This is a genomic window from Achromobacter sp. GQ309, assembly GCF_059759315.1.
This window is the reverse complement of the sequence record NZ_JCAXDP010000007.1, coordinates 111,070-220,732: the sequence shown is the minus strand read 5'-3', so window position 1 is coordinate 220,732 and position 109,663 is coordinate 111,070. Positions and strand designations below refer to the sequence as shown.

The window sequence follows — 109,663 nt, the reverse complement described above, 5'->3', positions numbered from 1 at the left end:
GCGCGTGCGCGGCTTCACGCAGGACGACGGCCACATTTTCTGTACCGAAGACCAGCTTCAGGACGAATGCGCCGATTTCACGGCGCTCTTGCAAAAGGTCTATCGCGACTTCGGCTTTACGGAAGTCCTGTACAAGGTCGCCACGCGTCCTGAAAAGCGGATCGGCACGGACGAAGTCTGGGATACGGCCGAAGCCGCCCTGATGGAAAGCCTGCGCCGCACGGGTTGCGAATTCGAAATCTCGCCGGGCGAGGGCGCCTTCTACGGTCCGAAGGTCGAGTACACGCTCAAGGACGCCATCGGCCGTCACTGGCAGTGCGGCACGATCCAGGTCGATTTCTCCATGCCCGTGCGCCTGGGCGCCGAGTACGTGGACCAGAACGACCAGCGCCGCCCGCCGGTCATGCTGCACCGCGCGATCCTCGGTTCGCTCGAGCGCTTCATCGGCATGTTGATCGAAAACCACGCCGGCGCCATGCCGCCTTGGCTGGCGCCGGTGCAAGCAGTTGTATGCTGCATTTCCGAACCTTCGGCCGATTATGCTGCCGAAATCACGCAAAGCCTGAAAAAACAAGGCTTTAGAGTAGAGTCCGATTTGCGCGGTGAAAAAATCACTCGTAAAATTCGGGAACACAGCCTGCAAAAGGTGCCGTACATTCTTGTCGTCGGCGACAAGGAAAAGCAAAACGGCACTGTCGCGGTACGTGGATTGGGCGGCCTGGACCTTGGCGCCATCCCGTTCAACGACTTTGTGTCCCGGTTGTCCGAAGACGTCGCCACCCGTCGCGACGTCAATCAACCCGATAGCAGCGCTGCTTAACATTTCTAGGAGCTTTCAACATCGCCACTGAAAAAGCCAATCGCATCAACGGTGAAATCCGCGTCCCCGAGGTGCGCCTGATAGGTCTGGACGGAGAACAGCTGGGCATCGTCAAGATTGCCGACGCGTTCCGTCTTTCCGAGCAAAACGACGTGGATCTGGTGGAAATCGCGCCGAACGCCGAGCCGCCGGTCTGCCGTCTGATGGACTACGGCAAGTTCAAGTACCAAGAGCAAAAGCGCCAAGCCGAAGCCCGCTCCAAGCAGAAGGTCATCCAGGTCAAGGAAGTCAAATTCCGTCCGGCGACCGACGAGGGCGACTATCAGGTCAAGCTGCGCAACCTGCGCCGCTTCCTCGAAGAGGGCGACAAGGCCAAGGTGACGTTGCGTTTCCGTGGCCGCGAAATGGCTCACCAGGAACTTGGCATGCGCGTTCTCGAGCGCGTGCGCGACGACCTCCTGGAGCTTGCCCAGGTCGAAGCCATGCCCAAGCTCGAAGGCCGTCAGATGGTCATGGTGCTGGCGCCGAAGAAAAAGGCTGTGCCCGCAGGCAAGCCCGAATCGGCAGCCTGAGCGCCCGCCGTATCCGGTTCAGGCAAGGCCTAGCCTTGCATTCCTGCAACCCGCCGTGTCCGTCTCGTGACCGGCGGGTTCGCTTATTGGCCGGCTCTACGCTACGATGTCACAAAGCATAGCCGCCTTCCCAGCAGGGGAGGCGGCGTCCGTTCAGGGTGTCGCGATGCACGTTTTGTTCGTTTTGGATCCCTTGCCGCTGCTCAAGGCGTACAAGGATAGTTCGGTCGCCATGATGCGTGCCCTCGTGGCGCGCGGGCACACGCTCAGCGTGGCCATGCAGGGCGACCTCTACATCGAGGCGGGCGTCGTCAAGGCGCAGACCACCCCGATCGAGCTGGTCGCCGATGCCGACCTGCACGGCCACGACTGGTGGCGCGAATCCGCCTCCCAGGATCTGCCACTGGCGGATTTTGGCGCGGTCGTGATGCGCAAGGACCCCCCGTTCGACATGGAATACGTGTATTCCACGCACCTGCTCGAATACGCCGAGGCGCAGGGCGCCTGCGTGTTCAACGGCGGCGCGGCCATCCGGAACCACCCGGAAAAGCTGGCGATCACCGAAATCAGCGAGTTCACCGCGCCCACGCTGGTCACTCGCAACATGGCCCGTCTCAAGGCGTTCCATGACAAGCACCAGGACGTCATCGTCAAGCCGCTGGACGGCATGGGCGGCACGGGCGTGTTCCGCCTGCAGCCCAAGGATCCCAACCTGAACGCCATCCTGGAAACGCTCACCGACAACGGCGCGCGCACCATCATGGCGCAGCGTTTCATCCCTGACATCGTCAAGGGCGACAAGCGCATTCTGCTGATCGGCGGCGAACCCGTGCCGTATTCCCTGGCCCGCATCCCCCTGGCCGGCGAAACGCGCGGCAACCTGGCCGCCGGCGGCCGTGGCGTCGCGCAGGAACTGTCTGCCCGTGACCGCGAAATCGCCGAAGCCGTGGCGCCCAAGCTGGCCGCCCGCGGTCTGCTGCTGGTCGGCCTGGACGTCATTGGCGACTTCGTTACCGAAGTCAACGTCACCAGCCCCACCTGTTTCGTGGAAATCGCCGAACAGACCGGCTTCGACGTGGCGGGCATGTTCGTCCAGGCGCTCGAAAAGGCCGTGGCGGCCAAGGCTGCCAGCGCCGCCTCCGTCGCTGCCTGATTTTTCGGAACCGACATGACCACGGGTATTGTGATCGTCGTGCACGCGCCTCTGGGCGCGGCAATGCGCGAATGCGCGAGCCACGTCATGGGCGATCTGGACGGCATGCTGGCAATTCATGACATCCTGCCCGAAGACCTGCCGGATGACCTGGCGCCGGATGTCCTGAAAGACATCCTCGAGCAGGACCACGGCGCGGGCGTCCTGGTGCTGACCGACCTGATCGGCGCCACGCCCGCCAACATCTCCAAGCGCGCGGTCGCCGATGCGCAGGCACAGGGCATCCAGTGCTGTGTGCTCGCGGGTCTCAACACGCCGATGCTGCTGCGCGCGTTGACCTACCGCAACCTGCCGCTGGCCGAAACCCGCGAAAAGGCGCTTGCCGGCGGGGTGCAGGGCGTCTTGCGGGTAGACTGACGGGCGGAAAATTGCCCTATTATGTCGGCTATTATTTCAAGCCGACGATCGGTACGACGATTGGCTGCGATCAACACTGCGGCATAGCCCGCGGTCACCACCTTTCCTATGCCTAATACTGACATTGTCATCAGCAACAAACTGGGATTGCACGCCAGGGCCGCCGCCAAGCTGACGCAGCTGGCCAGCAAGTTTTCCAGCGAGATCTTCATTTCGCGCGGTGCGCAACGCGTGAACGCCAAGAGCATCATGGGCGTCATGATGCTGGCAGCCGGACTGGGCGTCACCGTCAAGCTGGAGGCCTCCGGCAGCGATGCCGAGCAAGCGCTTTCCGAAATCGAAACTCTGTTCGACAGCAAATTCGGTGAGCAGGAATAGACCCTCTCCTGAAGCAACCGGCCCGGCTCGGGCCGGTTCGCCCGTAGCGGCAACCGGCGTGCCCACGACCGGCGCGCCCGCGACCAGCGCACCCCAAGGGGCTGGTTCTGCCGGCCCCGTTGTGTGTCTCTACGGCAAGGGTGTCGCCAAGGGCTACGCCATCGGCCGCGCCGTCGTCATGGGGGCAGCGGCCCTTGAAGTCGCGCACTACCGGATTTCGCCGGAAGACGTACCCGCGGAAAGCGCCCGCCTGACCGAGGCCCTGGCGTCAGCCCAGCAGGAACTGCTGCAACTGGCCGACACGCTGCCGGCCGACGCGCCGCGCGAGCTGGGCGCGATGCTCAACGTACACAGTCTGCTACTAGGCGATCCGCTCCTGGCCGAACAGACGCTCGCCCTGATCGCCGAGCGCCATTACAACGCCGAATGGGCGCTGACGACGCAGGGCCAGATTCTGGGCCAGCAGTTCGACGCCATGGAAGACGAATACCTGCGCGAGCGCGGGGCGGATGTGCGCCAGGTGATCGAGCGCGTGCTGCACGTGCTGGCCGGCACGTCGGCGATCCTGCCCGACATGTCCCACATGGGCGGCGATGACGCCCTCGTCGTGGTGGCGCACGATATCTCGCCCGCCGATATGCTGCGCTTGCGCGGCGGACGTTTTGCCGCCTTTGTCACCGACCTGGGCGGACCGACCTCGCACACCGCGATCGTGGCGCGCAGTATGGGCGTGCCCGCGGTGGTGGCAATGGGCAATGTGCGCGAACTGGTCCGCGACGGCGACATGCTGATCATCGACGGCTCGGTTGGCGTCGTGGTGGTCAATCCGTCCGAACGCATCCTCCAGGAATACCGCCGCCGCCAGGCCGCCTACGCCGACGAGCGCGCCGAACTCAGCCTCCTGCGCGACGAACCGTCCGTCACCCTGGATGGCATCGACATCGTGCTGCACGCCAATATCGAGCTGCCGGACGAGGCCGCGCTGGCGCTGGCTTCCGGCGCGCACGGCATCGGACTCTTCCGCAGCGAATTCCTCTTCATGGGCCGGCCCGATCTGCCCGGCGAAGAAGAGCAGTACGAGGCCTATGCTTCGGTCGTCAAGGTGATGGCCGGCCGTCCGGTCACGATCCGCACGCTGGACATCGGCTCTGACAAGACGCTGGACGGCGAGGCCACCGTGGCCACCAATCCCGCCCTGGGGCAGCGTGCTATCCGCTACTGCCTGGCGCGCCCCGAGATGTTCGCGACTCAGTTGCGGGCCATCCTGAGGGCCTCCGCCCACGGACCGGTGCGCTTGCTGATCCCGATGATCGCGCATATGCACGAGGTCGTCGCGACCAAGGCCGCCATCGAGGCCGCCCGGCGCGAACTCGATGCCCGAGGCCAGGCCTACGCGCCGCACATGGAAGTGGGTGCGATGGTTGAAGTTCCCGCCATTGCCATCGCCATCGAACCCTTTGCCCAGGCGCTGGACTTCCTGTCCATCGGCACCAACGACCTGATCCAGTACACGCTTGCCATCGACCGCGGCGACCACGACGTGGCGTCGCTTTACGATCCGCTGCACCCGGCGGTGCTGCGCCTGGTCGCCAACACCATCAATGCCGGCGAGCGCGCGGGCAAGCCGGTGGCCGTCTGCGGTGAAATGGCAGGCGATTCGCGCATGACCCGCCTGCTGCTCGGGCTGGGTCTGACCGAATTCTCCATGCACCCGCAGCAGCTGCTGGACGTCAAGCGAGAGGTCCGCCGGGCGCACTCCAATGCGCTTCGCATCAAGGTGGCGTCTGCGCTGAACCGCGCCTTGCCCGTCGACCTGGACGCGCTCGGCCCGGTCTGATCTGACACCGTCCCAAGCAAACTGGCAAAAAAAGAGCCCTTCATGATGAAGGGCTCTTTCATTTTCCGATCTGCCCCGCCGCGGGTCGCGGCGGGAGCGTCGAAGCAGCTTAGCTGTGATACGCGGATTCGCCGTGGCTGGTGACGTCCAGGCCTTCGCGCTCCTGGTCTTCCGGCACACGCAGGCCGCACAGGGCATTGGCGATCTTGTAGGCAATCCATGCCACCACGCCGGACCAGACGATGGTCAGCAGCACGCCTTCCAGCTGGACCCACAGTTGGTGAGCAATCATGGAGGGCTCGGCCAGGCCGGGGCCGCCGAAGACCTGCGCATTGAACACGCCGGTGAGCAGGGCGCCCACAATGCCGCCCACGCCGTGGATGCCGAACACGTCCAGCGCATCGTCGGCGCGCAGCATGCGCTTCAGGCCGTTCACGCCCCAGACGCAGACCACGCCGGCAACCACGCCGATGATCAGGGCGCCCACCGGACCGACCAGGCCCGCGGCGGGGGTGATGCCGACCAGGCCGGCGATGGCGCCCGAAGCGGCGCCCAGCATCGAGGGCTTGCCCTTGATGGCCCATTCCGTGAACAACCAGGCCAGGACGGCGCCTGCCGTGGCGATCATGGTGTTGAAGAAGGCCAGCGTGGCGTTCTCGTTGGCGGCCAGGGCCGAACCCGCGTTGAAGCCGAACCAGCCCACCCACAGCAGGGCGGCGCCCACGAAGGTCATCGGCAGATTGTGCGGCTGCATGGCTTCACGGCCATAGCCCACGCGCTTGCCAACCACATAGGCGCCCACCAGACCGGCCACGCCGGCGTTGATGTGCACCACGGTGCCGCCGGCAAAGTCCAGCGCGCCTTGCGCGTTCAAGAGGCCGGGCGCCGTTTCCGAGGCGAACCACACCATGTGCGCGATGGGGATATAGGCGAACGTGAACCAGATCACCGTGAACACCAACACGGCCGAAAACCGGGCGCGTTCGGCAAAGCTGCCGACCACCAGGGCGCAGGTGATGCCAGCGAACGTGGCCTGGAACGAGGCAAACAGCAGCTCGGTCAGGGAGTTCGACATGGCGTACGTGCCGTCTGCGGGATTGAACATGCCAGAGAAGAAAGCGCGCGAGAGGCCGCCGAAGAAGGCATTGCCCTCGGTGAACGCCAGGGAATATCCATAGATGAACCAGAGAACCAGGCCCAGCACGAACGTGCACAACACTTGCAGCAAGACGGACAGCACGTTTTTGCTGCGCACCAGGCCGGCGTAGAACATGGCCAGGCCGGGTACGGCCATCATCAATACAAGCAGGGTAGAGACGAGCAACCAGGAAATATCTGCTTTATCCATTTTCAGGCTCCATTGAGTCTTTATTTATTTACAGCGCAGCTTCGCCGGCTTCGCCAGTTCTGATACGGATGACTTGTTCAAGGGGGGCGGCAAAAATCTTGCCGTCGCCGATCTTGCCGGTGCGGGCGGCTTGTTCGATCGCTTCGATGACCTGGTCCACAAGGTGGTCGGGCACGGCGGCCTCGACGCGCAGCTTGGGCAGGAAGTCAACGGCGTATTCCGCGCCACGATAAAGTTCGGTGTGGCCTTTCTGGCGGCCAAAGCCTTTGACTTCGGTGACGGTCAGGCCCTGGACCCCGATTCCGGATAGAGCCACCCGCACTTCGTCGAGCTTGAAGGGCTTGATGATGGCGATGATGAGTTTCATGGCATTTCCTCTCTTGGTTGCACGCTCCGTGGTTAAAGCAATATCCATGCCATGTTGGCCAGCGCTGGCGATGCCCGGGAACGGCGCAAAAGTTGTGCAAAACGGCACCGTTGTGGTGCGCGATGCACCGCAGGCCGGCCTCAATTTGGTGCGCAACAACGCGTAGCAGTCACATGCAACCACATGTGATCCGCAAGAGGGATTTGTAGCCATTTAATGCGAGCGATTGGGGTGCGGATGTGTGCCGACCCTTGTGCGTAGTCGCGTCAACAAAGCGTGTCGTCCGGCGCTCAGCCTTGCGGGCTGCGGTTCTTTGCCCACCGACGGCCCTTCAACTCCAGCTGGAATTCGTTTGGACCCGTCCAAATTGGGGCGCGAGCGTGATACGAGGGTTTACACGGGTCGGCTTGTTGACCGGTGTGGGCTCGAGTTGAATCGGATTCAGGACGTGCATCCGCCATATGGACGATGCACGGCGCGGTCGAACAGACCGGCGGCAAGGTTAGTGGTGTTGGTAGGGGGTTGCCGTCAGGCAGCCCGGTTTTCTCCTGTGCTTTGAAGGGCGGTCACCGCATGCGGCCCGCCCTTTTTTTTGCGGCGGCGCAACCGGCCCCGCCTGAAACAATCTGGCCGACGCACTACACTTGAGCCATCAAGAACATCGAGAGGCCCATATGAACAATCGCACCCAGTGGATGGAAGACCTTCAGAAGAACATTTCCGACCTGATCGCGCGCAGCCCCGCGGCGGACGTCGAGCGCAACGTGCGCGCCATGATGACGCAGGCGTTTTCCAAGCTGGATCTGGTCACCCGCGAAGAGTTCGACGTGCAGGCCGACTTGCTTGCCCGCACGCGCGCCCGGGTCGATCAGCTGGCCGCCCAGGTGCAGCAGATGGAACAGCGCCTGACGGGTCTGGACAAGGGTCCGGCGACGGGCCTGGACAAGTAAGCAAGCAAGCGCCGCGCACCCGCCACGTGCGGGTCCAGCGCGAGATCGTTTTGTCACGGCCGCTCTCCGCGGCCGTTTGTTTTTGCGGATACTGGCGTCCCGAACTCATCCGGAGACCCCCGTGACGCTTGCCGTACTCGCCAGCAGGGCCCTCAGCGGCATGCACGCCCATGCGGTCCGCGTCGAAACACACCTCGGGCCCGGTTTGCCGGGATTCAACGTGGTCGGGCTGGTTGATACCGAGGTCCGGGAAAGCCGCGAGCGGGTCAGGGCCGCCATCATCAACAGCGGCTTCGAGTTTCCGGCGGGGCGCATCACCGTCAATCTGTCGCCGGCAGACATGCCCAAGGAGTCCGGCCGCTTCGATCTGCCGATCGCGCTGGGCGTGCTGCTCGCCTCCGGTCAGTTGGCCGCGCCTGCGCAAGATGGCGCGCAGGCGGGCCGGCAGCGGGGCGGACGTTCCGGTGGGGATTCGGGTGAACAGTCCGTAGACCGCTGCGCGGGCCGCTCCGGCGAACTTCCTGGCGAACGTCCCGGTGAGCATCCCGGCAAAGATCCCGACGGCACTTTCAACGAACCTGCCGGCGACAGCCTCGGCGCACATGCCGCGGGACTTGCGGGCGAGCGTCGCGCAGATCAGCCTCGTGCGCCCGATCCCGCGCTCTCCCGCCTGGTGCTCGCCGGCGAACTGTCCCTCACCGGCGCGCTCGTGCCGGTCGCCGCGCCGCTTGTGATCGCCTTGAGCGTCGCCCGCGACGCGCCCGATGCCACGCTGATCCTGCCGGCTGGAAGCGCCGAGCAGGCCGCCTGGGTCCCGGGGCTGCGCGTCCTTTCAGCGCGTTGCCTGGCAGACGTGGCGGCCCATGCGGCGGGCGCGTCGCTGCTGCCCGATGCCGTGCCCGCACCGTGGCCGCCCGCTACGCCCATCCCCTGCCTGTCCGACGTGCGCGGCCAGCCCGGCGCCCGGCGTGCGCTGGAAGTCGCGGCGGCAGGCGGGCACAGCCTGCTGATGCTGGGGCCGCCTGGCGCGGGCAAGAGCATGCTGGCCGCGCGCCTGCCGGGCCTGCTGCCGCCGCTCGAGCGGAGCCAGGCGTTGGAAGCGGCGGCCGTGGCGGCAATGGCCGGCATGCCCGACGCGCTGACCGGCCAGCCGCCTTTCCGGGCGCCGCATCATTCGGCGTCGGTGGCGGCGCTAGTGGGTGGGGGCGGGCGGCCGCGTCCCGGCGAAATCAGCCTGGCGCATCACGGCGTCCTCTTCCTGGACGAACTGCCCGAGTTCAGCCGCCGCTCGCTCGAGGCGCTGCGAGAGCCCCTGGAAGCGGGTAGGGTGGTCATCTCCCGGGCGCTGCACGCGGCGCAGTTTCCCGCGCGTTTTCAGCTCGTCGCGGCAATGAATCCGTGTCCTTGCGGCTGGCGGGGCCATCCGGCGCGCGCGTGCACCTGCACGCCGGATCAGGTGGCGCGCTACGCGGGCAAAATCTCGGGGCCGCTGCTTGACCGGATCGACCTCCATGTTGCCCTTCCTCCCTCCGATCCCGCCTGGATGACCGCGCCGCCGGGCGAAGCGTCTCAGGCTGTCCGGGGGCGCGTCGTCCGTTGCCGCGAGCGTCAGCTTGCCCGGCAGGGCAAGATCAACGCCGCGCTGGCCGGGGCCGAGCTGGACGAGTTTTGCGTCATGGACGCCGACGCGCAGGCGCTGTTGCATCAAGCCATGCGGCGCCTGACTGGCTCCGCCCGGGCCATGCACCGGGCGCTCCGTGTGGCCCGCACGATCGCGGACCTGGACGGCCAGGCCGTGCTCGCGGCCAGTCACGTCGCCCAGGCGGTGCAGTACCGGCGAACAGCCGTATGATCCCGGCCTCCTGTCCCCGTTGTTCGCGGAGCACTCTCCGACTCGACAAAGTCCAGGAAATCACCATATAATCAAAGGCTTTTCCGGATGTGGGTAGCTATTTGTCCGCCTTCGGGAAAGATCCGCGAATCAACGTTGCAGTTCAAAAATCGTTGGTTGCGACCCCCAGAAGTGGCAACAGGTCTACAAGTTTTGGCGTCTTTGGCGTCAAGCACCTGGCGTCATGTAAATCAACAATGCGTGTTTTAGTTTAGGGAATCATCATGCCCAAGATGAAAACCAAGAAAAGCGCTTCCAAGCGCTTTAAGGTGCGCGGCAGCGGCTCCATCAAGCGTGGTCAGGCGTTCAAGCGTCACATCCTGACCAAGAAGACCACCAAGGCCAAGCGTCAACTGCGCGGCTCTGCAGCGGTTCATGACTCCAACGTGGCCTCCGTCAAGGCCATGATGCCTTTCGCTTGATCTAAGGGAGATCTACTATGCCTCGCGTCAAACGCGGCGTAACTGCCCGCGCACGTCACAAGAAAGTCATTGCCGCCGCCAAGGGTTACCGTGGCCGCCGCGGTAATGTGTTCCGTATTGCCAAGCAAGCAGTCATGCGCGCTGGCCAATACGCCTACCGCGACCGTCGTAACAAGAAGCGCACGTTCCGCGCTCTGTGGATCACGCGTATCAACGCGGCCGTCCGCGAGCATGGCGTCAGCTACAGCGTGTTCATCGCTGGCCTGAAGAAGGCTTCGATCGAACTCGACCGTAAGGTCCTGGCCGATCTGGCCGTGCGCGACAAGGCCGGCTTTGCCGCCATCGTGCAGCAAGCCAAGGCTGCCTTGGCTGCCTGATCGCGCGCTTTAACTCATCGCGCATCGCTGCAAACGGGGCTGTAATAGCCCCGTTTGCGTTTTGAAGGCTGGATTTCATGACTCGATTGGTTGACGACCTGGTAGACCAGGCGCAAGAACGGTTCGCCGCGGCCTCGGACGCCGCCGCACTTGAGAACGCAAAAGCTCGCTTCCTGGGCAAGGAAGGCGCCTTGACGGTGCTGCTCAAAGGCCTGGGCAAGCTCGATCCCGAGCAGAAGCGAGAAGCGGGCGCGCGAATCAACCAGGCCAAGCAGAAGATCGAAGAGCTTCTGAACTCGCGCCGCGCCGAACTGGCGCAGGCGGAGCTGGATGCCCGTCTGGCATCCGAAACCATTGACGTCACCCTGCCGGGCCGCGGTCGCGCGCCGGGCGGCATCCATCCGGTGATCCGGACCTGGGAACGTGTGGAAGAGATCTTCCGCTCCATTGGCTTCGACGTGGCCGACGGCCCCGAAGTGGAAAACGACTGGACCAATTTCACCGCTTTGAACAACCCGCTGGACCATCCGGCGCGTTCCATGCAGGACACGTTCTACGTCGACATGAACGACGCGGACGGCCTGCCGCTGCTGCTGCGCACGCACACCAGCCCCATGCAGGTGCGTTACGCCCGCATGAACAAGCCGCCCATCAAGGTCATCGCGCCGGGGCGCACCTACCGCGTCGACAGCGACGCCACGCACTCGCCCATGTTCCACCAGGTGGAAGGGCTCTGGATCGCCGAGGACATCTCGTTTGCCGACCTGAAGGGCGTGTACACCGATTTCCTGCGTTGCTTCTTTGAAAGCGACGATCTGGTCGTGCGTTTCCGTCCGTCGTTCTTCCCGTTCACGGAACCGTCCGCCGAGATCGACATGATGTTCACCTCGGGTCCCAACCGCGGCCGCTGGCTCGAAATCTCCGGATCCGGCCAGGTGCATCCGCAGGTGGTGCGCAACTTCGGGCTGGATCCCGAGCGCTACATCGGCTTTGCCTTCGGCTCCGGGCTCGAGCGCCTGACCATGTTGCGCTACGGCGTCAACGATCTGCGCCAGTTCTACGAAGGCGATTTGCGCTTCCTGCGCCAGTTCAACGAATAACAGACGGCTGATCATGCAATTTCCCGAATCCTGGCTGCGTACGCTGGTCAATCCTCCGATCGCAACCGATGAACTCGCGCACCGGCTCACGATGGCCGGCCTGGAAGTCGAAGAAACCGAGCCCGCTGCACCGGCATTCACCGGCGTGGTCGTCGCACACATTGTCGAGATCGCGCCGCACCCTGACGCCGACAAGCTGCGCGTCTGCCAGGTCGACGACGGCTCCGGTGAACGCCTGCAAATCGTCTGCGGCGCACCCAACGCTGCTGCCGGCCTGAAAGTGCCGCTCGCCCGCGTGGGCGCAGAACTGCCCGGCGGCATGAAGATCGGCGTCGCCAAGATGCGCGGCGTGCAGTCTTCCGGCATGCTTTGCTCGGCCCGCGAACTGGGTCTGTCGCAAGACCATGCGGGGCTCCTCGAGCTGCCCGCCGACATGGTCCCCGGCCAGTCCATCCGTGAAGCGCTGGACCTGGACGACACGCTGTTCACGCTCAAGCTGACGCCCAACCGCGCCGACTGCCTGTCGATCCTGGGCGTGGCGCGTGAAGTGGCCGCGTTGACCGGCGCGCCGCTGTCGGTGCCCACCGCGGCCGCCGTGCCCGTCACGCTCGACGAGCGCCTGCCCGTCAAGATCGAGGCGCCCGACCTCTGCGGCCGTTTCGGCGGCCGCGTCATCCGCGGCGTGAACGCCCGCGCGGCGACGCCCGAATGGATGAAGACGCGCCTCGAGCGCGCCGGCCAACGCTCGCTGTCCGCGTTGGTCGACATCTCCAACTACGTCATGCTCGAACTGGGCCGTCCGTCGCACGTCTTCGATCTGGATAAGATCGGCGGCGACATCGCCGTGCGCTGGGCGCGTGAAGGCGAAACGCTGGAACTGCTGAACGGCCAGACCGTGACGCTGGACCCGAAGGTTGGTGTGGTCGTCGCTGGCGAGCAGGTCGAAAGCCTGGCCGGCATCATGGGTGGCGAAGCTACCTCGGTGACGCTGGACACGCAGAACATCTATCTCGAAGCCGCGTTCTGGTGGCCGCAAGCCATTGCCGGCCGCGCGCGCCGCTTCAAGTTCAGCTCCGAAGCCAGCCACCGCTTCGAACGCGGCGTCGACTACGCCAGCATTCCCGAGCACATTGAATTCATCACCCGCCTCATCGTCGACATCTGCGGCGGTCAGGTCGGCCCCATCGACGACCAGATCGTCAATCTGCCCCAGCGTCCGCCGGTGCGCATGCGCCTGGCGCGCTGCCATCGCGTGCTGGGCGTGCCGGTCACACGCGAGCAGGTCGCCACGATCTTCGGCAGCCTGGGCCTGGACTACTCGGTCGAAGGCGACGACTTCATCGTCAACCCGCCGTCGTTCCGTTTCGATCTGGAAATCGAAGAAGACCTGATCGAGGAAGTGGCTCGCATCTACGGCTTCGAAAGCATTCCCGACGTGCCGCCGATGGCGCGCGCCAAGATGTTTTCGCAGCCCGAAGTGCGCCGCGGCGCGCATGCGCTGCGCCGTCTGACGGCTGCCCAGGACTACCAGGAAGTCGTGAACTACAGCTTCGTCGAAGCCGACTGGGAACGCGATTTCGCGGGCAACGACAACCCCGTGCGCCTTGTGAATCCGATCGCCAGCCATCTGTCGGTCATGCGTTCCAGCCTGATCGGCGGTCTGGTCGCCAACATCCGTCACAACGCCAACCGCAAGCAGTCGCGCGTGCGCCTGTTCGAACTGGGCCGCGTGTTTTTCCGCGATGCCTCGGCCGAAGACGGTCCGCTGCAAGTGGCCGGCGTGCGCCAGCCCATGAAGCTCGCGGGCGCCGCATGGGGCCCGGCGGTGGAAGAGCAGTGGGGCGTGCCCACGCGCCACGTCGATTTCTTCGACGTGAAGATGGACGTCGAGTCGCTGTTCGGCGCCCGCGGCCGCCGCCTGCGTTTCGAGGCAGCGGCGCATCCCGCCCTGCATCCCGGCCGTGGCGCGCGCGTCATGCTGGACGGCAAGCAGGTCGGCTGGATCGGCGAACTGCATCCGCGCTGGGCGCAGCAGGCCGACCTGGCGCATGCGCCGGTGGTGTTTGAACTGGACGTGGACGCATTGTCCGAAGGCGAATTGCCGCAGGTGCGCGAGCTCTCGCGTCAGCCCGTCGTCGTGCGCGACCTGGCGCTGTGGGTCGATGAGGACGTGACCGTACAGTCCATGCTCGACACCGTTGCCGCTGCCGTCAAGGCCGACGCGCAACTGGCCGTAGTGCAGGATGCGCGCGTGTTCGACGTGTGGCGTGACAAGGCGCAAGGCAGCGAACCCGTCGCCGAGAAAAGCCTTGCGTTCCGTTTCTGGCTACAGGACACTGAGGTCACTTTGGACGAAGCCCGCGTGGCGGATTGCCTTGCGCGCATCAAGGAAGCCCTGGTTGCCGCGCACGGCGCGCGCCAACGTGGCTGAACATGGGGATCAGTATGCTTGCCGAGCAACGCACCCTCACCAAGGCCGAGCTGGCCGAACTGCTCTTCGAGCGGGTCGGCCTGAACAAGCGCGAAGCCAAGGACATCGTCGATACGTTCTTCGAGGAAATCCGCGACGCCTTGGCGCGCGGTGATTCCGTCAAGCTCTCGGGTTTCGGCAACTTCCAGGTGCGCGACAAACCGCCGCGCCCTGGTCGCAACCCCAAGACCGGAGAAACCATTCCCATCGCGGCGCGGCGCGTGGTCACGTTCCACGCCAGCCAGAAACTCAAGAGCGTGGTGGAGCAGGCCGTTCCCGCAGCACCGGAGGCCGCGGAGTGATACGCTTTGTCGGTAATTGTTATCGGCGCCCCACGCATCGCGCGCATAAAATCCGCTTATGACACGTACTGAATCCACCGTTACCCTACCGCCCATTCCCGCCAAGCGTTACTTCACCATCGGCGAAGTCAGCGACCTGTGTGGCGTCAAGCCTCATGTCTTGCGGTACTGGGAACAGGAATTCACGCAGCTCAAGCCCGTGAAGCGCCGCGGCAACCGCCGCTACTACCAGCATCACGAAGTGCTGCTCATCCGCCGCATCCGTTCGTTGCTCTACGAACAAGGCTTCACCATCAGCGGCGCGCGCAATCGCTTGGGCGACGCGCGCGACGTGCCGCACGATCAAGACGCCGCCGTGCGCCTGTCGGGCACCGAGATGCAGTCGTTGCGCAATGAACTCGGCAACGTGTCCGCGATGCTCGCCGAAGCATTGGGCACCGCAGCCACTGCGCCCGCTGCCAGCAGCACGACGCACACGGCGCCTGCCGCCTGAGCCGCTGTCACCGCGGTTCTTCGCTTGAAATCCAAAGCTTGATATCAGTACCCGCAGCGCGCGATGGCCTTCATGGCCGCGCGCTCTGCACAACGTAGTGCCTTGCGCTTTGTGCGCGTCGGCTCATCACACGCAGTCTTGTGAAGGGCGCACGCAAAGCGCAAAAATTTTTTCGAGTATTCAGCACTTTTTTTGCACCAATGCGTGCAAACATTTTTTAGTTCTGCTATACTCTTTTTCTTTCGGGGCGTAGCGCAGCCTGGTAGCGCACTTGCATGGGGTGCAAGGGGTCGCGAGTTCGAATCCCGCCGTCCCGACCAGTAGTTCCAAGGCCGTTAGTGAGAGTACTCACTAACGGCCTTTCTCATTGTGGGGACTTTTGTGGGGACATCATCCCCGCGAACCCCATATCCCCTATGCCACCTTCCGCTTCAAAACCGTCAACGCCGGACTGCGCGTGTCGGTCGCGGATACTCGGTTCGCATACTCAATCAGCTTCGCCAGCTCGGCCGTCGAATAATGCGAAGTGATACTCCCGTCCGTGTGTCCCAATAATGCCTTGCGGTCCTCCTCTGGCACGTCGGCCGCCCGCAGTCGCCTCCCATATGTGTGTTTCAAATCATGCACACGTAGGCTTGCGAACCCCGGGTGCGGCGCCGTTCCGTGAGTGTTTTTCCACTGCGCCGCGGCCCGCTTTCTCGCGTTCCGCCACGCGGTGTCGTTCATTCGGTGCAGGGCGCGGCCCTCGTAGGGAAAAACCCACTCTGGATGCTGTCCCCGTTGCTTGCGGATGATGGACCGGGCGACATCGTTGAGCACAACCAGTCGCTCCTCCCGGTTTTTCACTCCCGAGTCGTCGAACCGTCCGCCAAACTCTGCCGGGATGAGGAACACGCTGGTTCCGAGCCCCTCAACTTCGATCTCCCACTGCCATTTCAGCTTGCAGACTTCCTGCTCGCGGCAGCCGGTGTTCACCTTGTAGAGCGCCATGACCTGTAGGTGCTCCGGCAACTCCTTGAACAGCGCCGCCTGTTCCTCCCATGAGAGAGGATAGGGCTGGCGCCGCGACTTCTCGCTCAGCATTTCGATCATTGGCACCACCGCGAGCCAGGGCTTTCGGTTGTCGTCGCGCCATTTGCGAGAGGCGACGTTCAGGACGCGGACGACGCGCTGCAGCGCAATGTTGACTGTGCGCGGAGCTCGTCCGGCCTCAAGGCGATCGTCGACATAGGCCTGCAGCGCTTCGTTGTCGACCTCATCCAGATGGAGGTCGCCGATGTATGGGTCCAGCTGCTTGAGATAGGTGGCTGTCAGCCAAATAGATGGTTGGTGTGCGTACTCCTTTAGGTAGCGGGTTGCCGCGGCGCGGAAAGTCGGGCGCCAGTGGGCGCGCTCCTTCCGCTCTGCGTCGGCCTGGACGATTCGCTCGAGGAGGAACCGCTCGGCTTCCGCGCGAACGCTTGTGCCAGTGCTGCCTCGAATTCGTCCGTATCCGCGGACGACTTTGTCGATGTGCCAGACGCCGTCTTTGAGCGTGAGCCCGGTAATTGTTTTTTGCCCCATAGACTTGATGCTCCGTTGCTACGTGGGCGCTCGCTGCGGGGGGAATCCTTGCGCGCAGGTGCGTCCTTGTCAATCGCCATCCGCTCCGCATACTCGTCAGCAAAGCGGTCGAGCTCCTTGCGATCGAAGGCAATTCCTTGCTTTCCGATGCTGATTTCTCGCAGAAAGGGCCGTGCTGCCGCATCAAAGACGCGGCGGCACATGCCGAGGTAGGCCGGCGCCTTGCCGACTCGGATGAATCGGGGAGCAATATCGGACATTTATCTGATCCTCCTGAACTCGATTACCCACACCCACGGGTTGGCGCACCACGCGCCGGCGCCGTTGATCTGTTCCCACAGCGCACGGAACATGACGCGCGGCAGCGATTCGCCCTCTGGCGATGTCGTTGACACGTCGGCCGCGGACGGATTTAGGCCGACGCCCTCTGCGATCGCATCGGCGCTGTCGATGGCCTGCAGACGTTCGACACGCACGCCGGTGACCTCCAGCGCAAGGCGGCAGGCCCAGCGCGGCATGTGGATCGACGGACGGCCGGCGCCCAGAGGGAAATCGCCATCTGCTGCATAGGCAACGTTCGGCCACGGTCCGTCGCGCAGATCGGCGGGCTTTCCGGGGTGTCTCCAGTCGGCGTCGAAGGCCGCCCACGTCTCGCGGACCCACAGGCGGTCGCCAGCGTACCCATAGGGGCAGGCGGCGTTGCTTGGAAGTGCAACGTAGTCGGGCTCGAACATGCCGGGTTGCAGCCATTCAAGCGCCCAGCCCTTTACAGGTCGACGCGTCTGCGTCTTGGCGCCGGCCAAAATGGCGCGGACCATGGGACCGCTGAACAAGACGGGGCGCTCTTTCATCGAGGCACCTCATTCCATTCGCGCCCGTCGAGCAGGCGACCGGCTGCCTTCTTGCCGGCGCGATGAACTATGGACCAGCCATCCGCACTCGTCGCGTCGGAGGGGTAGTCTTCGGTCCGGTAGCCGCCTCGCACCATGCGTCCATCGCGCGCGACCGCTGCGGTTTCGTAGCGGCCGGCACCAAAGTCGCCAGAACCAGGCGCCCATTCTCCCCACTGCTTGAACAGGAACGGCACGCCAGCAGCTCGGCACTGGTCGCGCAGGGTGGCAGCCCATGCCGCGTGCATCGGCCGCGCGCTCGCCCCGCTTTCGCCGCCGACGATCACCCAGTCCAGTAGGTCGGTGGCGTGGAACTGCGCCAACCTAGTGGCGCGCCCCAGGTCCACGGGACCGAGGAGCGGCTCCATGCTGAGGAAGCGTCGACGCGCGGGCACGGCCAGCAGCTTAGGAATGTCGCGGTCCGCTTCGGCCTGGTTGACGATGGTGGCGCCCAGCCAAACATTGCCGTGTGCCGCCCAGTCGTGCGTGGGCAGCATGCGCACTACGTTGCCGATGCGTTTCGTCAGCAGCAGCCAGTCCAGGTTCGGCGTCAGCTCAATCAGGTCGAACAGGTCGCGGCGCCACGCACGCTCCACTGCGTTGTCGAACACGTCGGCCAGGCTGGCGCAGAATACGCGCTGGCGCCGGCCATGCTGGGCGAAGAACTCAGCATGCGTAGCGTTCCAGGCCAGGGGCTTACGCCAGTTGGCGGCGCTGGTGCGACGGCGCGGCGCGCCGGGGCCCCAATTGATGGCTTGGCCGCCCCCGAAGCGCGCGTTGCGCGTCTCGGCGTAGCAGTGGTCGCAGCCGGGCCCGACCTTCTGGCACCCTTCCCACGGGTTGAACGTGTGGTCGGTCCATTCGATGTTGCTGTTCTCAGCCATTGGTTTCCCCTTTGCGCACTGCCGGCTGCTCCTCGCCGGCCACAGGGGCGCTTGCCAGGGCGTTGGCAGAATTTCGGTGAGCGGCGTCTACTTCGAACACACCGAATCCGCGTGCCTGCAACGATTTCAGCAAGCTAAGTCCTCGGTCTATAAGGTCTCCTGCTGATGCGGCAGATGCTTCCTGGCACGCGTCCCCGAGTCTGTACGTTCCTATGTTTAGCGGCTGGTCCTTGTAGGTGTAGGCGCGATGGGGGCCCGGCGGATCAAATGCCACTCCAAGAGCGCCAAGGGTGCGGGTGAGCGTGAGGTGGACGGCACATTGTTGAGTCCGCTCATCGGCTACAGGGGCGCTTGCCAGGACGGCGGGCAGTGCCAGGACGCGCACACGACCGCCGAAGTAGTGCCAGTCAACGCGCGCACCAGTGGCCGCGGAGATACCCGCGCACAGCTCGTTTGCGACATGCTTGGGAATGTCGAATAAGCCAACGTATGTGCCGCGCTCGTAGACATCCTTGCTGCAATCTTCCGGGTTGAAGCTGGCCGCCCGCTCATCGGCTACAGGGGCGCGCAGCTTGGCCGGTGCGCTGAAGTTGGCGGTGTCGGCCTCGGCTGCGTCCAGCGGCGCTACCGCCTGCATGATGCAGTCAAGCCCGGTTATGGCCGCGTCAGCAGCCGGCAGGAAGGCGAGGGATGCACGAACGTCTTGCAGCGTGCCCAGCAGGTCGAACGCCGGCGCCGGCGCGGTGTCCAACACCGCGCGGATCGTCGCGCCAAAGCTGCCGATGCGCGGGCCGCGCGCGGCGAACGCATCGGTCCATTCCTGGCCGGGCTCGGCCGGCACCAAGCGCCATTTGGTCGTGGTGGTCATACGCGCGGGCCCTCCATCAAGGACTTGATGCGTGTCTGCATGAGCAAGTCCCCTTGATCCTCGGGCGTGCCCGTCGCCATGACGCGGCGCAGGATGGGCAACGCGTGGCGCAGCGCTTCGACGGTCCGCTCCTGCACGGGAACGATGTAGTGCAGGGCCACGTGAAGGTCGCGCAGGGGCTGCAGGGGCAATTTCTTGCCGTGGCGCGTCTCCCACATTTCGAAATGCCATATCAGTCCCTCGAGCGCGGGCGCAGCCTCGTACCGATAGCCGTCGCACGCGAGGAAATCGGGGTAGCCGCGCGCGTTGACGGACACCTTGCCCGTCCGGTCCAGTTCGTCGAACAACTGCTCGAGCGGGCGCATGACAATCTCGGCGCCGACCATCATTGGCGCGGCCCCGTGGGGCCTCTCCACGCGACGGGTGCGGGTACGACGTCGGCCCTCGATGCGCTGCGCCAGGCGGCGATCCTTCCGGTTCATGTAAGGGTGCATGGTCAGGCCTCCGCGCGCTGCAGGTCCTGAATTGCGAAATAGACGTCCATGCAGCCCTTGACGTCCGCCATCGCACTGTGGGCATTCACCAGGGGCTTGCCCGTGAAGAACTGCACGGCTTCGCCCAGATTCGCCGTCTTGTAGTGGTTGCGACCCGCCGCGATCATCTTTGCGGTCGGCGGGCATTTGACGATGGGCGTCGCCTTGCGCGCCGTGCACTCGGCCGCGCCAGTCTTCCAGGCGTCCAGCTCGGGTTCGAGTTCGCCGGCGCGGTGCTGGGCGATGCGGATGATGCGCGCATCGAATTGCTCGTTGTGCGCGATGCGGGTGCGGCGGCCCCAAAGCTCGAGGAACAACGAGAGGGCCAGCGACTCCGGTACACCGATGGCGGCTGCGTGCGCCGTCGTGATGCCATGCACGGCCGCTACCTCATCGGGGATGGTCCACCCGTCCGGGCGGACGACGACGTCCAGGCTGGCAACCGTCTCGCGCGTGTCCAGGTCGACCAGTGCAGCGGCGAGCTGCACGATGTGGGGCTGGCCGGGGTGCTCGGACGGCTGGTTGAACAGGGGCAGGCCGGTCGTTTCGGTGTCGTAGAAGAAGCCGAGGTTTTGCATGTCGTAGTCCTTGTTTCAGGCGGCCGCGCGCAGCTTGGGCTGCTCGGTCGTACCGTTTTCAATCCAGAAGGTGGTGAAGGCATCTGAGGGCGCGGCCGGCGCGGCTTTGAGCGTGCCCAGCAACAGGATGGTGTGCAGGTGGCCGTCAGCTGCCAGCGCGTCGACCAAGCCGAGCGCGTCGCCGCGGCCGGGCAGGTCAAGGCAGTCGAAGCGGTCCAGGATCAAGCAGCGCAGGTCGGAAACGACGGCCAGCGCTGCCCCAATAAGAGCGTCCACGCGCCAGCGTTCGGACTCGGAGAGCAGGCGGTACTGTCGACCTTCCCAGGTGATGCCCATGTCGGCGCCGATCGCGGGCACGCGCCAGCCGGCGATAGTGGCCAGCTCGGCCAGCTTGTCGTTGAAAGGCTGCAATGCCTCGGACAGGATCTCGCCCGGAATGCCATCGGGCGACAGCGCGTCGCCGATTGCCAACCAGGCCAGCACCTCGCCGTGGTAGCGCGTAGCGTTCTGCGTTCGCTCGGTTGCGCCGGCGGCCGCCTGCTTGGCGTTCAGCAGGGCCTGGACGCGGTCGTCGACGGCCTTGCGTTCAGCGCGCAGTGCGGTCACCTTGGCGCGTGCCGCCTCCACGTCGGCGGGCTGGATCGCCTCCGGTGCGGCCGCATCCTGCAGTTGTGCTTCGGCGGCCTCTGCTGCAGCGATGTCGCGCCGGTCGTTCTCGACGCTGCGCGCCATCAGGTCGCGGGCCTCGATCGCCTTCGGCAGGGCCGCGACAGCCTCCGGATCGCCCTTGCCGTCAATGGGGCCATACTGCGCGACATACTTGCCCAGAGCGGCATCGGCCACGTCATACGCTTCGAAGCCGCCGCCCTCTGCCTCAATGAAATTCAGGGCGCTGTACAGCCAGTCGGCCAGCTCATGCATGAGGCCTTCGCGCGCGCCAGATCCGGCCTTGGCCTGCAGGGCTTCGATCTTGGCCGCCAGATTGGCGCATTCGGCCTGGTCGAATTCCAGCTTCTGGCGTAGCGCCGGCAGCTTCGCGGCCTGCGCCTGCCGGGCCGCGATCTGATCGCGAGCGGCCGCATAGGCGTTGGCCTTTTGCTCGAGAGCGCCCAGGGCCTTGGTGTGCTGTTCCAGCTTCGCGTCCACGCCGGCCAGCGTCGCGCGCTCGCCTACCAGCGCGGCCTGGTCGAACGGCGGAACCTCGGCGGCCCATCCTTCTGCCTTCTGGCTTCCCCACTGTTCGCCGGTCGCGGCCTTCCAGGCGCCCTTGGCCTGGGTCGCCTCCTGCTTGGCGTGCTCGGCGCCGGCGGCAAAGCCGCTGCGCAGGATGGGCTTGATCTGCGTCACCAGGTTTGCGGCGCACCCGCGCTCCACCAGGCGGCGCTCGATGTCATCCGGCTTGATCTTCGTGCCCATGAGCGTGAACAGCAGCGTACGGCGGTCGTCCGGCTTGGCGGCGGCGAACCGCTCGGGCGCCAGTACGTACGGCAGGGCGGGTGATGGCGGCACCAGGGCCTCGCCCGACTGCGTGCCCTTGGGCAAGCTGATACCGACCGCGCCTTCGTCCAGGTCCAGGGTGACGGCGCCAAGCTTCGCGCCATCGGTGACGAGCGCGGGAAACTCCTTCTTCAGGCCGACGCGCTCCGGGCTGCCGAGCATTGCCAGGCGCACGGCCTCGGCGATGCTGGATTTGCCGGCGCCGTTGGGGCCGGCGATCAAGGCAACGGGTGTGCCCAGCTCAAGATCAACGGCGCGAGCGCCTTGGAAGTTTTCGATGGTGATACGGTTGATTCGCATGATTGCTCCTCAGATTGGGAAAACCAGTTCGCGAGAGCCGTCCGGGCGCATCGCCGTAACGACGCCGAACTGCTCCAGGGACTCCAGGAGCGACGCGGCGCGGTTGTAGCCGATGCGCAGATGGCGTTGAACGAGGGAAATTGAGGCGCGGCCGTGTTGGACGATGACGTGGCGCGCCTGAGCCAGAAGCGGGTCGACATTGGGTTCGTCGTCGCCGCTAACGAGCGCCGGCCCGGTTGCCGTCCGGAACATATCGCCCTGGCGATCGTCGACGCATTCGCCGCCCAACACGTCGACCAGGTCCGCGATCAGCGGGCGTAGAGTGCTGGCCATCAAATAAAAGTCCGCCTCAAACGTGTCCGCGTCGTTCTTGGCAACGCGCTCCACATCCTTGTGCAGGGCCTCGCAGGGAAGGACGCGTTTCAGCACCAGCTCGTCGTCCAGCAGAAACGACACCTTGTCGTTCCAGGTGAGGCCCAGGCGCGTGCATTGCATGCCGTTCTGAAGGTGGCGGCGAATCTCGTCGGCCTCCAGCGGACGGTTTACGTACTGCACCGCGCCCGCGCCCTGACCAGTGGCGCGCAGGTCCGCCGTCGTGTCGATGGTGAAGCCTTCCGGCGCTTCGTCTTCGGCAAGCCAGCCCGTCATCGCGCCAGCCGCAGCGGTCTTGACGGTTAGGCGCTCCAGAACGAAGTTGTCGATGCTCTTGCACAACAGACTGATGGCGGTATCCCGCGGGCCACTCGCAGCGCTGTCGATGCCAAGGCGGCCAGCGTGCGTGTCGATCCAAATCAGGACGTCATCCTGCTGCCGGAACGCGGCGGGCAGCATCTGCGTAATGACCTGCTCGCGGATCTCCTTGCGCTGCTTCTTTCCAGGCTTGAACCCCTGGGACTTTTCCACCTTTTCAGCGAGTTCCTGCAGTTGCAGTTCGATCGCCTTGGCGGGCATCACGCGCGATTCCGTGCGCATGCGCAGCAACAGGTGGCCCTGCACGGCATGCACCACGCCGAAGCCCTCATGGACCGGGGCCCAGCCGGTAGACTCGGCCTGCAGATCCGTCGTGGGTACGAACAGAAAGCGCTCGAGCATGCTTGTCAGCTGCTCAAGGGTCACCACCCACCCAGCAGGGAGGGAGTAGACCGAGAGGTTGCGGAAAAACACCATGTCGGTCCCCGGCCGTTACTCGGGTGCGGCCATGCGACGGCGCGACGTGGACGCCGGCGCGCGCTGCTGCTCTGCGGTCATGGAGACACGACGCGATTGGTACAGCTTGTGCAGGCGCGCGCGCTCGGCCAGGTCGTTCACCCCCTCGATCGAATCGCTGGCCAGGTCGAGGACGTCCAGGGATTTGGCGTTGGCGATCTGGTGTTCCACTGCAGCCGGGTCCAGGCCCGGATCGCCCTCGGCGCTCAGCACCTCGGCCTGCTGCTCGTTGGCGTCCTCCTCCTGAGCGGCAGGGCCTGCTGCCGCGGCCTGCGCCTGACTGCCGGCGTCGGCTCGCACTCGTTCGTGGGTGGTGCTGGGGTGGGTGGCGGGCTCGCGCGCCTCGATGTCAGTTGCGTCTGCCTGCGAGGCCGCGGGCTGGCGCTGGGTCGGCTGAGCAGCTGCGCGCAGTTCGTCCACATTGACGCTGATCGTGCCGTCCGGGCCCGTCGATGCCTCAATGATGTCCTGCGCCTCCTCGACGGATTGCAGGCCCATCAGCAGCTCGGGCGCGTAGAGCTTGCCGAAGAACGACGCGGTGCGGTAACGGAGCATGACCTCGTCCATGGTCTGCCACTTGCTGCCGTTCTTCGTGTACCAGCCTTCCAGCACCGCCATCTCGATCGACACGGCCGGCGACTCGATCACTTCGCCGGTTTCCTTCTCGATCGCCCAGGCCACGCACACCTTGTCGTTGATCTTGACCTTCTCGACCTTGGTGTGGCGCTGATTATCTTCCCAGTACGTGGTCTTGTATTCGACCTCCCGCTCGCCGCGACTTTCGATCCTGAAACGCAGCGGCGAGAACCGACCGCACCCGTTGATGGCGGCGATGATCCACTGTGAAGACCAGGAAGGCCGGCCCTCGACGATGTAGAGGTTCTGCATGACCATGAGCGGGTCGGCGCCCATCCGCTGCGCCATATTCAGCGCGACCACGGAGTTCGCCAGCGCGTTCGGGTTCTCGCGGCTTTCTTTCACCTTTCCGTAACGGTCCAGCTTCTCGATCGTCTGGCGGTAGGCGACGGGCACCAGGGTGCTGCTCGACAGCAGGCGCGCCGCGCGCTGCATGAGTTCGAAGCCCTGCAAACTGCCGAAGCCGGGCGCCACTATCGGCATGTGCGATTCAGGCGCGGCGCGCAGGCTCTGGACGGTTGTGTTCTGATTCATGGTTAGCTTCCTTTCTTCTGTTGAGCGCGGTAGTCGTGGTATTCGGCGGCCGTGGCCATGGCGACGGTCTGGCGCTCGTCGGGCTTGGCCTCCTTGTCGTACTGCTTGACCTGGCTGACCAGAAATTCGGCCGGGTCCCAGGCCAGGTGCTGGGTAACGACCGATTTGCCGGCCTTGTCGGTGCGCCGGACGAACACGTCGCGGCTGACGGGGTGGAGGGACATGCGGGGCTCCTCTGGTTATCGGAAAAGGCAGGAGGACCAGCGCGCGCAGTACTTCTGGCTGCAAAGGACGCTGGAGGGATTCGGGGGGAATAGGCCGGTGCGGAACATGGCCGCGGCGTGCTCGAGCAGGCCGGGCTGATCGGGCTCGCCGACCATGACGCGGCGGGCGTCGAAAACGGGGCTCACGGCCGTGGCCGCGCTACCGCTGGTGGACAGGGCGATGATTTGGGAGCCGACCGTGCGCACCTTCTTGGTGTGCTCGTACATGAGCTGATAGGTGCCGGTCTGCGCGGCGCGACCTTGCGTGACGGCCTTGCCGTCCTGCACGACGCGGGCGCCGGTCTTCACGTCGGGTACGACAATGCCGCCCTCGGTTTCGGCCACGCGCGCCCGGTCCATCGTGCCGGTGAGCCGTACGGTCATGCCGTTGCCGCAGTCGATATCGAGCGGGTCCAGCTTCGTTTCGACGTCGATATACGAAAACTGCGGGGCCACGTCCGCGCAGTACTTGACCAGGATGGTCAAGGCGATCTGCTCGGCTTTCGCCAGCGGCAGGCCGTCCTGCGTGTGGTCCACCTCGTAGGCGGGGTTGTGCAACTCGTCGACCAGCACGTCGGCGGCCTCGTCGGGCGTGCAGGGCTTGCCTTCCAGGCGGGCCAGGTCGTAGGCGGCGGTTCCGGCGTGGACGGCCGTGCCCAGCAGGGCGCGCATACCTGCAGGCTTTTTCATACCCAAGATGTGCGTGCCTTCCCAAGCATGGGCGCAATCAAAAAGGCGGCCCCAGCTGGACGCACGCACGGTGAAAACGTTGGGTTGCATGGCGGTCCCCATCAGCGAGCGGCGTGGTGGACGGCACCGGCCTGCTGCACCGGCTGGGCGTCCAGGGTTGGACCAACTACGCCGGTGGCGGCCAACATCAGCGCGCCGACGGCGAACGCGGCGTATCCGGCCAGGTCCAGATCCCGGCCTGCGCGGCGCGCGCGGCGCCAGAGAATGACAATGCGACGGGCGATCATGCGTGCCTCGCATAGTCCGAGTCGGGCACGATCACGACGTCGCCGCGGATCTGATGGGGAATGCCCCGGGCGTCTTGGTAGAGCCGCGTCGCGGCCGGGTTGACGGGCAGGTTCTTCCGAATTCCTTCGTCGTCGACCAGCATGACGTGCACGCGGTCAGCGAGGCTGACGCTGTCCAGTGCTTCGGCGCCGAGCATCTGGCAGACGTCCTGGATGGCGTGAGGCCCGTGCAGGACGGTTTCGGCGCCATCGGCGCGGATCAGTTTGCGGGTGTGCTTCATTGCTGAGGCTCCGGGAAAGGGCGGGCTTCAATTCGGCGCGAGGGCAGGCAGTCGAAGCTGACGCGATCGGTGGGCGGGAAGACAGCGAGGAGGTCGAGGCATTGGGCCTGGCTGGGGAAACGCTCGATCACCACGACGGGCGCACGGACGTCGCTGACGGGAAGGAAGGCGAGCAGGACCCAAAGCGCGGTGGCGGTCATGCTTTGGGCATCCAGGAATCAGCACGGCGCAGGTGGGCCATGACAGCGTCGCCGACGCGCGCCACGACATAAGCAAGCGAAACGAGGAGGAGGGCGGTGGTGGTCACGGCTGGCCACCCTTGCCGAGAATTTGGCGGGCACGCAGGACAAGTTCGTCCTGCAGCTGCTTCACACCTGCCGCGCCAGCGTCGCGATCAAACTGCCATTTGCTAATGGCGGTCAGAGCGACGCCGGCAGCGGCGGTGGGCGGCAAGTCGCACTGCAGCGTTTCGGTCCACCACGCGATGGGTTCGCCGAATGCGCGCGCCGCGCGGCCGGCGAACAGGTCGCAGAGGACGCTAAGAATGTCGGCATCGGTGAGTTCGGCTGGGGCAAGTGGAATTACTGGGGACTCGGCCCCGACGATGTCGCCGCGTGCCGAAGACAAGGGTGGTGCCCAGATGCGTCGCATCGGTCGTCTCCAATACTTAAAGTAGAAAACTGGACTGAATTCTACATAAAGTAGAATTCCAGTCAACAACTAAAAGTAGAAGGCCGGTGTCAGGCTTCTTTTAGAAGCGGCAAAAATGCGGGCGAAAAAAAAAGCCCCGGGCGGGGCTTACAGACGATCAGTCTGCTAGAAATGCGACGGGGTCCGCCGCACTCGGCGAGAAATTTCCGTTTCGCTGGAGTTGCAGTGAGTACTCCATAACGGTCGAGTATGCGAGATTCCCTGATTGGGTTGTCTTGAATTGGCGAGGCGTGGGATCGTATGAAACGTTCATGTCATGAAGGAACCGCCCGCATTTCGGGCTAAAGGCGGCTCCTGTCGCGAACCAAGCGGTGTACACCCCGGACGGGATACCTTGAAAGGTATAGGTCTGTCCGCGCCTGACGTAGCCACTGAACGCTGTGTGACCCTGCGCGTCTTTGAGCTTCACCAGCGCATCGCGGTCACCGTTCGCGACAATGCGCAGTTCATGGTCTCCGTTCCCGTTCGGCCGCTTCAAAACTGTTCCGGAACCCACGGGTGCACCGTCGTCTTGGCAGAGTTGCCGAAGCGTATCCGCGTCCGATCCCGCCTGAATGTACGTGGCGTTGACATACCCAAATCCGGCCCGATGCGACACAGGAATCCAGCCGCTGCTTGGCGGGCCTTCAATCGACACCGTATCAAGGAAACGGAGCCTGGCCAGCACGTCATGGTTGGCACTTGGACCGGCACGAACATTCAGCTCCACTGTGTTAACTCTTCCCCTAGGCAATTGGCTTGTAACGGGGGCGGGAGCTGGTGTCGGCATGAAGGTCGGCTGACGTGCCGCCTCACCGGGAACTGAAGACCGATTGACGAACGGTGGTACAGCGGCAGCGGAGTTCGATCCATAACGAGCCGAGCTCGGGCTCGGATGGGACGCCTCCGCAGGCCGCGGGGATTTATAAGTTGGTTGCGTGTTAGATCCCTTCGATTCTATCAACGCTAAAACGACGAGCAATACCAGGAAGCCACCGCCAAACGACCAACCGGAGGACCACCCTGATCGCGTTTTTGCTTGCGGAGGTGGCTGCGGCGACGGCTCTTTTCTTGGTGGGGCCGCCTGGGGCTTTGAACCTGAAGGATCAGCGCCTTGGCTGCGAACGTTCGGTTGATTTTGGACTCTTTCCTTAGCTTCCTGCTGCGCAATCCAAGCATCATGTGCAGCGCGACGCGCAGGATCTGAGAGCTCCGCGTACGCCTCGTTTATGAGTCGCATTGCATTCGCTGCAGCCGCAGAACCTCCATGTTTGTCGGGATGGTACTGCTGGGAGAGAGCCTTATAGGCCGCCCGAATCACGAAATCGGGAGCGTTGCGCGCAACCTTCAGATTGTCGTAGTAAGTGTGGATCGTTGGTCCCATTTCATTCGAGGCAGTGGCGTGGCGGTCGTTGATTGACCGCAAAATAATAGCTACAAAAATCGTTTTTGGTTACAAACCGGCGAAAACTTCGTCCCAAATCGCGCGTAGACCACATTGCCTTTGATTGACAGAATGGTGCGAGGCGCTTCCGGAGCTACGCTCCCTCCGTGCCGGTGCGCGGGCCTGGTCCGCGGCCGACCTTTGAGCCGCGAGCAGACTTATTGATGCGCAACTCGATGATGCTTTCAATGTCGTCTTTCACATCGTCATCAAGCGCGGCATATTCTTCCGGCCTGATCCGCATAAACGGATAGCACGAGCCGTGTCTATCGGCACCTTGTGCCTCCTCCGAGCGAGGGGTAGCCCCAGGGCTGTCCTCAGTACCGTACTGCAGGAAGCTCGCGCTGACTCCTAGGATCTTGGCAATCTCGCCCATCTTGTCAGGGCGGGGCATGGCTTGCCCCAACGTGTAGCGCCGCACCATCTCGTACGTAATCCGCACGCCAGCGCGTTTCAGGGCATCGACGATGCCCTGGACTTCCCACGTGCCATTTGCCATCGCGGCTCTGACGCGTTCGGCGAATTCAGGATATCTGATCGGCAGTTTGTTTCTTTCTACCATAGGTAGAAATCTAACAGTCGCAGCGCAGGCGGTCATTTCTATTTTGGGTAGTTGGAAACTTCTACTTTAAGTAGTAGGATTGCGTGTATGGACGAAAAATCACATATCGCCGAGGCAATCGACATCGCCGGAGGGCTGACGGCCGTAGCCAGGCGCGCTTACCCAAAGCAGCTCACTGCGTGGGCTGTATCCAAATGGCTGCATGGGCTGCCGCCCGGCCGAGTGTTGTTCTTAGCTGAACTCACCGGGTGGCGAAAGACGCCCCATCAGCTTTGTCCCTCCCTATATCCCAACCCGTGGGATGGAATTCCACCCGAGCGAGCTGGCGTACACGCGGATCTCGGCGACGGGTGCACCACGGTCCTGGAGGAGGAGGGTGCGTAAGGCGCGACCGCGGGTAGGTCCGATCCAACCGAATGCTTGTGACCGGCGGGCCAGCGCCGGTGGCGTCCACTTGCCAGGGCACAGCCTCGTGACTGCCGTCTTAACGGGCGATGTAGAGGCCGCTTGGGCAAGACGCGTGGAGAAACCTTTCAACGCAATCAGGTGTAGCGATGCCGCGCCGCCCGTGCGTAGGCGTTGGCTGCTTCGATCCTTCCCCTTGATCTATGTCCATGTCGGCATTCTGCCCGCCGCGCTGAGCGGGGCCAAGCCGAACAACTTCCGATAGGAATCCCATGACCAACCCCGTCCTGCACTCCCTCGAATCGCGCCCGGCTGAAACGTCCGCCGCGGGCAAATGCACCGAGCGCCTGGATATCCCCTGCACCAGCGACTTGTACGACGCGATCGCGGCCCTCGCCACGGTCAGCGGCAAGAACAAGGCCGAATACGCGCGCGCCGTCCTGGAGCAGCACGCGTTCGGCGCTCTGGGCTACGTACGCGCTCGCGCCAATCCGGTGGCGTGACGCAATGATCCGATCCGACACCGGGAACTTTCGCTTGTTTGCCGGCACAGGCAGCGGAGGCACCAGCATGCATGGCGCTCGTCGCAAGGCACCAAGTTCATCGGGGGCGCGTCCCAGCGGGGCGGACTCGCCCAAGGCAGCAACTGCCATACCGACCGCGGCCCGCACTGCAACTTACAAATGCGCTTGCAACCTCAGCTATCGATACAGCTCCAAGTGTTCCTCCCTCAAGTCGGCAAGTACCGCCAGATACAAGTCAATCACATTGTCGAGTGCCGCGTCGTCGGTGAATCTGGGGAATTCAAAATCCGGCCCCTTAGCTGCGCATGCGGCCGCGAGCTCGTACACGCTCGCTGCCATATCTTGTATCCGCACGGCGCAAAAAATCCGCTCGGGCGTACCGAGGTCATGACGCGGAAGTTGGGATGCCGCTTCAATGGCGCTCTTCAACCAGCCGCTGACTGGCCCATTCCACACATCGGGAAAACTCTGCGGGGTTGCTTCCTGCAGGTGGCGGAGCGTGTTGTACGACAGTTTCAGCAGGTGGTTGTAAACACCCGCGAGGCCTTTAATACGGTTGCTCTCCCGTGTGCGCTCCAGCTCGAGAGCTGTCTCGCGAGCGATTCTTGCCTGCCAATTGCCCAAGACAAAAGCTCCGGCAATAGCGGCGATCGATCCTATCGCCTGGACCCAAGCCGCCCAAGTTTGACCGTTGGCGTCAGGCCATGGCCACGTCGGCCAACCCCAAATGGCCACGGCGGTTCCAATCGCAACGCCGGCGACGCCGATCGCTTCCTCCAGAGTGCCCCAGCGTTTCGACATATATTTCGTCCGCAAGTAATTTCCGCGAAATCGTATCCTATCGGGCTCGCGTGCGTCAGCGCGGATTGCGGTCGCGACGCCATTCGGGAAAGTGCCGCTGGCGCATTCGAGAGGCGACGGTCGAAGGCGAACACGCCGGCTAACGCACAAGAGGGGCGAAGTGATAAAGCCGCGGATTCGACGTCGGCATGTATACCGCGTCTAGAAGATTGCACCCGCGCAAAGCCAAATGTGGCGAGGCAAGGTGGCGCCCGTTCAAGCGCGATAAGTATGGTGGTTACTGATCGCCGAATACTACGTCTCAGCGGCGCTTGGCGGCGATCCAGCAGGCTGCTGGCGGAGCCGCGTGAGCTCTCGTTCTATGAAGATCGCAACTTCCGTGGTCCGGCTCCGCAGTTCTTCGTGAGCGCGCAACATTTTTACTTGCGACGGAAGGGTGGCGGGGTCTTGAAACCATTCCGCCGGAATAGGTTCCCCCGCGCCTTCGTTCAGGATATTGGCGTAGTTTTGCTGTGCCGTCAGCAGCGCCTCCAATCCTGCACGAATGGAGGTGAGGTAAACCACCTTACCGGGATGATCAAATTCCTGCGGCTCTATGCCTCGAAGAGTTTCGAGCCCGGAAGTCGTCTCGCGCATGCTCGCCAGAATCACGATGTCGGTAGCGTGGCTGGGAGCCTTCTCCATAAGCTTGTATGCGGTCATCAGGACACGGCTGCACGTGCTTTCAATCAACAGCTGGTTAGCGGCTCGACGATCTGCCTTTTCGGTGGCCTGCCGCTCAGTGCGCCTACGAGCCTCGGCTTCCTGCCGACTCCCCAGATGGTACGCGCTGAGAATCGCAGCAATCGAACCAATCGCCTGTACCCAACTCGCCGCATCTGCACTGGTAGTCGGGACAAAGCTGTCGGTCCTGGCGCTGAAGAGCACGCTCATGATTCCGATAGCTGCAAAGAATCCCACGATCCCCAATGCGACGATTGTACTGAGCGTCCGCGCATAGCTTCTCATCCGACCTCTCCCATTCCGCAAAAGCCGCGCCATATTAGCGCGGGAGGGCGGGAGTTATGACAGAACTTGCGCAACTTCCGCTGCCTATGACGCCCCGTGACTGCGACTTGCGGGATTTCGCTTTTATGCCCTTGGACGTCTTGCGGCTGCGCGATAGCGACCTTGCAGTAAAGGCGGACGGTGAGGCCTTCCGCTGCGCTGTGCTTCTGTGGTGCGCGTCCTGGCATCAGGTGCCGGCGGCAAGCTTGCCGGACGACAACGACGTCCTGGCGCAGTTGGCTGGCTTCGGCCGCGTCACGAAAGAATGGATGCGTCATCGTGAAGGCGCGCTACGAGGCTGGGTGAAATGCGCGGATGGCCGCCTATATCACCCCGTCGTCGCCGAGAAGGCCATGGAGGCCTGGCGCGCCAAGATGGTCCAGCGCTGGAAGACCGAATGCGCGCGGATCAAGAAGCACAACCAGCGGCACGAAACCAGCCATCCTGTCCCAGACCTGGACGAATGGCTGTCTCTCGGTTGTCCTCAGGGACAACCCCTGTCTGTCCGAGGGACAAGTGCTGATGTCCCCAAGGAAAGGCCTAACGGTCCACCTGGACACCCCCCGGATGTCCCTCGGGAAACGCACTCCAAGGGACAGGGAGAGGGACAGGGACAGTATTTAAAAGAAAAAGAAGCAGCGGCGGCGTCTCTCGCGCAGGCGCCTGCACGCGAGGCGGACCGCACGCTGCCGCCGCTCGGTGAGGGCAAGACAGCGCAAGAACTGGCGATGGCTGTGGCGATCTGGTTGCGGCGCAAAGAGCAGGCCCGAGGGAAGCAGCCACGCGGCACGAACGGCAGCGACCCGCGCATTGCGGCCTGGCTCGAGGCCGGCGCCACCGGCCTGCAGCTGGCCGAGGCCTACGACCTGGCCGTGCTGGACCGGGAGGCCACAGGCGACCCCGGCCCCATCACGCCCGGCTTCCTCGACGTCTTCGTGGGCAAGGTGCTGCACCCGCCCAAGGGCGAGAGCGTCGTGAACGGCAAGCCACGGCCGGCCGCAGCGGCGGATCCGCTGGCCTGGGCCACAACCGCGTCGGGAATCACAGCCAAGGGCCAGGAGCTGGGCATCGCGCAAGAGCAGGGCGAAATCTTCCCCGCGTTCAAAGCGCGAGTGCATGCGGCTGCAGGCCTGACCGAAGCCGATCGCGCCCGACTGCTGGCCGACTACGGGGTGCGCGCATGACGGCCACCGTGCAGTGCGTCGCCTGCGAGCGCTTCACGCTGCGCCATCACACCGGCATGGCCGCGCAAGGCCTGGGTCGGTGCCTCGACATGACCGACCGCCCGGGCACGTTTGTCAGCCCGGAATTTCCCCGGCAATGCCGGACCCATCAACCTGCGCCGGCGGAGAAGACGGCGGCGCGCATCGAATGGCTGCGCGAGCTGCGCAGCGAGGGAGCCACATGCTGAAATTCGACATTCCCGGCGTGCCTGTGGGCAAAGGCCGTCCGCGCGCTGCGGCCCGGGGCAAACACATCCAGCTGTACACGCCCGAGAAAACTGCCAGCTACGAGGGCGTCATAGCGCTGACAGCGCGCCAGGCCATGGCAGGCAGATTGCTGCTCGAGGGGCCGGTGCTGACGGTCATGGAGATCAGGCTGCCTATCCCGCAATCCTGGCCGAAACGCAAGCAGTTGGCAGCGCTGGCTGGCACGGAATATCCGACCAAGAAGCCCGATGCGGACAATGTCATCAAGGCGATCTTCGACGCGCTGAACGGCGTCGTTTGGCATGACGACACGCAAGTCGTGGATATGGTCGTGCGCAAGCGATACGCGGCCATTCCCGGCGTTGCGATGGAAATCTCCCGCGTGTGCGCGGATGCCGGCCAGAGCTCGCTGGGGCTGGAGGCGCGCGCATGAGCACTGCAGCACGCAACGCCGAAATTACGCGCCGACGGCTGGCTGGAGAGCGGCCTTCGGACCTGGGCCTGGAGTTTGGCATTACCCCGGAGCGAGTCTGGCAGATCGTGCAGGCCGAGCAGCGCCGACAGCGCGGTGAGTCGTCGAAGAAACGCAGCCGGAGCGCGCCGACGGCAGCGCCTGGGGTCATCCGCCCGCGGTTGCGCTTGTGGGCTGATCGCCCGGCGGGATCGGAATGGTGGGAGTGCGTCAGCGCCATGCGCATAGGCGTAGGCGCGACGAAGCCGGAGGCGTATGCCCGGTGGCTGAGCACGGGGTCCACCGCCGCAGCCGAGACGCCGTCCGCCGGCGCCGGCATCAACACCAGCACCAGCAGCGCCAGTAGCAGCTGCGCCAGCAGCACGCCCGCGCCGGCGCCCGACGTCCCGGCGCTCACGCCCGTGCACGCCAGCCAGGTGCAGGTGCTGCCCGGTGCGGTCGTCCGCAAGCCGCTTTCCTTCGCGTCGCGCCTTGGCCTCAACTTCGAGCGAGTCGGCGAAGCCCAGCCGCCGGTGCAGAGCCTGGCAGGCGCGCGAAGCCCTCGCAATGGCGGGTTTCATGACCAGGAATGACCAGCTGGCCCGGCAGGCCGGCGCACGAATTTTTCTCGATTGCCAGGAGCGCACAGTGTCCGAACCGCTTTTCAAGGGTGCCCACCAGGCGCTCACGTACGCCTTCAACTACTCCAGCGGCACCTTGGACAGGCCGGCCATGGTGAAGATGGCCGACCGCACGCCTCGCACCGGTCGCGGCCTGGCCGGCGTCGACGGCGCAGCGCAGGCGGGCTTCATCCTGCGCGAACTGCAAGCGCTGTCGCCGCTGCATCAGCGAATCCTCGAGGCGGCATTCTTGCCGCAAACCACGCCGTGCCCCTGCTGCCACAGCGCAGTCTGGAATGCCGAGTGGCTGCAATCCGTCCGCGTCGTGTCTGACGCCGCCATGGGTGCGGGCGTGCTGTCGGGTCATGTCGTGCATCGGGTTGTCCGCGACGGCTTGGTGATGCGGTATTTCGCGACCAAGGCAAACCGGCCGCGCATTGTGCTCTCCGAGCTGGCCAGCAAGGCCGGCATCAGCGAGCGCACCGTCACCGACCAGAACGGAAAAATTACGCTTTGGCTGCGTGGCGCGCGCCTGGTGCGGAAAGGGCGGGGCGAGTTCGACGAAGGGAAGAAGGGCGAGGAGGCCAAGGCCATGGAGCAGGTCCAAGCCGTGCTGCGCCAGGCCGAAATCGTGGGCGAGATGGCGGTCGCGGCTTGACATTTGCGGATTGCATCCGCAAAATCCGCCTCATTCTGTCACTGGTCATCAGTGCGCCCAAGACCCCGCCGGCAAGCCGAGCGGGGTTTTTTGTTGCCTTCTCCGCCGCTCTCTCCCCCTCCCATGCCCTCCAAAAAACCCACAGCGCCCAAGCCGGCGCGGAAGACGCCTGCGCGCACGAAACGCGCCTTGTCGACCGCTGCCCGCCGCATGATGTCTGCGGATAGCCCGTTGTCGCCGCAGCAGCGGCGCTTCGTGGAGGAGTTCGCCGCCGGGGGCTTCACGAACCAGACTAAGGCTTACGAGGCCGTCTATGCGGCGCGCGGCGCGGCAGCCGTCAGCGGCGCTTCCCGACTGCTAGCGCAGGCTAACGTCGCGGCCGCGGTGCAGGCCCTGCGCGACAAGCTGTCGGCGCAGCTGGAGGTCACCGCCAAGCGCGTGCTCGAGGAATGGGTGGCGATGGGCTTCTACGATCCGGCCGACTTGGTCGTGACCGAGGCCGACGGTACCGTCCGCGACATCACCAGCCCGCGCGACCTAAAGCTGCTGCCGGAGCAGGTGCGGCGCTGTGTCATTGGCTGGTCCTGGGACCGCAACGGCAACTTCACGCTCAAGCTGGCGCCCAAGACGCCCAACCTGGAGCTGATCGGGCGTCACCTGGGCATGTTCGTGGAGCGCAAGGAACTGCGCGTGGGCGACTTGGACAAGAAGTCCGACGCCGAGCTGGATGCCGCGATCGCGCAAGCTGCCCAGGAAATCGCCCAGGCCGAAGGCGTTCCGGTGGAAAAGGTTCTCGCCCAGCTGCGCGCGGCCGGCTCGGGACCCACGATGCACTGATGTCCAATCCGCGCGTGATGTTGGCCCGGGCACTGCAGGAGCGTGCCTGGCGCGCCAAGCGCAACCGGCTCAAGTATTACCGGCCATACGCCAAGCAGAGGGAGTTCCATGCACAGGGCGCCGCATACCGCGAGCGCCTTTTCTCTGCCGGCAACCAGCTGGGCAAGACCTATTCGGGCGCGTACGAGACGGCCATGCACCTGACCGGGCGTTACCCGGACTGGTGGGAAGGCAAGGTTTTCCAGAAGCAGACGGCGGGCTGGGCGGCTTCTGTGTCCGCTGCGCTGACCCGGGACGGCATGCAGCGCTTGTTGCTGGGCCGCCCCGGCGTCGAGAGCGATCGCGGAACCGGCGCCATCCCGGCCGACGCCATCAAGGAAGTGGCGCCGCTCGCTGGCGTGCCGGGCGCGGTGTCCATGATCGTGGTGCGCCACGGTGGCGGCGGCGACGTGCAGGCCGGCGAGAGCGTGCTGGGCTTTCGGAATTACGAGCAGGGCCGGGCGAAGTTCCAGGCGGAAACGCTCGATTTCGTATGGCTGGACGAGGAGCCGCCGCACGACATCTACATGGAGGCCATCACCCGGACCAACACCACGTTGGGCCCGGTGTACATGACCTTCACGCCCCTGATGGGGATGTCGGCGACGGTCAAGCGGTTCCTGATCGACAAGCACACCGGCACGGTCGTGGTGTTCATGGGCATCTACGATGCCGAGCACTACACCCGCGAGCAGGCCGACGCGATCCTGGCCAGCTACCCGGACCACGAGCGCGAAGCCCGCGCCTACGGCAAGCCGGTGCTGGGTTCGGGGGCAGTGTTCCCGGTGCCGGAGTCCAGCATCGTGGTGCCGCCGTTCAACATCCCGGACAGCTGGCCGCGCATCTGCGGTCTGGACCTGGGCTGGGATCACCCGACTGCCGGCGCCTGGCTGGCGCACAACCTGGACGCCGATATCGTCTACGTGTACGACGTCTACGCCGAGAGAAAACAGCCGGTGTCCGTGCACGCCAGCGCCATCAAGGCGCGCGGCAAGTGGATCCCGGTTGCATGGCCGCATGATGCACTGCAGGCGCAGAAGGACACCGGCATTCCGATGCGGGATGCCTACTTGGCGCAGGAAGTGGCAATGCTGCCCGAGCGGGCACAGTTCGAGGACGGCTCGAACGGCGTGGAAGCTGGCATCCAGATCATGCTGGACCGAATGATGACCGGCCGGTTCAAGGTGTTTTCCCACCTGGAGCTGTGGCTGTCAGAGTACCGCACCTATCACCGCAAGGACGGCGCCATCGTCAAGATCGACGACGACGTCATATCCGCATCGCGCTATGGCGTGATGTCCCTGCGCTTCGCAGTCAACAACGTGCCCTCAAACTTCAAACGACACCGGGAATCCTGGCGCGCATGAACACTTCCGTTACCGGCTTTCGCCTCCTCGATGGCAGCGACGGCGCGACCGCGCACGCCCGCGATCAGGCGCCGGCCGAACCCGGCGCGCTGTCCGTGTCGCAGCTTGAACGCTGGCTGGACGAGATTCGCGATCAGCCCAGCTGGCGCCGCGAGGCGGACAAGGCCTGCGACTACTACGACGGCAACCAGCTGGACGCGGAGACGCTGGCGCGCCTGGACGAGAAGGGCCTGGGCCCGTTGGTCACCAATCTCATCCAGCCCACCGTGAACGCCGTGCTGGGCATGGAGGCCAAGACCAGGACCGACTGGCGCGTAGGCGCCGACGATGACCGGTACCAGGACGTCGCCGAGGCGCTTTCGGCCAAGATGCACGAGACGGAACGCGAAGCCCAGGCGGATACGGCCACGTCGGACGCGTACGCCAGCCAGATCAAGGCCGGCTTTGGAGTCGTTGAGGTCTCGCGCAACAGCAACCCGTTCAACTACCCGTACCGCGTCACGAGCGTGCCGCGGTCGGAGATTTTCTGGGACTGGCGCAGCCGTGCTCTGGATTGGAGCGACGCGCGGTACGTGGTGCGCAAGAAGCGGTACGACGCCGACCACATCGCCGCGTTCTTTCCTGAACACCGGGAAATGATCCTGGCCGCCTCCAACTGGCGTGACTGGACGGATCACCTGACGAACGAAGCCCGCATGTCCGCGGACTTCTTCAATTCCCTCGGGCAGGGCACGCGCACGACCTGGGATGACCTGGACTGGCGCGACGTCGAGCGCCGCGTGGTGACGTGCTTTGAGGTCTGGTACCGGGTCTGGGTGCGCGGCCTGGTGCTGGCGCTGCCCGGCGGCCGCACGCTGGAGTTCAACGAGCAGAACCAGGTTCATCGCGCGCTGGTCGCGTCGGGCGCCGTGCAGCCAAAGCTGGCGGTCTACGACAAGATTCGCTGCGCCTTCCACATCGGCCCGATCCGCGTATTGGATCGGGGCTCCAACCGCCGCAGGTTTCCGTACATCCCGTTCTTCGGCTACCGGGAGGACCTGACGGGTGTGCCCTACGGGATCATCCGGGCGATGCTGTCGCCCCAGGACGAGGTCAACGCCCGCGCCGCTCGCATGATGTGGCTGCTCAACAGCCGCCGAACGTTCATCGACTCCGACGCGCTGGACGAAAAGTACAACACGATGAGCGACGCCAATCGCGAGCTAGGCCGGGCGGACGCCTTCATCGTCACGAATCCCAGGGCGGCCAAGGGCAACATCAAGGTCGAAAGCAACTTCGAGTTGTCCCAGCAGCAGTTCCAGATCATGCAGGAGCGCAAGCAAGCGATCCAGGAGGCCGCCGGCGTGTATGCGGCCATGATGGGCCAGCAGTCGAACGCCAGTTCAGGCCTGGCCATCCAGTCGCTGGTAGAGCAGGGCGTCACCACGCTGGCCAAGATCAACGACAACTACCGGGTGGCCCGGCGCGGCGTGGGCAACGCGCTGCTGGACCTCATCAAAGAGGACATGACCAGCCAGGCCGAAATTCTGGTGGACAACGGAACGGTCAAGCGTCGCGTGGCGGTCAACATCCCGCGCAAGGATCCCGTGACCGGCGAGGCATACAAGGAGAACGACGTGCAGACGGCGCCGGTCAAGGTCGCGCTGTCTGACGTGCCCAGCACGCCCACGTACCGCGCTCAGCAGTTTGCCGCGTTCTCCGAGATCCTGAAATCCATGCCGCCAAACATGCAGGCGCTGCTGATTCCTTTCGCACTTGAAATGTCCGACTTCGGCAAGCGCAAGGAAATGGCGGCATTCCTTCGCGCGCAACTGGGCATCCAGGCCGACCCGAACTCGCCGGAGGCCCAAGCCGCCCAGGAGCAGGCCGCCAAGGCCGCCAACGCTCAAGCCGAGGCGGCAATGCAAGACGCGCAATCCAAGATCGCCGAGCGGCAGGCCCGCGCGGAAAAGCTGCTGGCCGAGGCCGAGCGTATCCGCCAGGAAGCGGGCACCGCCGGCGATACCGACACGGTGGGCCAAGTCGACGGCGCGCTGGCGCGCTACGAAAGCGAGATGCAGGCGCTCCGACAGCAGCTGGCCGATCGCACGTCCGAGTGGCAGACCCGCCTGCAGCAGACCGCCATGCACGAAGAAGCCGAAACGGAGCGCGCCCGCATCCGCGCCGAAGCCCAGACGGGCGGCGCACAGATGCAGGAGCGGTTCCAGCAGTTGACCGATGAGGTCGACCAGGTCCTGGCACGGCTCGGCACTCGTCAGCCCACGGCCGGGTAGCGCACCGATACGAATTCCCCGCCCAGGGACACGGGCACCCACAGGCCCCCGCCGAGCAATCGCCGGGGGCTTTTTCGTTTCAACCCACGGACCTATCCGAGAACTAGGAGCAGGAAGACATGAGCACGGAAAACACGACGGACAATCCCATCGAAAACCTCGATGCGGTCTTGCGCGACCCCCTCAGCTTGTCGGAAGACGCGCTGGCGGCGCTGGTAGGTGGGCAGGAAGCCACCACAGACGCCGGCACGACGACGTCCGACGATGACGCCGCGGCGAATGCCGGCGGCAAACCCCAGGGCGATACCAGCGGTGCAGCGCCCGGCACCAGTGAGGACGGGACGCAACATGAGGCCGCCGCTGCGCCGCAGCAGGGTGACGCCGTTGTGCAGGCGAAGGACGGCAAGCACGTCATCCCGTACCAGGTGCTGCAGCAGGAGCGCGAGCGCGCTATCCGCGCTGAGCAGATGGTGCGGGATCTGACCGCGAAGCTGGAACTGGACCAGGCCGCCGCCCAACAGGGCAAGGCGACCAAGTCGCTCGATCTGAATGAGATCGTCGACGAGCAGCTGTTGGAACAGCTGCGCGAAGAAGCTCCCGACGTCGCCAACCGGATGGACAACCTGATCGCCTTGGCCAAGCGCCTGAGCGACCAGGTGGACGCCGGCCGGCCCGCCGCCGAAGAAGCCGAAACCGCGCGGCGTGAGCTGCAGGTGCAAGCGCTGGTGTCCGTCGAGGACACCATCCTGTCCATTCCCAAGCTTGCCCACCTCCGTGCCACCGCCCCGGCCGAGTTCAACGAAGTCGCCGCCATCGACACCATGCTGCGCGCCAAGCCGGCATGGAAGGACAAGCCGCTCTCCGAGCGGTTCGATGCGGCGCTCCGAATGTACGAAGCCGAGAACGGCGCGATCGAGCTGCCCGGCCAGGCCAAGGCCGCCCCGGCGCAGCAGCCAGCCGATCAAGCCGCACGCGTTGCGAGCGCCGTCGCGAAAGCGACCGCCGAAGCATCGGGGCCTTCCACGCTTTCCGATATCCCGGGCGGCCAGCCGGCCGCCGCGTCCGCGACCGACGCCATGACGGCCTTGTCGGGCAGCGCCTTGACGGACCACTTCATGAATCTGTCGCCGGACGAAATCGAAGCGCAGCTGGCGCGCCTCTCTTCGTAAATCCCACGAACTGGAGGCAATATGTCCCAAACTACTGTTCCCGTTGGCTCGCCGCTCGCGCGCAAGGTTTTCGGCGCGGCGCTGTTTGCCAACACCCAACGTCAGCCCTCGCTGATGAACAACCTGACCGGCGCGGCGCCGAAGCAGTCGGCGGCCGAGGCGAAGCTGAAAGGCCAAACCAGCCCGGATATGCCCCTGGTCCGCGTGACGGACCTGACGAAGTCTCAAGGCGATCAGGTCAGCGTCGACCTCATCAACCAGACCGGCGGCAAGCCCATCATGGGCGACAAGCAGGCCGAGGGCAAAGGCGAGCGCCTGGATATGTCCAGCATGGACATCCGCATCGACCTGGCCACGAAGGTGGTGGATGCCGGCGGCAAGATGACCCAGCAGCGTACCGTGCACAATCTGCGCGGCCTGGCGATGGCGAACCTGCAGGGCTGGTTCCGCCGCTTTAACGACCAGTCCACGATCGTGCACCTGGCGGGCACTCGCGGTTCGCAAGTGGGCACGGACTGGGTGGTGCCCATGGCGAGCGATCCGGATTTCGGCGAAATCATGATCAACCCCGTCAAGGCGCCGACCTACAACCGCCACTGGGTTGCCGATGGCACGTCGCTGGTGCAGGGCGGCCAGGGTCTGGGCTCGATCGACACCACGGACACGTTCAAGCTCGAGCACCTGGACCACCTGGGCGCGATCATCGACGACATGGAGTTCAAGCTCCAGCCGATCAAGATCGCGGGCGACGCCGCTGCCGATGACGAGCCGCTGTATCTGCTGCTGGTCACGAACCGCATGTGGCAGAGCATCCTGACCAACACCGCGGCCAACAGCCTGCAATGGCGCACGTTCCTCCAGAATGCCTGGAACCGCGCGTCGTCGTTCACCGGCCCCAAGAAGCACCCCCTGTTCACGGGCGAGGCCGGCATCTGGCACAACATCCTGGTGCGCAAGATGGACCGTGCCATCCGCCTGAATCCGGGTGATACGGTCCAGTACTGCACCCAGGCCGGCCAGGCCACGGCCGCCGAGGCCTCCGTCACGATCCCGGCCCTCCAGCCGGGCTACAGCGTCGATCGCGGCATGCTGCTGGGCGCGCAGGCGCTCGCCCACGTCTACGGCAAGAACCAGGGCTCCGACACCTACGCCAACTGGATGGAGAACCGCTACAACTTCGAGCGCAACCTCGAGGTGGCGGGTGAGGTCATGTGCGGCAAGGCCAAGCTGCGCTTCTCCGTTCCCGACGCGCGCGGCAACAAGATCCCGACGGACCACGGCGTGATGGTGCTCGACACCGTCGTCAACCTCAACACCTGATCGGTGGCGGGCGGCCGGGAAGGCCGCCTGCTCCGGTGCAACTGGAGAAATTCATGGATCGCTACTCTCCCGACTACAACGCGAAGCCTCTGCACACGCAGGCCTTCGGCAATGCCTGGGTGGAAACCTACGGCTATCGCAACGCCGCAGCTGTGGGCGACAAGGTTTACCTGGGCGTCATCCCCGCTGGCGTCGTTGTGACCGCGCTGCGCTTGGTTGCGGACGCTGCCGGCGCGGGCGTCAAGGTGGATCTGGGCTTCGAGCCCTACGACGCCTCTGACGGCCCGCTCGCCGATCCGGACGCCTGGCTCGCGGGCGCCGACATCGCCACGGCGGGCAATGTGGACTCCAAGGCCCATCCCATCCTGTTCAAGCGACCGGTCAAGTTGGTCGCGACGATCAGCGGTGCGGCAGTCACCGGCACGCCGCAGCTGACGGCCGTGGTCAACGGTCAGATGGTCGGCGTCGCCTAAGCCCATTTCGGGGCTGTCTCGCCGCACCAAGCGGCGTTCGGGGCCGGGCGGGTGACCGTCTGGCCCCATCTTTTTGGAGTTCCCCATGGAACAGGACAATCCGATCCCGATCATGTACATCGGGTCGAAGGCTCAGAAGAAAGACACGGTGGCGGGCACCGGTCTGGTGTGGGAGCGCGGGCAGATTCACTTTGTGCCGCCGCTGATCGCCATCAAGCTGACGCCCTACAAGGACGTCTGGCGCGAAGCCTGGGACGAGGCGGAAGACAACCCGGCCAGCGTCGGCCTGGTGCTCACGACCCAGCAACACGCCGGTACCCCGCGGTCGGCCGAGCAAAGCCAGGTCCCGCCGTTCAATATGCCGAACCTGCAGGGCATGAAAAAGGAAGACCTCCAGACGTTCGCCCTGGGGCAATTCAACCATCAGCTGGACGGCGCCCTGAAGAAGGACGAAATGATCCAGCAGATCGTCAGCCTGGCCAACTCCCGCGCGGCGGGTGAGCCCACCTAATGGCTGCCCTCGCAGACTTCGAGCGGTTCGTGCTGCCGCTGGTGGAAGGCGCGCCGGCGCCGGCGGTTGAAGATGCGATCCTGGATGCTGCCGTCGAATTCTGCACACGCACGCGCTTGCTGCGCGCCTTTCTGGACCCGCTGACGCTGGTTCCGGGCACGACCGAATACGAGCTCGATCCGCCGGAGGCGGACACGCAGATCGTCGATGTCACCGGCGCCTGGCTTCCCGAGGGCCGGATTGACCCGGCGACCCGGCCCGAACTCGAGGAAATGTTCCCGGCGGGATGGGCCTGGCGCCAGGTTGGTACGACGGCTGAGGTGAGCCGCTTCTATTGCCGCCTACCCGGCTTCGTCCAGCTGGTGCCGGCGGTGTCGGTCAAGGCGCCGCGAGCGCTGCGCCTGGAAGTTGCGTACGCACCCACGCGCACCTCGCGCGAATTGCCCGACGTGCTGCTCAACCGCTACGCCGAGCAACTGGCAAGCGGAGCGCTGGCGCGCCTGCACCAGCACAAGGCCGGGTATGCAGACCCGGGCCGGGCGGCCGCCTATCTGAGCTCCTTCGATCAGGTATGCAGCGGCCTGGCGGATGAGGGCGCTCGCGGGTTTGCCAAGCGGCGCATGCGCACGGGTGGAGACGAATTCCGATGAAAGTGGCCGATGTGCTGGACCGCGCGCGGACGATCTTGCAGGACGCGGACGCTGTGTACTGGGAGGACGACGAGCTGCCGAAGTGGCTGAGCGACGCCCGCCTAGAGGCGTACAGGCTGCGCCCCGATATCTTCGAGGCGTCTGAGGACTTCACCTGCGCCGAGGGTGCGCGGCAGAAATTGCCGGGCGGCGCCCGGCTGTTGTTCGATGTGCCGCGAAACATATCCGCCAAGCGGCAGCGAGCTGTGACGGTGGCGGTCGCCGGCGCGCTTGGCCGCGTGCGGCCCAACTGGCGCAGCCTGGCGCCGGCCCAAGAGATCCGCCACTTCCTTTACGACGAACGCAGCCCCGGCCAGTTCGAGGTGTACCCGCCTGCGCGCGCCGGCGTGGTCATCGAACTGTTGTACGCCAAGCTGCCCGCGGCCGTGACCAAGGACATGGGCAATCAGGACCTGGCGCCGGAGGGCGAATACGCCCCGGCCCTCGTGGACTACGTCCTATACCGGGCCTTCCTGAAGGAGGCCGACACCGTGCCCGCGTTCCACCAGCGCGCGGCGCAGCACCTGGCCGCGTGCCACTCCACCCTGACCGGCGACGTCACCGCCAAGGCGATGACCAGCCCCAACGAGCAGAAATAGCGCATGGCCACGACCAAAATCCGCCTAGTGCAGGGCGACACCGCGCCCGACCTGATTCTGTCGCTCACGGACGAGCGCACCGGTCTTCCCATCAACGTCGCCGATGCCGGCACCACCGTCCGCGTCTTGTTCCGGGAAGTGGGCGGCGACGCTATCAAGGCGACGATGCCGGCCCGTCCCATCGCTGGCTACCAAGATCCGGAGACGAAGGAAATCGACTTCAGGCCGCCCTACGACCTGCCGGGCCGGGGCGGGCGCGTTGTCATGCAGTGGGACGCGACAGCGCTGGACACGGCCGGCGAGTTCGAGGCTGAGGTGGAAACGACCTTCCAAGGCGGCCGAACCCAAACTGCCTTCGGCATCCTGAAGTTCCAGGTCCGTGAGCAGTTCTAACAACAAGTCCGGCGGCGTGCGCCTCGAGCAGGAGATTGTGCGGCCGACCGCGCGCGCTGAGGCGGCGAGTATCGCGGCACTCCCGCAATGGGTGATCGTCCAGGTCCAGGCGATTCTGGATGCTCGAGGGCTGAACCCGCTGTATTCAGACGTCGCTTCGGCGCTGGATGCGTTGACCCTCATTCGAACCAGCCCGGTGATGGACATGGCCGCGGCTTCCGAACTCATCGCTACGCTGACCCAGCTGGCGCTGCGCGATCTTTCTCTGGCCGGCGACGCGCTGAACTGGCGCGCCTCTCAGCCCCTTCGTGACGCCAGTGCGAATACCGACGGCGGCTCGATTTTCAAGCAGAGCTACGCAACCAACTACGTCGAAAACACGTACGTCGGCGAAGAACTCACCTCGTTTTAGGACTCAAGCACCATGAAAGATCAGGCGCCTTTGAAAAGTGCGGCTGGGGCCTCCGGCCGTCTGGAGATCATCGCGTACCGCGGCAAGACTGGGCAGGTCGACCGCTTCGTGGTGGACAACATCTGGGTGGACGGCGGCCTGGGCTATATCGCGGCGCGCTGCGCAGGCGAGGTCGTGAATCCGATTTCGCATATGTCCGCCGGCACCTCGGCCGCGCCGGCAGCAGGCACCGATACCGCGCTCGGCGCGGAATTCGCCGGCGCCAGGCGCCCGGTTACGGTTGCCGGCACCGGAGCGCAGCGAGTGTACTCGGCGGTCTTCCCCGCCGGCGTTGCGACAGGTGACTGGCGCGAGGCTGGACTGTTCAATGGCGCCGCCGCCGGCCTCATGACGAATCGCACGGTGTTCGGGCTCAAGACGAAGGATCCGGAAGACGTGTTCACGGTCAACTGGACCCTGCGGCATCAGCGAGGCTGACATGGCCATTGACCTCACGCTTCGCCGCGACCTTCCGCGCCTACTCACGGACGGAGAGGTTGACGACAACTTCGTCGCGCTTCGGACCGCCATTCAGGGCGTGCTCGATGGAAAGGGCAAGCCCGAGGGGTACGCGGGCCTGGACACCGACGGCCGCCTGCCGCTGTCGCAGGCGCCGATCGTGACGGCGGCCCTGCTGCCGACCGATGCGCACGACCTGAACACCTACACCACAGCCGGACCGTACTACCAGGGCTCGGTTGGATCTGCCACGCTGGCAGCCAACTATCCGATCGCCAACGTGACCGGGTTCCTTGTCGTTGAGACTTTCGGCTCGGCCACGCTGCAGCGGTTCAGCACGCGCACGGCTCCCTACCTGGAGTTCTCGCGCGTCAAGACCGGCTCGACCTCCTGGTCGGCGTGGAAAGAGAGCATCGACCACACCACGGGCCTGGTCTTCCAGGGCGTCATGGCGGCGGCCCAGGACCTAAACACCTACACGCAGCGCGGCATCTGGATCGTCACGTCGTCGGGCATCGCCGGCGGGGGCACCAACTTTCCGATTGGTCAATCCGGCGTGCTGGTGGTCTATTCCGCCGGGTATCCGGGCGGCACAATCGCCACGGGCGCGAACCAGGTCTACATCGCCAGCAACTCCAACCAGCAGTTTTTCCGCTCGCTGGTTGGCGGCACGTGGTCCGTCTGGGAACGGATGGCCACCCTGACCAACGGCCGGCTACCGGCTGAGCAGGCACCCTCGACGATTCTGCTGCCCACCACCGCGCACAGTCTGGACGACATCCGCACCGCCGGCGCGTACGCGCAGAACGCGACCGCAGGCGCTGTGGCCGGCACCAGCTACCCGGCGCCGTTCGCGGGCTTGCTGGAAGTTCACTGCGCTGAGGGCGTGGCTGCCGCCAACTTGCTATGGCAGGAGTACACAGTCTATGGCGTCGAAGGCGGATCGCCTGTGGGCTTCGGCGGCCGGCGCTACTGGCGCTCGTGCTCAAACAAGGTGACCGGCACCTGGGGGCCGTGGCGCGAGGTGTGCCGCACCAGCGAGGCAATGACCAAAATCGCCCTCACCGGTGCGACTGACGCCGACACGCTGACGGCGGACAACACGTGGTGGACGTGGAGTGCGTCTGCTGCGATGGGAAGCAACTTCCCTCCCGTGCCCGTCAAGTCCGGTGGAAGCCTGTCGACCATCGTTATGACGGCGGCCTACATGGTGCAGACTTGCATAGTCGTGCCCAGCACCGGCCGCCGACCTATCGAGTACCGCCGCGCCGGAAATGCCACGACGTGGTCCAACTGGAAGCTGATCTCGCCTGTACAGCTTGCGTCCGATCTGCCGACCGCGGACTGCGGCGACTGCTATGTGGACGGGGAAGGCTGGTACACGTGGAGCGGCACGGCCTACAAACCCTTGTTCGCGGCGAAAGATCACGGCCAATGCCGCCTTGAGTACATCAGCAACCAACAGATCCGGCTGATCCCGTGGAACGGGAACGGGCTGGTCATCAATGGTCGCCAGTACCGAATCCCCGCCGCGGGCGTGAACTTGGCGAACACCGGCCTGGCGATCAACACGCTTTACTACATCTACGCCGTTGACAACGGCAGCGGCGCCATTGCGCTGGAGGCCCAGACTGTGGCCGCGGCCCCGCACTCCCAGCATACCGACGGTGTCGAAATCAAGACCGGCGACCCTTCGCGCACGCTCGTGGGCATGGTGCTGATCAACGGCGTGGGCTGGTTCGTGAGTGGCACGATCTACCGCCACGTCATCTCGTGGTTCAACCGTCGCAACGATGTAATTTTTGAAGCTGGCACACCCAACACCACGGCCTCCAACTCCTATGTGAAGCTGACCAACGGCCTCTACACGCTGCTGTGGGCGCGCGTAGGCGTGCGTCCGATGGCTCTGGGCATCACGCGCGGCGAGACCGCCGGTCAGACCGCGGCCTACGCTGTGATGACTGTGGAGGGGACCGCGATTGGTGGTGGGCAGGGCGTCACCATGCCGACTGCAGGCCACCACCACCATACCAGCGCACATGCGGTTTACACCTCGGGCGTTGACCGGGCCGTGAACTTTGCGCTGTACGGCATGGCTGCGTCTGCTGGCATGACCGTCACGTTCCAACATGACCTGAGTGTCGAGGTTGAGGTATGAAGAAAATCGGGGCCACCTTCTGTCATGAACTGGAGACTGCGGGACTGATGGGCCTGCCGTTCACCTGGAACGAAGAAGGGGAATTCTTGTTCACGACCGAGCCCAACGACCTGGGGACCGTTCCAATGACCCAGGAACAGGTCGACGCGGTCCTACAGGTCTACGACGCGCACGACCCCGCCAAGCCTGCACCGCCTTTCGTGCCGGAATCGGTCACGAAGTACCAGTGCTGCGTGGTGCTGGCACGCCACAACCTGCTCGAAGCGACGACCGCATTTTTCTCTGCAATGGCGGCGGATGATCCTCGCAGGCTCGCCTGGGAAATGGCGCCAACGGTTTTGCGAAGCGGCGATGCAACGCTTGCCGCCGCGGCGCATCACGGCCTGTCATCCGAACAGGTCGATTCCATGTTCATCGAAGCTGGCCAGGTCGGCGGCTGATCCCGCCGATTCGCACAAAGAGGAGAAAAAATGGCTGAACCTACCAGCACGGTCGGTGCCGCAGTGGCCACGGCGTCCGGCGTCCTATTCGCGGCACTGTTGCCCGGCATCGACAGCGGCGCGCTGATCGGGGCGTTCGCGGGCGCGGCGGTGTTCATGATGCACAGTCGCGAACTCGGGCTGGTCCGCCGCCTCGGCTACGGCTTGGTTTCCTGGCTGCTGGGCTACTTCGGCGCCGGGGAGCTTAGCCAAGTCACGGGCGTGAACGAAACCGTGATTACCGGCTTTGTCGCTGCGGCAGTGGCGGTGACCATCGCCGTTACGGCCATCGAACGGATCAAGACGTTCGACATCTCGGTGCTTTGGAAACGGGGAGGCTGATATGCACACGTCCACAATCGCACTCGGCATGACGGGTCACCATCTGGTGGCCTTTCTTTTTGTTGCGGTGAATCTTGGCACGGCCGGCAGGCTGATCTGCTACCGGCGAAAAGGTGCGCGGTATCGCCCGGGCATGTCCGCGATCGCCTACCTGTTGGCGGTCTTCACGGGCGGGCAGGGGTTGGACGTGCTTATTCGCCAGGGCCAGCTTGGCCCCTGGGCTGGCGGCGTTACGCTCTGGCAGCTGGGCATCGCGGTGCTGCTGGCGATCCTGGTGTTTCGGGCGCGGGGCAATGTCGCCGCCATCGGCAAGCCTGCACGGGCGCAGTGGCGATGAGGGAAGCGATCAAGGCGTTCACCGGCATGTTGCCGCGCGTCGAGCCGCACCTCCTGCCTGCTGGCGCCAGCCAGGATGCGCTGAATGCCAACCTGCAGCGCGGCTCGCTCGTTCCGTACAAGGTGCCGGTCAAGGTCGCCGACCTCGCCAAAGTGGGCACCAAGCGCGCGATTTATCGCTTCGGGCGCTCGGTGGATGACGATGCGCGGTACTGGTTTCACTGGACCAACGACACCGACGTGGCGCGTGGCGCGATCCCAGACGACGCGCAAGAACGCACCTACTTCACCGAAGCGGGCCAGCCGCCCCGGGTGACGGACTCGACCATGGCGACCACGAACAACCTGATGCCGTCCGCCTGGTATCGCCTTGGAATCCCGGCGCCGACGTCGCGCGCCACGGTGACCGTCGCCGCGCAGCCCAATCCGCCGGAGAATCTGGAGCGGCAGTCGTGCCTGGTGGCGTACACCTTCGTCTCAGGCTGGGGCGAGGAAGGGCCGGCCAACGAAGTGAGCGACCCGTTTGACGCCGCCACGGACGACACCCTCAACCTCATCAACTTGGAGGGACCGCCGGCGGGCGAATACAACATCACGCACAAGCGGCTCTACCTTTCCACCACGGATGCGACCGGTACCGCGATCCTGCGGTTCTGGAAAGAGATTCCCGCGGGCGCCGTGACGTTCAGCGACAAGGTGGACTTCACGATGCTCGGCGAGGCTTTGCCGGAACGCGCACTGGTGCCGCCGCCGGCCGACCTGTTCGGTCTGATGGACCATCCTGCCGGATTCATGATCGGGTTTTCCGGCAAGCGAGTGTACCGCTCGGAAGTGTTCAAGCCCTTCGGCTGGCCGTACTACTCGCCCGTGGCCGACGAGATTGTGGGCGGAGCCGTCATGGGGCAGGCTACGGTGGTTTGCACCAAGGGCGATACCTATCTGGCGACCCAGGCAGACCCGGTCACGCTGACGCCGGTGCGCCTGGATGGCAACCAGCCGTGCGTCGCCAAGCGTTCGATTCGAGCGTTCAAGGGTGGCGTGGTGTATGCCTCGCCGGACGGCTTGGTCATGGTTGATCAGACGGGCGGCATTGGGCTGGTCACGGAGGAGCTGCTGACGCGCGAGCAATGGCAAGCCTACCGACCCGAATCCATGCACGCCAACGTCCACGACAACCGGCTTTTTTGCTGGTACGACACCGGCGCCGCCCGGGGCGGCCTGATCTTCGACCTGACGCGCGGCGCCATGTCGATGACGCGCACTGACGTGTACGCCACAGCGTCGTATTCGGACGGCCGGCGCGACGAACTGTTCCTGGCGCTACCCGCCGGCGGCGTGCACAAATGGGGCGGCGGGGCGCTCCCCCTGGCCATGCGCTGCGTCAGCAAAAAGTACTTGCTCGAGCGAGCGCAAAACATTGGGGCTGCGCAGGTCGTGGCCGCGGCATATCCCGTGACATTCCGGCTACGTGCCGTGATCGAGGCCGTAGGCGGTGCGCGCGAGGTGGTTGTCGAGCACGTCGTGCAAAGCGGGCGCCCGTTCCGGCTGCGGGGGAACTACCGCGCGCGCAGCTACGAGTTCACGGTCGAGGGAACGGCGGCAATCACAGAGGTCACGGTGGCGTCGACCTTGGGCAACGTCACGGCGGTCTGAGCATGGCAACTTCTCCGCGATCCGGCCTGCGCTATACGGACCTGCCGGCGATCGAGGCTGCCCAGCTGCCCGGCAATCCGGCGGCCACACGCGCGCTCGAGCAGATGAGGATGACGCTCGCCACGCGCTTCGGCAAAGGCGGCCAGGCCGTCGACCGGGCCGTCACCTGGGGCGACCTGGTCGAGAACGGCATCGTGTCGATGCGGGGCACCGACGGCAAACCTATCCTCATCACGAACCCGGGCGGCGCGTTCCAACCCAGCATGCCGCCAGCGGTTGACGGAATTCCGCCGGCGCCCACCGGCTTCACAGTGACGCCGGCGCTCGGCGCCGTGGTGCTGGAGTGGGACAAGCCGAATTTCGCCTACTTTGGCTACGCCGAAATCTTCCGGGGGACCACGGACAACCAGGCGCAAGCGCTCAGCGTGGGACAGACGACGGGATGGGTGTATGCCGATCCGGTGGGCACGGACGCTGCTACGACGTACTACTACTGGATCCGGTTCGTGTCGGTCGGTGGGAAGATCGGACCATTCAATTCCGCTGGCGGTACCGCTGGCGCCGTGTCGTTGGACCCGGCCTACTTGATCGACGTCCTGGCCGCGGCCGGCGACCCCAAGGCGCTGCTCTACGAAGTCCATGAGCCGACGGAAATCAACGGCGTGCCGGTTCCGCCGGGCATCTATATCCGCAACTTGTATGTCGCCAATGGCTCGATCAGCACGCTCCAGCTGGGCAACGCCGCCATCACGGACGCCAAGGTGGCGTCCCTGTCCGCGGCCAAGGTGACATTCGGAGAAATGAGCGGCGATCGGATCGCGGTCAACAGCCTGAACGCGGATCGCCTGACGGTGGCATCGCTATCTGCCCGCCTGGCCGTCATCACCGACGCGTATGTCAAGACGGCCAACATCCAGGACGCGGCTATCACCAATGCCAAGATCGCCAACCTGAGCGCCGAAAAGATCACCGCCGGCGTCTTGAACGCGGCCCGCATCGCCGGCGGATCCATAACGGCGGACAAGCTGAACGTCACGTCACTGTCCGCCATTACCGCGACGATCGGCCTGTTGCGTACGGCGGTCAGCGGGGCCCGTCTTGAGATACGCGACAACCTGTTGCTCGTTTTCGATGCGGCCAACGTTCTGCGCGTGCGCCTGGGGATCTGGTAGTGCCTGCGGGAGTGGAAACGTACGGCCCCAACGGGGCGGTCCTTACCTCGTACACAAGCAAGATTGCGCGTCAGCGGGGCTCGTTCTTCACGGGCACCTCGGACGGAGCGTTGAACTTCCCTGAGCTGGCAGACGGGATACCGTGGGTCGCGTCGTTTCCGCTGGGCTCGCCGTCGCACAGCAACGCCCCGGCGATCTTCAGAGAGGGAACAACCATCCGCTGGCGCTTTGTTTCGGGAATGCCGGGCGATCGCGTCTCGGTAAAAGTCGTCTACGGGGTCAGGTAATGGGTACGGGCTTTCAGGTGATGTCGGGCGCGAGCGAGCTGATTGTCGACAGCTCCTCGATCAATATGTTTTTGCGCCACGCCGGCGTCGCAAACACGGACGTGACTGTCCCGGCCATCGACCCGGTCGTGTTTATCAGGCCGCTGGCCGACCCTGGATATCTCAGGTTGGCGAACCTGGTGAACGGGCAACTGCAACTGTCCTTCCGCAACCCGTGCGAGTACTACGTGTTTGATCGGCCGGTAGAGCCCAGTTACCTGGATGCCTTCAACGAGTCCGGACAGCAGATTTTTACCGCTGCGCAGCGGCCGCTGGACATCATCGGCAGCGTGACCATTCCGGCCTATTACGAGGCATACCGACTGGCGTTCCAGGACGGCTGGACCTACAGCGGCCTGGTATCGGGCAAGTACGCGTACAACCAGTCCTATATCCGACAGGGGTTCAACTGCCAGCCCTACGTGGGCGGGGGCTGGATTTCGTACCTCGTAATGGAAACGCTCGCGCCGACCGCAAATGGCTTCTGGGCAAGCTTCGCGGAATGGTCCACGCCATTCATCGGATGGGCTCCGGTTTACGCCAACGCCTTTGTCTCATACGCGCCCAGCGTGGAAGTGTCGATCATCGACGTCGCGGGCATCCTTTAACCAGCATCGGAATAAATCCATGAACAAGGAAATCGAGAGCGTCATTTTCTCCAACGTCGGCAACCGGCTGACTCAAGAGCTGGCCATGGGTTTGGTCATGAGCCTGGCCCAGATCCTGCACCAGGCCGTGCAGGCTGAGCGACAAGCGGCGGCTGCCAGCGCCGCGGAGGCGGGAGCGCTGGGCGCTGACACGAGCCAGGGGGCAGAGGCACCGGCGCCGGGCGTTGGTCAGATTACGCCGGCCGCGATTATCGACCCAGCCTACCAGCGCAATCGGGCGCCGGCGCGGCCCGCGCGAAAAACGGCCGCCCGGCCCAAGGTCGCGGCAAGCACCAAGACCAAGAAGGCGCGCCAATGAGCGCGCCTTTTTTTGACCCGGCCCTGGCCCTGCGCTGGATGCGGGGTAACAAGGCCGCCGTCGACTTCCTACGCCTGGCGTTCCAGGTGGCGCACCTGTGGGATGACCTGATCGACCGCGACCGAGTGCTGGCGGACGACGCCATCAACGAAGGCATGTTCACCGCGCTAGTGCTGCTGCCGCGCAACCCATTCTACCGGGCCAACTTCGACACGCTCAATTCCGTTCTGGCGAACGCCAGCACCAACTGGCGCATTGCGACCGAGCTGGAGCGCGCCGAGGGCACCGCACCCAAGCGGATCGCCTACGTGTTGCGAGGCGCGTACATGGACCTGGTCACGCACAGCGCGCTGCTGCTGGGCGGGCCGACGTGGGCGCGGGACGTGGGCGTGGAGCTGCGGCAACTGACCGAGCCCTGGGGCGAGTACTTGACCAACCTTGAGGCCGAGCGGGCCGCGCGAGGAGACTGACATGGGCTGCATGTCGACTGAAGTGAAGCAGGACCCGGCCGTGGGCCGGGCGCAGGAGGCGAACGCGCAAATTGGGATGCGCGCGCAGGATCTGGCCGAGCGCAACTTCGAATGGAACAAGGACCTGACGGAGCGGTTCGCACCGATATACCAGGGCCTGATGAACAACGCTCTGGGCGAAGCCGCGAAGAACGCAGAACGTGGCGACGATCAGTGGCAGCAATACAAGGACGTCTTCCAGCCCATCGAAAACAAGATGGCCGACGAGGCCATGAACTATGACAGTCCGGAGGAGGTGGCGCGCCGCGAAGGATTGGCAGCCGCTACGGTAGGCCGGCAGTTCGACAACACCCAGGAGCAGACGTCGCGCGAGATGGCACGCATGGGCGTGTCGCCCACCAGCAGCCTGGGCAGTGCCGCCATGACGGACCAGGCGAACGCCAGGGCGCTGGCTACGGCAGGCGCTGTCACGAAAGAGCGCAACGACACCAAGATTCTGGGCATGAGCCTGCGCGAAAACGCTGCGCGCTTCGGACGTAATCAGACGGGGACCGGGATCGCTGCGTCGCAGGCGGCGCTGCAGGCCGGCAACTCCGCGACCGGCGTTATGGGTGCGCAGTCTGCCCAGGGCAATGCCGCGGGCACCGGCCAGGGCCTGCTGGGCGCGGCAAGCGGTGCCTACAACTCGATGGGCAACATGGGCATGAGTCAGATGCAGATGCAACAACAGGCGAATTCGTCCAGTCAGGCAGGCCTGGGTTCTCTGCTTGGCACCGGGCTGATGGCCGGCGCCATGATGTTCTCGTCAAAGGAACTGAAGGAGGATGGCGCGCCCATCGACGATGACGCAGCGCTCGAGGGCCTGACGCAGGTTCCAGTCGAATCTTGGAAGTATCAGGACGGGGTGGCTGACGGTGGCCGCCACGTCGGCCCGTACGCCGAAGACATGCAGGCGGCATTCGGCGACGAGGTTGCGCCTGGCGGTGTGGGCCTGGACATGATCAGCGTGAGCGGGAAGCACCACGCCGCGATCCGCGCCCTGGCCAAGAAGGTAGAGCGGCTGGAGCAGCAGCGCGGGAGCAAGCCCGTGGAAAAGGAGAACGGGGCCGGCTTGGCTGATCTCGTGCCCTCGCTCGCCGGGGACCTCTCCGGCGGTTTGATCGGACTGGAGAGCATTTGACATGGCGAACTACGGAAGTTTTGCAGGGGGCCTGGCCGACGGGCTGCGCAATGGCATGGCAATTGGGCAGGCGTATGACGCGGCCAGGGACCGGAAGCTCGCGCGAGAAGCTGACGAGAAGCGCAAGCAAGTGGAAAAGGAGATCGCCGAAGCCATGGCCGGTAATGCGGCGCGGCAAGGCGCTCCGGCCGGTCTGGAACGCGTGCAAGTCGCGCAATCCGTGCCAAACGGTTCAGCCATGGGCGACACCTGGGGGTTGCAGCCTGTGTCGGTTGGTGCGCCGGCGGCGATGGACAAGACGCCAGGGCTGGACGCCAGCTCCGTGGGCCTGGCGGATTCGGCGCCAAGCGCCTTCGCGGGGACCGCGTTGCGCCAGGAATTCGGTCCGACCATGGCGGCATCGGCTGAAAAAAAAAGTCCGCAACCCGCTGATTACCTCGGCGGCGGCGAGTTCGGTCAGATCGCCGACGGCCTGACGCGTGCATACCGTAAGGCGCTCGAGTTGGGCGAGCCCGGGCGCGCAATGCAGTTGCTGGCCGATCGGGAGAAATTCGTCGGCCAGCATCGCGAACAAGCGTTCAACTCTGCACAGAGCCGCTACCAGCTGACCGGCGACCCCAATGCGTACGTTCCGTTTGTGAACCGCTTTATGCCCGGTGGCATTGAGGTGACCTCGATCAACAAGCGCTCCGAGCAGGCGGGCGGCGCGCCCGTCTATGACTTTGTCGGTGTGGACACAGCCACCGGCAAGCCCATCCAGCAGCCGATCAGCGAGTTCATGTTGCAGAGCTTCGTGCGCAACGTCAGCGACCCCAAAGCGCAGCAGGCCATGGTCGCGCAGCAAGCGAAGTCGCTCTGGGAGGCGGAGCAAAAGCGCCGCGACAAGCTGCTGGAGAGCCAGCTGCGCAGCGACGAGGAGCTGCGCAAGCCGCGTGTCCTGGGCAAGGATCAGACGCTGTATGTGCCCGACGGCAAGGGTGGCATGCGGGTTGGGGCAGAGGGCAGTGAAGCGGGTAAGCCCAAGATGGTGACGTCCAACAAGGATCTGGCCAACCACGTCATGCGCCTGTTCAAGGTGGACAGCCTGGAAGGCCTGGGCGACGACGAGCGCAAGCAGGTCAGCGGGATCATCGCCACCGGCGAAAACATCAACCGGCTCAATGCGGGTACGCCCGAAGGCGAGGTCTTGACGGCTGGGAACCTGGCGGCGCTGGCCCAACAGGTGCAGGGCGGGACGGCGGATATCGTGCCCATCCGCCTGGGCGATCGCCAGTTCGGATTCGGCGTGGAGCACGAGGGGCAGCTGATTCGCCTGCCGGTGTCGGTGGTGCCGAAGCAGGTTCAGGAGCAGATTCGCGCGCGGCTGATGCAAGGCGGAACGTCTCGGCCTGGCGGCCCCGCTGGCCCCGGCGCCCAGACACCGGCGCAGCCAAACCGGGCCGCCGCCACCCCTGGCCGCACGCCCGCCACGCCCGGCACGCCGGCACCCGCCGCCGCGCCAGCCCGGCAAGTCGACGAGCGCCCGGAGGGGGTCCAGTTGGACGCCGCCCGCGCGCAGCTGCACCAGGCGGAGGCGCTGGTGCGGCAGCTCCGCACCCGGCCGCCGGGGATGAAAGCCGGTGCCGAAGCGCGCGCCAAGCATGCGACGCTCCTGCAACAGGCGGAGCGAGATGTGGAGCTGGCACGGACGGCTGAACAGGCGGCTGCCGACAGCTGGGCCAGAGCGACTGAAGGATCCGAAATCACGCGTGCCGCTATGGGCCGCAGCAACGGAGAGGGTGTAGATGGACAACTTTGAGAAGCGCGATGACGATGTCGAGTTCAAAGACAGCGTGGATGCGCGCCGCGACGGTGTGCGGCAGGATCTGAGCCTGCGATTCTCGGACGCGAAGGCGCCCACCGGCGCGCCACTGGAGACCGTGCCGTTTACGTTCCGCGTTGCCGACTTCCAGCAGCCGCAGCAAGACGCTAGCGGCATCGAGTTTGTCGACTATCCCAAGACCTTCGCCGGCGGTGCAATCAAGGGCGCGGGCAGCGCCGTGCGCGGCGTTGGAAAGGTGGCCGAAGGATTGGGACGTGTAGGGGTTACCGCCCTCAACCAGGCCTTCGACGCCGGGCTGGAAATTCCCAGCAATCCGCTCGAAGGTGCGGCGGATGCGACTCGAGACCTGGGGCAGCGCGTGCTTGATTCGCGCAGCGCCGAGGCGAAGCAGCGCGAGGCGGACTCGCAGCCGGGGGGGGGCCTGGACAAGCCGGAGACGTGGACGCTTGGCCGAGACCCATCAGCGTCGGGCTTGGCCCTCCAGGCTTTGAACGCCAGCGGCTCCAGCCTGTTGCCGATCGCGGCTTCGTTGGCAGCCGGCCCGGCTGGCGTCGGGGCGCGCATGGCGGCCGGTGCGGGCGCGGGCGGCGCGATGGGCGGCGGCGGCGCCATCGAACAGGCACGCGAGACCATCGACGCAATGGACGACCAGCAGCTGGCTGCGGCCTCGTCCGGCTTTCGCGACTTGCTCGCCCAGGGGCTGACGGCGTCCGAGGCGCGGGCGCGCGTACGCGCCGCGGCGGAGGATGCGGCGTTTGCACGTACGGTCCCGGTATCCGCTGCGGGCGGCGCCGCGACGGGTAGGATTCTGTCGCCGGCTGGGCGCGTGCTCGGTGGCCGCGGCGCGGTCGCGCAGACTGTGGGGCGCGCCGGACTGGCCGGCACTGAGGAGGCCGTCCAGGAAGTGGGCGAAGGCGTAGCGACGCAGAAGGGTATCAACGCGGGCGCTGGCATGAACCTGGATCCGCTGGAGGGGTCGTTCGGCAACGCGGCACTGGGTTTCGTCGCCGGCGTGGGGCCCGGCGCCGTTCACGGCGCGGCCGACGGTTTGCGAAACCGCGGCGTGGGCGCGACGCCAGCGCTGGAGGCCGGTGACGTGATGCACACCAGCGGCCGGCCCTTCGTGACGGCCAGCGCCGCGCGGCAGCAGGCCGAGCAGATGGATGGCGGCGCTCAGGTGCTGCGCTACGGAAACGGCTTCATTGTTCGACCTGGCCGGCAGGTCGAGGAGGCTGCATCGACGACGTCATCGGAAGCTCCGTCCTACTCGCCGGGTGAGAGTATTTGGTTGCGCGATCGAGGTTATGGGCAGGAAGTTCCAGTCGAATTCCTGGGCGCAGTGGACATTGAGCCTTCTGCGCAGGCTGGTGGCGAGCCGCTGGCGAGGGTGCGTACAGAAGACGGCAAGGAAAAGACTGTGCCCATGTCCCAGCTAGATCGAGAATTCACGATGTGGGTCGGAGGGGCGCCGCCTTCTGCAGGATCGGAACCGGCAGTCCCTAAAACGCCGGCGTTCGCGCGCGGCCAGGAGGTCTACCTGCGCCAGAACGGCCGCGAACTGGGCGTCGAGTTCCTGGGCGTGGAGCGCAATGCCGCGACGGCGCGCGCCGGTGGCGAACCACTGGCGCGCATTCGAACCGCAGACGGACGCGGGCATTTCGTGCGCCTTTCCGAGCTGGCGGCCGATCCTATGCCGGGAAACACCCTGCGGCAAGCCATGGATGGTCCCGCAGCGCTGGGCGGGCCGGAAGCTTTCCCTGTGCTGGACGGGCCCGTGCGGCGCGACGCTCTGCCCGCACCCGAAGGGTATTCCGCTGGCGACGGGTTCACGGCGCGCGAGTCTTGGCGCATGCCCTCCAATGCCCCGCGTGGAATCCGAAACAACAACCCGGGCAACATCCAGAAGGGTGTCGGCTTCGCCGGCGAGGTGGAAGGCAATGATCCGCGCTTCGCAACCTTCGCGACGCCGGAGGACGGAATCCGGGCCACCGCACGGAATCTTCTCACCTATCAACGCCAGCACGGGTTGGACACGGTACAGGACATCCTGAACCGCTGGGCGCCGCCGTCGGAAAACGACACGGGCGCCTACGTGCAGCAGGTCGCGCGAGCACTGGGCGTTGACGCTGGCGAGCGGCTGGACCTCAGTGACCCCGGCACGCTGGAACGCCTCACGACGGCCATCATCCGGCACGAAAACGGCATGCAGCCGTACACGGCAGAGCAGCTTGCCGAAGGGGTGGGCGCGGCCCTTGCTGGTACTCCCGCGCGCGGCGCATTGCCGGCGCCCGTGTACCAGGTGGATGGGGGCGGCGTTGCCGCGACAGCCGGCCAGCGTGACGCCGATTTGGAACGCCAGGCGGCCATGGGCCTGACGCCCGATGTGGCCGCCGCCGGCGAGCGGCATCCAGGCGCGGCGATCGACACAGCTGCGAACGAGGCAGCGACCTCTCCCACGAATGGCCGGCCAGAGCCGTCGGAAGCTCAGAAGGTGGCCGGCAACTACAAGGTTGGGCGCACGCGCGTGGCTGGCCTGGAATTGTCGATCGAGAATCCAGAGGGGTCGGAGCGTCGCGGCACCGCGCCGGACGGTACCGCGTGGGTGAACCGGATGGCTGGCCACTACGGCCACATCCGCCGCACGGAAGGCGCCGACGGTGACCAGGTCGACGTGTTCGTGCGCCCGGGCACGCCGCCCAACTTCAGCGGCCCGGTGTTCGTGATCGACCAGGTGGACCCCGGGCACCGTGGGTTCGATGAATCCAAGGTGATGTTGGGCTACGACAGCCGGGAGGAGGCTGAACGCGCGTACCGCGACAGCTACACGCCGGACTGGCGCGGCATGGGCAAGGTCACGCAGATGGACGTGCCCACGTTCAAGCGCTGGCTGGCCGATAGCGATACCACCCGGCCCGCAGCGGAATCGGGGCTTGGCACGCTGGTGTACGAGGCTGACATCGCCGCCAAGAACGGCCGGCCGTTCCTGACGCGAGGCGCAGCGCAGCGCGCCGCCACCGCGCATGGAAATGCGGAGCCCGTGCAGGTTGAAAGTGGATTCGTCGCCAGGCCGCGTACTGGGCAAGCGCCCGCCGCAGCGCCCGGGTCCACTGCGGCGGACTTCGGCCGTGATGCTCGTCGCGACTTCTTGCAGACCGTGCGGCAAGCCGGCGGCATCCGGCCGGAGCTGGCCGCCGATATCTACGGCGACCGGGCGCACCTGGCCAACCGCCGCGCACCGGGCCTATTCCGCAAGGGCGGGATGGATGCCGACATGCTGGTGGAGGCCATGCAGCAGGCCGGATACCTGCCCATGGACGGCGACACCGTCGACCTTTCAGGCACCGCCATGGATCGCGTGCGCGAGGCCCTGGAGGGCGAGGCGGTCTACACGCTGGAGCAGATGGACGAGGCTGCGCGCCGCGCGTATGCTGAGCGCCAAGCCGAACGGTTCAGCGATACGAAAGACAAGCAGAAGCTGGCCGAGGACATTTTTGGCGTCATCGACGCCATGCCCGCCGGCACGACAGAGCTGGAGCTGGCCGCACAGTTCGACGCGGCCGTCTACCTGAGCGAACAAGGAATCACGGATGTCCCAACCCAAGAAGTCATCATCGAGCGCGCCTCAATCCGAGCCGACGGCGACGCCGGACTCTACGAGGCCGACATTAAGTCCCAAGCAGCGGCGTATGGCCGACGGGACACTGGCAATTCTTCGCGCGGTGCAGGCCAACCGGGAGCGCGAGGCAACGGACCAGGCGCAGAGGGTGATCGCGCGGGCGGCCCGCAAACGCTGACACTGGAGAGGCCGACGTCCGACGGGCTACGCAATACAGCTCAGGCGGTGGCCGCCGGAGAGCAGGAGAATGCTGCGCAGGCTCGAGCGGCCGACCAGCATGCGGCAGCCGATGCGGCCCGGTACGACTTCGTCCTGACGGGGAGTGATCGGGTGGCCGACCAAGCGGAGGCGCGCGGGCAGCGCACTCTGTTGAATGGCCCGCGACCGCTAGAGCGGCGCTCAGCTGAAGAACCCCGGCCCCGCGCCGGGGTTTCTGTTTCCGAGGCCACGAAAGTTGCTGACGCTTTCATGGGCAAGCTGCCTGGCGCGGCCAGCCTTCGGGTGTCCGTCGTGGAAAGCGTGGACCAGATCCCGGAGGTGGCCAAGCCGTCTACTCTCGCCGAGGGCGCCTATTACCCTGCGCATGACGGCGGGCGCATCTACCTGGTGGCTGAGAACCTGCCTACGGCCGAGCGTCTGCACCAGGTCCTGACGCATGAGGTGGTGGGGCATTTCGGCGTGGAGGCGGTGCTGGGTGATCGCTTCGGCGAGGTTCTGGCGGACGTGCGCCGCCTGGCGCGGGCGCCTGACGGCGCGCACATCCCGCGCAACGCCGGCCCGGATCATCAGCATTACGCCACGTTCGAAGCGGTGACGCTGCGCTACCCCGACTACTCCGCCGAAAACCGGGCCCGCGAAGTCCTGGCCCGGATGGCGGAGCAGGGCCAGCGCCCTGTTTTCCTGGAGCGAGTCTACGGCAAGATCCGAGCCGCGCTGCGACGGCTCGGCCTGAATCTGAAGCTGACCAACATCGACATCAAACAGATGGTGATCGATGCCGGCCGATTCTTGCAGCGTGCGCCAGCCGCTCGCGTGAGCGCGGGCATGCAGGAGGCGGCGGCCTCCCTGGCTGCGGAATCGCGCCGTGGCGCGGAACCCGTCGACCTGCCTCCGACCGTGATCGGCCAACGGCTGGGCACCGCCGGCAAGCACCCCGACCACGGTGCTGCCAAGGCCGGCGACACCGAGGCGGCGTATCGACTTCTCAAAGACGTGTTGTCGCGTGAGGCCGTCGAACAGGTGCGCGCGGCGATCGGCGACGAGAAGCCAGTCATCGTGCCCGTGCTGGCGGTCGAGGCTGCTGGCCACAACAAAATTCCCGCGGTCACAGCTATGGCTCTTGGCCAGCAGTTGGGTTTGACGGTGGACAGAGGGATTTATCAGTCCGTCAGAGCCAAGCGGACGGCGCTGGATGGTATGGGCCGAATTTTTCAGCAGCCTGAATTTGATGGAGAGGTGCAGCCGGGCAGGGCGTACTTCCTCGTGGATGACACCCTGACGCAGGGCGGAACCCTTGCCGCGCTCGCTTCGCACATCCGGCAAAACGGGGGCCGGGTCGTCGGCTCGTTTGCGTTGACCGGTAAGCTCTACAGTGCTACTTTGCGGCTGTCTCCCGAAACCCTGTCTGCACTGCGAGCCCGCTATGGTGATGTCGAACAAGCCTTCCGCGAAGCCACTGGCCGCGGCTTCGACTCGCTCACAGAGTCAGAAGGACGTTATCTCGCCAAGCATGACGCGCCTGACGCCGTCCGAAGTCGAATCCTTGCTGAAAGACATGCGCGAGTCGATGGAGTTGGCGGTAAGGCTACTGAAGAAAGATCCTCTGCCGCTCTAACATCGGAGCGCCCCGACGAAGCCCCGCCAAGTGCGGGGCTTTCCACATCTGGCCCTTTGGAATCGCGGGCAGCGTCGGCGAACGCCGATGGCGTGGCCGCGGGACCCGTCCCAACCAAGGAGCCCAAGCGCGGCGCCAAGATTGCGCGGCCGGGCGAATCTCTGTCCGACATCGAGCGCCGCCAGCGCAACAAGTTCCTGGGGAAGATCGGCGCATGGGCGGAGCAGGAGCCCATCAAGGAGCGCTTGGCCAAGGCATCCGACCGGTGGCAGGCCAAGCTGGTGCAGGGCATCTTCGACCAGTTCGCGCCGCTCAAGGGCATCAGCGCAACCGCCTACATGCAGGCGCGCCTGTCCAAGGGTGCAGACGGCGCAGCGGAGTATCTGGTCCGCCATGGCGCAGTCAAGTTGCAGGACGGCGCGCTGGACACCGCCGGCGGGAAGGGCCTGGCCGAGATCCTGGCCGGCCTGAATGGCGAGCACGATCATTTCATGGCCTGGATTGCAGCCAATCGGGCCGAGCGCCTGGCCGCGGAATGGCAAGTGCGATTCGACAATGGTGTGACCGAGCGTTTTGCCAACGAAGCCGCGGCGCGTGCAGAGGCGGCGAAGTGGCCCGGCGCCAAGGCCGAAGCTGCGTCGCGCGAACGCCTGTTTACGCCCGAGGACATCGCGGCCGGCAAGCGCCTCGCCGCCGGCAAGATGGCCGATGGCCGGGACCGCGCCGGGGTTTACCGCGAGGCGCTGGCTCAGTTCAACGAGCTGCAGCGGTCTGTGCTTGACGTCGCCCAGCAGGCGGGGCTGGTTGATGCCAGCGCGCGCACCCTGTGGGAGAGCGAATTTTACGTGCCGTTCTATCGGGTCATGGAGGACGATGCGACCGGAACCATGGGGCCGGGACAGATTGGCGGTCTTGTCGGGCAGCACGCTTACAAACGTCTCAAGGGTGGCACGGACAAGCTGGGCGACCTGGTGGCGAACACCGTGTCCAACTGGTCGCACCTGCTTTCCGCCAGCATGAAGAACCTGGCGGCGCAGGGCGCGTTGCAGGAGGCGGAAAAGCTGGGCATCGCGTCGCGGGTTCGCCAAGCCGAGCGCGGCAGCGTGCGGGCAATGTTCGACGGTCAGGAACGCCATTACCTGGTGAGCGATCCCCTGGTAATGAACGCCCTCACGTCCCTGCATTACGTCGGTTCCAATGATCCATTCACTAAGGCCGCGCGCAAGTTCAAGCACGCGCTTACCGTGGGGGTGACGATCAGTCCGACTTTCCGCGTGCGCAACCTGCTGCGCGACACCATCCAAGCCATGGCGATCGACAGCAACCTGTCGACGAATCCGCTGCGCAACCTGGCGGAAGGGTGGAAGGCCACCGGCGCCGAAAGCGACACCTGGCGCCGTCTCATGGCCGGCGGCGGTGCGGTGCGCTTCGGTTCCTTCAACGACGGCAATGCCCGCAACGTCAAGCGGCTGGTGGACGAATTGGGCGCGCATCCCGACGACGTCATCACGTCGCCGGCCGGCATGAGCCGGGCGATGCGCAAGGCGTTTGACTGGTACCAGGAGACGGGCGATCGGGCGGAAACCATCAACCGCGCTTCCATCTACCAACAGGCTCGCAAGGCAGGCCACAACCATCTCGAGGCCAGCTACGCAGCGCGCGACCTCATGGACTTCACCGCCGGCGGCACGTTCTCCGCCGTTCGGCTGTTGTCCCAGGTCGTGCCGTTCTTCAATGCGCGCCTGCAAGGCATGTACAAGCTGGGTCGGGGCGCGGCCGCGGACCCCGCGCGCTTTGCCGTTGTGACGGGCGCCGTCGCGATGGCGTCCGCGCTGCTGTACCTCGGAATGAAGGATGACGACGACTACAAGCAGTTGCCGGACTGGGCTCGCAACTCCTTCTGGATCACCAAGCTGCCGGGCACCAACCAGTTCGTGTACATCCCCAAGCCCTTTGAAATCGGCGCGCTCGGAAGCGTGGTCGAGCGCGGCACGGAATTGGCCTTCGGCGGGGACGACTTCCGCCTGGCCGATTTCGGCAGGACCGTGGGCGCCATCCTGACCGAGCAGCTGGCTATGAACCCCGTGCCGCAGATCGTCAAGCCCGCCATGGAAGCCGCATTCAACTATGACTCGTTCCGCGAGCGGGACATTGACTCGGTGGGTCAGCAGCGCCTGCCGGCCGGCGACCGATTTACGGCCTCGACGTCTGCCGGCGCCGTGGCGCTAGGCCGGACCCTTGGAGTATCGCCGCAGAGGCTGGAACACCTGGTGCGAGGGTATTTCGGCTGGTTGGGGACACAGGCGCTCAACGTGTCCGACCATCTGGCCCGGCCCCTGTCTGGCCTGCCGGACAACCCGCGACGCGACCTCAGCCGCCTGGACAACTGGTTCGTCGTGGGCGATTTCGTGAAGGAGTCCGACCCGCGCAGCAGCAAGTACATCCAGCGCTTCTACGACGAGCAGCGCGACGTGAACCAGGTCTACGCAGCCTACTCGCAAGCTCGCGAACTGGGCGACTTCGACCGCGCCCGCGAGTTGGCCGGCGACGACCAACTGCGCGTGCGCGCGTTGTTCAAGGCTGCGGACAGCCAGCTGCGCGACGTGAACACCAGGATCAAGGCGCTGGAGCGATCCGACATGGAGCCGGATGCAAAGCGCGCGCAGCTGGATCTGCTGTACCGCGCGCGCAACCGGCTGGCCATGATGGCGGATGAGCACGCGCGGGCCGCGCGCCCCTGACGGCAACCTACCTTTTCTGAGCGACGGCGCGCCTACGGGCGCGCTCTTTTTTGAGGAGCAACTATGTCTGGATTCGCCTTGTCGGCGCGCAGCCTGCAGCGCCTGGAGGGAGTTCACCCCCGACTTGTCGAAATCGTCAAACTGGCAATTCAACGCACGGCGGTGGATTTCACGGTGGTGGAAGGCCTGCGGACCCCCGAGCGCCAGCGCGAACTGGTGGCAGCGGGAAAGAGCCAGACCATGAACGGCCTGCACCTGCGGCAGGCCGACGGATTCGGCCATGCCGTCGACCTGGCGCCGCTTATTGGTGGCGCCATTCCGTGGAACGAATGGGCCAGGTTCAAAGAACTGGCCGACGTCGTAAAGGCCTGCGCCGGGGAGTTGGGCGTGCCGGTGGAGTGGGGCGGGGACTGGAAGACGCTCAAGGATGGGCCGCATTTTCAGCTGCCGCGTGGCTGGAAGGCAGCAGCGTGATGGCCGGCGCCAAGAAGTTTGCCGGCGTGCTGTTGGGTTGGAGAGGCTATGCAGCGGCGGCGCTGGCAGGCGCCGGCACAGTTTGGTATGTGCTGGGCGCCGTCCATGGCCAGGAACTGGCCAGAGTGAGATTGGAGCGGACTGCCGATGCCTTGGCAGTAGCGCGCGGCGCGATCGAACAAACCAACCGGGACTTGAAGGCGATGGCCGAGAACGCTCGCGCGGCGGCGGCGATCGGTCCCGAACTTACCGCGTCGATCGGCGCGCTTTCCAAGGCCTTGAAAAATGCGAATCCTCTGCCTGCTGACTGCCGGCCTGATGCTGACCGGGTGCGGAACCTCACAGACGCTGTACGTGCCGCGCGTGGTGCCGCCGCTCGATAGTGGCCTGGCGGCGCCGTGCCCAGAAATTCCGGATCCGCCCCAGGCGCCGGCCAGCTATGACGATTGGCAGGTCTGGGTGCAGGAGGAGGTGTTGGTCCGATTTGCGGTGTGCGCTGCGCGGCACAGTGCGACGGTGAACGCATGGCCTGGAAAATAGGAGAGCAGGAAAGTGCGGCGGTGAGAATTCTAAGAGATCAGCCCTTCGGTTCCGGATCACATGGCTTTGCATCGAAGGTGCCAAACGATTCCAATATCTGTTCTTCCAGAGCGGACACCTGACGCGAATCCAAAACAAAAACCGTCACCTCAGGTCTTTTCTCCTCAGCGGCGTCGCCGAGCGGGCGGTGTTCCACGCGTAGAATCATGACCTCGGGCGTACCCTTCAATCGGCCTACTTCCGTACGGATAATTTGGCTTACTGTGCCGCTCGACGCGTCGCCCATGAATCGCTCCCGTTGACGCTTCAACGTCAAGAATGGCTGGTCCCTGCGTATCGGCGGCTCCGCGCCAATCGTTGTCGAAGATCGGATGCGAGGGTCAGGCGCTGGGCCTGCGTGCTACACATTCTAAGAGCGTGTCGATGTGGACAGGCTTTTCGAGCCACGCACTTACCCCCTCAGGGTAATTCGTCATTCCGTCGTTGTGCACGCTTCCGCTCAGAATGATAATTCGCACGTCAGGGATTGGACTGAGAACCTTAAGCTGGGCTGCCAGTTCGATACCCGATATGTCTGGCAGATGTACGTCCAAGAGGATCACATCAGGCGAGAATGAAGGGACGGCTTGCAACGCGGACGCCCCATCCGACGCGATCTGAACAGAAACATCGGCATCCATCATCAGGCATTCGCCGGTCAACTCCGCCGACAAAACGTCGTCATCGACGATCAGAATTCGCATGGTTTCGGCCGACTCATTTACTATGCTGGTGGGAATGGTCGCGTACAACATCTTCCAACTGTATCAGAGACGGGTGGCGACCCAGACCTTGTGCCGGGGACCGAGCTACCTTCCTTGCCCTTCGACGCGTCGCGTTGACGCTTGGTTCCAACCTTCTTCCCAGGCTTGCAGCTTGGCATTCCATCTCCAGAAGTGCTCGCCGGTGTGAGCGGGCATTGCATTGGCGAGCAGATAGGGACAGTCCCAGATTGTGAGGCCAATCCGCGCGGCCGCCGCACCCTGATTTCGAATCTCATCAAGCATGGTTTAGTCCTTCGCATTCGGGACTTCGAGTGTGGAACTCATGGGGGCAACTTGCAATGATGCTCCAGCACCAGAGGAGATGATGCATCTATAAGGAGCCTCGTGCCGCGCTTTCGGGCCCTCCAGGCGAGGTAAGAATTCTCATCCTGAGAAAGAATTACTTTGTTTGCCGCGCGTTTTTGGCCAAGCGCGAGGGAGAATGACAGGCGGAACGGCGCTTGCGGACAGAATGCATCCCTTCTTCGAGGGGCCGTAGGTGGAAAAATGGACCCCGATGAAATACTGGAAAAAATGATCACCCGGGCGGCGGGTGTCCGCCCTTTCGAAGACTGGGCCGATGTACTCTCAAACTACGCCGTTTGTCTCAATGCGATCGAGTCGAAAGTTAGCGCATCCGAACTGAACAGGTTGGTAAACGCGGGAGCTGACTTCTATCGCACATTGGCGCGTGCTGAGGCATACAGGACCAATGCGACAAAGCCGAGTTGAGCTATAGCGGATCGACGCGGCTCGCACGTCGTCATAAAACCGCTGTCAACGCCGAGTGCTTGTGCGGACACGTAAGGATTTACCCGATGGTGAGGATCGATTGGCACCCCGCGGCGGCAAGAGACGTCTTGCGCTTGGCGAGCGCTGACCAGCGTCGAGTTGTAGACGCGGTGGGGGAGGTAGGGTTGCGTGTAGAGCAGCAGCATGGATTGCTGTCGGACAAGGAGCCGCACACGATGACGGTGGGAGGCTACGTGATCCGCTTCGGTGTCGAAGGGGATGCGATAGACGTGCAAGGCATCAAGCTGCATCAGGAGTCGCCATGAAGGAGATCGGCCCCAAGATCCTGCACGTGGATGGTGTGCCCGCGTTTGTGGTGTTGCGATACGACGAGTACCAGCGTCTCCTTGAGCTGGCCTCCGCCTCGCCGGCTCGGCCTGCAGGAATGGTCGATCCTGTATTGGTAGGTATGCTGGCCAATGACGAGCTAACCACCCCTTCAACCGATCCGACCATGCTGCCAGCCATCGGTAAATGTGAGCGCCCGAGAATCCCGGCCGATGGACTGATCCCGCACGAAGTGGTCGTCGCCGCGGTACATAACCACTGGTCCCTCGCGCGCGCCTGGCGCGAGTACTTGGGCCTAAATCAGCTGTCTATGGCGCAACGAGTTGGGGTTAGCGTGTCGGCATATACGAATATGGAAACGGAGTTTTCCCGCCTGTCGCCGGCCAGCCGAGAACGGCTCGCGGACGCTTTAGGAATTGGGCTGGACCAGCTGGTCACGCGCAGACGGCGCCTGCGTCGGCAGGATTACGAATAGTCGCTGCGTCGCTTGATAGACCCACTCGCCCGGCTCAATGTCCAGAGGGCGGGCTTCGCTTCCCTTCGGACGCTTCCCCGATTTCTATTCCAACCCTGCTGTCGGGCAGCCTATACCGTTTGCCTGAAAGCCACGTCACCAGTTCGCCCGTGGCGAGCGTGCAGATGAACTGGGTATGCAGCGCGCCGCGGCGGCCGGGCGACCACCAAGCGGCGCTGCAGTCGGCATGTCGAATGGTCGGGCAGTTCGAGAACCACATCGGATAGGCGCTGCTCCGCCCATTGTGACAATTTGAAACGGTCGTATCTTTATGGCTGCGCATGACCCATAGTGCGTGCAGGGTAAATTTCCCTGGAAAATCTAGGACTTACATTGAAGATTGAAACTGGTGTTGTGAAGTGGTTCAACAACGACAAGGGCTTCGGCTTTATCATGCCGGAGTTGGGCGGTAAGGACCTCTTCGCTCATTACTCTGAGATTCAGGGTAGCGGGCACAAATCTCTCGAAGAGAACCAGCGCGTTTCGTTTGTCGCCGGCCAAGGACAGAAAGGTCCGCAGGCGACCATGATCAAACCGATTTAAGAACTGGCTGGCTTGCCTCAAGGCAAGCGGGCTGGCACCTAGCAAGTGGGGCCGAATCCTTTGAAACAGGGGATTCGGCCTTTTACGTTGGGCCGACAGAAAATCGTGCCAGCAGGCGTCACGCCATCGGGGTCGCGACCAGCTTGCCGGAGGGGAAGGGCACGAGGACCCACAGCCCGGTGATGTCCAGCGGCGCGCCGTCTGCGCGGGTGAATCGCGTGGCCACCGCCTTGCCGGAGCGCCAGTCGGGTTCGAAGATCGCGTCGGCCGGGATGACGCAGTGCTGCGCGAGGCGCCAGGCATTCCGAAAGGTGAAGGCGTTGGCGACGCGGTCGTCGCGCGCGTTGAAGGTGGACAGCTTCTACGCGCCGTCCAGAGCGTCCGGCCGTGTGGAACCAGAGATCAGACCCCAGCGGCCCGTCACGGCTTCGATGCCAGGCACGGCCTCGTCGCCGGAGTCATGCTCAGGCGGACGGCGGACAAATACGCCTTGGTATCGGGGCCACATATCGTACTTGCCGAGCATGCCCGGCCGGGTCACGCCGAATTTCTTGAGCAACAGCTCGGCGTCTTTCAGCGTCTGGTAACGGCTGCACATGTAGTCCGGTTCCTTGTCCCCAGAAAAAGGCCGACGCGCGCTATCACGTCGGCCTCATTCCCACGGTTGCGACCTACGGCGTCACGATGTTGAACCAAAACTCAAAGTTGTCCAGCGACGCGAACATGTCAGTGATCTTTTGCTGATCGCCACTGACCTTGACGTCTCCCTTTGCAAGCGCGTCCTTAAGAGTGGTCTCCTTGAGCATCATGCGATTGAGCGTGTCGCGACTGAGTGTCATGCTGGCCGTGGGTTCCTTGGCCTGCTTGCCTGCAGTGTGGTTCAGCACGCTGTTGACCATTTCCAGCTTGTACTTCTCGTTGGTATCGGTGAAGTCTAGGTTAAGCACGACGTGCTTGCCTGCGGACTTTTCGCGATTGAGCCGCACCGCGAAGTAGTCGAACAGCATGTCCAGCGTCATGGCGCGAACGGTGTCGGGGCTGGCCGTGTCCGGCACGGGCAGCTTCTGAACGCCTTCGCGCAATTCCTTCGCGCCGCTCAAGTAGAAGTTGCGCCACGGCCCGCTTTCGGCCTGATAGCCCATCTGCTCCAGGGCATCGGCCTGCAAGTTCTTCGCTTCCTGGTTGTCCGGCTCGGCAAAGACCGCATAGTTCACGACCTCGGCGACCCAGCGGTAGTCTCCCTTGCTGTAGTACTCGCGTGCCTTGGTCAGGATGGCGGGGACGCCGCCCATCATGTCCACGTAGCGCTTGGACGCCTCCTGGATCGGCAGGGTATGCAAGGTGGCCGGGTTGCCGTTGAACCACCCCAGATACAGCACGTAGGTCGCCCGCACGTTGTGGTTCAGGGCCCCGTAATAGCCGCGGTTCGAGAACTTGGTGGCGATGGCCTCGGGCAGCTTGACCTGTTCGGCGATTTCTTCCTTGTTGTAGCCCATGTTGGCCAGGCGCAGCGTCTCGTCGTTGATGTAGCGGTACATGTCCCGCTGCAGGCCCAGTTGCTCCTGAACCTCCTTCTTGCCCCACACCGGCCAGTGGTGCATGGCGTACATGACTTCGACGTCGTCCCCCCACAGGGCCAGCGCCTCGTTCAGGTACTTCGACCAAGCCAGCGGGTCGCGGATCTTGGCGCCTCGCAAAGAATAGGTGTTGTGCAGTGTGTGGGTCGAATCCTCGGCAGTGTTCAGCGCCTTCTTTTCCTTGATGTAGTACAGCATCTCGGCCGGCGCTTCGCTGCCAGGCGCGTACAGGAATTCGTACGTCAGTCCATCGATCGTGCGCGTTTCACCGGTCTTCTCGATAATGTCCGTGGGCGGGATGAGGGTGACCGTGCCGGCCGACGTCGTCGTGCCCAGGCCGGCACCCACTTGGCCTGTGGCGCTGGGCGGCAATAGGTTGCCGTACATATAGCTTGCGCGACGGCTCATCGCGGTGCCGGCCATAACGTTCTCCGCTACTGCATGCTCGAGGAACCCGAGCGGCGCGTAGATCTTTACCTTGCCGGCTTTGACCTCAGCCTCGTCCACTACACCGCGCACGCCACCGTAGTGATCCACGTGGCTGTGTGTATAAATCACCGCGACCACCGGCTTTTTCGGCCGGTGCTGGTAGTAGAGGTCCAATGCTGCCTTGGCGGTTTCGGTGGAAATGAGCGGATCCATGATCGTCAGGCCTTCCTTGCCTTCGACGATCGTCATGTTGGAGAGATCGAAGTTTCGGACCTGGTATATGCCGTCCGTGACCTGGAACAGGCCCGAAATGTTCAGCAGTTGCGATTGACGCCACAGGCTCGGATTAACTGTGTCCGGCGCGGGCGCGCCTTCCTTGATGAAGTCGTACTTCGTCGGATCCCAGACCAGGTTGCCCTGCTCGCCCTTGATCATGCCGGAGGGCAGGGGAGCGATGAACCCCTTGTGGGCAAGGTCGAATGACGTCTTGTCAGAAAAGGGCAATTCCTTCAGCAGTGCCGCGTTGGCATCCTTCGTGGCCTGTTCCGCCACCTTGGGCGTGTTCGCTGCCCAAGCCGGCTGCGCAATTGCCAGTGTTACTGCAGCCGCGATCGCGCGAACTCTCCAATACTCACTGCTTCTGACTCTGGTGGACCGTCTCCATGCTGCCGAAGAAGGCGAAAGGTTTTTCATACTGGAAATGAGCTTCATAACGACTTCTCTCCATGTACTAAGAAAGATCCACGCCAAAGGCGCGCACCAGGGAAAAAACAGAAGCGGGTAGCGCAGTAGTTCGAGATTTCCTGTGAAAAGGGCAGGGCGGAACGGGATGTCGATTGCCAGTGCCAGGGCAACGCCTGGACGCAGCGTTCGCGCGGGAGTGACGCCGGCCCGTTGTGCATGCACAACGAAAGACCTCAGCCCGTGTAGTGCGACTTTGCGATTCGCGTCATTTGTTCGATAGTCAAATAAATTCGGCCAAATGGCAAGGCGGCGGACGGTGCCGCAGTGGAGATCCAGCATGGTTCACCCGCGGACATTCAGGTCACGATATGCCGTTCGGCCGGCGTGGCATGGCTGGGCGTCGATCCTGGCCTTCCTCGTGGTAGCAGATGCAATGGCACAACCAACCGTTCGCTTGAGCCACGATGATTTGCAGAAGCGCGCCAATGGTGTGTTGGCTCTCATGTCCTTTTCCATAGTGCCGGACATAACGACCAGTTCCCTGTCCATCGGCAGTGCTGGCGCTTCTACGTCCGGCTCGACGGAATTTTTCATGACGCAGTTGGGAGGTGGTGACACGGTGTCCGACTCGGTACCGATCTACCTCGAGGGTGTGGTGGCCGCCAGCCGCTACGATCCTACCTTCATTGCGAGCCAAGGCGCTGAGCAACGTCGCATCCCGACCAAATGGAACAGTGTCTCGGCCACCGGCGGCATCGGTTGGGATTTCAAGCTGACCGATGAACTGAAACTGCGTCCGATTTTCAACTTTGCCCTGGGCAATGTCACCAGCGACCTGCGGGCGGCAAGCTGGTATGTGGGGCAGAGGACGGGCAGGGACGTGGACTTCCTGGATCGAGGATCCCTGAACGCCTATGGGCTTGGCGGGTCGCTGATGCTGGATTACGAGCATTACCGGCCGGGCTATGAGGTAGATGTGGAACTGCGCTATTCCGACATCAGGCTCAAGAGCTTCGACAGTTCCTCGGCGGTGCAGGGGAATGCGGTGGCGCAGTCTGCCAACTTGTGGGCGCGCTACCGGGCACCAACGGGGTTCATTCTGCTGCAGCGCCCGTTGCGCTACGTGCTTGAGCTGACGCATTCCGAGTTTTTGGGTGACCAGCGCGGCGCGCTTGGTTTTGATCGGCTTACCGCTCTCGGCGCCGGCCTGGAACTGGACTCGAGTGCCTATGACGTTTTCATCACGCGAACCCGCTTGGTCGGTCGATATGTGTTTGGCACGAATGTGTCCGGCTTCTCGGTTGGGCTTGCTGTCAGTTTCTGATTTTTATCCTGCCAAGAATAGTCGAGTGCCTGACGCGGCACGGTGGGGACTTTGTGGGGACATCGTGACCCGTCGATAACCACTGTTGCGCACGGTTTGCAGCGAGCGACAACGTAAGGTGTTGAAAAATATAAGGATCACCTTGACCGCTTTGCATGGGGTGCAAGGGGTCGCGAGTTCGAATCCCGCCGTCCCGACCAGTAGTCCCAAGGCCGTCAGTGAGAAATCACTGACGGCCTTTCTCATTTGCGGGCCTTAAGATTCCTGCATCTAGCCAGGTTCCCTAAATGGCGTGGTGTACGCGCGTTTCGTGGTGTGCGCGCGTCTCGTGATGCACGTACATTTCGTGCTGACCCTTTCTTCGCACCCTATAAAAACAGCAATGCGCCAGCCGCAACGGCTGTGGGCCCCAACGCACCCAGCAACAGTCCACCAACGCTGATCGTCTCGTCCGAGAATCCGCGTTTCAGCAGCGCCACGCCCGCAGGGTTCGGTGCGTTCGCGATAACCGTCAGGCCGCCGCCCGCAACCGCGCCCGACACGAGCATGTACTTCGATTCGTCGGATATGCCATCGATCAACGAACCCAGGTAGGTCAACGCGGCATTGTCGGTGATCGCGGTGAGCGACAGAGATCCGAAGAACAACGCGAGCGGTTCCAGGCTCGAGACGATGGGCTGCAGCCACCAGGCCTGCATGCCTCCCAGGATGACCAGCCCAGCCAGGAAGAACCCAACGAGCAACGCTTCTTTGATGATCAGCGGATTCTGATGCCGTTCGTATGCCTGGGTGTAACCCAGGAACAGCAGGAAGAGGCCGAGGAACGCGACAGGGTGGTGCGCCAGTGCCACGACCGCCGCCAGCACTGCCAGATGGACCAGAACAACCGAGAGCGGCACGGGTGGCCTTTCCGACCGGCCTACGCTTTCAGTCGGCAATTGCAGCAGATACTTGCGCATCATGAGTGTCGCAACGGTCGCGTTCACGATGACGGCAATCGCGGCTTTCCAGCCGAAGGTTGCCAGCATGAAGGCGGAATCCCATTGCCAGGTTGCGGCAACCATCAAGACGGGAGGGGCGGCATAGGCCGTCAAGGTTCCTCCGATCGAGATGTTGACGAACAGCACGCCAAGCGCGAAGTACTTGGGAACAGCCGGGATTGCCGGCCGGAACAGTTGCGGCGCCAGCATCAGGGCAGCGATGGTCATGGCGGCCGGTTCCGTGATCAGCGATCCCATCAGCGGTACCGCGGCCAGGCCCAACCACGCCGTCGCGACGGAGGTGTGGAAGGGCACTTTCCTGGCAATGAGGTTGACTGCGGCCATGACAGTCTGGAGTACCGGGCGGGACGCCGCCACTACCATGACGACAAATACAAACAGCGGTTCGGTGTAATTGCGAGACTCGGCGTACGCGAGCGCTTCTGCGCCGCCGGCGGCCATCGCCATGACGATAAGCAGCACAAACGCCCAAAAGCCGAAGACGATTTCGACTTCGCCAAGAAGATGGAACAAACCGGCGTGGCGAGGGTAGCGGTGCGATAGCCGCTCGAACTGCTTGACGGAGAAAGTGTGGATCAGCGCCAGCGCAAAAAGGATGGCGGCTGCAATGTCGAGGGCGTGGGTGGTGCTGGTCTGCATGGACGTAGGGGTTCCGCGCGGCGGCCCGACCAGCGCTTTGACCTGCCAGCGCGAAGGAAGACGCCTGACACCCAGTCAGGCAGTGTATCACTGAAGGGACCGGACAGTGCAATTCGAGGGGGCGATATTGAACCTCACGGACCTCCAGTCCGACCGCCGCCGTGCTCATCAATCGAACACATCAATCAGCACATCCGCGACTACAGCCGTCGCAATGGCAACAAGGACAAGATCCGAGCCGGCGATTCGCCATTCGTACCCGGGATAGGCGGGGAGGCGAGCGAGCATTGGGCCGGGGACCATTTTTTTCGCGATACCTGGAGGCAGGGGCTTTCCGCGTGCGAGGTTTTTGCGGATGCCCGGCGGCAGTTGGCTGTAGCCCGACAAACCGTACTCATGTGCGTAAGTTCTGGCGGTTGAGACCGTGATGCCTGCAAAGCGCAGCGTGACGCTGGAACTATCGGAATTGCCGGTTTTGCCGTTTGGTCCGCCGCCGCTGCCGGAATAGCCTTTTCCAGCGCCGTTGCCGTTGTTATTGTTTTTTCCGCCGCCCTTGTTTTGCCCCTGTCCCTGGCTCTGGCCTGGGTTGTCGGGTTTGCCTTTGCCCTCTGGCGGCGCGGCGAATGCGCCGGTGTTCAAAAAAATACAGGAAATGGCTGCAATAAATACCGGCTTGACCCTGAATGTCATGAATCGCTCCTACTCAGCCTGAGGCTGGCAGGCCGATTCTAGGGCGGGCAAACATTTTTAGGGTTTGCGGACCTGATCATTTGTAAGCGACTGCGTGCGCAGGGGGGAAGGGGCCGCAACGGCGAGAGGGAGGGAGTGTGCGTAACCGCCCTCTGCTTGATCGAAAGACAATCACGCCGCTGCGGTGTCAGTTCCGTAGCAAACCGCGTTCCCGACGACGGCGGACGCACTGCCCGCGGCCACGTCTTTAATCGAACGACTGCTGTATCAACCGGCGGCGGTGCAGTTCAGCGAGGCGGGCTTCAGTTTCTTCGCGCCAGCCTGCTTCCCAGGAGGCCAGCCTGGCGCGCCATATCGGTAGCGATTCGCCCGTATGGCCTGGCATGTTGGCTTCTTTCATGAGGGGGCAAGCGGAAAGCGGCACGCCATATCGGGCGGCTTCCTGGCCGGCTTTGTGGACGGGGTCATCCATTTTGCGCCTCCTGCAGGGAAAGGTCCTAAGCCGAAAGATGAGCGCGATCAGGATTCGTGTCCAGAAAAGTTACGCGAAGAAATAGCGGGATGGATCAGACATGCGCCAACGTCCCCGCATCGCCAATACACAGCGCCCCGTTTCCCGGGGCGCCTTTTCACTTCATCAAATGACCAGCAGCGACATGGCGCGCGGCACAAAACGTGTCCGGATGCCGGGTGGGGCCTGGCCGCCGCCGGTGGCTTCCATCCATCCGGCTTCCCAGGCCTCGACCTTGCCGCGCCATTGCGAAATCGATTCGCCGGTGTGACCCGGCATGGCGGCGGCACGGTAATACGGGCAGTCCCACAAGCTCAATCCGTCGCGGGCCGCTTGAGCGCCCAGCTTTTGGATGTCTTCGCGTTGCATGGCAATACTCTCCAAAAGTAGATGCACGGGACGCAAAGTATTCCGCAGGCATCTGCGATTTTCAATAGTCTGGGCGCATCAACCGAGGCGGTGCGGGTGTCATGCGGGCCGCGCACGTGATCGACCACGGACACCCCGCGCCTCGTCTGTTATGCGCGCAATTTCTCGGCTCTGTGCCTTTCGCGACCGCCTTGCGGCACGCACAATTTCTGCTTCCCGCCGGCTTCAGGCGGATCTTGAGGATGCTTGGATGCGCTACCGCTATGTCACCGCCGATGTGTTCACCGGCCACGCCTATCAAGGCAATCCGCTGGCTGTTGTATTGGACGCGCAGGGGCTGGACACGCGCCAGATGCAGATGATCGCGCGCGAGTTCAATTATTCGGAAACCAGCTTCGTGATGCCGCCGCAAGACCGCGCCCACACGGCGCGTGTGCGCATCTTCACGCCGGATCGCGAGGTGCCGTTTGCCGGTCACCCGAATGTCGGCACGGCCGTCGTGCTGGCGCGCGAGCAGATCGCGGCAGGGCTGTCTGCGCCGCAAGCCTTCGTATTTGAAGAAGAAGCCGGCTTGGTGCGGATTGCGTTGGCGTACGGCGAAGACGGGCTGCAGGGCGCGGAGCTGCGCGCGCCGCAGCCGTTGTCGTGCGGCCGCGAGGCGCCGTTGGATGCGGTGGCAAGCGCGCTGCGGTTGGATATTGCGGACATTGACGTGTCGACGCACGCACCGATGGTGGCGTCGGTGGGCCTGCCGTTTCTGGTGGTGCAGCTTGCCAACCGCGACGCTTTGCGGCGCGCGGTGCCGGATTTGGGCGGATACGCGGCCCTGATGCCGCAGCTTGGCGCAAAGTCCATCTATGTCTACACCACCGACACGGCGGGCGAGGCGATGGACGCGCCCACCGATATCCAGGCGCGCATGCTCACCGGCCGGATGACCGAAGATCCCGCCACGGGTAGCGCGACAGCCGCGGTCACGGCGCTGCGGGCATCGCTGGCGGGCAAAGGCGTTCTGCGGTTGCGGGTGGGGCAGGGCGTGGACATGGGGCGCGCAAGCTTGCTGCTGGCGCATGCCGAACCGCGCGAGGACGGCGTATGGGCCAGCGTGGCGGGGCAGGCCGTCGTGGTGATGGAGGGCACTCTGCCTGCACCCGCGGCGGACTGACGGCGATGCGCGTTGCTGGCGGAAGACGGCCTCGTGTATGCTGCTGCACATGAACACTTCGCATATCGCTGCCGCAACGCGCGCAGATTTTCGACGAATCACTCGACGTCTACGTTGAGTGGCCAGCCGTGTTCGGGCGCCGATTTTCCGGCGCTTATTTCAGAAGGCCACGATACCCCTCGTGGCTTTTTTGTTTGCCGTATTTCCCCCGCCGAGGCGTGTCGCAAGGCCTTCATTCTTTCATCACAAGGAATGAAGCATGTCTCATCAAGACCTCGCCATCCGGCCTTTTCATCCGACCGACGAGACGGCGCTTATCGCGCTGTGGCACGCCTGCGGGCTGACGCGTCCGTGGAACGATCCGCGCAAGGACATCGCGCGCAAGTTGACGGTGCAGTCGGATCTGTTTCTGGTAGGCGTGCTGGACGGCGAGATCGTGGCGACGCTGATGGGCGGCTACGACGGTCACCGCGGCTGGATCAACTATCTGGCCGTGTCGCCCGAGCATCGGCGGCGTCAGTTCGCCACGGCGCTGATGCGGGCTGTGGAGCGCAAGCTGCTGGAGATGGGGTGTCCGAAAATCAATCTGCTGATCCGTTCGGACAACATCGCGGTAAAGCGCTTCTACGACAGCCTGGGGTTTCAGGAGGACGCGGTGATCAGCATGGGCAAGCGCTTGATTCCGGATCTTTGAAGATGGCGGGTACGAAATACCCGCCTCGAATCATCGGTTTTAAATCGCCTGCGTCAAATACACGGCTTCACGTCCGACGATCGGCATGCGCGTGGGCATGAAGATCGTGCACGCATCGCACGGGGAGCGGATTTCTTCCGTGCCGTTCATGGCAATCAGCTCGCCCTTGTCGAAGGTCTCGAAGCCGATCACGGGTCGCGTGAAGGTGAAGTCTTCGGACTTCACCATGTGGACCTCCAGCAGGCGATAGCGTTGCGGGGTGGGCGGGGGCGGCGTGCCGGCCGGGGTGTCGATGAGACCCAGATGCGCCAGGAAGCGCAGGGTGACGTCGGTGGCGAGGTCGGCGGCGGAGCGGGCGAAATGCTGGCCGCATTCGACGACGAGCGCGCCGCCACTGTTCGACAGCGGGTCACCGTGATGGCCGTAGCCCATGACGCCGGTGCCCGGAAACTTGTCTTGCGGCATGACCAGATGGACCTGCGGTGATCCGACAGCCGCGGCCAGCGCGGTGTTGCGGTCCATCTCGTTGTAGACCCAGAACGGTTGCACGGGCGCGCGCGTGGAATGGATGTCCAGCACGAAGTCGGCGGCATCCAGGATGGGGCGCATTTCGCGGGCACGGCGCAGTTCGGGGCTGTCCTCCGCGCCGTCGAGCATGGCGGCGGACCAGATGCGATTCAGGTTGTGGACGAGCTGGCGGTTGTCGTAGGGCCGGTCGATGTCGAAGGCCTCGTAGGCCTCGACGTGGGCAAAGCTGACCGTCAGTGTGCCGATCTTCGGGCGCACGCCCGTGTCCAGCAGATGGGTGGCGGCCACCATGCCACAGATCTCGTTGCCGTGCGTGATGGCGTTGATGAGCACGTGCGGCCCAGGCTTGCCGGATTCAAAGCGGTGCACATAGGGAATGCCGGTGTTGCCCTCGCGGTAGGCAGAGAGGTCACGCGGCAGGACTTCCAGCGGAGCGGTATCAGGTTCGAAGGCAGGTGTGGTCATGAGAGTTGGTTGAAGGTGGATGTTGAAGACAAGGCGGGAAAACAGCGTTTTTGATCGCATTTTTGCGATCTTCAAGATGCCTCAGCACTAGGAGGATTAGTACGTTTTTACCCCTAAAAAACTTCGCTTTCCAAGGCTTTTTCTTTGGGGCATATTGCGGCCGGGCAGTCGAATTCATAGGTGCAGCATGAGTGGGTGGCCACAGCGTCATATCAATGGTTTTCAAGTGCAGTGCGAAGTCGTGGACTTGAATACCGGCGTGTTGGCTATTGAAATACTTGTGAGCCGCAACGGCAACGAGACCGTTGCGCGGCGCTGGTCACTGCCCCGCTTCGTGACCTTCAACGACCCCGTCAGTGCACGGCGCCATGCCGAACTGGTGCTCTCCGGCATCCTGTCCGTGGACGAGTACACCGGTGAACCTCGCTACGGAATTCTCTAGCGCTCGCTAGTGTTTTGTTTCGTTTATCACATTCGTCTGACTTGTCGGATCTGGAATGCCCGGTACAGTTGTCCCTGTATGACAACAAAAGGAGAGCTCCATGTTCGACACTTTTCCTGTTCTGCGCCGCACCGGCATGGCGATCGCGATTGGCGCCGCCGGTCTCGTTTTTGCGGGTTGCACGACGACCACGCCCAGCAAGTCGCCGGCCGCCTCGACGTCCGAGCAGCGGCAGTCGATGAACAGCGCGGCCAACGCGACCCTCGCCAAGCTTTATGAAGCCGCTCCCCAGTCCAAGGATCTGGTGGCGCGCGCCAAGGGCGTGCTGGTGTTTCCGGACGTGCTGAGCGGCAGCTTCATCGTGGGCGCCGAACATGGCAAGGGCGTGCTGCGCGTGGGCGGGCAGAATGCCGGCTACTACAGCACGACCGCGGGCTCGATCGGCTTCCAGGCCGGCGCGCAATCGAAGGCGATGATCCTGCTGTTCATGACGGATGACGCCTTGAACAAGTTCCGCAACAGCAGCGGCTGGACCGTTGGCGCGGACGCCACGGTGGCGGTGGTCAACATCGGCGCCAATGGCCGCATCGACACCAACACGGCTCAGCAGCCGGTGGTGGGCTTCGTGATGAACAACGGTGGCCTGATGGCGGGCGTGTCGCTCGCGGGCACGAAGATCTCGAAGCTCGATCGCTGATCGGGCAAGCGCCCAGTCAAAACGCCGCGGATTCTTCCGCGGCGTTTTGTTTTATGCGGGGCAGGTCGGACCCGCCCCGCGAGGTGTGCCGGCCGTTCAGCCGATCACGTTGTCGCTGTTGTTGCGCAGGGCTGCTTCGCGCTCGATCTCGGCTTGCTCGATGTGCGGATCCAGCCCGCGCCAGCGCAGGATGTGGCCGCGCTCTTCTTCGGGCTCCCAGCCCAACATGCCATAGCGCGTGATTTCGGTTTCGCCGCTGGCGAACTCCACTTCAAAGTAACCCTGACGATCGGGTAGCGAATTGCCGGGGAACCATTCGGTTTCGGGCATGGTTTGCTCCTTGCTAAGCGATGGGAGGGATGCTGACGCCGATCAGGAAAAGCCGACGTCATGCGTTTTCATTGTGGGCCGGCCCCCGCAATCCCGCAAGCGCCGGATGGATACGAAATGCGGCGTCAGGCAAGCGGCACGGCGGTGGTGTAGAGCACCTGCTTGAGGGCAAAGCTGGAACGGATGCTTGCCACGCCGGGGATGCGGGTGATGTGTTCGACGATCAAACGTTCCAGCGCATCGACATCCGGCACGAGCGCACGGATCAGGTAGTCGGCGTCGCCGGACATCAGGTAGCACTCCATGATTTCGGGCAGCACCGCGATCTCGCGTTCAAACACGTCGAGTGCGGCCTTGCGCTGCTTGTCCAGCGAGATCTGGATGAAGACGTTGACCTTCAGACCCAATTTGCGCGCATTCAGCAGCGTGACGCGCCGATCGATGAGGCCTTCGGTTTCCAGTCGCCGCACGCGCGCCAGGCACGGCGAAGCAGACAGGTTGACGCGCGCGGCCAGCTCAACGTTGGTGAGCCGGGCGTCGCGTTGAAGTTCATTCAGGATGCGGATGTCGGTGGCATCCAGGTTGATTTCCGGCATAAGTGACCTTCAAGCGGCAGGTTGGCAGTGCATCTGTGCTGAGTATGCCGGTTATTGGCGCAGAAAGCGGTCAAAAATGCTGGGGTTTACCCTATAGACTGTTCCATCCTTCGGTCATAGGGCCGAAATGCAGAATAATTAGCGGCAGAGCAGGGTAGTAATGAGTCAGCACGGCAGTCTTCGCAAGTTCCTCCCGCTCGCGGGTGCGGTCGCCATTTGGGGCGGAAACTGGCCCGTCATGAAGCTGGGCCTGGCGCACATGAGTCCGTTGTGGCTTGCCGCCAGCCGATTCGGCTCCGCCGCGCTGATCAGCGTGCTGGTGCTCGCGGCGCTGGGTCGCTTGCGTTTGCCCTCGCGTCAGGAATGGCCGCTGGTGGCGGGCGTGGCCTTGCTGCAGATGGGCGCATTCACGGCGTTGGCGCTTTGGGCCCTGCAATACGTGGCGCCTGGCCGCGCCTCAGTCATTGCCTATGCGACATCCATCTGGGTGATTCCCTTGTCATCGATGATCTTGAAGGAACGCCTCTCGATGGGCCAATGGCTGGCGACGGCGCTCAGCTACGCCGGCATCGGCGTCATCGTCGCGCCCGCATTCAGCCCGTGGCAGGCGCATACCGTCATCGGTCTCGTGATGCTGTTGGGCGCGTCGTTTGCCTGGGCCTGCAACATCATCCAGTTGCGCGCCAATCGCCATGTGCGGCTGGGCGCGGACATGATTCCCTGGCAAACCGCGATGGCCACGATCCCGCTGGCCGCGCTGGCATGGCTGCGCGACGGCGCGCCGACCTTTCTGGGCGATGCGCAGGCCTGGCCGCTGATCCTGTACACCGGACCGCTTGCCACGGCGCTGACGTTCATCGTCGTGCTGGGCATGACGCAGAAACTGCCGCCCGCCGCGACGTCCATCGCAATGCTGTGCGTGCCGGTGATCGGTTTGATCGTGTCGTCCGTCGTGTTCCACGAACGCATCTCGGCAGACCTGGCGCTCGGACTTGCGCTGATCGCCGCCAGCGTCGCGGCTTCCGCGTTGGCCACGCGCCTGCGGCGGCCGCTCGCGCTGCGTCCATCCTAGAACGCACTAGAATGGCGTGCGCCGGAAATGGTCCCGGCCGGTGATGCGGAACGCGCTGCAGATATGGACTCGTTATACGTAGTGGTCGTGTTGGGGGCGATGGCCGCGGGCTTTGTGCAAGGCCTGTCGGGCTTTGGCTTCGGCATGGTGGCCATGTCGTTCTGGGCCTGGACCGTGGACCCGCGGCTTGCTGCGGCGATGGCCGTGTTCGGCGCATTGACCGGGCAGTTGCTGGCGGCTTTCACCGTGCGCCGCGGCTTTGCCATGGCGCATCTGCTGCCGTTCGTTGTCGGCGGATTGCTCGGCATTCCGCTCGGCGTGAAAGTGTTGCCGCATCTGGACCCCGTGGTGTTCAAGGCCTTCATCGGCGGACTGCTCGCCATCTGGTGTCCGATCATGCTGTTTGCCGCGCGCATGCCGCGCATCACGGTGGGGGGCAAGGTGGCCGATGGCGTGGCCGGCGCGATCGGCGGCGTCATGGGCGGGTTGGGCGGTTTCACCGGCGTGATTCCTACGTTGTGGTGCACCTTGCGCGGCTTTGATCGCGACGTGCAGCGCGCGGTGATCCAGAACTTCAACCTGTCGATGCTGGCGGTGACGATGGCCAGTTATGTGCTGACCGGTGTCGTCACGCGCGACATGTTGCCGCTGTTTGCATTGATCGTGCCCGCAATGCTTGTGCCGACGATCTGGGGCACGCGCGTCTATGTATGCATCAGCGATGTCGCGTTTCGCCGGGTGGTGCTGGGCTTGTTGACGATATCCGGCATCGCGTTGCTTGCGTCGTCAGTGCCCCGCCTGCTTGCCTGAGTGCCTCCGCCTGAGGGGCGGAAAGGGCTTGACGGCCGTGCTATTGTTGACAAATTCAAGAGAGAATCACGCATGGCATTGCATCGTTTCGAAAAGGGCGAACTGGGACATTGGCTACGCGTCGTGGCCGACAACAACGAGCCCGGCGCGGTCCAGACCGAAGTGCCCGCGCATGTCGCGCAGGCGCTGGAAACCTTGCGCTGCATTGAATCCGGCGCCGATGGCCGCTGGGTCATCACCGACAAGGGCAGGCTCTCGCTGCGCATGGAAGAGCCGGGCGCCATCCATTTGCGCTAAGCCATTTGCGGTCTTCGCGGCGGTAAGACAATCGTCCGATTACGCAGTTCACCATATCCGTCATTTGAACAGCCGCAGGCAAAGTACTGCATGGTTGCGAATGTTTTCGCAGTATTTCGTGCTGGATGCCATCCCTACAGTGCGGCAAGGCATATCCTGAGACGGAATGTGGGAATTGACATCTTTCGGACGTATTCCACCCTGCGTCCGACCAGTAAGATGAACTTTGCGTGACGGATGCAGGTCTATTGTCTTGCGCGGGTAATTTTGTCCTGTCGCACGTCACGCGTGGTTCGCGCGTTTAGGTAACCGACTGGGAGGTAGCACATGCAGCATCGTGACCAGGAAGTACTGATCGACGTTTCCACAGCGGCCATGGATACCGGCGGATATGGCGTATTGCTGACGGTTACGGCTGAGGGCGGCACCGAAGTGGATGCCGCGTTTTCCCACTTGGGCAACTGCGCTTCGTTGGACGAAGCACGTGATCGCGCGGAAATCTTCGCGCAAAACTGGGTAGAGGAAAATATCTTCCGATAGGGCTTGCACCCTGGACGGAGCTGATCGGCACGACCGGTCTGTGTGTGCATGAGCACGTGGCGCATACCTTCGAGATGGCGACGACGATTTCGGTTATCGTTGCTGCTCCAAAACCTGGGGCCCTCGTCGGGTATGCGTCGTTCCAAGATGACTGCCGCACAGACCAATTCCTTTCTAGCGGATGATATCCGCGCGCTGCGGGCGCATTTTGATTCGGTCGTGTTGCCCATGTGGTTGGGCCGCGGTTTCAACGAAACGCTCGGCCTGCCTTACGAATCTCTGAATTCCGCCAGCGGTGAACCGTTGCCAGCAACGCGTTATCGCGCGATGGCTTGCGCGCGCCAGTTGTATGTTTTTGCGCAGGTTCCGGGCGAGGCGGCCGCGCAGCATGCGGACCGGTTGTTCGAATCCCTGCGCCGCGTGTTCCAGGATGAGCACGGTGGTTGGCGATACAGCGTCGATGCGGCGGGTCAGGCGCTGGACGATACGCAGGACCTGTACACGCACGCGTTCATCGTGCTGGCCGCTTCCGCCTATTTCCGGCGTAGCCGCAACGCGCAGGCGCGCAAGCTGATGCTGGCCACGGCGCGCACGATCGAGGCGCGTTTCAAGACCACAGATTCGCTGTATCACGCGGCGCTCAGCGCGGACTTCGCACAGCCGCTGAAACCGCCGGCGCAAAATCCGATGATGCATCTGACCGAAGCCTATCTGGCGGCGGCGCAGGTTGCCGAACCCGCCTGGTTTGCGCAGCATTTGCGCGAACTCGCGCAAGGCATCAGCCAGTTCTTCGTGCATGCGCCGACGCAATGCGTATCAGAGGCGTTGCAGGGCAGTGCTGCAAACCGGCTGGAGCCCGGCCATCAATTCGAATGGCTGTCTCTCGTGCACGAATCGGCGCAGGTGTTCGAAGGTCTGGACCTTGTAGAGTCCCTGCCGCGCGCCGTGCAGTGGTCGCGTGATCATGGCGTCGATGCCGCGGGCGTGATCGCCTCGCTGTACGAGTCCGGCAAGGTTGCAGACGATACCCGCCGAATCTGGGCCCAGACGGAGTACCTCAGGGCGTTGGCGGTGATGGGCGATCTACCCGCGTTGCAACCGGCGCTGGCAAATTTCCGCAGCCGCTTCCTGCACCCCACAGGCTGGTACGAATGCCTGGATACTAACGGAAACGTGACGCGGCCCGATATGCCCTCCACATCCCCTTATCACCTGGCAACATGTTTGACGGCGTTACAAAACGTTGTTTGCTAATCACGTTAACAATTTAGTTCTCCCTATGAAGGCGATTTAATAGAAAGACATTGGTGAAATCCCTTACAATTTGCTAACACTGTTTGTGGGGAAGCATCAATGAGCGTTATGTGTTTGGCTTGCCAACGCATTAATCCAGGACTTGCAGGCGTAGCGCCGCATTCGCACCTGGGACATCAAGGATTTACCAACCCAACGCAGAAAGGCCGGGAGGAAAGCCGCGAAGATCACTTCCGCTGCCTGAATTGCGGCGCGAAATGGCTGCGCGAGACCGACAAATGGGGCGTGGACCTGGGCTTCAAGCTCGCGCCCTGATCGGAATTCACCGGCACTCGTACGACACGGGCCCCTTCATGAGGCCCGTTGCTTTTGGGGCGGAATTCGCGTGCGGAAAGGTAAGGACGATAGCCGGCGCGGCGCGATGCGCGGGGCGTTCAGCAAGGGGCGCGTGCCGCCATGACATCGGGATCGCGGCTGGCGGTTTCCAGCAGCCATTGGCGGAAACAGGCGAGGGCGTAGTGATCGCGCCGCTGTGCGGGAGCGCACAGGTGATAACCGCGGTCGATGCGGATGACCAGTTCTGGAAAGGGCGCGGCGACCCGGCCCGCCTGCAGTTCGTCCCGGACCAGGCAGCGTTGCAGCACCGCGATGCCCATGTCGGCCATCACCGCGCGTATCAGGATCGATACCTGATCAAACCCGTTCGACAGCGCGACGCTGCCGCGCGCCACGCCAGCCGCACTGAACCATTGCGACCAGTTTTCCTGGCCGTTGGTATGAAACAGCAGCGGCTCGCCGAGCAACCCCTGCGGCGTGCTCCACAGACCTTGGGCGTGACGTTTCGCCAGTCGCTCCGGATGGCAGATCACCACCATCTCGCGACCGATGACGTAGTCCGCGTGCCAGTTGGGCCACTGCGCCGGCGTGCCAGACAGGATGCTGGCATCCGGCGTGGCGCCGGAAAAGTCTTCGTTGCGGCGGTAAGCCGAAAAGCCGAGCTGGATGTCGGGGTGGCGCTGGTGGAAGTCCGGCAGGCGCGGCACAAGCCACGCGCTGGCCAGCGTCGGAACAGAAGAAAGCGTCAAGCGCAGCCGCCGGTCGTCGGCGCGTAACTCCGTGCTGAGCGTTTCGATCGCCTGCAGCGGCGCCCGCGCGCCATCATAGAGCTTGCGGCCGGTGTCGGTCAGCGTGAGGCCGTGCGCATTCCTGTGCATGAGAGGCTGGCCGAAGTGCGCCTCCAGGCGCGAGATGGCACGGCTGATGGCACCCTGCGTGACGCACAGCACTTGCGCAGCCTGAGTGAAGCTGCCCAGCCTGGCCGCCGTCACGAAGGCATGCAGCTCGGACATCGACGGCGAATGCAGACGCATCTAGCATGACCTTTGGTAATGAAGGAGTGCAATATAGTCGTTTGAAAGGGGATCGTAAAGTTTGGACACTGGCGGCCTTCAGAACAACAACCCAGGAGTCGCCTCATGTCCCGCCGTCTTTTTGGCCGGTCCGCGCGCTTTGCGCTCGCCGGCATGTTTGCCACGTTGTCCTTCTGCGGCGTCACGCATGCCGCCGACTATCCCGCGCGTCCGATCAAGCTGGTGGTGCCGTTCGCGGCGGGCGGTTCGACGGACATCGTGGCCCGCCTGGTGGCTGAGTACGCAGGGCGGGATCTGAAGCAGACCATCGTGGTGGAGAACAAAGCTGGCGCTGGCGGATCGCTGGGCATGGAACAGGTGGCGCGGTCGACGCCGGACGGGTACACCATCGGCATGGCGACCATGAGCACGCACGGGTCGAATCCGGCCGTGTTCCGCAAGATGAACTATGACCCCGTCAAGGACTTCGTGCCGGTGGCCAATGTGCTGGCCGTGCCCAGCATCTTTGCGATCAATCCGAACATTCCGGCAAGGAACATGGCCGAATTCGTGGCGCTGGCCAAAGGCGCGCCCGAGCGTTACAGCTTCGCGTCGCCGGGCGTGGGCTCGCTGGGACACGTGAACATCGAGAACTTCATGATGCTGTCCGGCATCAAGTTGCTGCACGTGCCTTATCGGGGCGCGGGCCCGGCGCTGAACGACGTGATGGGCGGGCAAGTGGATGCGATCACGGACAATCTGTCGTCGACGTTGCCGCAGGTGCTGGGCGGCAAGCTGCGTCCGCTGGCCGTGCTAGGCGCCGAACGTTCGCCCTTGCTGCCCGACGTGCCCACGTATATCGAACTTGGCTATCCCGACATGGGCACGGGCGGCTGGTTTGGTCTGGTGGCGCCCGCCGGCACTCCGCAAGCGGTGGTGGAGCGTCTGAACAAGGCCGTTCGCGTGGCGATGGAAAACCCGGAATTCCGCAAGAAGGCCGAAGACGTGGGTGGTACGCTGATGCCCACGACGCCGCAAGAATTCCAGGTGCAGATCGACCAGGCGTTGGCCCGTTATGCAAAAGTGGCCAAGACCGCCAACATCCAGGCTGATTGACGATGACGACCGCCGACTTCCCCGCTGTTTCCGTTCATGAACCCATCGGGCCCGCGTTGCCGTTGGTCTGTGATTCGCCGCATAGCGGCGAGCGTTATCCCGACGATTTCGGGGCCGCGGCCACGCTGGCGCAATTGCGCCAGGGCGAGGACACGCACGTGGACGCGTTGTGGTCGGCGGCGCCCGCACTGGGCGCCACGCTGGTGGCTGCCAATTTTCCGCGCGTCTACATCGACCCGAATCGCACGTTGCAGGATCTGGATCCGGAACTGCTGGCCGAGCCCTGGCCCGAGCCGCTGGATCCTGGCGAGAAGACGCGGCTGGGCAAGGGACTGATCTGGCGGCGCATGGACAAGGCCACGCCGATCTATGACCGCAAGCTGACGCTGGCGCAGGTGCGCCATCGGATCCAGGCGTACTACGAGCCTTATCACGCGGCGCTGGCCAAGGCGATCCGGCACGTCGAGGAACGTTTTGGCGCCGTGTGGCACCTCAATCTGCATTCGATGCCGAACGATGCCTACGAGCGGCTTGGACGTCACAGCGAGCATCCCCTTGCGGACTTCGTGCTGGGCGATCGGGACGGCACGACGTGCGAGCCGGAGTTCATTGCATTGATTGAGACGGCGCTGCGCGACAAAGGCTATACCGTGGCGCGCAACGATCCGTACAAGGGCGTGCAACTCATCGCGCAGATCGGCCAGCCAGCGTTGAACCGGCACAGCCTGCAAGTCGAGATCCGGCGTCCGCTTTACATGGACGAGGCGACGCGCGAACGCAATGCCGGCTTCGATTTGCTGCGCGCCGATCTGTCGCACGTGTTGGAACAGGTGGCGGCCTTCGTACGGGTACGCGCACAGGCGATCGCGTCGACAAAATAGAGTCGCTTGCATAACGGTGCGCGGACCGGCATTTTGCGGACGTGGCTCCCTTAAGTTTCCTTGCCGCAGGCCGTTGTGCAACGTGTCGGTGCGCTTGCATGAATGCGCTCAAGGAAACCGCAATGTCCGAGAAGATCATCAATGGATTTTCAGTGGTCGCGTATGCGACCCAGCCCGAGGGGCGCATCCCGCCGCGTGCGTTTCTGGAGACGCGGCGTCTGCCTGTAAAGGCCGCCGCGCCTGCGAACACTTCCGTAACTGCGACGACCGCCGAAGACGCGGATCCCACCGCGGAGCAGGCCGCGCCGGAACCCGAAAGCCTGGCGTTCGAGATTTTCGTGAGCCGGCGTTTTCGCAGCACGATCGAAGCGATGTCGGCTGCACGCAACGCGCTGGACCGCGTGAAATCCGTTGATGCGGACGGCGTTCCGGAGCCGTTGCCGGAGTAGCTGCACGGGGCGTTTCTCCGTCGTTGCACGAGCCAATTTGCACGCGCCGGGAGCCCGCTCCCATATTGTTATCCCGACTTTGTATTTGTCTAACGCCTGTGCCCAGGCCGATGATGCCCCCTGGCAATCGTCGCCATTCTGGGTCTCTCAAAAGGAAGGTTGATGAATACGAAAGTCCATTCGGGCGCCGCTTCGGCGCACGGGATTTCTCGCCGCGCGCTGTTGCGCGCGGCCGGTGCTGCGGGCTTGGCCGCGCCGCTGGGCATGCTGGGCTCGCGCGTGCTGGCGGCCAATGCCGCGCCGCGCACGTTCAAGATCGCGTGGAGCCAGACCGCGGTGTGCCAGTCGCCGGTGTCGGTGGCGCTGGAGCGCGGCTTCTTCGATAAATACAACCTCAAGGTCGAACGCATCAATTTCAGCGGGTCCACGGACCAGTTGCTGGAAGCGATCGCGACGGGTCACGCCGATGGCGGCATCGGCATGGCGCTGCGCTGGCTCAAGCCGCTGGAGCAGGGCTTTGACGTGAAGCTGGCGGTGGGCACGCACGGCGGCTGCATGCGGTTGCTGACGGCAGAGGATTCGCCCATCAAGTCCGTGAACGATCTGAAGGGACGCCGCGTGGCCGTGTCCGATCAGGCCAGCCCCGTGAAGAATTTCTTTGCGATCCGCGTGGCGCAACTGGGGATTGATCCGGAGTCGGTGGATTGGCGCCAGTATCCGCAGGACCTGTTTGGCGAGGTGCTGAGAAAGGGCGAGGTCGATGCGATCGCGGGCGATGATCCGCTGATCTACACGCTGCGCGAGGACAATAAGCTGCGCGAGATCGCCACCAACATCGAGGGAGATTACGAGAACCGCACCTGCTGCGTGCTGGGCCTGCGCGGGGACCTGGTCCGCAAGGATCCCGAGTCGGCGGCGGCGATCACGCGTGCGGTGATCGATGCGCAGCGCTGGACGGCGTCGAATCCCGACGAGACTGCGCGCATCTTTGCACCCTACGTGCCCGGCAAGGTGCCGCCCGAGCGCGTGGCCGCGATCCTGCGCAGCCACAGTCACGGCCACGCCTCGACCGGCGCGGCACTGCGCGAGGAGATTGTGGGATACGCCAAGGACCTGAAGACCATCAAGGTCTTGAGCGCCAGCCTGGACATCAACAAGTATGCGCAAGCGGTGGTGCCCAATGTCCTCGGCTGATGCGTTGACGGTGGGGGCCGCAGGCCATGCGCCCGGCGCGGTGGGTTGGCGGCTATGGAAGACGGGCGTGGCCGCCGCGGCGCTGTGGGGGGCCGTGGGCGGCATCACGCTCGCGTGGCCCAACGTGGAAGTCGGCTTCACGTCGTGGGGATACACGCGCGAGTTCGGCGTGGCGGCCCTGGCGCTGGCCATCTTGCTGCTGCTGGCGGCTGTGTCGGGGGCGGAGCGGCTGCGGCCGATCCGTGCGCTGCATCGGGCCGGGCCGTGGCTGCTGGCGCTGGCGGTGGCGGTGGGCGCATGGGAGGTCGCGACGGCTAAGCTTGCGCTGCTGCCCAGCCCGTTCTTCGCGCCGCCGCAGTCGCTGATCGAGGTCTATGTGTCGGACTACAAGCGCCTGGCCGACAGCCTCGTCAATTCGCTGTGGCTGCTGGCGAACGGCTTCGTGCTGGGCGCGGCGGCCGGGTTTCTGACCGGGGTCGCGATCGGCTGGTCGCGCAGGCTGGGGTACTGGGTGCATCCGGTGCTGCGGTTTCTGGGACCCGTGCCGTCGACGGCGCTGCTGCCGATGGCGTTCTTCTTCTTTCCCTCCAGCTGGTCCGCAGCGGTGTTCCTGATCGCGCTGGCGACGTGGTTTCCAGTGACCGTGCTGACGTGGTCGGGCGTGGCGGGCGTGAACCGCGCGTACTACGACGTGGCGCGCACGATGGGCGCCAATGAATGGTTCCTGGTGCTGCGTGTGGCGATTCCGGCCGCCTTGCCGCAGGTGTTTGTGGGCCTCTTCATGGGGCTGGGCGCGTCGTTCTCGGTGCTGGTGGCGGCCGAGATGATGGGTGTGAAATCGGGATTGGGATGGTATCTGTCGTGGGCGCAGGGCTGGGCCTCGTACGCCAACATGTACGGGGCGCTGATCGTGATGGCGTTGGTGTTTTCCGGGCTGATCACGTTGCTGTTCCTGGGCCGTGACCGTCTGCTGGCCTGGCAGAAGGGAGTCGTGAAATGGTAGCGACTGTAACGGCGCACGCCAGCGCCCAATCTGCCGGCGCGCGCGGGGCCGCGCTGGCGGTGCGCGGCGTGAATCATCATTTCGATCTGGATGGCGCGGCGCTGCCCGTCCTTGACGACATCGACCTGGAGGTCAAACCCGGCGAGTTCGTCGCGTTGCTGGGGCCCAGCGGGTGCGGCAAGTCGACGCTGCTGCGGCTGGTGGCCGGGCTGGAATCGCCCGCGCAAGGCGATCTGCTGGCCGACGGCGCGGCGATTGAAGGCCCGTCGCCGTCGCGCATCGTTGTCTTTCAGGATCCGACGCTGTACCCATGGCGCACGGTCTGGAACAACGTGGCGCTGGGGCTGCAGGCGCGGGGCCTGTTGAAGACGCAGCGGCACCGCGTGGACGATGCCTTGCAACGCGTGGGGCTGACGGCGTTCAGCCAGGCCTATCCGCATCAGCTCTCGGGCGGCATGGCGCAGCGCGCGGCGCTGGCGCGCGCGCTGGTCAACGATCCGCGCATCCTGATCCTGGACGAGCCTCTGGGCAAGCTGGACTCGCTGACGCGCATCGCCATGCAGTCGGAGCTGGTGGAACTGTGGCAGCGCACGGGCTTTACCGCCTTGCTGGTCACGCACGACGTCGAGGAGGCCTTGTTCATGGCGTCACGCATCGTGGTGCTGAGCGAACGGCCCGCGCGCATCAAGGACGAGATCGTCAATGACCTGCCATACCCGCGTCATCGTGGCGATCCGCGGTTGGCGGCATTGCGGCATCGCGCGCTGGCCCTCTTGGGGCTGGACGCGACGTGGTGAGCGCGGCGGCGCTTGCGTTGGCTGCCGCAGGGGCGGGCGGTGCATTGATGGCGTGGTCGGCGGTGGCGGGCAATGCGGGAGCGGCGGGGCGAGGTGCGGAACGAAGCCTGCCGTGGGTCGCGGCGGGGGCGCTCGCGGCGTGCGCCGTGCTGCTGGCGTTGGCATGGCAAGCGGTGCCGGGCCTGCCCGGATTGCTGGGATCTCGTGTGGGGCATCTGGCGCTGGGGCTGACGGCCCTCCTGCTCGTGGCCAGCCTGGCCGCGGCATGGCTGCACAGCCGCGCGGGGGAGGTGGCAGCCGCCGCCAGACCGGCGTGGCGGCGCGGCGTCGCGGCGGCGCTGGGCGCACTGGGGCTGTTGGTCTTGCTGCTTGCTCTGTCGATCTGGCGCCAGCCTGCGGACGCGCTGGCGCTAGTGTCGTGGCCGTTTGCGTGGCGGTATGACCCGGACCTGCCCGTCAGTCCGTATACGTGGAGCCGGCTGTGGCTGGCGCTGGCGCAGAGTGCGGTGGCATTGGGTCTATTGGTGGCCGCCGTGTTTTTGCGGCGATGGCGGCTTGCGCTGCTGGCGGTTGCCGCTGCGCTGGTGCTGGCGACGAGCTGGCCCCAGCCGCGCCTGCTGCTGACCGAGGCGCGGGACACTTCTTATCAACGTTCGCCGCTGGCGTTTTCGGACACGAACGTGCTGCAAGGCGGCCGGTTGTATGCGCAGCATTGCGCGTCGTGCCACGGCGCGGCGGCGGACGGACGTGGGCCGCTGGCGGCCGGTTTGCCGGTGTGGCCGAGCGTTCTGGGCGCCGCGCTGTTCGACAACCGGCTGGAAGGCGAGCTGTATTGGCGGCTGGCCCACGGCGGACACGCGTCCGCCGGACGCACCATGCCTGGCCCGGACGCCGCGCTGCGGCCGGACGAGATATGGCAGGTGCTGGACTTCCTGCGCCTGCACGCCTACGGGACGAGCGGCGGGGCAGGCATGCCGGCAATCCCCGCGCCAGGGGTGGCGCTGACCTGCAGGGATGGCCGCGCGAGCCGGCTCACCGGCCTGCGCGGATTGCCCGTGCGCGTCGTGGCGCAGGCGGCAGGCGCGCCGGCTGAACCGCAGGATCCGCGCCTGTTGACGGTGGCGCTGACGCGCGGCCGTGCGGGCGCATCGGATGCCGATTGCGTGGCGGCGGATCCCGCGGCATGGGACGCCTATGCCTTGGCCGCCGGCGTGCCGCCGGACGACCTGGCGGGCGCGCAGTTCCTGGTGGACCGCCGCGGCTGGCTGCGGGCGCGCCTGCTGCCGCATGCCGCGCCGGCGTGGACCAGCGCCGACGACGTCTGCGGGCCGGGCGGGCGCATGGAGGCCAGCAACGCGCGCGGCCTGGGCGAGATTCTGCTGGCGATGGACCGTGCACCCATTGCCATGACCGACCTGCGGCGCAACTGAATGCCGCGCGTCCTTCGCACGTTTTTCTTCCAAGCGAGGTCTGCAAGATGAGTACGTTGAACGAGTATCTGGACCAGAAGCGCGCCGCCGTATTGCTGCGCAACGGGCGCGACCCGAAGACGGTGGAGCCGGTGAAGCTGCGTGCGCACGTCAGCGCGGAAGGGCGCAGCGGCGTGCGGCGCATCCGCATTCGCGATCATCAGGTGGTGAGCGACAGCCCGGCCGATTTTGCGGGCTACGACCTGGGGCCGAGTTCGCCCGAGCTGCTGCTGGGGTCGCTGGGCAGCTGCCTGACCCACATCTTTCTCATCAAGGCGGCGGAGCTGGAACTGCCGCTGGAATCGCTGGAGGTGACGATCGAAGGCGACCTGGACCCGCGCGGCGGCAAGCCGGGCTATGAAGCGGTGCCATTTTTTCCGCACAACATCCGCTATACCGCGCACATCGTGTCGCCGGCGGACGAGCACGCGGTTCGCGCCGTGCACGAGGCGGTGGAGGCGTGGTGCCCGATCCTGAACCTGCTCAAGCAGCCGCAAGCGCTGCACGGCAGCATCGAGCACACGCGCTCCGCGCCGCAATAGGGGCGTCAGGTCAGGGTGCTGCGCATCAGGATCTCGGTCAGCGCGCGGGTGGGTTTTCCCGGCGAGGGGGCCGAGATGACGATGAATTCCACGGGCGGCAGCGTGGGCAGGTTGGCCGCGCCCGCGGGCGCCGACAGGCCTGCAGTGGACAGGTGCGAGGGCTGCACGGTGATGCCCAGTCCCGCGCGGGCTGCTGCCTGGCAGCCCGCGTAGCTGGTGCTGGTGCAGACAATCTGCCAGCTCCGGCCCGCGCGGGCCAACGCGTCAAGCGCCAGCGTGCGCGTCACGCTGGGCTCGCGCAACAGGATCAACGGAAGGGGCTCGTCGGGATCCACGCGCAGACCTTCCTTCGCGCGCCACAGCAGCGCCTCCTTGTGCAACGTCTGGCCGCGCCGGTCGCCGCGCCGGCGCTTGCCGATCATCACGTCCAGGCGGTTGTCGTCCAGCAGCTTGTAGAGGTCGGTGGTGACACCGATGGTCAGGTCCAGCTCGACTTCGGGATGTGCCAGGCGAAACGCCGCCAGCACATCGGGCAGGGGACCCATCGCCAGATCGTCGGAGGTGCCCAGCCGGATCCGTCCGCGCAGGCGGGGCGCATCGAAGAGGCGCTCGGCCTTTTCGTGCGCGGCCAGGATGATCTCGGCATGCACAAGCAGGCTGCGGCCGTCGCTGGTCAGCGCGAGTGAGTGGGTGTCGCGCTGGAACAGGCGGCGATTCACGGCCTGTTCGAGCTGGCGGATGTGCTCGCTGACGGTGGGCTGGGTCAGGCCCAGCCGGCGCGCGGCTTCGGTGAAGCTGGGCGCGCCTGCGGCGGCGGCGAAGGTCTTGAGCCAGAGCGGGTTCAGCATGGGCGGGATGCGGTCATAGGGATTTCCAATGACAGTTAAAGTACTCAGTGGCCTTCACGATGGCAAGGGCCGCGCCTATAGTGGGCGCAACTTTCTGAACACGCCTTTGCCATGCGCCGCTTCCTGCCAGACCAATTCACCCTCATCCTGATCGCCACGGTGGCGTTCGCCAGCTTTTTCCCGGCGGTGGGCAAGGGCGCCACGTTCATGATGGTGGCGAGCAACGTGGCGATCTCGCTCCTGTTCTTCCTGCATGGCGCGCGGCTGTCCACCGATGCCATCGTGTCCGGCGTGAAGGACGTGCGCCTGCATGGGCTGATCCTGGCCTGCACCTTTTTGCTGTTTCCCGCGCTGGGCCTGGGACTGCGCGCGCTGTTTCCCGGGCTGCTGACGCCGTCGCTGTGGATCGGCGTGCTGTTCGTCTGCACGCTGTCGTCCACCGTGCAGTCGTCGATCGCCTTCACGTCGATGGCGCGCGGCAACGTGCCGGGTGCGATCTGTGCGGCGACGGCCTCCAATCTGCTGGGCACCGTGCTGACGCCGCTGCTGGTGGCGGTGCTGCTGCATCGGCAGGGCGGCGGGCATGGGCTGGCAGACGCCGGCCGCATCCTGCTGCAGCTGCTGCTGCCGTTCGCGGTGGGCAGCCTGCTGCGGCCGTGGATCGGGGCGTGGGCGCTGCGTAATAGCCGCACGCTGTCCAAGGTGGATCGCAGCTCGATCCTGCTGGCGGTCTATACCGCGTTCAGCGAAGCGGTCGCCCAGGGCATCTGGCATGCGTTCCCGGCCATCGACCTTGCCACGATGGTGCTGGTGAATGCCTTGTTGCTGGGATCGGTGCTGTTGATCACGACGTGGGGCAGCCGCAAGCTGGGGTTGAGCAAGGAGAACGAGATCACGCTGGTGTTCTGCGGATCGAAGAAGTCGCTGGCGTCCGGAATTCCGCTTGCGACCGTGCTGTTCGGCACGTCGCAGATGGGCGTGGTGGTGTTGCCCTTGATGATCTTTCACCAGATGCAGCTCATGGTCTGCGCGGTGCTGGCGCGGCGTTATGCCGAGCGGGCGGAGCCGGTGCAGGCAGTGGCGGTCCGGGCGTAATCCAGGCCATGAACCCGGGCGTTGATTCCGACGCAGCGGGCCGCCCGGGATGCGTTCAGGCGTCGGCGTCCGCGGGGCGGATCTTGCCCGCCGGCTGCCAGTAGACGCTGCCGTCGCGCTCGGACACGTCCAGCGCGGTCAGGCGACCGTTTCGACAGGGGCCGCCCACGCACAGGCCCGTGTCCGGCTGGTAGGTGGCGCCGTGGCGGGCGCACATGATGAGGTCGCCGGCGCGGGTGAAGAAGCTGCCTTCCCAGTCCAGTTCGACGCCGACGTGGGCGCAGCGGTTCAGGTAGCCATGCACCCGGTCCTGGTAGCGCACAAAGAAGGCGGTGGTGCGGCCCGCGCCATCGGTCACGGGCACCTTCACGCCGAGGCCGCCGTTGACCAGATCGCCGGCGGCGCAGACGCGGACTTGAGGGAGGGTGGGGGAATCCTGCATGGGAGGCCTGGCAATCAAAGGGTGCGATGTTCGGATAGGGGGCGGGGCTTGTCAATCCGCCGGCGCCGCCCGGGCGCTTTCCTGCTGGCGGGCCCACATGCCGGCGTAGATGCCGGCCTGGGCCAGCAACTGCGGATGGCGGCCGCGTTCGACGATGCGGCCATCGGCCAGCACGATGATCTCGTCCGCGTCCGCCACCGTGGACAGGCGGTGCGCGATGATCAGCGTACTACGGCCCTGGCTGACTTCGCGCAGGTTGGCCTGGATCTCGCGTTCCGTGTGGGTGTCCAGCGCGCTGGTGGCCTCGTCGAACAGGAATATGGCCGGATTCTTGAGGATGGTGCGGGCAATCGCCACGCGCTGCTTTTCGCCGCCCGACAGCTTCAGGCCGCGTTCGCCCACCATCGTGCCGTAGCCGTCCGGCATGGTCAGGATCAGGTCGTGGATGTGAGCAAGGCGCGCGGCGGCCTCGATTTCAGCGTCCGTGGCGCCCGGCCGGCCGTAGCCGATGTTGTAGCGGATGGTGTCGTTGAACAGCACCGTGTCCTGCGGCACCACGCCGATGGCCGCGCGCACGCTGGCCTGCGTGACGTCGCGTACGTCCTGGCCGTCGATCAGGATGGCGCCGCTGTCGGTGTCATAAAAGCGGAACAGCAGCCGCGCGATGGTGGATTTTCCTGCGCCGGAGGTGCCCACCACGGCCACCGTCTTGCCGGCGGGAATCGAGAAGCTGACACCTTTCAGGATGGCGCGGCGCGGGTCATAGCCGAAGTGCACGTCGCGGAACTCCACCGCGCCGCCCGATACCTGCAGCGGCGCGGCGCCGGGACGGTCCGCCACTTCGCGATCCTGGCCCAGCAGCTCGAACATGCGCTCCATGTCGATCAGCGCCTGCTTGATCTCGCGGTAGATGAAGCCGAAGAAGCTGAGCGGCGTGTAGAGCTGCAAGAGATACGTGTTGACCAGCACGAAATCGCCCAGCGTGTAGCGGCCCTCGGCGATGCCGTTGGCCGCCATCCACATCACCAGCGTCAGTCCCGTGGAAATGATGAGGGCCTGGCCGACGTTCAGGATCGACAGGCTGACCTGGCTGCGCACGGCGGCGCGTTCGTAGCGGGTGAGCGAGGCGTCGTAGCGCCGGGCCTCGTGTTCTTCGTTGCCGAAATACTTGACGGTCTCGTAGTTCAGCAGGCTCTCGATGGCCTTGGTGTTGGCCTCGGAGTCGGTTTCGTTCATCTGGCGCCGGAACTTGGCGCGCCATTCCGTCACGGCAAGCGTGTAGGCCATGTACAGCACGACGGTGGCGCCAGTGGCCAGCGCCAGCCAGCCGTCGAACATCTTCCACAGCACGATGCAGACCAGGCTGATCTCGAAGAACGTGGGCAGGATGTTGAACAGCAGGAACGACAGCAGTGTCTGGATGCCCTTGGTGCCGCGTTCGATGGCGCGGTTCAGCCCGCCGGTCTGACGCGCCAGGTGAAAGCGCAGCGCCAGACCGTGCAGGTGGCGGAAGATCTGCAGGCCAACCGAGCGGATCGCGTGCTGGCCGACGCGCGCGAAGATGGCATCGCGCAGTTCCGAGAACAGCAGCGACAGCACGCGGGCGGTGCCGTAGGCGAGGATCAGGCCGAGCGGCACCGTCACCGTGCCGGGCGCGCCCTTGCCCAGTTCGTCGACCGCCTGCTTGTACAGCAGCGGCACGTAGACGGTTGCGGCCTTGGCGGCGAACAGGCACAGCAGCGCCGCCACGACGCGGACCTTCAGGCCGGTCTTGCCGGGCGGCCACAGGTAGGGAAACAGCGTGCGAAGCGTGGCAAGTCCGCCGCCCTTGCCGGGCCGCGTTTCAGGAGAATTCATGATCGGGATGCTGGGTTTGGGGCCGCCTCCGACAGGGGAGTTAGGCCGTTTGCAGGGCATTATGAGGCACCAGCGGTAATATTTGAGGGATAACCCCTGGTACGGAAGCACCAGCATCGGGGGATTGAAGGCTGTATTGCGACACGGGCGCAGCACGTCGGGCCCGTTTCTTTCTCTTCCAACCGGGGGTCCGGCCGGCTGCTCCCCTGGTTGCGCGACCGGGCGCGTTTTCGCCGCGCCTGGATCGCGTCGCTTGCTACGGAGGGTCTTATGGCGAAGGTACCCGCAGTGAAATTGAACGACGGAGGCAAGATTCCGCAGTTGGGCCTGGGAGTCTGGCAGGTGCCGGACGATCAGGCAGCGTCCAGCGTGAAGGAAGCGCTGGCGGCAGGTTACCGGTCGGTGGACACGGCGGCGATCTACGGCAACGAGGCAGGCGTGGGCGCGGGCCTGCGGTCGGCCGGCGTGGCGCGCAAGGACCTGTTCATCACCACCAAGCTCTGGAACGACAAGCACGGCTACGACGACGCGCACAAGGCGATGGACGAAAGCCTGGAGAAGCTGGGGCTGGCGTACGTGGACCTGTACCTCATCCACTGGCCGGTCGCGGGCAGCGAGAAGTTCCTGGACGCCTGGCGCGCCATGATCGAGATGAAGGAAGACGGCCGCGCGCGCGCGATCGGCGTGTCGAACTTCACGCAAGCCAATCTGGAACGCCTGATCGACGCGTCCGGCGTCACCCCCGCCGTCAACCAGATCGAGCTGCATCCGGGGTTCACGCAGAATGCGCTGCGGGCCTTTCATGCGCGGCATGGCATCGTGACCGAGTCCTGGAGTCCGCTGGCGCAAGGCAACATCACGAAGGAAAAGGTGATCCTGGACCTGGCGCAAAAGCACGGCAAGTCGCCCGCGCAGGTGACGCTGCGCTGGCATCTTCAGCACAACCTGGTCGTGATACCGAAGTCCGTCACGCCCGAGCGCATCCGCGAGAACATCGACGTGTTCGACTTCGAGCTGTCGGCGGCGGACATGGCGGCCATCGACGGCATCAAGGAAGGTCCGCGCCTGGGCCCGGATCCCGAGAAGTTCGCGTAGGGGAAGCAGCCCCGGCGGGTGGCGCGGCGAGCGGGGCCGCGCAGCCGGCCGGGGTAAGTGTCCGGCCTTGATCGGCGGGGCCGTCATTGGCCGAGCCGCGATTGGCGGGGCCGCCATCGGCCGGGCGGCGGTCTGCGGGACCGCCATCGTCGCGATGTGTTCGGCTAGTGCTTGAGCGGGAACACCCAGTACCGCACGATGACCACGAGCAGGATGCTCAGCGCGGTCCAGGACGCCCAATGCCAGGCGCCGGTGCCCAGCAGGGCCGCCAGCAAGCCAAAGCTGCTGAGCGCACCCAGCAGGATCGGCACGCCCCACACGAACAGGAAGCCCCGGCTGCCTTTACTCGTTGAGCGGCTCATGCGGGCGTCCTTTGCGGGGCCGCAGCCTGGTGTTTCTTGATGAGTTCGTTGATGCGCGCTTCGGTGGCGCGGCGCCGGGCCAGCCACAGATACAGTCCGCTCACCAGCACCACGATGGTGACGAGATCCAGCAGCGCCCAGATGATCTTGAGCGGCAGGCCGCCGTAATCGCCGAAGTGCAGCGGCCGCGAAACTTCCAGCGCGGTCAGATACCACGGCATTTTCGCCACTGTCGTCAGCGCACCGGTCCGGCCGTCAATCAGCACGGGCGTGTTCAGCTTGGACGTCAGGGGCGAGTCGCCACGCATCCACGCAATGAAGTGCTGCGGGCTGCCGAAGGCGTTGCCGGGGAAGGAGATGAAAGAAACCTCGTTGCCCGGCATGGCCTTGCGCGCGGTGTCCGCCACCAACTGCGCCGACGCGAGCTGCGTGGGGATGGGCTGACCCTTGTAGGGTTCCAGCACGCGCGGCAGTTCGGTGGATTGCCACAGGCGGAAGAGCGGCGTGGACAGTTCGTTGATGACGCCGGTCAAGCCCACCACCAGCGCCCACACCAGCGTCACGATGCCGAGCAGGTTGTGCAGGTCCAGCCATTTCAGGCGCGTCGAGCGCGTGGCGCGCACGGTGCCGAATTCCAGCTTCTTCATGAAGGGGCCGTACAGCACGACGCCGGACACGATGGCCACGCAGAACAGCAGGCCCATGAATCCCAGGAACAGCTCGCCGGTCAGGCCCGCGAACAGGTCCACGTGCAGCGCCAGCATGATGCCCATGAACGAAAACTTGTCTTCGGTATAAAGCGGGCCATCGAGCAGCACATCGCCCGTGCGGGCATCCATGCGGATCGCGTGGCCCGAGGCCAGTCCGTCGCCGGGCGTCTTCGCCATGCCGACGAAGACCTGCGGCTCATCCGGGTCGAACGACAGGTAGTCGACGACTTCGTTCGGGTACATGGCTCGCGCGTTGGCCACGAGCTTGTCCAGGTTGGCGGGCGGGGTGTCCGCAGGCACCGCGGACAAGGGCTTGCCGTCGTCGAGCCAATGCTCGATCTCGTGATGAAACACGAGCGGCAAACCGGTCAGACAGATGATGAGCAGGAAGATCGTGCAAACCAGGCTGGTCCATTTATGGACGAGATACCAGGTTTTGATGGTGGACGCGGCGGTCATGGCGACGGCGGGAAGCGGCTTGGCGCCACTCCTTTTCAGGGCAGTACGGGAAAGGAGAAAACATTATCACGAACAAGTTCGATTCTCGTAACGCTATTTGACCCTTTCGGTAACGAGGCTGGCCGTGGGGACGGACCAAAGCGGGTTAAAAAGAAGGGTCAGATTTTTCCTTGCGGTATTCCCGAATCATCATGGAGCAGCGTTTTCTCAAGGTTCCGCGCAACGAATCCGGCCGCGATTTTGCGGTAGGCGATGTGCATGGACATTTTTCGCGCCTGCAACAGGCGCTGGATGAATTGGGGTTCGACCCCACCCGCGACCGGCTTTTTTCCGTGGGCGATCTGGTTGACCGTGGACCCGAGAACGAGGCTGCGCTGGACTGGCTGGCCAAGCCCTGGTTCTACGCGGTGCAAGGCAACCACGAGGACTACGCGATTCGGCATGTGCGCACCGGCAAGGTGGACGTGACGAACTGGCGCGGTTATGGCGGTGGCTGGTTTCTGGATCTGCCCGCCGAGCGGCAGCAGGTGTTTGCCGAAGCCTTTACCCAATTGCCGATTGCCATCGAAGTGGAAACGTCGTCGGGCGCGGTCGGACTGCTGCATGCCGACTGCCCGGTGTTGTTCTGGCCCCGGCTGGAGTCCGCGTTGCAGGACCGCTATAAGCGCACCAGCGCGGCGTGCCAGTGGTCGCGCGACCGTCTGCGCCAGATGGACCGAACCGGCATCCTGGGCGTGCGGGCGGTGGTGGCGGGGCACACCCCGGTGGCGTCGCCGCTGGCGCTGGGCAACGTGTATCACATCGATACCGAAGGCTGGAACGGTGGCTATTTCACGTTTCTGAATCTTGAATCCCTGCAGGCGTGGCCCCGCGAGGTCGTGACCGAGGCCGCGGCCGCCGAGTAGGACGGACGGAACAAAGCAAAACGGGCGCCGAGGCGCCCGTTTTTGCGAGATGCGCAGCTTTTACAGCGGCCGGGCAGTCACCGCGCCGGGGGCTGTCACGGCGCTGGCGCTTACGCCCGCCGAATCGGCTGGCGCGGCTGCGGCAGGGACGGCTGGCGTCTGCACGCCGCCCGCAGCGGGCATGGCCTGCGCCTGCGGAACGGGGGCGGCGTCTGCACGGGGCACGGGGATCGGCATCAGCGGCGGCTGAATCGGACTGCCTTCGGGAGCCGCGGCGCCGCCGGGAGGCAGCGGCTTGACCGAGGTGTCGACGCCGTCGGTCGAGCGGTTGTTGTTCAGGAAGTCGGTCAGCGCGTCGCCGGAAGACAGGTCCAGCGAGGCCACCGCCTGGCCCGGCGGGAATTCGGAGAAATAGTATTCGCCGTTGTCGACCAGCAGGCCGTCGGGGCGCGGCGCCGGCTTGGCTTGCGGCACGTCCTTCAGGACGGGCTGCATGTAGTCCAGCCAGGTGGAGAGCGCCAGGCCGCTGCCGAACTCGTTGGTGCCCAGCGACTTGGGTTGGTCAAAGCCCATCCAGACGGTGGTGGCCAGCGTCTGCGTGAAACCCGAGAACCAGACGTCGACGGCGTCGTTCGTGGTGCCGGTCTTGCCGCCGATGTCGTTGCGCTTGAGCACCTGATGCGCACGGGCGGCGGTGCCGTTGACCGTGACATCGCGCAGGATGTCGTCCATGACCCATGCCGTGCGCGGGTCGATGGCGCGCGCCTGCGCGTCGCCGGCCACGACGGGCTGCGTCTTCATCAGCACGTTGCCAGAGCGGTCCGTGACGTGGTCGATGAGGTAGGGCGTGACGCGGTAGCCGCCGTTGGCAAACACGCTGTAGCCATTGACGACCTGCAGCGGCGTGGCGCCACCCGCGCCCAGCGCAAGCGGCAACACGGCCGGCCAGCGTGATTTATCGAAGCCGAAGCGCGTCAGGTAGTCCTGTGCGTACTGCGGTGAAATCGCCTGCAGGATGCGGATCGACACCATGTTCTTGGAGCGCATCAACCCCTGGCGCAGGGTCAGCATGGGTTCGTACTTGTTGCCGTCGTTCTTGGGCTGCCAGGCCTTGGAACCGGTCTGCTCGGCCGTCAGCATGAAGGGCTGATCGGAGATCTGCGTGGCGGGCGTCAGGCCCCGTTCCAGCGCAGCCGCATAGACGAACGGTTTGATGTTCGAGCCCGGCTGGCGCCATGCCTGCGTGACGCGGTTGAAGTGGCCGCGGTTGAAGTCGAAGCCGCCGATCATGGCGCGGATGGCGCCATCCTGCGGCACCATCGACACCAGCGCAGCCTGCAGCGCCGGCATGTTGATGATTTCCCAGTTGTCGCCGTTCTTGTGGATGTAGACGACCGAACCGCGCCGGATGCGCTGGGTGTCGCTGGCCTTGGGATTGAGCGCGCGGGCGACGACCGCCAGGGCCTTCTTGTCCGAAATGGTGATGATGTCGCGCCCGCTGCGCGCCACGGTGACTTCAGTGGGGCTGGCGGCCAGCACGACGGCGGCAAGCAGGTCTTCGCTGTCGGGCGACTTTTCCTGCACGCCGTCCAGGATCTCGTCGAGCGCCTGGGGGTCCTGTTCCACGCCGTCGGGCAGCTCGACCTGGTCTTCCGGGCCCGGATAGACGGCGCGGCGGGTGTAGTCGATGATGCCGTCGCGCACGGCGCGGTAAGCCGCTTCCTGCGCCTTGGAATCGATCGTGGTGTAGACGTCGATGCCCGACGAGTAGGTGTTCTCCTGGAACACGCCATACATCAGCTGGCGGGCCAGTTCTGCCGGATAGTCGCCGTGCACCGCAAAGCCGCGCGTGCTGCTGCCGTCCGCGCCGCGGATCGTGATGCGCTGTTGCAGGGCTTCGTCGGTCTGCTCCGGCGTCAGGTAGCCCAGCGTCTTCATGCGGCCCAGCACGTAATGCTGGCGGATCTCGGCGCGCGGGTAATTGGTGATCGGGTTGAAACGCGAGGGCGCCTTCGGAATGCCGGCCAGCATGGCGGCTTCGGCGGGCGTGACCTCCGACAGCGGCTTGCCCAGGTACGTGCGCGAGGCGGCCGCGAAACCATAGGCGCGATGGCCCAGGTAGATCTGGTTCATGTAGAGCTCGAGGATCTGGTCCTTGGTGAGCTCGGATTCGATCTTGAACGTCAGCAGCAGTTCATAGAACTTGCGCGAATACGTCTTTTCCGACGACAGATAGAAATTGCGCGCGACCTGCATGGTGATCGTGCTGCCGCCCTGGGACTTGGAACCCTTGACGATGTTGGTCAGCACGGCGCGTGCGACGCCCATCCAGTCGACGCCGCCGTGGCTGTAGAAACGGTCGTCCTCGGCCGCCAGAACGGCCTGCCGCATTACCGGGGGGATTTCGTCGAAACGCAGCACGTTGCGGTGCTCTTCGCCGTATTCGCCGATGAGCACCTTGTCCGCGGTGTAGATGCGCAGGGGCACGCGTGGCCGGTAGTCGGTCATCGCGTGCAGGTCGGGCAGGCTGGGCCACGCCAGGGCCAGTGCGAGGCCAAGCACGACGGCGCTGCACACGGCTGCGCCGGCGGCGGCGATGCCCGCTTTAACCAGGAGAGGTTTCCAGGGGAGGCCCGATTTGCCGCCCGGGTTGGCGGAGGATTGCTGGGGATTGCTCATTGCAGGCGATTCTAGGGCAGAACGCTATAGACCGCCCAGGGCGCAATAAGGTTTCGGTAACGAAATCTGCCCATGTGAGTGGATATTCAGCTTTTGTTCAGGTTGGCGAGGCCCCGGGGACGGATTGCAGATAACGCTGGGGTGGGGCGCCCAGTGCCCGATGAAACATGGCGGAGAAGGCGCTGGCGCTGCGGTAGCCGAGGTCCGCCGCAATGCGCGCCACTGGCACGCCCATCGACAGCCGGCACACCGCATCAGCCAGCCGCACCTGCTGCACCCACTGTCTGTAATTCAGTCCTAGTTCGGATTGAAACAATCGGATCAGCGTGCGCGCACTGGCGCCGACTTCGCTTCCCCAGTCCTCGATGCCGCGTTGCAGGCCGGGCTGGTCCAGAATGGCCGCGCAGATGGCTTGCAGGCGCCGGTCGCGCGGCCACGGGATCTGAATGGGCACGATGCGCGCGGCGGCCAGCTCAGCCAGGATCAACCCCGCGATCTGCTCGACCCGTCCCCCGAGCGGGTAGTCGATGGGCTCGGCCGTCAACGCCAGAATCAATTCCCGCAGCAGGCCGCTGACCTCGATCACCTGGCACTCGGGCCAGTAGTCCCGGGCCGCGTCGGCCTGAATGTAAAGGGAACGCATCGAGACCGCGCCGACCATGTCGACGCCGTGCGGCACGCCCGCCGGCACCCATAGCGCGCGCAGCGGCGGCAAGGCCCAGAAGCCGCTGGGCGTGGTGACGCGCATCACGCCTTCGACGGCATAAATGAGCTGGGCGCGCGGGTGCGTATGGGGACCGGTCTGCGCGCCGGGGGAAAATTCCTTGGCCATCGCCGTGACGACGCGCGGACGATGCTGGTAGTCCTGCGCGTTGATGCTGCGGGCGGGATCGGGGGGAGGGCGGACGACCATGGTGTCACTTCCGACAAAAGGATGAGGAGGCGCCGGGAAGCGCATGGCGCCTATTCTGCCATTGGGTTGGCATAGCGGTTGTCACTTTCTCGACGAAAAATGGCAGATCGCGCCGGCGCCGGATTTCTACACTGATGCCTGGTTCCGGCGTGTGGCCGGCTTGTCCATTTTCTTCGTGCGACTCATGAACTCCGTCCAGAATCCCGCTGCCGGCCTGTCTGCCTCGACCTCTGCCGCAGGGTCGCCCGCCGCGGGATCGCCCGCCGCCTCCGATCCCTCCACCGCCTTCAAGGTGCTGGGCGCGATCAGCGTGGCGCATCTGATGAACGACATGATCCAGTCGATCCTGCTCGCCATCTATCCCATGCTCAAGGACTCGTTCAGCCTGACGTTCACGCAGATCGGGCTGATCACGCTGGTCTACCAGCTTGCCGCGTCGCTGCTTCAGCCGTTCATCGGTTTCTATACCGACCGGAACCCCAAGCCGTACTCGCTGCCCGTGGGCATGGGCTTCACGCTGGTGGGCTTGTTGATGCTGTCGACGGCGCCGTCGTTTGGCTGGCTGCTGGTGGCGGCGGTGCTGGTGGGCACGGGCTCGTCGGTGTTCCACCCGGAATCGTCGCGCGTGGCGCGCATGGCGTCGGGCGGGCGGCACGGGCTGGCGCAGTCGCTGTTCCAGGTGGGCGGCAATGTGGGGTCGGCGCTGGGGCCGCTGTTGGCCGCGCTGTTCATCATTCCGCATGGGCAGGGCAGCGTGGCGTGGTTCTCGCTGGCGGCGCTGTTCGGCATCGTGGTGCTGATGTGGATCGGGCGCTGGTATGGCGCCAACCGCGTGCTGCTCAAACCGCGTGCGCGGCGCGAGGGCGCGGGCAACGGGTTGACGCGCAATCAGGTGCTGGGCGCGTTGGGGGTGCTGGGCGTGCTGGTGTTCTCGAAATACTTCTACCTGGCCAGCCTGAACAGCTATTTCACCTTCTACCTCATCGACAAGTTCGCGCTGTCGGTGCGCGAGGCGCAACTGTATCTCTTCCTGTTTCTGGCTGCCGTCGCGGTGGGCACCGTGGTGGGCGGACCGGTCGGCGACCGCATCGGCCGCAAGATCGTGATCTGGGTGTCGATCCTGGGCGTGGCGCCTTTCACGCTGATGCTCCCGCACGCCAATCTCTTCTGGACGGGCGTGCTCGTCGTCATCATCGGCGTGGTGCTGGCGTCGGCCTTCTCCGCGATCGTGGTCTATGCCCAGGAGCTGGTTCCGGGCAAGGTGGGCATGATCGCGGGCCTGTTCTTCGGCTTTGCCTTCGGCATGGGCGGCCTGGGCGCTGCGGTGCTGGGCAGGGTGGCCGATGCCACCAGCATCGGCTACGTCTATCAGTTGTGTGCGTATCTGCCGCTGCTGGGCGTGGTGGCGATTCTGTTGCCGAAGATGCGGCGGGTGTAGGCCCGCCGTTCCGTCAGCCCGCCCGCAGCGATTGCAGGCGCGGCAGGCGGTGTTCGATGCCGTCGATCTGCCCCGCGCTGCCGTGGTGGATCACGGCGACGCGGGTGGCGCGCAGTTGCGTCAACTGGTCGGCGCTGACTTCAAAGCTCTTGGCCAGGCGCTGGTCGGTCAGCGGGCGGATCGCCTTGCGGCGGTCCTTGCCGCCGAAGCGGCGGTGGTTGTACACGGCCCACGCCACCAGCACCGCCGCGTTGACCACGGCCAGCACGGCGTAGCCCCACAAGGTCTGCACCGTCGGCAGAAAGACGGGCAACAGCGGCGCGTCCGGGCCGCTGGCGGCCCCGCGCAGAATGGCCAGGATGCCGGCGCCAAACAGGTAGACGAACGCGAACCAGCCAAAGGCGGTCAGCGCGAAGTCGAACAGATAGCCCGCGCGCGAGCGTTTCGTGGTGATGATCATGATGCCTCCGGTGATTTGATGCCGCGGTCGGGACTGGTCCAGCGGGCGCGCTGGGCCTGCTTGCGCAGCATGACCTTGGGGAAACTGACCAGCGTGGTGAAGAGGCTCACCATCCAGTAGGCCAGCGGATACCAGATGACCCAGTAGAGCGCGCGCGCCAGGCCCGGCTCATAGCGGCGGTCGATCAGGATGCTGACGGCGAACTGCAGCAGGCACACGACCGCCAGCATCATGCCGGTGAAGGCCGGGGGCAGCAGGCTGGCGATCTGCATGTTGTTGGGCAGCGCGACGACCTGGCTGACCAGCCACAGCACCACCGACAGCCCGAACGCGAATGCCCAGGCGGTCGACAGGCAGAATTCGGCCATCAGCGGCCACAGCCGGCGGTGGCGCCAGTTCCAGATCGAGCGCAGGTTCTTCAGGAACACTTCCGCGCCGCCCTGCGCCCAGCGCAGCCGCTGCTTCCACAGCCCCCGCAGGGTTTCGGGCATCAGAATCCAGCACAGGCCGCGCGGTTCGTAGAAGATGGACCAGTGGTCGCGCTGCAGCTTCCAGCTGATGTCGATGTCCTCGGTGATCATGTCCAGGCTCCAGTAGCCCGCGCGGTCCAGCGCCACGCGGCGGAACGCCGCGACGACGCCCGACACCGTGAAGACCTGCCCGTACACGCGCTGCGTGCGCTTGATGAGCCCGATGATCGAAGAGAACTCGCCAACCTGGATGCGCCCGATCAGCGTGGAGCGGGTGCGGATGCGCGGGTTGCCGGTGACGGCGCCGACGCGCGGGTTGTCGATCAGCGGCGCCACCAGATACGCGGCGGCATCGGGATCGAGCAGGGCGTCGCCGTCGATGCACACCAGGTATTCGCTGCGGGCCGCGAGCGCGCCCATGCGCAGCGCCATGGCCTTGCCCTGGTTCTGCGCCAGATGCACGACGCGCAGGCGCGAGTGTTCGGCGGCCATGCGGTCCAGCAGCGCGGCCGTGCCGTCGGTCGACCCGTCGTTGATGGCGATGACCTCGATGTGCGGATAGTTCTGGTTCAGCGCCGCCAGCAGGGTTTCTTCGCCGTTGTCGGCTTCGTTGAAGCACGGCACCAGAATCGACACCAGCGGCGAGCCGGCCAGTTCGGGCGGGGTGCGTTCAGCCCCCCATGCCCAGTGGCGCTCCCAGTGCCACCAGAAGTAGATGCCGCCCGCCATCCACATGCCGGACATGAAAAGCGGATAGAAGAATACGAAGCCCAGCAGCGCTTCGCCGGTCAGCATCAAGGTGAATCCAAACGGCGCGCCGAGCACCGCGCAGAGAATCAGCAGGGCAATCAATCGATCAGTCATTGGAGGGGATACCAGGCTTCGGAGATGGCGGGCCGGATGCCTTGCAACCGGGGCTGGTCTTGCGAGAAGTCGTCGGGGTAGTAGCCGAAGCTGCGGGCGCCGCGCAGTTGCAGGCGGCGCATCCAGCCGGCCAGCACGTCGGTGTCCACCGGTGTGGCGTCGGGCCGGCCGGGGCCGGTGCGCCAGTCGCGGCTTTGCAGTTCGAACACGGTCCTGGACAGCGCGCCGGGCCGGCGGGCGACGGTGTCGACCAGCGCGTCCAGCCACGCGTTTTCCTTGCCGGGCGCCACGTTTTCCATCAGCGGCATCGCCATCGGCGCGGTCCAGTCGTAGGCGGCCAGAAAGTCGTCCAGGTTCTGCGCGAACCAGGTTTCGCTTTCCGGATTCAGGATGGGCTGCGCGTAGATGTTGCGGGCCGTCTTGATCTGCGGTCCACGCACGGCGCGCACCTTCTCGGCGAGCGCCAGGGTGAAGTCCACCAGATGGCGGCTCTTGTAGCGGGTCCAGCGCTGCATCGTGTCCGGATCCGCACGAAGTTCCGCGATGCTGCCCGGCAACCCCGCCGCGCGGTACGCGGCCAGCGCGCCGGGGCTGGCGTCCTCGAAGTCCGACAGCAGCGCGTCGTCGTGGAACAGGATGCCGTCGAAGATCGCCTGGCGCGCCAGGTCTTCGTACAGATCGCCGATGCGCGCGCGCACGGTGGCGTCAAAGGGCGACAGGCGGAGGTACTGGTCCGGGTCGGGCGCCACCAGTCCGGTGTCCGGATCCCAGCGCTCGACGCGCGGCAAGGCCGGGTCCATGTCGAAGGCCAGCACGGGCATCCATGCGTAGACCATCACGTTGGCGCGGTTGTGCAGTTGCCAGGCGGCACGGTTGAAGAGGTCTGCGCGCATCGGCAGCCAGCGGTTCGGGAAGTACAGCGACTTCACCAGCCCATCGCCCTGCGGGTCGGAATAGGCCTGCAGGAACACCGTGTTGATCTGCATGTCCAGGATGCGCTGCACCAGCACGCCCAGGTTGCGGTCGGTCTGTTCCGGGTCCGGGTCGTAGACGTAGTCCAGATCGATGTGCGCGACGCGCATGAAGGGGGCGGCCTCCATGCCCACCACGCTGTTGGCAAAGGACTTGAGCGCCGGATCGCTGGCCAGCAGCATGCGCGGCGTGGACATCAGGCGGGACAGGCGCCCGGGGCCGTCTTCCAGCGTCAGCGCCATCTCGTAGCCGTTCTCGGCGGTGATGCGCAGCGTGGAGCCGCCTTCCGCGCCATAGGGCCAGACCCATACGCGGGGCTTCTTGCCGGTGGCCGCGCGGATCTTTTCCGTGATGGCGGCCACGTCGCGTCCCATGCGGGCGTCAAACTGCGCCTCGGTCTCGTACTGGCCGGTGCGCGCATCAAAGGCGCGGATGGCGGCGGCCGGCTCGGTGTTGCCCTGCGGATTGGCCACCGCGCCGTAGTGCGAGGCGTCCGTGTGCGCGGCGATTTCCACCAACCCGGAGCGCGAGATCTCGCGGATCTCGTCCCAGTTCAAAAAGCGGTCGCGGGCCTCGGGCGTGCCGCCGAAATCCACCGGGCGGTCGGACGGGGTGTCCATCCAGACGCCCACGGGCGCCAGCAGCGCCGGCCATCCGTAGGCTTTCAGGATGGGCAGCACGCGGGTATGGAAGCTGCGATAGCCGTCGTCGAACGACAGCAGCACGGCGCGGTCGGGCAGCGGCTTGCCGCCTTGCCGGGCGGCCAGGATCTGATCCACCGACACGGCCTCATAGCCGTTGGCGCGCAGCCAGGCCAGCTGTTCAGCGAGCCGGTCCGTGCGCACGCTGAGAAAGGCCTGATCGGGGTCGTCGTCTTCAACGTCGTGATAGGCCAGGGCCAGGAACTGGCCATTGACCCACGGTTTGTCGATGGCCGCGACCGGGCGTTCGGCGGGCGGCGTGTAGACGGGGATGTCCTTGGCGCAGGCGGTCAGCGCCAGAATCATGAGGA

The 109,663-nt window shown here is 64.8% G+C and carries 117 protein-coding genes, 1 tRNA gene and 2 pseudogenes (2 of these 120 running past the window's edge); 75 read left to right on the top strand and 45 right to left on the bottom strand.

What is annotated here, in order from left to right:
* From thrS to ptsP, 6 genes are all read left to right on the top strand, one after another.
* Positions 1-820, top strand: the 3' portion of a protein-coding gene (thrS, locus tag AC6CIE_RS22250; protein ID WP_175124019.1) for a threonine--tRNA ligase. It extends 1,133 nt beyond the left edge of the window; the window shows 820 of its 1,953 coding nt (coding positions 1,134-1,953); its start codon lies off the left edge, out of view; it ends in the stop codon at positions 818-820.
* A gap of 20 nt (positions 821-840) precedes the next feature.
* On the top strand, positions 841-1,392 hold the full coding sequence (infC, locus tag AC6CIE_RS22245; protein ID WP_076812461.1) for a translation initiation factor IF-3: 552 nt from the start codon (positions 841-843) through the stop codon (positions 1,390-1,392).
* Positions 1,393-1,558: 166 nt separating this feature from the next.
* Positions 1,559-2,545 (top strand): glutathione synthase, encoded by a 987-nt coding sequence (gene gshB, locus AC6CIE_RS22240; protein WP_218343342.1) that lies wholly within the window; start codon positions 1,559-1,561, stop codon positions 2,543-2,545.
* A 15-nt stretch (positions 2,546-2,560) separates the two neighbouring features.
* Entirely contained in the window at positions 2,561-2,962 is a 402-nt protein-coding gene (locus AC6CIE_RS22235) for a PTS sugar transporter subunit IIA (RefSeq protein ID WP_056569684.1), read from the top strand.
* Positions 2,963-3,070: 108 nt separating this feature from the next.
* Entirely contained in the window at positions 3,071-3,340 is a 270-nt protein-coding gene (locus AC6CIE_RS22230; RefSeq protein WP_006387993.1) for an HPr family phosphocarrier protein, read from the top strand.
* A complete protein-coding gene (ptsP, locus tag AC6CIE_RS22225; RefSeq protein ID WP_414631250.1) occupies positions 3,276-5,177 on the top strand; it encodes a phosphoenolpyruvate--protein phosphotransferase in 1,902 nt (633 codons plus the stop codon). The genes AC6CIE_RS22230 and ptsP overlap by 65 nt, the downstream gene beginning before the upstream one ends.
* A gap of 109 nt (positions 5,178-5,286) precedes the next feature.
* Here the strand turns inward: ptsP and amt are convergent, their stop codons facing one another.
* Entirely contained in the window at positions 5,287-6,525 is a 1,239-nt protein-coding gene (amt, locus tag AC6CIE_RS22220) for an ammonium transporter (protein ID WP_175138547.1), read from the bottom strand.
* A gap of 28 nt (positions 6,526-6,553) precedes the next feature.
* Positions 6,554-6,892: a P-II family nitrogen regulator gene (locus tag AC6CIE_RS22215; protein ID WP_006218735.1), complete on the bottom strand. Its 339-nt coding sequence runs from the start codon at positions 6,890-6,892 to the stop codon at positions 6,554-6,556.
* Here AC6CIE_RS22215 and AC6CIE_RS22210 point away from each other — a divergent pair.
* From AC6CIE_RS22210 to AC6CIE_RS22165, 10 genes are all read left to right on the top strand, one after another.
* Positions 6,891-7,058, top strand: coding sequence for a hypothetical protein (locus AC6CIE_RS22210; RefSeq protein WP_175138546.1), 168 nt, complete (start codon positions 6,891-6,893; stop codon positions 7,056-7,058). The two genes, AC6CIE_RS22215 and AC6CIE_RS22210, sit on opposite strands and share 2 nt — an antisense overlap.
* Positions 7,059-7,566: 508 nt before the next feature.
* Positions 7,567-7,842 carry an accessory factor UbiK family protein gene (locus tag AC6CIE_RS22205; RefSeq protein WP_056315890.1) on the top strand — a complete coding sequence of 92 codons (276 nt, stop codon included), beginning with the start codon at positions 7,567-7,569 and terminating at the stop codon, positions 7,840-7,842.
* A gap of 121 nt (positions 7,843-7,963) precedes the next feature.
* Positions 7,964-9,694, top strand: coding sequence for a YifB family Mg chelatase-like AAA ATPase (locus AC6CIE_RS22200; RefSeq protein WP_498094035.1), 1,731 nt, complete (start codon positions 7,964-7,966; stop codon positions 9,692-9,694).
* Between the two features lie 263 nt (positions 9,695-9,957).
* Positions 9,958-10,155 (top strand): 50S ribosomal protein L35, encoded by a 198-nt coding sequence (gene rpmI / locus AC6CIE_RS22195; protein ID WP_008159912.1) that lies wholly within the window; start codon positions 9,958-9,960, stop codon positions 10,153-10,155.
* Between the two features lie 17 nt (positions 10,156-10,172).
* A complete protein-coding gene (gene rplT, locus AC6CIE_RS22190) occupies positions 10,173-10,532 on the top strand; it encodes a 50S ribosomal protein L20 (RefSeq protein ID WP_006218741.1) in 360 nt (119 codons plus the stop codon).
* Positions 10,533-10,609: 77 nt separating this feature from the next.
* A complete protein-coding gene (gene pheS / locus AC6CIE_RS22185; protein WP_175124022.1) occupies positions 10,610-11,632 on the top strand; it encodes a phenylalanine--tRNA ligase subunit alpha in 1,023 nt (340 codons plus the stop codon).
* 13 nt (positions 11,633-11,645) lie between these two features.
* The gene (gene pheT, locus AC6CIE_RS22180) at positions 11,646-14,063 is read left to right on the top strand and encodes a phenylalanine--tRNA ligase subunit beta (protein ID WP_286939365.1); all 2,418 of its coding nucleotides are present in this window, start codon (positions 11,646-11,648) and stop codon (positions 14,061-14,063) included.
* A 2-nt stretch (positions 14,064-14,065) separates the two neighbouring features.
* Entirely contained in the window at positions 14,066-14,404 is a 339-nt protein-coding gene (locus AC6CIE_RS22175) for an integration host factor subunit alpha (protein WP_175138543.1), read from the top strand.
* Positions 14,405-14,462: 58 nt separating this feature from the next.
* Positions 14,463-14,897 (top strand): MerR family transcriptional regulator, encoded by a 435-nt coding sequence (locus tag AC6CIE_RS22170; protein ID WP_175138542.1) that lies wholly within the window; start codon positions 14,463-14,465, stop codon positions 14,895-14,897.
* A 243-nt stretch (positions 14,898-15,140) separates the two neighbouring features.
* Positions 15,141-15,217, top strand: a tRNA-Pro gene (locus AC6CIE_RS22165).
* A 94-nt stretch (positions 15,218-15,311) separates the two neighbouring features.
* On the opposite strand, the gene AC6CIE_RS22160 is transcribed toward AC6CIE_RS22165, so the two are convergent.
* The 18 genes and pseudogenes from AC6CIE_RS22160 to AC6CIE_RS22075 form a co-directional block, all read right to left on the bottom strand.
* On the bottom strand, positions 15,312-16,460 hold the full coding sequence (locus tag AC6CIE_RS22160) for a tyrosine-type recombinase/integrase (protein WP_498094033.1): 1,149 nt from the start codon (positions 16,458-16,460) through the stop codon (positions 15,312-15,314).
* A gap of 260 nt (positions 16,461-16,720) precedes the next feature.
* The gene (locus AC6CIE_RS22155) at positions 16,721-17,311 is read right to left on the bottom strand and encodes a hypothetical protein (RefSeq protein ID WP_498094031.1); all 591 of its coding nucleotides are present in this window, start codon (positions 17,309-17,311) and stop codon (positions 16,721-16,723) included.
* Positions 17,308-18,234: a phage Gp37/Gp68 family protein gene (locus AC6CIE_RS22150; protein WP_498094029.1), complete on the bottom strand. Its 927-nt coding sequence runs from the start codon at positions 18,232-18,234 to the stop codon at positions 17,308-17,310. Before AC6CIE_RS22150 ends, AC6CIE_RS22155 begins: the two co-directional genes overlap by 4 nt.
* Positions 18,227-19,102, bottom strand: a complete 876-nt coding sequence (locus AC6CIE_RS22145) for a hypothetical protein (protein WP_498094027.1) — start codon at positions 19,100-19,102, stop codon at positions 18,227-18,229. The genes AC6CIE_RS22150 and AC6CIE_RS22145 overlap by 8 nt, the downstream gene beginning before the upstream one ends.
* The gene (locus AC6CIE_RS22140; protein ID WP_498094025.1) at positions 19,099-19,596 is read right to left on the bottom strand and encodes a hypothetical protein; all 498 of its coding nucleotides are present in this window, start codon (positions 19,594-19,596) and stop codon (positions 19,099-19,101) included. Before AC6CIE_RS22140 ends, AC6CIE_RS22145 begins: the two co-directional genes overlap by 4 nt.
* A 2-nt stretch (positions 19,597-19,598) precedes the next feature.
* Positions 19,599-20,213: a 3'-5' exonuclease gene (locus AC6CIE_RS22135; RefSeq protein ID WP_498094023.1), complete on the bottom strand. Its 615-nt coding sequence runs from the start codon at positions 20,211-20,213 to the stop codon at positions 19,599-19,601.
* 15 nt (positions 20,214-20,228) lie between these two features.
* Positions 20,229-22,010: an AAA family ATPase gene (locus AC6CIE_RS22130; RefSeq protein ID WP_498094021.1), complete on the bottom strand. Its 1,782-nt coding sequence runs from the start codon at positions 22,008-22,010 to the stop codon at positions 20,229-20,231.
* 9 nt (positions 22,011-22,019) lie between these two features.
* Complete coding sequence (gene rdgC / locus AC6CIE_RS22125) at positions 22,020-23,177, bottom strand: recombination-associated protein RdgC (RefSeq protein WP_498094019.1); 1,158 nt, start codon at positions 23,175-23,177, stop codon at positions 22,020-22,022.
* 15 nt (positions 23,178-23,192) lie between these two features.
* Complete coding sequence (locus AC6CIE_RS22120) at positions 23,193-24,386, bottom strand: hypothetical protein (protein ID WP_498094017.1); 1,194 nt, start codon at positions 24,384-24,386, stop codon at positions 23,193-23,195.
* A gap of 2 nt (positions 24,387-24,388) precedes the next feature.
* Positions 24,389-24,610: a hypothetical protein gene (locus tag AC6CIE_RS22115; protein WP_498094015.1), complete on the bottom strand. Its 222-nt coding sequence runs from the start codon at positions 24,608-24,610 to the stop codon at positions 24,389-24,391.
* Between the two features lie 15 nt (positions 24,611-24,625).
* The gene (locus tag AC6CIE_RS22110; RefSeq protein ID WP_498094013.1) at positions 24,626-25,429 is read right to left on the bottom strand and encodes a RecB family exonuclease; all 804 of its coding nucleotides are present in this window, start codon (positions 25,427-25,429) and stop codon (positions 24,626-24,628) included.
* 11 nt (positions 25,430-25,440) lie between these two features.
* Entirely contained in the window at positions 25,441-25,626 is a 186-nt protein-coding gene (locus AC6CIE_RS22105; protein WP_498094011.1) for a hypothetical protein, read from the bottom strand.
* Positions 25,623-25,907 carry a DUF3846 domain-containing protein gene (locus AC6CIE_RS22100; protein ID WP_498094009.1) on the bottom strand — a complete coding sequence of 95 codons (285 nt, stop codon included), beginning with the start codon at positions 25,905-25,907 and terminating at the stop codon, positions 25,623-25,625. Before AC6CIE_RS22100 ends, AC6CIE_RS22105 begins: the two co-directional genes overlap by 4 nt.
* Positions 25,904-26,107: a hypothetical protein gene (locus AC6CIE_RS22095; RefSeq protein WP_498094007.1), complete on the bottom strand. Its 204-nt coding sequence runs from the start codon at positions 26,105-26,107 to the stop codon at positions 25,904-25,906. The genes AC6CIE_RS22100 and AC6CIE_RS22095 overlap by 4 nt, the downstream gene beginning before the upstream one ends.
* Positions 26,108-26,210: 103 nt before the next feature.
* Positions 26,211-26,558: a hypothetical protein gene (locus tag AC6CIE_RS22090; RefSeq protein WP_498094005.1), complete on the bottom strand. Its 348-nt coding sequence runs from the start codon at positions 26,556-26,558 to the stop codon at positions 26,211-26,213.
* 157 nt (positions 26,559-26,715) lie between these two features.
* The gene (locus AC6CIE_RS22085; protein WP_498094182.1) at positions 26,716-27,327 is read right to left on the bottom strand and encodes an SH3 domain-containing protein; all 612 of its coding nucleotides are present in this window, start codon (positions 27,325-27,327) and stop codon (positions 26,716-26,718) included.
* A gap of 459 nt (positions 27,328-27,786) precedes the next feature.
* Positions 27,787-27,981 (bottom strand): annotated as a pseudogene (locus tag AC6CIE_RS22080) (J domain-containing protein); the annotation flags it as partial.
* Positions 27,982-28,135: 154 nt separating this feature from the next.
* Positions 28,136-28,603, bottom strand: coding sequence for a hypothetical protein (locus AC6CIE_RS22075; protein WP_498094003.1), 468 nt, complete (start codon positions 28,601-28,603; stop codon positions 28,136-28,138).
* Positions 28,604-29,280: 677 nt separating this feature from the next.
* Here AC6CIE_RS22075 and AC6CIE_RS22070 point away from each other — a divergent pair.
* Positions 29,281-29,511, top strand: coding sequence for a hypothetical protein (locus AC6CIE_RS22070; RefSeq protein WP_313619522.1), 231 nt, complete (start codon positions 29,281-29,283; stop codon positions 29,509-29,511).
* A 198-nt stretch (positions 29,512-29,709) separates the two neighbouring features.
* Here the strand turns inward: AC6CIE_RS22070 and AC6CIE_RS22065 are convergent, their stop codons facing one another.
* Positions 29,710-30,333, bottom strand: coding sequence for a hypothetical protein (locus AC6CIE_RS22065; RefSeq protein WP_498094001.1), 624 nt, complete (start codon positions 30,331-30,333; stop codon positions 29,710-29,712).
* A 294-nt stretch (positions 30,334-30,627) separates the two neighbouring features.
* Positions 30,628-31,341, bottom strand: coding sequence for a hypothetical protein (locus AC6CIE_RS22060; RefSeq protein WP_498093999.1), 714 nt, complete (start codon positions 31,339-31,341; stop codon positions 30,628-30,630).
* Between the two features lie 125 nt (positions 31,342-31,466).
* On the opposite strand from AC6CIE_RS22060, the gene AC6CIE_RS22055 reads away from it, so the two are divergent.
* The 32 genes from AC6CIE_RS22055 to lysC all read left to right on the top strand — a co-directional run bounded on the left by AC6CIE_RS22055 (position 31,467) and on the right by lysC (position 65,228).
* Entirely contained in the window at positions 31,467-32,564 is a 1,098-nt protein-coding gene (locus AC6CIE_RS22055) for a DUF1376 domain-containing protein (protein WP_498093997.1), read from the top strand.
* On the top strand, positions 32,561-32,791 hold the full coding sequence (locus tag AC6CIE_RS22050) for a hypothetical protein (protein ID WP_498093995.1): 231 nt from the start codon (positions 32,561-32,563) through the stop codon (positions 32,789-32,791). The genes AC6CIE_RS22055 and AC6CIE_RS22050 overlap by 4 nt, the downstream gene beginning before the upstream one ends.
* Positions 32,785-33,243, top strand: a complete 459-nt coding sequence (locus AC6CIE_RS22045) for a RusA family crossover junction endodeoxyribonuclease (protein WP_279211818.1) — start codon at positions 32,785-32,787, stop codon at positions 33,241-33,243. The genes AC6CIE_RS22050 and AC6CIE_RS22045 overlap by 7 nt, the downstream gene beginning before the upstream one ends.
* Positions 33,240-33,854: a hypothetical protein gene (locus AC6CIE_RS22040; protein ID WP_498093993.1), complete on the top strand. Its 615-nt coding sequence runs from the start codon at positions 33,240-33,242 to the stop codon at positions 33,852-33,854. Before AC6CIE_RS22045 ends, AC6CIE_RS22040 begins: the two co-directional genes overlap by 4 nt.
* On the top strand, positions 33,841-34,539 hold the full coding sequence (locus AC6CIE_RS22035; RefSeq protein WP_498093991.1) for a hypothetical protein: 699 nt from the start codon (positions 33,841-33,843) through the stop codon (positions 34,537-34,539). The genes AC6CIE_RS22040 and AC6CIE_RS22035 overlap by 14 nt, the downstream gene beginning before the upstream one ends.
* A gap of 189 nt (positions 34,540-34,728) precedes the next feature.
* Positions 34,729-35,376 carry a terminase small subunit gene (locus tag AC6CIE_RS22030; protein WP_498093989.1) on the top strand — a complete coding sequence of 216 codons (648 nt, stop codon included), beginning with the start codon at positions 34,729-34,731 and terminating at the stop codon, positions 35,374-35,376.
* Positions 35,376-36,782: a terminase large subunit domain-containing protein gene (locus tag AC6CIE_RS22025; protein ID WP_498093987.1), complete on the top strand. Its 1,407-nt coding sequence runs from the start codon at positions 35,376-35,378 to the stop codon at positions 36,780-36,782. The genes AC6CIE_RS22030 and AC6CIE_RS22025 overlap by 1 nt, the downstream gene beginning before the upstream one ends.
* Complete coding sequence (locus tag AC6CIE_RS22020; RefSeq protein WP_498093985.1) at positions 36,779-39,055, top strand: portal protein; 2,277 nt, start codon at positions 36,779-36,781, stop codon at positions 39,053-39,055. The genes AC6CIE_RS22025 and AC6CIE_RS22020 overlap by 4 nt, the downstream gene beginning before the upstream one ends.
* Positions 39,056-39,174: 119 nt before the next feature.
* The gene (locus tag AC6CIE_RS22015) at positions 39,175-40,224 is read left to right on the top strand and encodes a hypothetical protein (protein ID WP_498093983.1); all 1,050 of its coding nucleotides are present in this window, start codon (positions 39,175-39,177) and stop codon (positions 40,222-40,224) included.
* Positions 40,225-40,245: 21 nt separating this feature from the next.
* Entirely contained in the window at positions 40,246-41,544 is a 1,299-nt protein-coding gene (locus AC6CIE_RS22010) for a phage capsid family protein (protein ID WP_498093981.1), read from the top strand.
* 53 nt (positions 41,545-41,597) lie between these two features.
* Positions 41,598-42,017: a hypothetical protein gene (locus AC6CIE_RS22005; protein WP_313619550.1), complete on the top strand. Its 420-nt coding sequence runs from the start codon at positions 41,598-41,600 to the stop codon at positions 42,015-42,017.
* A gap of 85 nt (positions 42,018-42,102) precedes the next feature.
* The gene (locus AC6CIE_RS22000) at positions 42,103-42,528 is read left to right on the top strand and encodes a hypothetical protein (protein ID WP_338619018.1); all 426 of its coding nucleotides are present in this window, start codon (positions 42,103-42,105) and stop codon (positions 42,526-42,528) included.
* Complete coding sequence (locus AC6CIE_RS21995) at positions 42,528-43,178, top strand: hypothetical protein (protein ID WP_498093979.1); 651 nt, start codon at positions 42,528-42,530, stop codon at positions 43,176-43,178. Before AC6CIE_RS22000 ends, AC6CIE_RS21995 begins: the two co-directional genes overlap by 1 nt.
* Entirely contained in the window at positions 43,175-43,816 is a 642-nt protein-coding gene (locus AC6CIE_RS21990; RefSeq protein ID WP_498093977.1) for a phage adaptor protein, read from the top strand. The genes AC6CIE_RS21995 and AC6CIE_RS21990 overlap by 4 nt, the downstream gene beginning before the upstream one ends.
* 3 nt (positions 43,817-43,819) lie before the next feature.
* A complete protein-coding gene (locus AC6CIE_RS21985) occupies positions 43,820-44,209 on the top strand; it encodes a hypothetical protein (protein WP_498093975.1) in 390 nt (129 codons plus the stop codon).
* Positions 44,196-44,621, top strand: a complete 426-nt coding sequence (locus AC6CIE_RS21980) for a hypothetical protein (protein WP_498093973.1) — start codon at positions 44,196-44,198, stop codon at positions 44,619-44,621. The genes AC6CIE_RS21985 and AC6CIE_RS21980 overlap by 14 nt, the downstream gene beginning before the upstream one ends.
* Positions 44,622-44,633: 12 nt before the next feature.
* Complete coding sequence (locus tag AC6CIE_RS21975; protein WP_498093971.1) at positions 44,634-45,098, top strand: hypothetical protein; 465 nt, start codon at positions 44,634-44,636, stop codon at positions 45,096-45,098.
* 1 nt (position 45,099) lies between these two features.
* Positions 45,100-47,277 carry a pyocin knob domain-containing protein gene (locus AC6CIE_RS21970; protein WP_498093969.1) on the top strand — a complete coding sequence of 726 codons (2,178 nt, stop codon included), beginning with the start codon at positions 45,100-45,102 and terminating at the stop codon, positions 47,275-47,277.
* Positions 47,274-47,717 (top strand): hypothetical protein, encoded by a 444-nt coding sequence (locus AC6CIE_RS21965; RefSeq protein ID WP_498093967.1) that lies wholly within the window; start codon positions 47,274-47,276, stop codon positions 47,715-47,717. The genes AC6CIE_RS21970 and AC6CIE_RS21965 overlap by 4 nt, the downstream gene beginning before the upstream one ends.
* A gap of 30 nt (positions 47,718-47,747) precedes the next feature.
* Complete coding sequence (locus tag AC6CIE_RS21960; protein ID WP_498093965.1) at positions 47,748-48,098, top strand: putative holin; 351 nt, start codon at positions 47,748-47,750, stop codon at positions 48,096-48,098.
* Position 48,099: 1 nt separating this feature from the next.
* The gene (locus AC6CIE_RS21955) at positions 48,100-48,435 is read left to right on the top strand and encodes a phage holin family protein (RefSeq protein ID WP_498093963.1); all 336 of its coding nucleotides are present in this window, start codon (positions 48,100-48,102) and stop codon (positions 48,433-48,435) included.
* Positions 48,432-50,087: a hypothetical protein gene (locus AC6CIE_RS21950; RefSeq protein WP_498093961.1), complete on the top strand. Its 1,656-nt coding sequence runs from the start codon at positions 48,432-48,434 to the stop codon at positions 50,085-50,087. The genes AC6CIE_RS21955 and AC6CIE_RS21950 overlap by 4 nt, the downstream gene beginning before the upstream one ends.
* Positions 50,088-50,089: 2 nt before the next feature.
* On the top strand, positions 50,090-51,259 hold the full coding sequence (locus tag AC6CIE_RS21945) for a hypothetical protein (protein WP_498093959.1): 1,170 nt from the start codon (positions 50,090-50,092) through the stop codon (positions 51,257-51,259).
* A gap of 286 nt (positions 51,260-51,545) precedes the next feature.
* On the top strand, positions 51,546-52,193 hold the full coding sequence (locus AC6CIE_RS21940; RefSeq protein WP_498093957.1) for a hypothetical protein: 648 nt from the start codon (positions 51,546-51,548) through the stop codon (positions 52,191-52,193).
* Positions 52,194-52,212: 19 nt separating this feature from the next.
* The gene (locus AC6CIE_RS21935; protein ID WP_498093955.1) at positions 52,213-52,551 is read left to right on the top strand and encodes a hypothetical protein; all 339 of its coding nucleotides are present in this window, start codon (positions 52,213-52,215) and stop codon (positions 52,549-52,551) included.
* The gene (locus AC6CIE_RS21930) at positions 52,548-53,021 is read left to right on the top strand and encodes a hypothetical protein (protein ID WP_498093953.1); all 474 of its coding nucleotides are present in this window, start codon (positions 52,548-52,550) and stop codon (positions 53,019-53,021) included. The genes AC6CIE_RS21935 and AC6CIE_RS21930 overlap by 4 nt, the downstream gene beginning before the upstream one ends.
* 10 nt (positions 53,022-53,031) lie before the next feature.
* Positions 53,032-54,201: a tail fiber domain-containing protein gene (locus AC6CIE_RS21925; RefSeq protein WP_498093951.1), complete on the top strand. Its 1,170-nt coding sequence runs from the start codon at positions 53,032-53,034 to the stop codon at positions 54,199-54,201.
* A 1-nt stretch (position 54,202) separates the two neighbouring features.
* Positions 54,203-55,999 (top strand): hypothetical protein, encoded by a 1,797-nt coding sequence (locus AC6CIE_RS21920; protein WP_498093949.1) that lies wholly within the window; start codon positions 54,203-54,205, stop codon positions 55,997-55,999.
* Complete coding sequence (locus AC6CIE_RS21915) at positions 55,986-64,214, top strand: pyrophosphatase-like OB fold-containing protein (RefSeq protein WP_498093947.1); 8,229 nt, start codon at positions 55,986-55,988, stop codon at positions 64,212-64,214. Before AC6CIE_RS21920 ends, AC6CIE_RS21915 begins: the two co-directional genes overlap by 14 nt.
* A 63-nt stretch (positions 64,215-64,277) precedes the next feature.
* A complete protein-coding gene (locus AC6CIE_RS21910) occupies positions 64,278-64,688 on the top strand; it encodes a M15 family metallopeptidase (RefSeq protein ID WP_498093945.1) in 411 nt (136 codons plus the stop codon).
* Entirely contained in the window at positions 64,688-65,071 is a 384-nt protein-coding gene (locus tag AC6CIE_RS21905; protein WP_498093943.1) for a hypothetical protein, read from the top strand. Before AC6CIE_RS21910 ends, AC6CIE_RS21905 begins: the two co-directional genes overlap by 1 nt.
* Positions 64,974-65,228, top strand: coding sequence for an Rz1-like lysis system protein LysC (lysC, locus tag AC6CIE_RS21900; RefSeq protein ID WP_498093941.1), 255 nt, complete (start codon positions 64,974-64,976; stop codon positions 65,226-65,228). The genes AC6CIE_RS21905 and lysC overlap by 98 nt, the downstream gene beginning before the upstream one ends.
* Before the next feature lie 37 nt (positions 65,229-65,265).
* Here lysC and AC6CIE_RS21895 read toward each other — a convergent pair whose 3' ends face one another.
* The 3 genes from AC6CIE_RS21895 to AC6CIE_RS21885 all read right to left on the bottom strand — a co-directional run bounded on the left by AC6CIE_RS21895 (position 65,266) and on the right by AC6CIE_RS21885 (position 66,274).
* Positions 65,266-65,514: a hypothetical protein gene (locus AC6CIE_RS21895; protein WP_498093939.1), complete on the bottom strand. Its 249-nt coding sequence runs from the start codon at positions 65,512-65,514 to the stop codon at positions 65,266-65,268.
* A gap of 94 nt (positions 65,515-65,608) precedes the next feature.
* Positions 65,609-66,022: a response regulator gene (locus AC6CIE_RS21890; protein WP_498093937.1), complete on the bottom strand. Its 414-nt coding sequence runs from the start codon at positions 66,020-66,022 to the stop codon at positions 65,609-65,611.
* A gap of 54 nt (positions 66,023-66,076) precedes the next feature.
* Complete coding sequence (locus AC6CIE_RS21885; protein ID WP_498093935.1) at positions 66,077-66,274, bottom strand: CrpP-related protein; 198 nt, start codon at positions 66,272-66,274, stop codon at positions 66,077-66,079.
* Between the two features lie 674 nt (positions 66,275-66,948).
* Here AC6CIE_RS21885 and AC6CIE_RS21880 point away from each other — a divergent pair.
* From AC6CIE_RS21880 to AC6CIE_RS21870, 3 genes are all read left to right on the top strand, one after another.
* Complete coding sequence (locus tag AC6CIE_RS21880; RefSeq protein WP_498093933.1) at positions 66,949-67,089, top strand: hypothetical protein; 141 nt, start codon at positions 66,949-66,951, stop codon at positions 67,087-67,089.
* A complete protein-coding gene (locus tag AC6CIE_RS21875; protein WP_498093931.1) occupies positions 67,086-67,586 on the top strand; it encodes a helix-turn-helix domain-containing protein in 501 nt (166 codons plus the stop codon). Before AC6CIE_RS21880 ends, AC6CIE_RS21875 begins: the two co-directional genes overlap by 4 nt.
* A 372-nt stretch (positions 67,587-67,958) precedes the next feature.
* Positions 67,959-68,168, top strand: coding sequence for a cold-shock protein (locus AC6CIE_RS21870; protein ID WP_062681415.1), 210 nt, complete (start codon positions 67,959-67,961; stop codon positions 68,166-68,168).
* Between the two features lie 118 nt (positions 68,169-68,286).
* Here AC6CIE_RS21870 and AC6CIE_RS21865 read toward each other — a convergent pair.
* Positions 68,287-68,766, bottom strand: a pseudogene (locus AC6CIE_RS21865) (SOS response-associated peptidase family protein).
* Positions 68,767-68,839: 73 nt separating this feature from the next.
* Positions 68,840-70,867 (bottom strand): alkyl/aryl-sulfatase, encoded by a 2,028-nt coding sequence (locus AC6CIE_RS21860; protein ID WP_498094172.1) that lies wholly within the window; start codon positions 70,865-70,867, stop codon positions 68,840-68,842.
* Between the two features lie 424 nt (positions 70,868-71,291).
* Here AC6CIE_RS21860 and AC6CIE_RS21855 point away from each other — a divergent pair, with 424 nt between their 5' ends.
* Positions 71,292-72,182, top strand: a complete 891-nt coding sequence (locus AC6CIE_RS21855) for a hypothetical protein (protein ID WP_498093929.1) — start codon at positions 71,292-71,294, stop codon at positions 72,180-72,182.
* Positions 72,183-72,550: 368 nt separating this feature from the next.
* Here the strand turns inward: AC6CIE_RS21855 and AC6CIE_RS21850 are convergent, their stop codons facing one another.
* The 4 genes from AC6CIE_RS21850 to AC6CIE_RS21835 all read right to left on the bottom strand — a co-directional run bounded on the left by AC6CIE_RS21850 (position 72,551) and on the right by AC6CIE_RS21835 (position 75,392).
* Positions 72,551-73,822, bottom strand: a complete 1,272-nt coding sequence (locus AC6CIE_RS21850; RefSeq protein WP_498093927.1) for a putative Na+/H+ antiporter — start codon at positions 73,820-73,822, stop codon at positions 72,551-72,553.
* Between the two features lie 168 nt (positions 73,823-73,990).
* Positions 73,991-74,512, bottom strand: a complete 522-nt coding sequence (locus tag AC6CIE_RS21845; protein WP_175138540.1) for an anti-virulence regulator CigR family protein — start codon at positions 74,510-74,512, stop codon at positions 73,991-73,993.
* 247 nt (positions 74,513-74,759) lie between these two features.
* Positions 74,760-74,984 carry a CrpP-related protein gene (locus AC6CIE_RS21840; protein ID WP_313065566.1) on the bottom strand — a complete coding sequence of 75 codons (225 nt, stop codon included), beginning with the start codon at positions 74,982-74,984 and terminating at the stop codon, positions 74,760-74,762.
* Between the two features lie 165 nt (positions 74,985-75,149).
* On the bottom strand, positions 75,150-75,392 hold the full coding sequence (locus tag AC6CIE_RS21835) for a CrpP-related protein (RefSeq protein ID WP_175124028.1): 243 nt from the start codon (positions 75,390-75,392) through the stop codon (positions 75,150-75,152).
* Between the two features lie 250 nt (positions 75,393-75,642).
* Here AC6CIE_RS21835 and AC6CIE_RS21830 point away from each other — a divergent pair, with 250 nt between their 5' ends.
* Both AC6CIE_RS21830 and AC6CIE_RS21825 read left to right on the top strand, forming a co-directional pair.
* Positions 75,643-76,557 (top strand): PhzF family phenazine biosynthesis protein, encoded by a 915-nt coding sequence (locus tag AC6CIE_RS21830; protein ID WP_343738021.1) that lies wholly within the window; start codon positions 75,643-75,645, stop codon positions 76,555-76,557.
* Positions 76,558-76,816: 259 nt separating this feature from the next.
* Entirely contained in the window at positions 76,817-77,251 is a 435-nt protein-coding gene (locus tag AC6CIE_RS21825) for a GNAT family acetyltransferase (protein WP_239213821.1), read from the top strand.
* A 39-nt stretch (positions 77,252-77,290) separates the two neighbouring features.
* On the opposite strand, the gene AC6CIE_RS21820 is transcribed toward AC6CIE_RS21825, so the two are convergent.
* Positions 77,291-78,244, bottom strand: coding sequence for a M14 family metallopeptidase (locus tag AC6CIE_RS21820; RefSeq protein ID WP_175138537.1), 954 nt, complete (start codon positions 78,242-78,244; stop codon positions 77,291-77,293).
* Positions 78,245-78,485: 241 nt separating this feature from the next.
* On the opposite strand from AC6CIE_RS21820, the gene AC6CIE_RS21815 reads away from it, so the two are divergent.
* Both AC6CIE_RS21815 and AC6CIE_RS21810 read left to right on the top strand, forming a co-directional pair.
* Positions 78,486-78,686, top strand: a complete 201-nt coding sequence (locus AC6CIE_RS21815; protein ID WP_224776782.1) for a hypothetical protein — start codon at positions 78,486-78,488, stop codon at positions 78,684-78,686.
* A 100-nt stretch (positions 78,687-78,786) separates the two neighbouring features.
* Complete coding sequence (locus tag AC6CIE_RS21810) at positions 78,787-79,383, top strand: BPSL1445 family SYLF domain-containing lipoprotein (RefSeq protein WP_175124033.1); 597 nt, start codon at positions 78,787-78,789, stop codon at positions 79,381-79,383.
* A 96-nt stretch (positions 79,384-79,479) separates the two neighbouring features.
* Here the strand turns inward: AC6CIE_RS21810 and AC6CIE_RS21805 are convergent, their stop codons facing one another.
* The gene (locus AC6CIE_RS21805; RefSeq protein ID WP_175124034.1) at positions 79,480-79,713 is read right to left on the bottom strand and encodes a hypothetical protein; all 234 of its coding nucleotides are present in this window, start codon (positions 79,711-79,713) and stop codon (positions 79,480-79,482) included.
* 125 nt (positions 79,714-79,838) lie between these two features.
* Positions 79,839-80,309, bottom strand: a complete 471-nt coding sequence (locus AC6CIE_RS21800; RefSeq protein ID WP_006226939.1) for an Lrp/AsnC family transcriptional regulator — start codon at positions 80,307-80,309, stop codon at positions 79,839-79,841.
* Between the two features lie 160 nt (positions 80,310-80,469).
* On the opposite strand from AC6CIE_RS21800, the gene AC6CIE_RS21795 reads away from it, so the two are divergent.
* From AC6CIE_RS21795 to AC6CIE_RS21770, 6 genes are all read left to right on the top strand, one after another.
* Entirely contained in the window at positions 80,470-81,381 is a 912-nt protein-coding gene (locus tag AC6CIE_RS21795; protein WP_239213824.1) for a DMT family transporter, read from the top strand.
* Positions 81,382-81,444: 63 nt separating this feature from the next.
* On the top strand, positions 81,445-82,191 hold the full coding sequence (locus AC6CIE_RS21790; RefSeq protein WP_498093924.1) for a sulfite exporter TauE/SafE family protein: 747 nt from the start codon (positions 81,445-81,447) through the stop codon (positions 82,189-82,191).
* 72 nt (positions 82,192-82,263) lie between these two features.
* Complete coding sequence (locus tag AC6CIE_RS21785; RefSeq protein WP_175138534.1) at positions 82,264-82,488, top strand: hypothetical protein; 225 nt, start codon at positions 82,264-82,266, stop codon at positions 82,486-82,488.
* Between the two features lie 327 nt (positions 82,489-82,815).
* The gene (locus tag AC6CIE_RS21780) at positions 82,816-83,028 is read left to right on the top strand and encodes a hypothetical protein (RefSeq protein WP_006218759.1); all 213 of its coding nucleotides are present in this window, start codon (positions 82,816-82,818) and stop codon (positions 83,026-83,028) included.
* 147 nt (positions 83,029-83,175) lie between these two features.
* The gene (locus tag AC6CIE_RS21775) at positions 83,176-84,282 is read left to right on the top strand and encodes an AGE family epimerase/isomerase (protein ID WP_498094170.1); all 1,107 of its coding nucleotides are present in this window, start codon (positions 83,176-83,178) and stop codon (positions 84,280-84,282) included.
* Between the two features lie 99 nt (positions 84,283-84,381).
* Entirely contained in the window at positions 84,382-84,597 is a 216-nt protein-coding gene (locus AC6CIE_RS21770) for a hypothetical protein (protein ID WP_006388022.1), read from the top strand.
* Positions 84,598-84,716: 119 nt separating this feature from the next.
* On the opposite strand, the gene AC6CIE_RS21765 is transcribed toward AC6CIE_RS21770, so the two are convergent.
* Entirely contained in the window at positions 84,717-85,652 is a 936-nt protein-coding gene (locus AC6CIE_RS21765) for a LysR substrate-binding domain-containing protein (protein WP_175138533.1), read from the bottom strand.
* Between the two features lie 105 nt (positions 85,653-85,757).
* On the opposite strand from AC6CIE_RS21765, the gene AC6CIE_RS21760 reads away from it, so the two are divergent.
* The 8 genes from AC6CIE_RS21760 to AC6CIE_RS21725 all read left to right on the top strand — a co-directional run bounded on the left by AC6CIE_RS21760 (position 85,758) and on the right by AC6CIE_RS21725 (position 93,082).
* Entirely contained in the window at positions 85,758-86,747 is a 990-nt protein-coding gene (locus AC6CIE_RS21760; RefSeq protein WP_286939356.1) for a Bug family tripartite tricarboxylate transporter substrate binding protein, read from the top strand.
* A gap of 2 nt (positions 86,748-86,749) precedes the next feature.
* The gene (locus AC6CIE_RS21755; protein ID WP_498093922.1) at positions 86,750-87,628 is read left to right on the top strand and encodes an N-formylglutamate amidohydrolase; all 879 of its coding nucleotides are present in this window, start codon (positions 86,750-86,752) and stop codon (positions 87,626-87,628) included.
* A 122-nt stretch (positions 87,629-87,750) separates the two neighbouring features.
* Positions 87,751-88,077 (top strand): hypothetical protein, encoded by a 327-nt coding sequence (locus tag AC6CIE_RS21750; RefSeq protein WP_175138530.1) that lies wholly within the window; start codon positions 87,751-87,753, stop codon positions 88,075-88,077.
* Between the two features lie 162 nt (positions 88,078-88,239).
* Positions 88,240-89,271 carry an ABC transporter substrate-binding protein gene (locus AC6CIE_RS21745; protein ID WP_175138529.1) on the top strand — a complete coding sequence of 344 codons (1,032 nt, stop codon included), beginning with the start codon at positions 88,240-88,242 and terminating at the stop codon, positions 89,269-89,271.
* The gene (locus AC6CIE_RS21740) at positions 89,258-90,274 is read left to right on the top strand and encodes an ABC transporter permease (protein ID WP_498093920.1); all 1,017 of its coding nucleotides are present in this window, start codon (positions 89,258-89,260) and stop codon (positions 90,272-90,274) included. Before AC6CIE_RS21745 ends, AC6CIE_RS21740 begins: the two co-directional genes overlap by 14 nt.
* Entirely contained in the window at positions 90,268-91,071 is an 804-nt protein-coding gene (locus AC6CIE_RS21735; protein WP_239213833.1) for an ABC transporter ATP-binding protein, read from the top strand. Before AC6CIE_RS21740 ends, AC6CIE_RS21735 begins: the two co-directional genes overlap by 7 nt.
* Entirely contained in the window at positions 91,065-92,501 is a 1,437-nt protein-coding gene (locus tag AC6CIE_RS21730) for a cytochrome c (protein ID WP_498093918.1), read from the top strand. Before AC6CIE_RS21735 ends, AC6CIE_RS21730 begins: the two co-directional genes overlap by 7 nt.
* A gap of 47 nt (positions 92,502-92,548) precedes the next feature.
* Positions 92,549-93,082 (top strand): OsmC family protein, encoded by a 534-nt coding sequence (locus AC6CIE_RS21725; protein WP_286939350.1) that lies wholly within the window; start codon positions 92,549-92,551, stop codon positions 93,080-93,082.
* Between the two features lie 5 nt (positions 93,083-93,087).
* On the opposite strand, the gene AC6CIE_RS21720 is transcribed toward AC6CIE_RS21725, so the two are convergent.
* Positions 93,088-93,930: a LysR substrate-binding domain-containing protein gene (locus AC6CIE_RS21720; protein ID WP_175124042.1), complete on the bottom strand. Its 843-nt coding sequence runs from the start codon at positions 93,928-93,930 to the stop codon at positions 93,088-93,090.
* Positions 93,931-94,041: 111 nt separating this feature from the next.
* Between AC6CIE_RS21720 and AC6CIE_RS21715 the strand changes: the two genes are divergently transcribed.
* A complete protein-coding gene (locus tag AC6CIE_RS21715) occupies positions 94,042-95,025 on the top strand; it encodes a bile acid:sodium symporter family protein (RefSeq protein WP_498093916.1) in 984 nt (327 codons plus the stop codon).
* Between the two features lie 55 nt (positions 95,026-95,080).
* Here the strand turns inward: AC6CIE_RS21715 and AC6CIE_RS21710 are convergent, their stop codons facing one another.
* Together AC6CIE_RS21710 and AC6CIE_RS21705 are read right to left on the bottom strand one after the other, a co-directional pair.
* Positions 95,081-95,467, bottom strand: coding sequence for a Rieske (2Fe-2S) protein (locus AC6CIE_RS21710; protein WP_498093914.1), 387 nt, complete (start codon positions 95,465-95,467; stop codon positions 95,081-95,083).
* A gap of 51 nt (positions 95,468-95,518) precedes the next feature.
* Positions 95,519-97,324, bottom strand: coding sequence for an ABCB family ABC transporter ATP-binding protein/permease (locus AC6CIE_RS21705; RefSeq protein WP_218343363.1), 1,806 nt, complete (start codon positions 97,322-97,324; stop codon positions 95,519-95,521).
* Between the two features lie 270 nt (positions 97,325-97,594).
* Here AC6CIE_RS21705 and AC6CIE_RS21700 point away from each other — a divergent pair, with 270 nt between their 5' ends.
* Positions 97,595-98,419 (top strand): aldo/keto reductase, encoded by an 825-nt coding sequence (locus AC6CIE_RS21700; RefSeq protein ID WP_175124046.1) that lies wholly within the window; start codon positions 97,595-97,597, stop codon positions 98,417-98,419.
* Positions 98,420-98,583: 164 nt separating this feature from the next.
* On the opposite strand, the gene AC6CIE_RS21695 is transcribed toward AC6CIE_RS21700, so the two are convergent.
* Both AC6CIE_RS21695 and AC6CIE_RS21690 read right to left on the bottom strand, forming a co-directional pair.
* A complete protein-coding gene (locus AC6CIE_RS21695; protein WP_498093912.1) occupies positions 98,584-98,781 on the bottom strand; it encodes a hypothetical protein in 198 nt (65 codons plus the stop codon).
* Complete coding sequence (locus tag AC6CIE_RS21690) at positions 98,778-99,950, bottom strand: PepSY-associated TM helix domain-containing protein (protein ID WP_175124048.1); 1,173 nt, start codon at positions 99,948-99,950, stop codon at positions 98,778-98,780. The genes AC6CIE_RS21695 and AC6CIE_RS21690 overlap by 4 nt, the downstream gene beginning before the upstream one ends.
* Before the next feature lie 191 nt (positions 99,951-100,141).
* Here AC6CIE_RS21690 and AC6CIE_RS21685 point away from each other — a divergent pair, with 191 nt between their 5' ends.
* The gene (locus tag AC6CIE_RS21685; RefSeq protein ID WP_175124049.1) at positions 100,142-100,855 is read left to right on the top strand and encodes a metallophosphoesterase; all 714 of its coding nucleotides are present in this window, start codon (positions 100,142-100,144) and stop codon (positions 100,853-100,855) included.
* A 60-nt stretch (positions 100,856-100,915) separates the two neighbouring features.
* On the opposite strand, the gene AC6CIE_RS21680 is transcribed toward AC6CIE_RS21685, so the two are convergent.
* Both AC6CIE_RS21680 and AC6CIE_RS21675 read right to left on the bottom strand, forming a co-directional pair.
* Positions 100,916-103,534 (bottom strand): penicillin-binding protein 1A, encoded by a 2,619-nt coding sequence (locus tag AC6CIE_RS21680; RefSeq protein WP_286939345.1) that lies wholly within the window; start codon positions 103,532-103,534, stop codon positions 100,916-100,918.
* Between the two features lie 97 nt (positions 103,535-103,631).
* Complete coding sequence (locus AC6CIE_RS21675; protein ID WP_175124051.1) at positions 103,632-104,447, bottom strand: AraC family transcriptional regulator; 816 nt, start codon at positions 104,445-104,447, stop codon at positions 103,632-103,634.
* Between the two features lie 184 nt (positions 104,448-104,631).
* Here AC6CIE_RS21675 and AC6CIE_RS21670 point away from each other — a divergent pair, with 184 nt between their 5' ends.
* The gene (locus AC6CIE_RS21670; RefSeq protein WP_175124052.1) at positions 104,632-105,885 is read left to right on the top strand and encodes an MFS transporter; all 1,254 of its coding nucleotides are present in this window, start codon (positions 104,632-104,634) and stop codon (positions 105,883-105,885) included.
* A 13-nt stretch (positions 105,886-105,898) separates the two neighbouring features.
* On the opposite strand, the gene pgaD is transcribed toward AC6CIE_RS21670, so the two are convergent.
* The 3 genes in view from pgaD to pgaB are tightly spaced (each overlapping or abutting the next) and all read right to left on the bottom strand, a layout consistent with a single transcriptional unit that may run on beyond the window.
* Complete coding sequence (gene pgaD, locus AC6CIE_RS21665) at positions 105,899-106,345, bottom strand: poly-beta-1,6-N-acetyl-D-glucosamine biosynthesis protein PgaD (RefSeq protein ID WP_498093909.1); 447 nt, start codon at positions 106,343-106,345, stop codon at positions 105,899-105,901.
* Positions 106,342-107,679: a poly-beta-1,6-N-acetyl-D-glucosamine synthase gene (pgaC, locus tag AC6CIE_RS21660; RefSeq protein WP_191576948.1), complete on the bottom strand. Its 1,338-nt coding sequence runs from the start codon at positions 107,677-107,679 to the stop codon at positions 106,342-106,344. The genes pgaD and pgaC overlap by 4 nt, the downstream gene beginning before the upstream one ends.
* Positions 107,676-109,663, bottom strand: partial view of a poly-beta-1,6-N-acetyl-D-glucosamine N-deacetylase PgaB gene (gene pgaB, locus AC6CIE_RS21655; RefSeq protein WP_498093907.1) — the 3' portion only. It continues 46 nt past the right edge of the window; the window shows 1,988 of its 2,034 coding nt (coding positions 47-2,034); its start codon lies beyond the right edge, outside the window — the gene reads right to left on this strand; its stop codon occupies positions 107,676-107,678. The genes pgaC and pgaB overlap by 4 nt, the downstream gene beginning before the upstream one ends.

Coding starts and splice junctions, on each gene's coding strand:
- AC6CIE_RS22065 (WP_498094001.1), bottom strand. CDS start 30,333: ATGTCGAAACGCTGGGGCACTCTGGAGGAAGCGATCGGCGTCGCCGGC.
- AC6CIE_RS22060 (WP_498093999.1), bottom strand. CDS start 31,341: ATGAGAAGCTATGCGCGGACGCTCAGTACAATCGTCGCATTGGGGATC.
- AC6CIE_RS21890 (WP_498093937.1), bottom strand. CDS start 66,022: ATGTTGTACGCGACCATTCCCACCAGCATAGTAAATGAGTCGGCCGAA.
- AC6CIE_RS21720 (WP_175124042.1), bottom strand. CDS start 93,930: ATGCTGAACCCGCTCTGGCTCAAGACCTTCGCCGCCGCCGCAGGCGCG.
- pheS (WP_175124022.1), top strand. CDS start 10,610: ATGACTCGATTGGTTGACGACCTGGTAGACCAGGCGCAAGAACGGTTC.
- AC6CIE_RS22015 (WP_498093983.1), top strand. CDS start 39,175: ATGAGCACGGAAAACACGACGGACAATCCCATCGAAAACCTCGATGCG.
- AC6CIE_RS21925 (WP_498093951.1), top strand. CDS start 53,032: ATGTCGACTGAAGTGAAGCAGGACCCGGCCGTGGGCCGGGCGCAGGAG.
- AC6CIE_RS21700 (WP_175124046.1), top strand. CDS start 97,595: ATGGCGAAGGTACCCGCAGTGAAATTGAACGACGGAGGCAAGATTCCG.
- AC6CIE_RS21750 (WP_175138530.1), top strand. CDS start 87,751: ATGTCCGAGAAGATCATCAATGGATTTTCAGTGGTCGCGTATGCGACC.
- AC6CIE_RS21940 (WP_498093957.1), top strand. CDS start 51,546: ATGGGTACGGGCTTTCAGGTGATGTCGGGCGCGAGCGAGCTGATTGTC.
- AC6CIE_RS22010 (WP_498093981.1), top strand. CDS start 40,246: ATGTCCCAAACTACTGTTCCCGTTGGCTCGCCGCTCGCGCGCAAGGTT.
- AC6CIE_RS22025 (WP_498093987.1), top strand. CDS start 35,376: ATGTCCAATCCGCGCGTGATGTTGGCCCGGGCACTGCAGGAGCGTGCC.
- AC6CIE_RS21685 (WP_175124049.1), top strand. CDS start 100,142: ATGGAGCAGCGTTTTCTCAAGGTTCCGCGCAACGAATCCGGCCGCGAT.
- AC6CIE_RS21740 (WP_498093920.1), top strand. CDS start 89,258: ATGTCCTCGGCTGATGCGTTGACGGTGGGGGCCGCAGGCCATGCGCCC.
- AC6CIE_RS22055 (WP_498093997.1), top strand. CDS start 31,467: ATGCCCTTGGACGTCTTGCGGCTGCGCGATAGCGACCTTGCAGTAAAG.
- AC6CIE_RS21970 (WP_498093969.1), top strand. CDS start 45,100: ATGGCCATTGACCTCACGCTTCGCCGCGACCTTCCGCGCCTACTCACG.
- AC6CIE_RS21810 (WP_175124033.1), top strand. CDS start 78,787: ATGTTCGACACTTTTCCTGTTCTGCGCCGCACCGGCATGGCGATCGCG.
- AC6CIE_RS21675 (WP_175124051.1), bottom strand. CDS start 104,447: ATGGTCGTCCGCCCTCCCCCCGATCCCGCCCGCAGCATCAACGCGCAG.
- AC6CIE_RS21840 (WP_313065566.1), bottom strand. CDS start 74,984: ATGGATGACCCCGTCCACAAAGCCGGCCAGGAAGCCGCCCGATATGGC.
- AC6CIE_RS21745 (WP_175138529.1), top strand. CDS start 88,240: ATGAATACGAAAGTCCATTCGGGCGCCGCTTCGGCGCACGGGATTTCT.
- AC6CIE_RS22095 (WP_498094007.1), bottom strand. CDS start 26,107: ATGACCGCCACCGCGCTTTGGGTCCTGCTCGCCTTCCTTCCCGTCAGC.
- AC6CIE_RS21795 (WP_239213824.1), top strand. CDS start 80,470: ATGAGTCAGCACGGCAGTCTTCGCAAGTTCCTCCCGCTCGCGGGTGCG.
- AC6CIE_RS22130 (WP_498094021.1), bottom strand. CDS start 22,010: ATGCGAATCAACCGTATCACCATCGAAAACTTCCAAGGCGCTCGCGCC.
- AC6CIE_RS21805 (WP_175124034.1), bottom strand. CDS start 79,713: ATGCCCGAAACCGAATGGTTCCCCGGCAATTCGCTACCCGATCGTCAG.
- AC6CIE_RS21960 (WP_498093965.1), top strand. CDS start 47,748: ATGGCTGAACCTACCAGCACGGTCGGTGCCGCAGTGGCCACGGCGTCC.
- gshB (WP_218343342.1), top strand. CDS start 1,559: ATGCACGTTTTGTTCGTTTTGGATCCCTTGCCGCTGCTCAAGGCGTAC.
- AC6CIE_RS21715 (WP_498093916.1), top strand. CDS start 94,042: ATGCGCCGCTTCCTGCCAGACCAATTCACCCTCATCCTGATCGCCACG.
- AC6CIE_RS21670 (WP_175124052.1), top strand. CDS start 104,632: ATGAACTCCGTCCAGAATCCCGCTGCCGGCCTGTCTGCCTCGACCTCT.
- AC6CIE_RS21820 (WP_175138537.1), bottom strand. CDS start 78,244: ATGACCACACCTGCCTTCGAACCTGATACCGCTCCGCTGGAAGTCCTG.
- AC6CIE_RS22050 (WP_498093995.1), top strand. CDS start 32,561: ATGACGGCCACCGTGCAGTGCGTCGCCTGCGAGCGCTTCACGCTGCGC.
- AC6CIE_RS21965 (WP_498093967.1), top strand. CDS start 47,274: ATGAAGAAAATCGGGGCCACCTTCTGTCATGAACTGGAGACTGCGGGA.
- AC6CIE_RS21905 (WP_498093943.1), top strand. CDS start 64,688: ATGGCCGGCGCCAAGAAGTTTGCCGGCGTGCTGTTGGGTTGGAGAGGC.
- AC6CIE_RS21955 (WP_498093963.1), top strand. CDS start 48,100: ATGCACACGTCCACAATCGCACTCGGCATGACGGGTCACCATCTGGTG.
- AC6CIE_RS21830 (WP_343738021.1), top strand. CDS start 75,643: ATGCGCTACCGCTATGTCACCGCCGATGTGTTCACCGGCCACGCCTAT.
- AC6CIE_RS22170 (WP_175138542.1), top strand. CDS start 14,463: ATGACACGTACTGAATCCACCGTTACCCTACCGCCCATTCCCGCCAAG.
- AC6CIE_RS22040 (WP_498093993.1), top strand. CDS start 33,240: ATGAGCACTGCAGCACGCAACGCCGAAATTACGCGCCGACGGCTGGCT.
- AC6CIE_RS22150 (WP_498094029.1), bottom strand. CDS start 18,234: ATGGCTGAGAACAGCAACATCGAATGGACCGACCACACGTTCAACCCG.
- AC6CIE_RS21950 (WP_498093961.1), top strand. CDS start 48,432: ATGAGGGAAGCGATCAAGGCGTTCACCGGCATGTTGCCGCGCGTCGAG.
- AC6CIE_RS21875 (WP_498093931.1), top strand. CDS start 67,086: ATGAAGGAGATCGGCCCCAAGATCCTGCACGTGGATGGTGTGCCCGCG.
- ptsP (WP_414631250.1), top strand. CDS start 3,276: ATGCCGAGCAAGCGCTTTCCGAAATCGAAACTCTGTTCGACAGCAAAT.
- AC6CIE_RS21755 (WP_498093922.1), top strand. CDS start 86,750: ATGACGACCGCCGACTTCCCCGCTGTTTCCGTTCATGAACCCATCGGG.
- AC6CIE_RS22035 (WP_498093991.1), top strand. CDS start 33,841: ATGACCAGGAATGACCAGCTGGCCCGGCAGGCCGGCGCACGAATTTTT.
- AC6CIE_RS22005 (WP_313619550.1), top strand. CDS start 41,598: ATGGATCGCTACTCTCCCGACTACAACGCGAAGCCTCTGCACACGCAG.
- lysC (WP_498093941.1), top strand. CDS start 64,974: ATGCGAATCCTCTGCCTGCTGACTGCCGGCCTGATGCTGACCGGGTGC.
- AC6CIE_RS21930 (WP_498093953.1), top strand. CDS start 52,548: ATGAGCGCGCCTTTTTTTGACCCGGCCCTGGCCCTGCGCTGGATGCGG.
- pheT (WP_286939365.1), top strand. CDS start 11,646: ATGCAATTTCCCGAATCCTGGCTGCGTACGCTGGTCAATCCTCCGATC.
- AC6CIE_RS21850 (WP_498093927.1), bottom strand. CDS start 73,822: ATGCAGACCAGCACCACCCACGCCCTCGACATTGCAGCCGCCATCCTT.
- AC6CIE_RS21800 (WP_006226939.1), bottom strand. CDS start 80,309: ATGCCGGAAATCAACCTGGATGCCACCGACATCCGCATCCTGAATGAA.
- AC6CIE_RS21735 (WP_239213833.1), top strand. CDS start 90,268: ATGGTAGCGACTGTAACGGCGCACGCCAGCGCCCAATCTGCCGGCGCG.
- AC6CIE_RS21990 (WP_498093977.1), top strand. CDS start 43,175: ATGAAAGTGGCCGATGTGCTGGACCGCGCGCGGACGATCTTGCAGGAC.
- AC6CIE_RS21825 (WP_239213821.1), top strand. CDS start 76,817: ATGTCTCATCAAGACCTCGCCATCCGGCCTTTTCATCCGACCGACGAG.
- AC6CIE_RS22135 (WP_498094023.1), bottom strand. CDS start 20,213: ATGCAAAACCTCGGCTTCTTCTACGACACCGAAACGACCGGCCTGCCC.
- AC6CIE_RS21885 (WP_498093935.1), bottom strand. CDS start 66,274: ATGCTTGATGAGATTCGAAATCAGGGTGCGGCGGCCGCGCGGATTGGC.
- AC6CIE_RS22100 (WP_498094009.1), bottom strand. CDS start 25,907: ATGAAGCACACCCGCAAACTGATCCGCGCCGATGGCGCCGAAACCGTC.
- AC6CIE_RS21765 (WP_175138533.1), bottom strand. CDS start 85,652: ATGCGTCTGCATTCGCCGTCGATGTCCGAGCTGCATGCCTTCGTGACG.
- AC6CIE_RS21995 (WP_498093979.1), top strand. CDS start 42,528: ATGGCTGCCCTCGCAGACTTCGAGCGGTTCGTGCTGCCGCTGGTGGAA.
- amt (WP_175138547.1), bottom strand. CDS start 6,525: ATGGATAAAGCAGATATTTCCTGGTTGCTCGTCTCTACCCTGCTTGTA.
- AC6CIE_RS22210 (WP_175138546.1), top strand. CDS start 6,891: ATGGCATTTCCTCTCTTGGTTGCACGCTCCGTGGTTAAAGCAATATCC.
- AC6CIE_RS21785 (WP_175138534.1), top strand. CDS start 82,264: ATGGCATTGCATCGTTTCGAAAAGGGCGAACTGGGACATTGGCTACGC.
- AC6CIE_RS21860 (WP_498094172.1), bottom strand. CDS start 70,867: ATGAAAAACCTTTCGCCTTCTTCGGCAGCATGGAGACGGTCCACCAGA.
- AC6CIE_RS21775 (WP_498094170.1), top strand. CDS start 83,176: ATGACTGCCGCACAGACCAATTCCTTTCTAGCGGATGATATCCGCGCG.
- AC6CIE_RS21710 (WP_498093914.1), bottom strand. CDS start 95,467: ATGCAGGATTCCCCCACCCTCCCTCAAGTCCGCGTCTGCGCCGCCGGC.
- AC6CIE_RS21985 (WP_498093975.1), top strand. CDS start 43,820: ATGGCCACGACCAAAATCCGCCTAGTGCAGGGCGACACCGCGCCCGAC.
- AC6CIE_RS22205 (WP_056315890.1), top strand. CDS start 7,567: ATGAACAATCGCACCCAGTGGATGGAAGACCTTCAGAAGAACATTTCC.
- AC6CIE_RS22020 (WP_498093985.1), top strand. CDS start 36,779: ATGAACACTTCCGTTACCGGCTTTCGCCTCCTCGATGGCAGCGACGGC.
- AC6CIE_RS21770 (WP_006388022.1), top strand. CDS start 84,382: ATGAGCGTTATGTGTTTGGCTTGCCAACGCATTAATCCAGGACTTGCA.
- AC6CIE_RS22105 (WP_498094011.1), bottom strand. CDS start 25,626: ATGATCGCCCGTCGCATTGTCATTCTCTGGCGCCGCGCGCGCCGCGCA.
- AC6CIE_RS21945 (WP_498093959.1), top strand. CDS start 50,090: ATGGCAACTTCTCCGCGATCCGGCCTGCGCTATACGGACCTGCCGGCG.
- AC6CIE_RS22115 (WP_498094015.1), bottom strand. CDS start 24,610: ATGTCCCTCCACCCCGTCAGCCGCGACGTGTTCGTCCGGCGCACCGAC.
- AC6CIE_RS21975 (WP_498093971.1), top strand. CDS start 44,634: ATGAAAGATCAGGCGCCTTTGAAAAGTGCGGCTGGGGCCTCCGGCCGT.
- AC6CIE_RS21835 (WP_175124028.1), bottom strand. CDS start 75,392: ATGCAACGCGAAGACATCCAAAAGCTGGGCGCTCAAGCGGCCCGCGAC.
- AC6CIE_RS22235 (WP_056569684.1), top strand. CDS start 2,561: ATGACCACGGGTATTGTGATCGTCGTGCACGCGCCTCTGGGCGCGGCA.
- AC6CIE_RS21680 (WP_286939345.1), bottom strand. CDS start 103,534: ATGAGCAATCCCCAGCAATCCTCCGCCAACCCGGGCGGCAAATCGGGC.
- AC6CIE_RS22230 (WP_006387993.1), top strand. CDS start 3,071: ATGCCTAATACTGACATTGTCATCAGCAACAAACTGGGATTGCACGCC.
- AC6CIE_RS21780 (WP_006218759.1), top strand. CDS start 82,816: ATGCAGCATCGTGACCAGGAAGTACTGATCGACGTTTCCACAGCGGCC.
- AC6CIE_RS21895 (WP_498093939.1), bottom strand. CDS start 65,514: ATGGGCGACGCGTCGAGCGGCACAGTAAGCCAAATTATCCGTACGGAA.
- AC6CIE_RS22045 (WP_279211818.1), top strand. CDS start 32,785: ATGCTGAAATTCGACATTCCCGGCGTGCCTGTGGGCAAAGGCCGTCCG.
- AC6CIE_RS21760 (WP_286939356.1), top strand. CDS start 85,758: ATGTCCCGCCGTCTTTTTGGCCGGTCCGCGCGCTTTGCGCTCGCCGGC.
- AC6CIE_RS21920 (WP_498093949.1), top strand. CDS start 54,203: ATGGCGAACTACGGAAGTTTTGCAGGGGGCCTGGCCGACGGGCTGCGC.
- AC6CIE_RS21690 (WP_175124048.1), bottom strand. CDS start 99,950: ATGACCGCCGCGTCCACCATCAAAACCTGGTATCTCGTCCATAAATGG.
- rpmI (WP_008159912.1), top strand. CDS start 9,958: ATGCCCAAGATGAAAACCAAGAAAAGCGCTTCCAAGCGCTTTAAGGTG.
- pgaC (WP_191576948.1), bottom strand. CDS start 107,679: ATGACTGATCGATTGATTGCCCTGCTGATTCTCTGCGCGGTGCTCGGC.
- AC6CIE_RS22175 (WP_175138543.1), top strand. CDS start 14,066: ATGGGGATCAGTATGCTTGCCGAGCAACGCACCCTCACCAAGGCCGAG.
- AC6CIE_RS22140 (WP_498094025.1), bottom strand. CDS start 19,596: ATGCACCCTTACATGAACCGGAAGGATCGCCGCCTGGCGCAGCGCATC.
- AC6CIE_RS21935 (WP_498093955.1), top strand. CDS start 52,213: ATGAACAAGGAAATCGAGAGCGTCATTTTCTCCAACGTCGGCAACCGG.
- AC6CIE_RS22090 (WP_498094005.1), bottom strand. CDS start 26,558: ATGCGACGCATCTGGGCACCACCCTTGTCTTCGGCACGCGGCGACATC.
- AC6CIE_RS21790 (WP_498093924.1), top strand. CDS start 81,445: ATGGACTCGTTATACGTAGTGGTCGTGTTGGGGGCGATGGCCGCGGGC.
- AC6CIE_RS21855 (WP_498093929.1), top strand. CDS start 71,292: ATGGCACAACCAACCGTTCGCTTGAGCCACGATGATTTGCAGAAGCGC.
- AC6CIE_RS21695 (WP_498093912.1), bottom strand. CDS start 98,781: ATGAGCCGCTCAACGAGTAAAGGCAGCCGGGGCTTCCTGTTCGTGTGG.
- AC6CIE_RS22145 (WP_498094027.1), bottom strand. CDS start 19,102: ATGACCACCACGACCAAATGGCGCTTGGTGCCGGCCGAGCCCGGCCAG.
- AC6CIE_RS22075 (WP_498094003.1), bottom strand. CDS start 28,603: ATGGTAGAAAGAAACAAACTGCCGATCAGATATCCTGAATTCGCCGAA.
- rdgC (WP_498094019.1), bottom strand. CDS start 23,177: ATGGTGTTTTTCCGCAACCTCTCGGTCTACTCCCTCCCTGCTGGGTGG.
- AC6CIE_RS21725 (WP_286939350.1), top strand. CDS start 92,549: ATGAGTACGTTGAACGAGTATCTGGACCAGAAGCGCGCCGCCGTATTG.
- AC6CIE_RS22000 (WP_338619018.1), top strand. CDS start 42,103: ATGGAACAGGACAATCCGATCCCGATCATGTACATCGGGTCGAAGGCT.
- AC6CIE_RS22155 (WP_498094031.1), bottom strand. CDS start 17,311: ATGAAAGAGCGCCCCGTCTTGTTCAGCGGTCCCATGGTCCGCGCCATT.
- AC6CIE_RS22160 (WP_498094033.1), bottom strand. CDS start 16,460: ATGGGGCAAAAAACAATTACCGGGCTCACGCTCAAAGACGGCGTCTGG.
- AC6CIE_RS21845 (WP_175138540.1), bottom strand. CDS start 74,512: ATGACATTCAGGGTCAAGCCGGTATTTATTGCAGCCATTTCCTGTATT.
- AC6CIE_RS22215 (WP_006218735.1), bottom strand. CDS start 6,892: ATGAAACTCATCATCGCCATCATCAAGCCCTTCAAGCTCGACGAAGTG.
- AC6CIE_RS22120 (WP_498094017.1), bottom strand. CDS start 24,386: ATGAATCAGAACACAACCGTCCAGAGCCTGCGCGCCGCGCCTGAATCG.
- pgaD (WP_498093909.1), bottom strand. CDS start 106,345: ATGATCATCACCACGAAACGCTCGCGCGCGGGCTATCTGTTCGACTTC.
- AC6CIE_RS21910 (WP_498093945.1), top strand. CDS start 64,278: ATGTCTGGATTCGCCTTGTCGGCGCGCAGCCTGCAGCGCCTGGAGGGA.
- AC6CIE_RS22070 (WP_313619522.1), top strand. CDS start 29,281: ATGACCAACCCCGTCCTGCACTCCCTCGAATCGCGCCCGGCTGAAACG.
- AC6CIE_RS21705 (WP_218343363.1), bottom strand. CDS start 97,324: ATGAATTCTCCTGAAACGCGGCCCGGCAAGGGCGGCGGACTTGCCACG.
- AC6CIE_RS22110 (WP_498094013.1), bottom strand. CDS start 25,429: ATGCAACCCAACGTTTTCACCGTGCGTGCGTCCAGCTGGGGCCGCCTT.
- rplT (WP_006218741.1), top strand. CDS start 10,173: ATGCCTCGCGTCAAACGCGGCGTAACTGCCCGCGCACGTCACAAGAAA.
- AC6CIE_RS21915 (WP_498093947.1), top strand. CDS start 55,986: ATGGACAACTTTGAGAAGCGCGATGACGATGTCGAGTTCAAAGACAGC.